Annotated in this window: 100 protein-coding genes, 1 tRNA gene and 1 pseudogene (2 of these 102 only partly in view); 55 read left to right on the top strand and 47 right to left on the bottom strand. The window is 65.3% G+C overall.

Features of this window, described 5'->3' with window-relative positions; translation table 11 throughout:
- From IVB23_RS12840 to IVB23_RS12830, 3 genes are all read left to right on the top strand, one after another.
- Positions 1-273 carry the final stretch of an anti-sigma factor gene (locus IVB23_RS12840; RefSeq protein ID WP_247803803.1) on the top strand. The gene continues 786 nt to the left of window position 1, outside the view, so 273 of the gene's 1,059 nt are visible here — the last part of the coding sequence; the start codon falls outside the window, past its left edge; it ends in the stop codon at positions 271-273.
- Between the two features lie 196 nt (positions 274-469).
- The gene (locus IVB23_RS12835) at positions 470-1,429 is read left to right on the top strand and encodes an AraC family transcriptional regulator (protein ID WP_247803802.1); all 960 of its coding nucleotides are present in this window, start codon (positions 470-472) and stop codon (positions 1,427-1,429) included.
- Positions 1,430-1,543: 114 nt separating this feature from the next.
- Positions 1,544-2,764, top strand: a complete 1,221-nt coding sequence (locus IVB23_RS12830) for an FAD-dependent oxidoreductase (protein WP_247803801.1) — start codon at positions 1,544-1,546, stop codon at positions 2,762-2,764.
- A 189-nt stretch (positions 2,765-2,953) separates the two neighbouring features.
- Here IVB23_RS12830 and IVB23_RS12825 read toward each other — a convergent pair whose 3' ends face one another.
- The 8 genes from IVB23_RS12825 to IVB23_RS12790 all read right to left on the bottom strand — a co-directional run bounded on the left by IVB23_RS12825 (position 2,954) and on the right by IVB23_RS12790 (position 10,313).
- Positions 2,954-3,154, bottom strand: coding sequence for a hypothetical protein (locus tag IVB23_RS12825; RefSeq protein ID WP_061879401.1), 201 nt, complete (start codon positions 3,152-3,154; stop codon positions 2,954-2,956).
- A gap of 294 nt (positions 3,155-3,448) precedes the next feature.
- A complete protein-coding gene (flhA, locus tag IVB23_RS12820; protein WP_247803800.1) occupies positions 3,449-5,590 on the bottom strand; it encodes a flagellar biosynthesis protein FlhA in 2,142 nt (713 codons plus the stop codon).
- A gap of 348 nt (positions 5,591-5,938) precedes the next feature.
- Positions 5,939-6,241, bottom strand: coding sequence for a copper-binding protein (locus IVB23_RS12815; protein WP_247803799.1), 303 nt, complete (start codon positions 6,239-6,241; stop codon positions 5,939-5,941).
- A gap of 14 nt (positions 6,242-6,255) precedes the next feature.
- Positions 6,256-6,711, bottom strand: a complete 456-nt coding sequence (locus IVB23_RS12810) for a cupredoxin family protein (RefSeq protein WP_197967532.1) — start codon at positions 6,709-6,711, stop codon at positions 6,256-6,258.
- A gap of 32 nt (positions 6,712-6,743) precedes the next feature.
- Positions 6,744-8,078 (bottom strand): copper oxidase, encoded by a 1,335-nt coding sequence (locus tag IVB23_RS12805; RefSeq protein WP_247803798.1) that lies wholly within the window; start codon positions 8,076-8,078, stop codon positions 6,744-6,746.
- Between the two features lie 13 nt (positions 8,079-8,091).
- Positions 8,092-9,516 carry a TolC family protein gene (locus IVB23_RS12800; RefSeq protein ID WP_247803797.1) on the bottom strand — a complete coding sequence of 475 codons (1,425 nt, stop codon included), beginning with the start codon at positions 9,514-9,516 and terminating at the stop codon, positions 8,092-8,094.
- Positions 9,517-9,525: 9 nt separating this feature from the next.
- Positions 9,526-9,807 (bottom strand): hypothetical protein, encoded by a 282-nt coding sequence (locus tag IVB23_RS12795; RefSeq protein ID WP_247803796.1) that lies wholly within the window; start codon positions 9,805-9,807, stop codon positions 9,526-9,528.
- A 77-nt stretch (positions 9,808-9,884) separates the two neighbouring features.
- The gene (locus tag IVB23_RS12790; RefSeq protein ID WP_061879396.1) at positions 9,885-10,313 is read right to left on the bottom strand and encodes a hypothetical protein; all 429 of its coding nucleotides are present in this window, start codon (positions 10,311-10,313) and stop codon (positions 9,885-9,887) included.
- A 151-nt stretch (positions 10,314-10,464) separates the two neighbouring features.
- Between IVB23_RS12790 and IVB23_RS12785 the strand changes: the two genes are divergently transcribed.
- Positions 10,465-11,730, top strand: coding sequence for an MFS transporter (locus tag IVB23_RS12785; RefSeq protein WP_061879395.1), 1,266 nt, complete (start codon positions 10,465-10,467; stop codon positions 11,728-11,730).
- Positions 11,731-11,919: 189 nt separating this feature from the next.
- Here the strand turns inward: IVB23_RS12785 and IVB23_RS12780 are convergent, their stop codons facing one another.
- From IVB23_RS12780 to IVB23_RS12760, 5 genes are all read right to left on the bottom strand, one after another.
- Positions 11,920-12,393, bottom strand: a complete 474-nt coding sequence (locus IVB23_RS12780) for a nuclear transport factor 2 family protein (RefSeq protein ID WP_247804836.1) — start codon at positions 12,391-12,393, stop codon at positions 11,920-11,922.
- Positions 12,394-12,422: 29 nt separating this feature from the next.
- On the bottom strand, positions 12,423-12,833 hold the full coding sequence (locus tag IVB23_RS12775; protein ID WP_197967531.1) for a heme-binding protein: 411 nt from the start codon (positions 12,831-12,833) through the stop codon (positions 12,423-12,425).
- Between the two features lie 20 nt (positions 12,834-12,853).
- Complete coding sequence (locus IVB23_RS12770; RefSeq protein ID WP_247803795.1) at positions 12,854-13,660, bottom strand: SDR family oxidoreductase; 807 nt, start codon at positions 13,658-13,660, stop codon at positions 12,854-12,856.
- 168 nt (positions 13,661-13,828) lie between these two features.
- Complete coding sequence (locus IVB23_RS12765) at positions 13,829-14,512, bottom strand: AraC family transcriptional regulator (RefSeq protein ID WP_247803794.1); 684 nt, start codon at positions 14,510-14,512, stop codon at positions 13,829-13,831.
- Positions 14,513-14,977: 465 nt separating this feature from the next.
- A complete protein-coding gene (locus IVB23_RS12760) occupies positions 14,978-15,616 on the bottom strand; it encodes a TetR/AcrR family transcriptional regulator (RefSeq protein ID WP_247804834.1) in 639 nt (212 codons plus the stop codon).
- Between the two features lie 251 nt (positions 15,617-15,867).
- Here IVB23_RS12760 and IVB23_RS12755 point away from each other — a divergent pair, with 251 nt between their 5' ends.
- From IVB23_RS12755 to IVB23_RS12745, 3 genes are read left to right on the top strand one after another with little or no spacing between them, the layout of a single operon-like run.
- Positions 15,868-16,365: a 2Fe-2S iron-sulfur cluster-binding protein gene (locus tag IVB23_RS12755; protein WP_061879389.1), complete on the top strand. Its 498-nt coding sequence runs from the start codon at positions 15,868-15,870 to the stop codon at positions 16,363-16,365.
- Entirely contained in the window at positions 16,362-17,417 is a 1,056-nt protein-coding gene (locus tag IVB23_RS12750; RefSeq protein WP_247803793.1) for a xanthine dehydrogenase family protein subunit M, read from the top strand. Before IVB23_RS12755 ends, IVB23_RS12750 begins: the two co-directional genes overlap by 4 nt.
- A complete protein-coding gene (locus IVB23_RS12745; RefSeq protein WP_247803792.1) occupies positions 17,410-19,671 on the top strand; it encodes a xanthine dehydrogenase family protein molybdopterin-binding subunit in 2,262 nt (753 codons plus the stop codon). Before IVB23_RS12750 ends, IVB23_RS12745 begins: the two co-directional genes overlap by 8 nt.
- 42 nt (positions 19,672-19,713) lie before the next feature.
- Here the strand turns inward: IVB23_RS12745 and IVB23_RS12740 are convergent, their stop codons facing one another.
- Both IVB23_RS12740 and IVB23_RS12735 read right to left on the bottom strand, forming a co-directional pair.
- Positions 19,714-19,866 carry a hypothetical protein gene (locus IVB23_RS12740; RefSeq protein WP_197488712.1) on the bottom strand — a complete coding sequence of 51 codons (153 nt, stop codon included), beginning with the start codon at positions 19,864-19,866 and terminating at the stop codon, positions 19,714-19,716.
- Positions 19,867-20,053: 187 nt separating this feature from the next.
- On the bottom strand, positions 20,054-20,602 hold the full coding sequence (locus tag IVB23_RS12735) for a cupin domain-containing protein (RefSeq protein ID WP_038972074.1): 549 nt from the start codon (positions 20,600-20,602) through the stop codon (positions 20,054-20,056).
- A 148-nt stretch (positions 20,603-20,750) separates the two neighbouring features.
- Here IVB23_RS12735 and IVB23_RS12730 point away from each other — a divergent pair, with 148 nt between their 5' ends.
- A complete protein-coding gene (locus IVB23_RS12730; protein WP_061879385.1) occupies positions 20,751-22,079 on the top strand; it encodes an aspartate aminotransferase family protein in 1,329 nt (442 codons plus the stop codon).
- Positions 22,080-22,149: 70 nt separating this feature from the next.
- Positions 22,150-23,415, top strand: a complete 1,266-nt coding sequence (locus tag IVB23_RS12725; protein ID WP_247803791.1) for a D-amino acid dehydrogenase — start codon at positions 22,150-22,152, stop codon at positions 23,413-23,415.
- Positions 23,416-23,569: 154 nt separating this feature from the next.
- Here IVB23_RS12725 and IVB23_RS12720 read toward each other — a convergent pair whose 3' ends face one another.
- A complete protein-coding gene (locus IVB23_RS12720; RefSeq protein ID WP_247803790.1) occupies positions 23,570-24,208 on the bottom strand; it encodes an XRE family transcriptional regulator in 639 nt (212 codons plus the stop codon).
- A 179-nt stretch (positions 24,209-24,387) separates the two neighbouring features.
- Between IVB23_RS12720 and IVB23_RS12715 the strand changes: the two genes are divergently transcribed.
- Genes IVB23_RS12715 through IVB23_RS12700 form a run of 4 tightly spaced genes read left to right on the top strand, consistent with a single transcriptional unit; the run spans position 24,388 to position 27,848 of the window.
- Positions 24,388-25,146 carry an ABC transporter substrate-binding protein gene (locus IVB23_RS12715; RefSeq protein WP_061879415.1) on the top strand — a complete coding sequence of 253 codons (759 nt, stop codon included), beginning with the start codon at positions 24,388-24,390 and terminating at the stop codon, positions 25,144-25,146.
- A 24-nt stretch (positions 25,147-25,170) separates the two neighbouring features.
- On the top strand, positions 25,171-25,824 hold the full coding sequence (locus IVB23_RS12710) for an amino acid ABC transporter permease (RefSeq protein WP_061879382.1): 654 nt from the start codon (positions 25,171-25,173) through the stop codon (positions 25,822-25,824).
- Entirely contained in the window at positions 25,821-26,552 is a 732-nt protein-coding gene (locus IVB23_RS12705; protein ID WP_247803789.1) for an amino acid ABC transporter ATP-binding protein, read from the top strand. The genes IVB23_RS12710 and IVB23_RS12705 overlap by 4 nt, the downstream gene beginning before the upstream one ends.
- 12 nt (positions 26,553-26,564) lie before the next feature.
- Positions 26,565-27,848 (top strand): FAD-binding oxidoreductase, encoded by a 1,284-nt coding sequence (locus IVB23_RS12700; RefSeq protein ID WP_247803788.1) that lies wholly within the window; start codon positions 26,565-26,567, stop codon positions 27,846-27,848.
- A 51-nt stretch (positions 27,849-27,899) separates the two neighbouring features.
- On the opposite strand, the gene IVB23_RS12695 is transcribed toward IVB23_RS12700, so the two are convergent.
- Both IVB23_RS12695 and IVB23_RS12690 read right to left on the bottom strand, forming a co-directional pair.
- On the bottom strand, positions 27,900-28,130 hold the full coding sequence (locus IVB23_RS12695) for a hypothetical protein (protein ID WP_247803787.1): 231 nt from the start codon (positions 28,128-28,130) through the stop codon (positions 27,900-27,902).
- A gap of 156 nt (positions 28,131-28,286) precedes the next feature.
- Positions 28,287-29,876, bottom strand: a complete 1,590-nt coding sequence (locus IVB23_RS12690; RefSeq protein ID WP_247803786.1) for a gamma-glutamyltransferase — start codon at positions 29,874-29,876, stop codon at positions 28,287-28,289.
- Between the two features lie 104 nt (positions 29,877-29,980).
- On the opposite strand from IVB23_RS12690, the gene IVB23_RS12685 reads away from it, so the two are divergent.
- Entirely contained in the window at positions 29,981-30,859 is an 879-nt protein-coding gene (locus IVB23_RS12685; protein ID WP_247803785.1) for an enoyl-CoA hydratase-related protein, read from the top strand.
- A 41-nt stretch (positions 30,860-30,900) separates the two neighbouring features.
- Here IVB23_RS12685 and IVB23_RS12680 read toward each other — a convergent pair whose 3' ends face one another.
- Positions 30,901-31,077 (bottom strand): hypothetical protein, encoded by a 177-nt coding sequence (locus tag IVB23_RS12680; protein ID WP_247803784.1) that lies wholly within the window; start codon positions 31,075-31,077, stop codon positions 30,901-30,903.
- A 9-nt stretch (positions 31,078-31,086) separates the two neighbouring features.
- The gene (locus IVB23_RS12675) at positions 31,087-31,320 is read right to left on the bottom strand and encodes a hypothetical protein (RefSeq protein ID WP_061879376.1); all 234 of its coding nucleotides are present in this window, start codon (positions 31,318-31,320) and stop codon (positions 31,087-31,089) included.
- 204 nt (positions 31,321-31,524) lie between these two features.
- Between IVB23_RS12675 and IVB23_RS12670 the strand changes: the two genes are divergently transcribed.
- The 3 genes from IVB23_RS12670 (at position 31,525) to IVB23_RS12660 (ending at position 35,653) form a co-directional block, all read left to right on the top strand.
- Positions 31,525-33,597 (top strand): PQQ-dependent sugar dehydrogenase, encoded by a 2,073-nt coding sequence (locus tag IVB23_RS12670; RefSeq protein WP_247803783.1) that lies wholly within the window; start codon positions 31,525-31,527, stop codon positions 33,595-33,597.
- Entirely contained in the window at positions 33,554-34,495 is a 942-nt protein-coding gene (locus IVB23_RS12665) for an SMP-30/gluconolactonase/LRE family protein (RefSeq protein WP_247803782.1), read from the top strand. The genes IVB23_RS12670 and IVB23_RS12665 overlap by 44 nt, the downstream gene beginning before the upstream one ends.
- A gap of 132 nt (positions 34,496-34,627) precedes the next feature.
- Complete coding sequence (locus IVB23_RS12660; protein WP_247803781.1) at positions 34,628-35,653, top strand: histone deacetylase family protein; 1,026 nt, start codon at positions 34,628-34,630, stop codon at positions 35,651-35,653.
- Between the two features lie 247 nt (positions 35,654-35,900).
- Here IVB23_RS12660 and IVB23_RS12655 read toward each other — a convergent pair whose 3' ends face one another.
- The 4 genes from IVB23_RS12655 to IVB23_RS12640 form a co-directional block, all read right to left on the bottom strand.
- Positions 35,901-36,881 carry an LLM class flavin-dependent oxidoreductase gene (locus tag IVB23_RS12655; RefSeq protein WP_197967498.1) on the bottom strand — a complete coding sequence of 327 codons (981 nt, stop codon included), beginning with the start codon at positions 36,879-36,881 and terminating at the stop codon, positions 35,901-35,903.
- The gene (locus IVB23_RS12650) at positions 36,878-37,609 is read right to left on the bottom strand and encodes a 4'-phosphopantetheinyl transferase superfamily protein (RefSeq protein ID WP_197967497.1); all 732 of its coding nucleotides are present in this window, start codon (positions 37,607-37,609) and stop codon (positions 36,878-36,880) included. The genes IVB23_RS12655 and IVB23_RS12650 overlap by 4 nt, the downstream gene beginning before the upstream one ends.
- A 301-nt stretch (positions 37,610-37,910) precedes the next feature.
- Complete coding sequence (locus tag IVB23_RS12645; RefSeq protein ID WP_165936361.1) at positions 37,911-38,081, bottom strand: hypothetical protein; 171 nt, start codon at positions 38,079-38,081, stop codon at positions 37,911-37,913.
- 139 nt (positions 38,082-38,220) lie between these two features.
- Entirely contained in the window at positions 38,221-44,664 is a 6,444-nt protein-coding gene (locus IVB23_RS12640; protein WP_247803780.1) for a non-ribosomal peptide synthetase, read from the bottom strand.
- Positions 44,665-44,800: 136 nt separating this feature from the next.
- On the opposite strand from IVB23_RS12640, the gene IVB23_RS12635 reads away from it, so the two are divergent.
- From IVB23_RS12635 to IVB23_RS12625, 3 genes are all read left to right on the top strand, one after another.
- Positions 44,801-48,265 carry an AAA family ATPase gene (locus tag IVB23_RS12635; RefSeq protein ID WP_247803779.1) on the top strand — a complete coding sequence of 1,155 codons (3,465 nt, stop codon included), beginning with the start codon at positions 44,801-44,803 and terminating at the stop codon, positions 48,263-48,265.
- A gap of 1 nt (position 48,266) precedes the next feature.
- Positions 48,267-49,061: an rRNA adenine N-6-methyltransferase family protein gene (locus IVB23_RS12630; protein WP_247803778.1), complete on the top strand. Its 795-nt coding sequence runs from the start codon at positions 48,267-48,269 to the stop codon at positions 49,059-49,061.
- Positions 49,062-49,156: 95 nt separating this feature from the next.
- Positions 49,157-50,107: a DUF6492 family protein gene (locus IVB23_RS12625; protein ID WP_247803777.1), complete on the top strand. Its 951-nt coding sequence runs from the start codon at positions 49,157-49,159 to the stop codon at positions 50,105-50,107.
- An 11-nt stretch (positions 50,108-50,118) separates the two neighbouring features.
- Here IVB23_RS12625 and IVB23_RS12620 read toward each other — a convergent pair whose 3' ends face one another.
- Both IVB23_RS12620 and IVB23_RS12615 read right to left on the bottom strand, forming a co-directional pair.
- The gene (locus IVB23_RS12620; RefSeq protein ID WP_247803776.1) at positions 50,119-51,186 is read right to left on the bottom strand and encodes an endo-1,4-beta-xylanase; all 1,068 of its coding nucleotides are present in this window, start codon (positions 51,184-51,186) and stop codon (positions 50,119-50,121) included.
- Complete coding sequence (locus IVB23_RS12615; RefSeq protein WP_061879365.1) at positions 51,183-52,271, bottom strand: glycosyltransferase; 1,089 nt, start codon at positions 52,269-52,271, stop codon at positions 51,183-51,185. Before IVB23_RS12615 ends, IVB23_RS12620 begins: the two co-directional genes overlap by 4 nt.
- Positions 52,272-52,534: 263 nt before the next feature.
- Here IVB23_RS12615 and IVB23_RS12610 point away from each other — a divergent pair, with 263 nt between their 5' ends.
- Together IVB23_RS12610 and IVB23_RS12605 are read left to right on the top strand one after the other, a co-directional pair.
- The gene (locus IVB23_RS12610) at positions 52,535-53,971 is read left to right on the top strand and encodes an oligosaccharide flippase family protein (RefSeq protein WP_247803775.1); all 1,437 of its coding nucleotides are present in this window, start codon (positions 52,535-52,537) and stop codon (positions 53,969-53,971) included.
- Positions 53,972-54,235: 264 nt separating this feature from the next.
- Positions 54,236-55,786, top strand: coding sequence for a L,D-transpeptidase (locus IVB23_RS12605; protein WP_247803774.1), 1,551 nt, complete (start codon positions 54,236-54,238; stop codon positions 55,784-55,786).
- Positions 55,787-55,814: 28 nt separating this feature from the next.
- On the opposite strand, the gene IVB23_RS12600 is transcribed toward IVB23_RS12605, so the two are convergent.
- Positions 55,815-56,627, bottom strand: coding sequence for a class I SAM-dependent methyltransferase (locus tag IVB23_RS12600; protein WP_247803772.1), 813 nt, complete (start codon positions 56,625-56,627; stop codon positions 55,815-55,817).
- A gap of 151 nt (positions 56,628-56,778) precedes the next feature.
- Between IVB23_RS12600 and IVB23_RS12595 the strand changes: the two are divergent.
- Positions 56,779-57,137: pseudogene (locus tag IVB23_RS12595) on the top strand (SDR family oxidoreductase); the annotation flags it as partial.
- Positions 57,138-57,321: 184 nt separating this feature from the next.
- On the opposite strand, the gene IVB23_RS12590 reads toward IVB23_RS12595, so the two are convergent.
- The 4 genes from IVB23_RS12590 to IVB23_RS12575 are packed head-to-tail and all read right to left on the bottom strand — an operon-like array spanning position 57,322 to position 59,866.
- Entirely contained in the window at positions 57,322-57,831 is a 510-nt protein-coding gene (locus IVB23_RS12590; protein ID WP_247804832.1) for a DoxX family protein, read from the bottom strand.
- On the bottom strand, positions 57,831-58,610 hold the full coding sequence (locus tag IVB23_RS12585; protein ID WP_247803771.1) for a DNA-binding domain-containing protein: 780 nt from the start codon (positions 58,608-58,610) through the stop codon (positions 57,831-57,833). The genes IVB23_RS12590 and IVB23_RS12585 overlap by 1 nt, the downstream gene beginning before the upstream one ends.
- Positions 58,600-59,517, bottom strand: a complete 918-nt coding sequence (locus IVB23_RS12580) for a DUF692 domain-containing protein (protein WP_247803769.1) — start codon at positions 59,515-59,517, stop codon at positions 58,600-58,602. The genes IVB23_RS12585 and IVB23_RS12580 overlap by 11 nt, the downstream gene beginning before the upstream one ends.
- A gap of 43 nt (positions 59,518-59,560) precedes the next feature.
- Positions 59,561-59,866 (bottom strand): DUF2282 domain-containing protein, encoded by a 306-nt coding sequence (locus IVB23_RS12575; protein ID WP_061879360.1) that lies wholly within the window; start codon positions 59,864-59,866, stop codon positions 59,561-59,563.
- A gap of 305 nt (positions 59,867-60,171) precedes the next feature.
- Between IVB23_RS12575 and IVB23_RS12570 the strand changes: the two genes are divergently transcribed.
- The 3 genes from IVB23_RS12570 (at position 60,172) to IVB23_RS12560 (ending at position 64,240) form a co-directional block, all read left to right on the top strand.
- Positions 60,172-62,268 carry an adenylate/guanylate cyclase domain-containing protein gene (locus tag IVB23_RS12570; RefSeq protein WP_247803767.1) on the top strand — a complete coding sequence of 699 codons (2,097 nt, stop codon included), beginning with the start codon at positions 60,172-60,174 and terminating at the stop codon, positions 62,266-62,268.
- A 79-nt stretch (positions 62,269-62,347) separates the two neighbouring features.
- A complete protein-coding gene (locus tag IVB23_RS12565) occupies positions 62,348-62,932 on the top strand; it encodes a HutD family protein (protein ID WP_247803765.1) in 585 nt (194 codons plus the stop codon).
- A gap of 117 nt (positions 62,933-63,049) precedes the next feature.
- Positions 63,050-64,240: an adenylate/guanylate cyclase domain-containing protein gene (locus IVB23_RS12560; protein ID WP_247803763.1), complete on the top strand. Its 1,191-nt coding sequence runs from the start codon at positions 63,050-63,052 to the stop codon at positions 64,238-64,240.
- A gap of 21 nt (positions 64,241-64,261) precedes the next feature.
- Here IVB23_RS12560 and IVB23_RS12555 read toward each other — a convergent pair whose 3' ends face one another.
- The 3 genes from IVB23_RS12555 to IVB23_RS12545 all read right to left on the bottom strand — a co-directional run bounded on the left by IVB23_RS12555 (position 64,262) and on the right by IVB23_RS12545 (position 65,455).
- A complete protein-coding gene (locus tag IVB23_RS12555) occupies positions 64,262-64,558 on the bottom strand; it encodes a hypothetical protein (protein ID WP_247803761.1) in 297 nt (98 codons plus the stop codon).
- 149 nt (positions 64,559-64,707) lie between these two features.
- Complete coding sequence (locus tag IVB23_RS12550) at positions 64,708-64,887, bottom strand: hypothetical protein (RefSeq protein ID WP_247803759.1); 180 nt, start codon at positions 64,885-64,887, stop codon at positions 64,708-64,710.
- Between the two features lie 199 nt (positions 64,888-65,086).
- Positions 65,087-65,455 (bottom strand): rhodanese-like domain-containing protein, encoded by a 369-nt coding sequence (locus tag IVB23_RS12545; RefSeq protein WP_028180978.1) that lies wholly within the window; start codon positions 65,453-65,455, stop codon positions 65,087-65,089.
- Positions 65,456-65,989: 534 nt separating this feature from the next.
- Here IVB23_RS12545 and IVB23_RS12540 point away from each other — a divergent pair.
- The 3 genes from IVB23_RS12540 to IVB23_RS12530 all read left to right on the top strand — a co-directional run bounded on the left by IVB23_RS12540 (position 65,990) and on the right by IVB23_RS12530 (position 67,484).
- The gene (locus IVB23_RS12540) at positions 65,990-66,199 is read left to right on the top strand and encodes a hypothetical protein (RefSeq protein WP_247803757.1); all 210 of its coding nucleotides are present in this window, start codon (positions 65,990-65,992) and stop codon (positions 66,197-66,199) included.
- A 1-nt stretch (position 66,200) separates the two neighbouring features.
- Entirely contained in the window at positions 66,201-66,413 is a 213-nt protein-coding gene (locus IVB23_RS12535) for a hypothetical protein (protein ID WP_197967483.1), read from the top strand.
- Positions 66,414-66,686: 273 nt separating this feature from the next.
- Positions 66,687-67,484 (top strand): adenylate/guanylate cyclase domain-containing protein, encoded by a 798-nt coding sequence (locus tag IVB23_RS12530; protein WP_247803755.1) that lies wholly within the window; start codon positions 66,687-66,689, stop codon positions 67,482-67,484.
- Between the two features lie 69 nt (positions 67,485-67,553).
- Here IVB23_RS12530 and IVB23_RS12525 read toward each other — a convergent pair whose 3' ends face one another.
- Positions 67,554-68,480: an MBL fold metallo-hydrolase gene (locus IVB23_RS12525; RefSeq protein WP_247804831.1), complete on the bottom strand. Its 927-nt coding sequence runs from the start codon at positions 68,478-68,480 to the stop codon at positions 67,554-67,556.
- Positions 68,481-68,624: 144 nt separating this feature from the next.
- On the opposite strand from IVB23_RS12525, the gene IVB23_RS12520 reads away from it, so the two are divergent.
- The 3 genes from IVB23_RS12520 to IVB23_RS12510 all read left to right on the top strand — a co-directional run bounded on the left by IVB23_RS12520 (position 68,625) and on the right by IVB23_RS12510 (position 71,005).
- Positions 68,625-69,563, top strand: coding sequence for a LysR family transcriptional regulator (locus tag IVB23_RS12520; protein ID WP_247803753.1), 939 nt, complete (start codon positions 68,625-68,627; stop codon positions 69,561-69,563).
- Between the two features lie 120 nt (positions 69,564-69,683).
- Positions 69,684-70,625, top strand: coding sequence for a Ku protein (locus IVB23_RS12515; RefSeq protein ID WP_061879349.1), 942 nt, complete (start codon positions 69,684-69,686; stop codon positions 70,623-70,625).
- On the top strand, positions 70,622-71,005 hold the full coding sequence (locus IVB23_RS12510) for a hypothetical protein (RefSeq protein WP_247803752.1): 384 nt from the start codon (positions 70,622-70,624) through the stop codon (positions 71,003-71,005). Before IVB23_RS12515 ends, IVB23_RS12510 begins: the two co-directional genes overlap by 4 nt.
- On the opposite strand, the gene IVB23_RS12505 is transcribed toward IVB23_RS12510, so the two are convergent.
- On the bottom strand, positions 70,944-71,213 hold the full coding sequence (locus IVB23_RS12505) for a hypothetical protein (protein ID WP_061879348.1): 270 nt from the start codon (positions 71,211-71,213) through the stop codon (positions 70,944-70,946). The genes IVB23_RS12510 and IVB23_RS12505 overlap by 62 nt on opposite strands.
- 248 nt (positions 71,214-71,461) lie before the next feature.
- Here IVB23_RS12505 and IVB23_RS12500 point away from each other — a divergent pair, with 248 nt between their 5' ends.
- The 4 genes from IVB23_RS12500 to IVB23_RS12485 all read left to right on the top strand — a co-directional run bounded on the left by IVB23_RS12500 (position 71,462) and on the right by IVB23_RS12485 (position 75,924).
- Entirely contained in the window at positions 71,462-71,938 is a 477-nt protein-coding gene (locus IVB23_RS12500) for a DUF3833 family protein (protein WP_247803750.1), read from the top strand.
- A gap of 643 nt (positions 71,939-72,581) precedes the next feature.
- The gene (locus tag IVB23_RS12495) at positions 72,582-73,418 is read left to right on the top strand and encodes a hypothetical protein (protein ID WP_247803748.1); all 837 of its coding nucleotides are present in this window, start codon (positions 72,582-72,584) and stop codon (positions 73,416-73,418) included.
- A 587-nt stretch (positions 73,419-74,005) separates the two neighbouring features.
- The gene (locus IVB23_RS12490) at positions 74,006-74,665 is read left to right on the top strand and encodes a hypothetical protein (protein WP_247803746.1); all 660 of its coding nucleotides are present in this window, start codon (positions 74,006-74,008) and stop codon (positions 74,663-74,665) included.
- A gap of 404 nt (positions 74,666-75,069) precedes the next feature.
- Complete coding sequence (locus IVB23_RS12485) at positions 75,070-75,924, top strand: hypothetical protein (protein ID WP_247803745.1); 855 nt, start codon at positions 75,070-75,072, stop codon at positions 75,922-75,924.
- 253 nt (positions 75,925-76,177) lie between these two features.
- Here IVB23_RS12485 and IVB23_RS12480 read toward each other — a convergent pair.
- Both IVB23_RS12480 and IVB23_RS12475 read right to left on the bottom strand, forming a co-directional pair.
- Positions 76,178-76,253, bottom strand: a tRNA-Ile gene (locus IVB23_RS12480).
- A gap of 361 nt (positions 76,254-76,614) precedes the next feature.
- A complete protein-coding gene (locus IVB23_RS12475) occupies positions 76,615-77,589 on the bottom strand; it encodes a tripartite tricarboxylate transporter substrate binding protein (RefSeq protein WP_247803743.1) in 975 nt (324 codons plus the stop codon).
- 106 nt (positions 77,590-77,695) lie between these two features.
- Here IVB23_RS12475 and IVB23_RS12470 point away from each other — a divergent pair, with 106 nt between their 5' ends.
- Together IVB23_RS12470 and IVB23_RS12465 are read left to right on the top strand one after the other, a co-directional pair.
- Entirely contained in the window at positions 77,696-78,670 is a 975-nt protein-coding gene (locus IVB23_RS12470) for a TAXI family TRAP transporter solute-binding subunit (protein ID WP_247803741.1), read from the top strand.
- A gap of 248 nt (positions 78,671-78,918) precedes the next feature.
- A protein-coding gene (locus IVB23_RS12465; RefSeq protein ID WP_247800703.1) for an IS3 family transposase occupies positions 78,919-80,072 on the top strand; the annotation gives its coding sequence in 2 pieces (ribosomal slippage) (positions 78,919-79,168 and positions 79,168-80,072; 1,155 coding nt in all).
- On the opposite strand, the gene IVB23_RS12460 is transcribed toward IVB23_RS12465, so the two are convergent.
- From IVB23_RS12460 to IVB23_RS12445, 4 genes are all read right to left on the bottom strand, one after another.
- Entirely contained in the window at positions 80,032-81,372 is a 1,341-nt protein-coding gene (locus tag IVB23_RS12460; RefSeq protein WP_247803739.1) for an IS4 family transposase, read from the bottom strand. The two genes, IVB23_RS12465 and IVB23_RS12460, sit on opposite strands and share 41 nt — an antisense overlap.
- 189 nt (positions 81,373-81,561) lie before the next feature.
- Complete coding sequence (locus tag IVB23_RS12455; RefSeq protein ID WP_247803737.1) at positions 81,562-82,776, bottom strand: ABC transporter substrate-binding protein; 1,215 nt, start codon at positions 82,774-82,776, stop codon at positions 81,562-81,564.
- Between the two features lie 100 nt (positions 82,777-82,876).
- Positions 82,877-83,770 carry a helix-turn-helix transcriptional regulator gene (locus tag IVB23_RS12450; protein WP_247803736.1) on the bottom strand — a complete coding sequence of 298 codons (894 nt, stop codon included), beginning with the start codon at positions 83,768-83,770 and terminating at the stop codon, positions 82,877-82,879.
- A 62-nt stretch (positions 83,771-83,832) separates the two neighbouring features.
- Positions 83,833-84,024 carry a hypothetical protein gene (locus IVB23_RS12445; RefSeq protein WP_247803734.1) on the bottom strand — a complete coding sequence of 64 codons (192 nt, stop codon included), beginning with the start codon at positions 84,022-84,024 and terminating at the stop codon, positions 83,833-83,835.
- Positions 84,025-84,054: 30 nt separating this feature from the next.
- Between IVB23_RS12445 and IVB23_RS12440 the strand changes: the two genes are divergently transcribed.
- From IVB23_RS12440 to IVB23_RS12425, 4 genes are all read left to right on the top strand, one after another.
- Positions 84,055-84,882 carry a substrate-binding domain-containing protein gene (locus tag IVB23_RS12440; protein WP_247803732.1) on the top strand — a complete coding sequence of 276 codons (828 nt, stop codon included), beginning with the start codon at positions 84,055-84,057 and terminating at the stop codon, positions 84,880-84,882.
- Between the two features lie 54 nt (positions 84,883-84,936).
- Positions 84,937-86,043: a molybdopterin-binding protein gene (locus IVB23_RS12435; RefSeq protein WP_247803730.1), complete on the top strand. Its 1,107-nt coding sequence runs from the start codon at positions 84,937-84,939 to the stop codon at positions 86,041-86,043.
- A gap of 12 nt (positions 86,044-86,055) precedes the next feature.
- Complete coding sequence (locus tag IVB23_RS12430) at positions 86,056-88,005, top strand: molybdopterin biosynthesis protein (protein WP_247803728.1); 1,950 nt, start codon at positions 86,056-86,058, stop codon at positions 88,003-88,005.
- A 171-nt stretch (positions 88,006-88,176) separates the two neighbouring features.
- A complete protein-coding gene (locus IVB23_RS12425; RefSeq protein ID WP_247803726.1) occupies positions 88,177-88,476 on the top strand; it encodes a hypothetical protein in 300 nt (99 codons plus the stop codon).
- A 10-nt stretch (positions 88,477-88,486) separates the two neighbouring features.
- Here IVB23_RS12425 and mobA read toward each other — a convergent pair whose 3' ends face one another.
- Complete coding sequence (mobA, locus tag IVB23_RS12420; RefSeq protein WP_247804829.1) at positions 88,487-89,059, bottom strand: molybdenum cofactor guanylyltransferase MobA; 573 nt, start codon at positions 89,057-89,059, stop codon at positions 88,487-88,489.
- Positions 89,060-89,123: 64 nt separating this feature from the next.
- Positions 89,124-90,014, bottom strand: coding sequence for a formate dehydrogenase accessory sulfurtransferase FdhD (locus IVB23_RS12415; RefSeq protein WP_061878736.1), 891 nt, complete (start codon positions 90,012-90,014; stop codon positions 89,124-89,126).
- 208 nt (positions 90,015-90,222) lie between these two features.
- Here IVB23_RS12415 and mobB point away from each other — a divergent pair, with 208 nt between their 5' ends.
- From mobB to IVB23_RS12365, 10 genes are all read left to right on the top strand, one after another.
- On the top strand, positions 90,223-90,750 hold the full coding sequence (gene mobB / locus IVB23_RS12410; RefSeq protein WP_061878737.1) for a molybdopterin-guanine dinucleotide biosynthesis protein B: 528 nt from the start codon (positions 90,223-90,225) through the stop codon (positions 90,748-90,750).
- A gap of 9 nt (positions 90,751-90,759) precedes the next feature.
- Positions 90,760-92,016, top strand: coding sequence for a gephyrin-like molybdotransferase Glp (glp, locus tag IVB23_RS12405; protein ID WP_247803724.1), 1,257 nt, complete (start codon positions 90,760-90,762; stop codon positions 92,014-92,016).
- Positions 92,017-92,062: 46 nt separating this feature from the next.
- Positions 92,063-92,296: a sulfurtransferase TusA family protein gene (locus tag IVB23_RS12400; RefSeq protein WP_061878739.1), complete on the top strand. Its 234-nt coding sequence runs from the start codon at positions 92,063-92,065 to the stop codon at positions 92,294-92,296.
- Between the two features lie 142 nt (positions 92,297-92,438).
- Positions 92,439-93,872, top strand: a complete 1,434-nt coding sequence (locus IVB23_RS12395; RefSeq protein ID WP_247803722.1) for a sigma-54 dependent transcriptional regulator — start codon at positions 92,439-92,441, stop codon at positions 93,870-93,872.
- The gene (locus IVB23_RS12390) at positions 93,865-95,889 is read left to right on the top strand and encodes a cache domain-containing protein (protein WP_247803720.1); all 2,025 of its coding nucleotides are present in this window, start codon (positions 93,865-93,867) and stop codon (positions 95,887-95,889) included. The genes IVB23_RS12395 and IVB23_RS12390 overlap by 8 nt, the downstream gene beginning before the upstream one ends.
- A gap of 340 nt (positions 95,890-96,229) precedes the next feature.
- Positions 96,230-97,882 carry an OFA family MFS transporter gene (locus tag IVB23_RS12385; RefSeq protein ID WP_247803718.1) on the top strand — a complete coding sequence of 551 codons (1,653 nt, stop codon included), beginning with the start codon at positions 96,230-96,232 and terminating at the stop codon, positions 97,880-97,882.
- 311 nt (positions 97,883-98,193) lie between these two features.
- Positions 98,194-99,897 (top strand): NADH-ubiquinone oxidoreductase-F iron-sulfur binding region domain-containing protein, encoded by a 1,704-nt coding sequence (locus IVB23_RS12380; RefSeq protein WP_247803716.1) that lies wholly within the window; start codon positions 98,194-98,196, stop codon positions 99,895-99,897.
- Positions 99,894-102,662, top strand: coding sequence for a formate dehydrogenase subunit alpha (fdhF, locus tag IVB23_RS12375; protein WP_247803715.1), 2,769 nt, complete (start codon positions 99,894-99,896; stop codon positions 102,660-102,662). The genes IVB23_RS12380 and fdhF overlap by 4 nt, the downstream gene beginning before the upstream one ends.
- 251 nt (positions 102,663-102,913) lie before the next feature.
- Positions 102,914-103,387 carry a Cys-tRNA(Pro) deacylase gene (gene ybaK / locus IVB23_RS12370; RefSeq protein ID WP_061878745.1) on the top strand — a complete coding sequence of 158 codons (474 nt, stop codon included), beginning with the start codon at positions 102,914-102,916 and terminating at the stop codon, positions 103,385-103,387.
- Positions 103,388-103,405: 18 nt separating this feature from the next.
- Positions 103,406-104,491, top strand: a complete 1,086-nt coding sequence (locus IVB23_RS12365; RefSeq protein ID WP_247803713.1) for a HupE/UreJ family protein — start codon at positions 103,406-103,408, stop codon at positions 104,489-104,491.
- A gap of 8 nt (positions 104,492-104,499) precedes the next feature.
- Here the strand turns inward: IVB23_RS12365 and IVB23_RS12360 are convergent, their stop codons facing one another.
- Entirely contained in the window at positions 104,500-105,183 is a 684-nt protein-coding gene (locus IVB23_RS12360) for a GntR family transcriptional regulator (RefSeq protein ID WP_247803712.1), read from the bottom strand.
- Positions 105,184-105,336: 153 nt separating this feature from the next.
- Between IVB23_RS12360 and tcuA the strand changes: the two genes are divergently transcribed.
- Together tcuA and tcuB are read left to right on the top strand one after the other, a co-directional pair.
- A complete protein-coding gene (tcuA, locus tag IVB23_RS12355) occupies positions 105,337-106,728 on the top strand; it encodes an FAD-dependent tricarballylate dehydrogenase TcuA (RefSeq protein WP_247803710.1) in 1,392 nt (463 codons plus the stop codon).
- Entirely contained in the window at positions 106,715-107,815 is a 1,101-nt protein-coding gene (gene tcuB / locus IVB23_RS12350; RefSeq protein ID WP_247803709.1) for a tricarballylate utilization 4Fe-4S protein TcuB, read from the top strand. Before tcuA ends, tcuB begins: the two co-directional genes overlap by 14 nt.
- A 27-nt stretch (positions 107,816-107,842) precedes the next feature.
- Here tcuB and IVB23_RS12345 read toward each other — a convergent pair whose 3' ends face one another.
- Entirely contained in the window at positions 107,843-111,247 is a 3,405-nt protein-coding gene (locus IVB23_RS12345) for an acyl-[ACP]--phospholipid O-acyltransferase (protein ID WP_247803707.1), read from the bottom strand.
- A 678-nt stretch (positions 111,248-111,925) separates the two neighbouring features.
- On the opposite strand from IVB23_RS12345, the gene IVB23_RS12340 reads away from it, so the two are divergent.
- The gene (locus tag IVB23_RS12340; RefSeq protein ID WP_247804827.1) at positions 111,926-112,546 is read left to right on the top strand and encodes a TetR/AcrR family transcriptional regulator; all 621 of its coding nucleotides are present in this window, start codon (positions 111,926-111,928) and stop codon (positions 112,544-112,546) included.
- Positions 112,547-112,561: 15 nt separating this feature from the next.
- Here the strand turns inward: IVB23_RS12340 and IVB23_RS12335 are convergent, their stop codons facing one another.
- On the bottom strand, positions 112,562-113,599 hold the 3' portion of the coding sequence (locus tag IVB23_RS12335) for a GGDEF domain-containing protein (RefSeq protein WP_247803705.1). Its footprint extends 267 nt past the window's final position; the window shows 1,038 of its 1,305 coding nt (coding positions 268-1,305); the start codon falls outside the window, past its right edge; the stop codon is at positions 112,562-112,564.

The raw sequence follows: 113,599 nt of genomic DNA, 5'->3' as shown, positions 1-113,599 counted from the left end.
GCGCCGGAGCCCGGCAAGAGTTTCGAGCTCTGGCTGATCTCGGACAAGCTGCCGCGCCCGCGCTCGCTCGGCGTCATCGGGGCCGGCGATTTCACCGCGCGTTCGCTGCTCGCCTCCTATGATGCCGAGGTCGTCAACGGCGCCACCTTCGCCGTCACCGTCGAACAGGCCGGTGGCTCGCCGAACGGCCAGCCGACCTCGGCTCCGGTGTTTTCCGGCAAGCTGATCGAGACCGTGCCGCCCACGCAGCCGCAGGCGCCCGCACAGAAATAAGCATTGCAGCATCGTGGCCGGATGGAGCTGCGCTCCATTCGGGCTGGAAGGGCGCGCCTTGTCGCCACGGTCCATCCGGTCGTCGCATTTCGACAAGCCCGGCCAAATCAGCCCCCGATTTTGAACCTCCCCCCAAGCCGCGGCGTCAAATCCCCGGAATTTGAAGTCGGCGATGCCGGAGAGGCGAGAACATCAGATGGACGCAGCGAGAACGCCAGGCATCTTCCGTCACCAATATGCGGGGTTGCCGCACGGCCCGGCGTTCGAAGACTGGCGCGGGCGGGCCTTCGGTCGCTGCGGCCTCGACATCGGGCCGAGCCAGGGCGACAGCATCGATTGCCGGCTCCAGGTCAGCGTCATCGACAACATCGTGCTCGCCATTCCGGAAGGCGCCTCCGCGCAATATTCCCGTACGCAGAGCCACCTCGCCGACGGCAGCGACGACCTCGTCCTGATCGCGGCGCATGCGGGGCTCGTCCGCGTCGGACAGAATGGGCATACCGTGGAGCTCACGCCCGCGCAGATGGTGCTCGTCGACATGAGCATCACCGGCACCGTCGGCCACACCGACGAAGACCGCTTCACCACCATTCGCATGCCGCGCCGTGCGCTGCTTGACATCAATCCGCGCGCCGAGGACAAGCTCTCGCAGGTGCTCTGCGCCGGCGCGGTCGCAGAGACCATCTTCCGCTACCATGCGCTCGCCGCCAACCACGCGCCGCATCTCGATGCGGTAGGCCAGCGCCTGACCGCGCAGCACATGGTCGATCTCGTCGGTCTCCTGCTCGGCAGCGATGCGGAGCATGCAAGCCGCGCACACGGCCGCGGCCAGGCGGCGGCTCGCCTCGATCTGATGCGCGCCGACGTGATGGCCGCACTCGGCCGCAACGATCTCTGTCTGGCCGAGGTCGCGACGCGCTCAGGACTGAGCCCGCGGCAGGCACAGCGCCTGTTCGAGCAGGCCGGCACGACCTTCACCGAATTCGTGCTGGAGCAGCGCCTGCTCCATGCGCGCAAGCTGCTCGGTGATCCCCGCGCCCGGGCGCGCAAGATCAGCGACATCGCGCATTCCTCCGGCTTCTCCGATCTGTCCTATTTCAATCGCGCCTTTCGCAAGCGCTTCGGGGCGACGCCGTCGGAGCTGCGTGAGGCGTAAGTCGCGATTTCGTGCGGCGGCGCGGGCGCTGCCGCATTTGGTCGACGCCGGTTGTTGAGCTAGTCTGTCCAGGCGGGGAGACCGCAGGATCCTCTGGAAGGTGCGCAGGCGGACATGGCGCGTATCGTCGTGCTCGGTGCCGGATTTGCAGGCCTGTGGGCGGCCATCGGCGCTGCGCGCAAGCGAGACGAGATCGGCGCCAGCGACCGCGACATCGAGATCCGTGTCATCGACCGCAACCCCTATCACAATATCCGCGTGCGCAACTACGAGGCCGATCTCGGCGAGGTCGCGCTGCCGCTGCCGCAACTGCTCGATCCGATCGGTGTCAGCCACGGCCTCGGCGAGGTCGAGGCCATCGATCCGGTACGGCGCGAGATCTCGCTCGTCACCAGCAGCGGCGAGGAGACGCTGGGCTATGATCGCCTCGTGCTGGCGCTCGGCAGCGAGGTGATGCGCCCCGATATTCCCGGCCTTGCCGCGCACGGCTTCGACGTCGATACCTGTGCCGCGGCGCTCCGCCTCGAAGAACATCTGGTTTTGCTTGGACGCAGCGCGCCGTCGCCAGGACGTTCAACGGTGGTGGTGGTCGGCGCCGGCTTCACCGGCATCGAGGTCGCAGCCGAGATGCCTGACCGGTTGGCGCGTGCGGGCATCAGCGGCAGCCGCCGCATCATCCTGGTCGATCCTAATCCAGCGGTCGGCGCCACGATCGGCGCGCTCGCGCGTCCGGTCGTCGAGACGGCCCTGGCTGCGCTCGACATCGAGACGCGGCTCGGTGTGCGTGTCGTGTCGATCGAGGCCGCTGGCATGCGCCTGAACTCGGGTGAGTTCATTGCGGCGCAGACGGTGATCTGGTGCGCGGGCATGCGTGCAAGCCCCTTGGCAACGAGCTTTCCGGGCGCTCGCGATCGCCTCGGGCGCCTTCTGGTCGATCCCGTGATGCGGGTTGCGGATGTCGGCGGCGTGTTCGCGGCCGGCGACGTTGCCTCGAGCGTGATCGACGGGTTGCATCCGACCGTGATGTCCTGTCAGTTCGCCCGCCCCATGGGCCGCTTCGCCGGCCACAACGTGGTGGCCGATCTCGTCGGCCTGCCCATGCTGCCGCTGCGGATCGACTGGTACGTCACCGTGCTCGATCTCGGCGCTTGGGGTGCGCTCTATACGGAGGGGTGGGATCGCGAGGTCCGTGCCACCGGCGCGGCCGCAAAGGCGACCAAGCAGACCATCAACCGCAGACGGATCTATCCGCCGCTGACCGGGAGCAAGGACGAACTGTTCGCTGCCGCAGCGCCGACCGTGCAGGCGCCGCCGCCGACTTATGGCGGGCGGTGATAATCTGATTGATGCTGGTTGGAGGACGTCGGCTGAGCGTGTCGCAAGATACCCCCGGACATGAGAAAGCGCCCGTGGGGGGCGGGCGCTTTCTGTAGTCGACTTGGGGTTGGGGTCGTCTACATATCCACGTGGCGACTTTGGGGGGCTGGTAAAGAGCCGCGTGAATTCCTGAAACTCTAGATCTCCTTATCGAACAAGGGATGCGTCCGAACTGGTGACAACGACCGGCTTGCCGGCCTTGATGACGCGGGCGGTCTGGGTCAAACCTTCATCCGAACCCGAACGCGCCGTAATGCCGAGGCCTGCCACCGCGATCCCCGCGACGAGGGCTACGACCACGATTTTCAAGTGGGTCGAGCGATCTGCGCTGTAGATCGAGTGGTTCATGGAAGGCTCCTGCCGCCATCTACCCGAAGTAGTCGCCAGCCAGTTCAGGCAGGTTCATGCTTCCGGTGCCCAACAACCTAGTATTGGCGGGATTCGTTCCCAAGGGGCGGTCACAAGAGCGTGATAGGACGTGAAAGGTCGCGATCGAAAATGATCCTGTATCGTTCAATTATATAATTATTTCAATGGTGTAATGTGCCGATTGGACGTCTCGTCAGCCTTTGGTCGACAAGGCGCCAGGAACTCAAAAACCATTTGCCTGTGGCTGAAAAACACACGGGTTCTTAAGGCAAATCAGATGCTTCCGACCGTTTTCAGCCTCGCCCTGGGGTGGATTTCTGCCTGCGACAGCACTGTCGTCTGGGCCCGGAACCGCTCCACCAGGGACCGGACGAACGGACGAATTGCCGCAGAGGTGACCAGCACCGGCGCTTCGCCCTCGCGGGCGGCGCGCTCGAACGCCTCGCGCACGGCGGTCATGAACTCCGACAATTTCGAGGGCTGCATCGCGAGGCTGCGCTCCTCGCCCTGGCCGATGATGGATTCGGCAAAAGCCTGCTCCCATTTCGCCGACAGCGCGATCAGCGGCAGATAGCCGGCGTACGAGGTGTTCTGCGCGCAGATCTGCCGCGCCAGGCGGGCGCGGACGTGCTCGACCATGGTGGCGGGGTTGCGCGAGAAGGCGAGCGAATCGGCGATGCCTTCGAGGATGGTCGAGAGGTCGCGGATCGAGATGCGTTCTGCGAGCAGCAGTTGCAGCACGCGCTGGATGCCGGAGACCGTGACCTGTCCGGGGACGATGTCCTTGACCAGCTCGCTCTGCTCCTTCGGCAGCTCCTTGAGAAGCTTCTGCACCTCGCCATAGGAGAGCAGGTCCGACATGTTGGCCTTGAGCAGCTCGGTGAGGTGGGTCGAGAGCACGGTCGCTGCGTCGACCACGGTGTAGCCCTTGAGAGAGGCTTCTTCCTTGAGGCTGGCGTCGACCCAGGTCGCGGGCAGGCCGAAGGTCGGCTCGGTGGTGTGGATGCCGGGCACCTGCACCTGGCCGCCGCCGGGATCCATGACCATGAACTGGTTGGGCCAGATCTTGCCGGTGCCGGCGTCGACCTCCTTGATCTTGATGATGTAGGTGTTGGCCTCGAGCTGGACGTTGTCGAGGATGCGCACCGCCGGCATCACGAAACCCATCTCGATGGCGAGCGAACGGCGCAGCGCCTTGATCTGCTCGGTGAGGCGATCGGTGCCGTCGGGACCGTTGACCAGCGGCAGGAGCGCATAGCCGAGCTCGATCTTGAGGTCGTCGATCTTGAGTGCGGCCGAGATCGGCTCTTCGGTCGCAGCGGCCCCCGGCGCGCCGGGCTGACCTGCCGCGGGCGCGGCCTTGGCGGCTTCGTCGGCCCTGGCGGTGGCGCGGTTGCGGTTGCGGGCGTTCCAGGCCAGCGCGCCGGCGCCGGCACCGAGCGCCAGGAACGGGAGGGTCGGAATGCCCGGCAGGGCCGCCAGCACCAGCATCACTGCCGAGGACATCGCCAGTGCCTGCGGATAGCCGGAGAACTGCTTCATCAGCGCCTTGTCGGCGGCGCCGGACACGCCGGCCTTGGAAACGAGCAGGCCAGCCGCCGTCGAGACGATCAGCGCCGGCACCTGGGTGACGAGACCGTCACCGACGGTCAGGAGCGTGTAGGTGCGGCCGGCGTCGGCGAAGGACATGCCTTGCTGCGCCACGCCGATGATCATGCCGCCGACCACGTTGATGAAGACGACCAGGAGGCCGGCGATGGCGTCGCCCCGGACGAATTTGGAGGCACCGTCCATCGCGCCGAAGAAGCCGCTCTCGTCCTCCAGCTCCTTGCGCCGCTCCTTGGCGACCTTCTCGTCGATCAGGCCGGCGGAGAGGTCGGCGTCGATCGCCATCTGCTTGCCGGGCATGGCGTCGAGATGGAAGCGCGCCGCGACTTCGGCGATACGGCCCGAACCTTTGGTGATGACGACGAAGTTGACGATGATCAGGATGGCGAAGACGATGATGCCGATGACGAAATTGCCGCCCATCACGAAGTTGCCGAAGGCTTCGATGACGTGACCGGCGGCGGCCGTGCCCTCGTGCCCGTGCGACAGGATCAGGCGGGTCGAGGCCATGTTGAGCGACAGGCGCAGCATGGTCGAGATCAAGAGGACGGTCGGGAAGGCCGAGAATTCGAGCGGCGCCTGGATGAACAGCGACGTCATGAGGATCAGGATCGAGAGCGTGATCGAGATCGCCAGGAACAGGTCCAGCACGATCGCGGGCAGGGGGAGGATCAGCACCACCAGGATGGTGAGGACGCCGAGCGCCAGCGCGATGTCGCCGCGCTTGAGGATGTTGACGATCTCGTTGAGGGAGGGGATGCCGGGCTTCGCGCTGCCTACGCCCTGTCCCGCCGTGACGTCGACCATGGTAGCTGCCTCCCCGCGCGACTGCCGTCCGCGCGCCCCAAACGTCTGCGCGGCGGCCGATGGGCCGCCGTTCCGAAAGTGAGGCACCGCACTGGCGTCCACGGGAGCTCCCGTTCTACGCGGCTGACGACACTCGACTTCACCCGGCAATTCTTGCCGGGTGTATGGTTAGCAAAGGGTTAACGGAGGGTGGGAAGAGAACGGGGCGGAGATTGCGGAGAATTCGTCATGCCCGGGCTTGTCCCGGGCATCCACGTTCTCCGTGCCGCGCGGAAAGGCGTGGATGGCCGGGCCAAGCCCGGCCATGACGGAGCTATTGGCGACTCAAGGGTGCCAGGGAAATCGCCCCTACTTCGCCTTGTCCATCTTCGTCACCGTGTACCCCGACGCCGCCTCCTCGGCCTCGAAGGTCACCTTGTCGCCGACCTTCACCTGCTTGAGCATGGCGGGGTCCTTGACGCGGTAGACCATGGTCATGGGGTCCTCCATGCCGAGGCTCTTGGCCGGTCCGTGCTTCAGCGTGATCTTGCCGGCGCCCTCGTCGATCTTCTTCACCTCGCCGCTGATCGAGGCGCCCTCGGCTGCGAGGGTTGCAGTCGCAAGGCCGACAGCAAGCGCGAGCGCAGCAGTGATACGGATGACGCGGTTCATGGCAGTCTCCTTCGTTACTTCACGGTGACGTGGCCGACCATGCCGTAGTCGCGGTGGTCGGGAATCAGGCAGGAAAATTCGAATGTGCCGGCCTTGCTGAATTTCCAGAGTATCTCGGCCGTCTTGTTCGGCGCGAGCCGGACACCGTTGGGATCGTCGTGCTCCATGTGCGGGTGCTTCTTCATTTCCACCGCATGCGCGAGATTTTCCTTCGGTGTGGCCAGCAGGAATTCGTGGTCCTCCTTGCCGACATTGCGCAGCACGAAGCGGATCTGCTCGCCGCGCTTGACCTCGATCTTCGCAGGTGTGTAGTCCATCTCGTTCATCAGGACCTCGATCGTGCGTGCGGGCTTGTTGGGATCGCCGGGTTCGCCGGCGGAAAAATTTCCGTGCCCGTGCTTGTCGTGAGCAAAGGCCGGCGCGGTCGAAAGTGCAGCCAGCGCGAGGCCGAGCCTGATCGTGGTCTTCATCGTGGTCTCCAGTTGGTGGTTCATCGAAACGCTCACATCTTGTGCTTCATCGGCGGGCTGCCGGATTTTTGCCGCGCCGGCTCCGAGGCGGGTGCAGCCACTTCGTAGGCGACGGTGCCTTGCGGGAACTTGTACGGACCGGGATCGCGGTAATCGTCGCGCGCGAGGTCTTCGCGGATCTTCATCACCGTGAACATGCCGCCCATCTCGATCGGGCCGAACTGGCCGGTGCCGGTCATCATCGGCAGCGTGTTGTCGGGCGCAGGCATCTCCATGTTGCCCATCGCCATGCCGGTCGAGCCCATGGCCATGCCGTCAGGCGCAAGCTTGCCGACAGCCTTGGCGAGGTCTTTGCGCGACACTCCGATGAGATTGCGCACGTCGTGTCCCATCGCGTTCATGGTGTGATGCGACTTGTGGCAGTGGAACGCCCAGTCGCCGGGATTGTCGGCGAGCACGTCGAACACGCGCACCGCGCCCACCGGTACGTCGGTGGTCGTCTCCGGGATCTGTGCGCTCTCCGGGATCCAGCCGCCGTCGGTGCAGGTCACCGCAAAGCTGTGGCCGTGCAGGTGAATCGGATGGTTGGTCATGCTGAGATTGCCGATGCGCACGCGCGCCTTGTCGCCGAGCCTGACCGGGAGCGGATCGATGCCGGGAAAGACCCGCGCATTCCAGGTCCACATGTTGAAGTCGGTCATCTCGTTGACATGCGGCAGATAGGTGCCGGGGTCGACGCGATAGGTGCTCATCACGAAGACGAAGTCGCGGTCGACGGGCCGGAAGCTCTGGTCGCGCGGATGCACGACGACCATGCCCATCATGCCCATCGCCATCTGCACCATCTCGTCGGAATGCGGGTGGTACATGAAGGTCCCGCTCTGCTTCATCTCGAATTCGTAGACGAAGGTCTTGCCCGGCTGGATGTGCGGCTGGGTCAGCCCACCGACGCCGTCCATCCCGCTCGGAATGATCATGCCGTGCCAGTGCACGGTGGTGTATTCGGGCAGTCTGTTGGTGACGAAGATGCGAAGCTTGTCGCCCTCGACGGCTTCGATGGTCGGGCCCGGCGATTGCCCGTTGTAGCCCCACAAATTCACCTTCATGCCCTCGGCGAATTCACGCACCACGGGTTCGGCGACGAGATGGAATTCCTTCCAGTCGCCGTTCATGCGGAAAGGCAGCGACCAGCCGTTGAGCGTGACCACGGGGCGATAGTCGGGACCGCTGACCGGATGCAGCGGCGGCTGCATCACCACCTTGTCCATGGTGGGTGCTTCCGGAATCGAAGCGGCCTGGACACGGCCGCTGATGGCCGACGCGCCGGCAAGCGCGGCGCTGCCTAAGAATCCTCGGCGGGAAAACATGCTGGCCTCCATCTCAGTGGCCGCCGCCGGCAGGCGCTGCCGCGGCGATGGTGGTTGGATTGTCGCCGCCGGCCGCCGGCACGCCACCGCCGTTGATGGCAGTCTGCAAATCGGCCTGGGCGAGAAAGAATCGCTGCCTGGCGTCGATCGCGCCGCGCAGCGACGCCAAACGCTGTCGCGCCTCGGTGAGCAGCGCGAAAATGTCGACCTGCATGCTGGAGAAGCGCAGCTGCATCTCCTCGGTGATGATCTTCCGCAAGGGGATGATCTCGCGCTGGTAATGGCCGGCGATGTCGTAGGTGGAGCGATAGACGCGATAGGCGTCGCGCGCCTCCGACCGCACATTCACGGCCCGCTCGGTCAGGCGGTTGAAGGCGAGATTGTAGGTCTCGGCGGCCTGCCGCACCCGCACCTCGCCGCCGTCGAAGATCGGGATCTGGAACTGCACGTCGAAGCCGCGTTCGCGGAACGGCGGGCCTTCCGGATCCTGGGTGCGACGGGAGATGCCGGCGAGATCGAGCAGCGTCACGAAGCGCGTCGCCTCGGTGAGGTTCAGGGCCTTCGCCAGCGCGGCCAGCTCCAGCCGTGCGATCTGCAGGTCGATACGGTGCGCCACTGCGTCGGCCTCGATCGAGGGCAAGGCCTGCGGCCGACGCGGCAGCGGCGGCAGTCGATCTGGCAGGCGGAAGTCGAGACCGTCGTCCCACAGCCCCATCAGCCGCGCCAGCCTTTCGCGCGCGCTTCCCGCCGCCTGTCGCGCGCTGGCAAGGTCGGCGGTGGTCTCGGCATAGAACACCTGCTCGCGGGCCTGGTCGAGCTTGTTGAGCGAGCCGGTCTCGCCGAGCTTGAGCGCGAGCTGCGCGGTCGATTCCGCCGTCGCCTTCGCGTCGGTCAGCAGCTCCACCATCTCGTTGGCGGCAACCGCGCGGACATAGGCTCGGCGCACGTCCGAGGCGTGCCGCAGCGTCGCCAGCGCGGCGCGCAGCTGCGCTCCGCGGAAGCGTTCCCGTGCGATCTCGGACCGGAACGGCAGGGTGGCGAGCGCGAGGATGTCGCCGACCACCTGGCGCTCGATCTCGCTGGCGCCGTTGCCTGATATCCGCGAGATCGCGAACACGGGATTGGGCGGCAGGCTCTGCTCGACGAGATCGGTCTCAGCCAGCGCCAGCTCGTTGTAGGCGGCCTGCAGTCCCTTGTTGTTGAGCAGCGCGATCTGCACGACGGCGTCGACGCTGAGCGTGCGCGAGAGCAGCTGGCGGACGCGGGCGTCGACCGCGGCGGCGCCCTCGGCCGAGCGCACGAAGGCGACGTCCTTGTTGATGGTCCGGCTCGTCACATCCGAGACGTCAGTCATGCCGCCGTCGGGCGAGAACGCGGCGCAGCCGGAAAGTCCGAGCGCGGCGAGCACGAGCAGGCCTCGCGCAAAATGCTGTGACATGGTGCGCTCCTACCGCTCTTGCTTCGGCTGCGGCGTCACCGCCTCGTTGCGGCCACGCCATGGTGCCGGCGTCGCAGGGCGCAGGCTGGTATAGGGCGCAATGGTCGAGCGATAGCCGATTGGGGCGACCTTCGCCGTCGGATCGGCAGGATCCGCGCTGGCCATGTGCGTCGTTGCCGGCATGCAGCCGGACAGTGCCGGCGCGGCAAAGGCCAGCAGCAGCCAAATGAAATGAGAGTGTCGATCACCCACCGCAGATGCGGCAGATTTCGCCCCGGAAAGCGCAACCATGTCTTAATTCCCGATCTGAAAGACCACAGGTCCGCGCGCGCAAAAGCGCGCATCGAAACCGAAATCGTCGTGTCAGATCAGGCGATGGGAGGGCGGTAGTGCTGGGGCGGCGCGGCGCTGTGCAAGCTGGGCACGATCTCGGGCGCACAGGTCGACATCGGGCGGACCGGCGTGGCGACGCTGGGCAGATCGGCCGGCAGCGCGCTGACGCACATCATCGCACAGCACGGGCCCACTGTTCCCTTGCCGTCGTGATGATTCGGAGCAGGTGCGTCCTTCGCGGCGGTCTGGGAGGGTGTTCCCGCATGTTCGTGCGGAACATCGCCATGGCTCGCAGCCATATGGTGATGCGTCGGAGCGAGGTCAGCGAGACCCTCGTCGCCAATGCAGGGCGCAGCGCTGCCCCAGGCAAGGCTTGCCGCCGGTGCGAGCACGCAGAACAGATAGGCGAGGGCGATGATCCGCCCCACCCTGATCCGCATCGATCGCGTCAATCGCAGCAACATTCCGCCGGCATGCTCTCCGCGCGGCAAAGGTGCACACGCGGATTGCAAAATAGTAGCAAATTGCGCGGTCGCCAAGCTCCTTCTTACCGCAGTGCACCGCGCATGCCCAATATCGCGCCACAATGCTTGACCCTGTGGCGAGCCGCGGGCCATGGTCCGGCCCGTGCACGCGCCAAATCATCCAGGACAGACGCCTCAATCATTCAGCCCTGATTCTCGTCAGGCCTGGATGCGGCTGATCATTGCGCTTCTGATCGGCTCGATCGGCGCCGTCGGCATGTGGGCGGTCGTGGTCGTGATTCCCGTGGTGCAGGCCGAATTCGGCGCCACGCGCGGCGCGGTGTCGCTGGCTTTCACCCTCATGATGTTCGGCTTCGGGCTTGGCGGCGTGATCGCCGGCAAGATCACCGACCGGTTCGGCATCGTACCGGCCATGGCGATCAGCATCGCCTTTCTCGGCGTCGCCAACGTGCTCGCGGGTCTGTCGAGTCACCTCTGGCAGTTCGTGGCGGCCTACTTCCTCATCGGGCTCGGCACCGCGGCGACCTTCGCCCCGTTGATGGCGGAGGCCTCGCACTGGTTCGAGCGCTATCGCGGGCTGGCGGTGACGATCGTCGCCAGCGGCAATTATGTCGCGGGCACGATGTGGCCGCCGATCGTGAGCTGGGGCACGCAGGAGATCGGCTGGCGCTACACCCATATCGGCATCGGCATGGTCTGCGCCTGCACGATGACGCTTCTGGTCCTCGTCCTGCGCGCACAGATGGGCAACGACAAGGTTCGCGATCACGCCAATGCGCCGCCGCCGCGGGTCGACCTCAAGCTCTCGACCAACACGCTGACGGTGCTGCTCTCGATCGCGGCCATCGCCTGCTGCGTGGCGATGGCCATGCCGCAAGTGCATATCGTCGCCTATTGCGGCGATCTCGGCTATGGCGTGGCGCGCGGCGCCGAGATGCTGTCCTTGATGATGGCATGCGGCATCGTCAGCCGGATCGGCTCCGGCTATCTCGCCGACAAGATCGGCGGCATCCGCACGCTGCTGGTCGGATCGCTGGCGCAGGGTTTTGCGCTGGTGTTCTATCTGTTCTTCGACAGCCTGACCTCGCTGTATCTGATCTCCGCGATGTTTGGCCTGTTCCAGGGCGGCATCGTGCCGAGCTATGCCATCATCGTGCGCGAGGCGATGCCGGCGAGCGAGGCAGCGACCCGCGTCGGCATCGTGATCTTTGCGTCCGTTTTCGGCATGTCCTTCGGCGGCTGGGTGTCCGGCATCATCTTCGATGCCACCGGCTCGTATGCCGCGGCATTCGCCAACGGCGTCGCCTGGAATGCGCTGAACGTCGGCATCGTCGTGCTGCTCCTGATCCGCTCGCGGATGAGCTCGGTCAAGACCGGGCCGGGCTTTGCGACTTGAGCGGATCGTCCCGCCTTCAGCAGCGAGCAGCCGGTGATATCCGCTGAAGGCAATCCTGGCACATCTGCGCCGCCGTGCGTGTACTCAGAAATCACGCGCTTCGCTGGGTGCTCCAGCTCACCGTCAACGGCGGCGAACTTCCGTTGAAGCTCGCCGACGGGGCCAAAAGCAGACATCCAATGTGAGGGTTTATTCTGCTTCCGGCTTCACGCGCCGCCAGAAGGCGTCAAAGGCAATGCTGTCGAAGAATGCGTGGGCGCGCGCGATGCGGCCGTCCTTCATCTCCAGGAACCAGGCATATGTGTTGGCGTAGGTCTGGCCGTCGCGCGTCTCGCCTTTGGCATCGAAGAACGCGATCACGGTGTTTCCTTGAGCGTAGAGGTGCCGCATGGTCGGCACCAAACGGGTCTTCATCCGCGCATTGAATGGTCGAATGACCTCCCCCAAGAAGGCCTCGCGGCTTGGGTAGGTTTTCGCCGCGAGGGAATTGCCGGTGATGGTCCAGACCACGTCGTCGGCGAGAAGATCGTAGGGCCCGCCGGTGCCCTCGCGCCAGGCATCAAAGCTGCGCGCGATAAGAGCCTGATTGTCCTCCTCTGACGACGTTGCCCGCGCTGGCAGAACTGCGCTCGCAAAGACGAGGCTGGCGGCCAGCAATGGCATCCCGGCATATGTCATAGTGCAACTCCTTTTCACGCCTTGGATTGTGCGGCTGCGGCCGCGGCTTGTGCGACAAGGGCATCTTGTGCAACGGCGCCACCGGACACCCCGATCGCGCCGAGCAGGGCACCGGTGCCGTCGCGAATGGGTACGCCGCCGGCGAAGATCACCAACGTGCCATTCGTGAGCTCCAGTCCCGGCGAACTGCCGCCGGGCTTGCAGAATTCACCCACGGCCTCGCTGTTCATACCGAACAACGCTGCCGTCCTGGCCTTGCCGAGCGCAATGTCGATCGAGCCCAGCAGGGCCCCATCCATGCGGACGAACGACTTGATGTGCGCAGCCGCGTCAAGCACTGCAATGTTCATCGGAACGCCGATTTCGCGCGCGGCGGCGCGACCGGCCGCCATTGCACGCTCAACGATTTGTTCAGTGAGGCTCATGGGTGATCCGTCCGGCACGATCAAATCTTGTTTTCCCATGCGGCCAGCTGATGCGCCTTGAGCATGTCCTCAACTGCCTTGGGCACGACATTGCGGAACTTCCCTTCATCCGCGGGCACGATCTCGATCATGCGCTCGATCATCTCAGTCGGGTCCATCCTGCCCTGGGGGGTGGCGAAGAAGTCGTCGAAGCCCCTGCGCAGGTCGGCGCGCTTGGTGAAATGCCGCCTGTCGTCGAGCCAGCGGAACGGATTGTCCGCCATGGTCTCGTTATAACCGGTGTAATAGGCGCCGGGGTTGATCGTCTGCACCTTGATCCCATGGCTCGAGAGCTCCTGCTGCAAAGCTTCCGCGATCGACTCGAGTGCGTGCTTGGTCGAGACATACGTGCCCCAGTTCGCGGGGGTGAATAGCCCGCCCATCGAGGAGGTGAAGACCACTTTGCCTTTGTGTCCCTGCTCAACCCAGCGGCGCACAACGCCTTGCGTCAGCTGGAGCGGCAAGAAGACGTTGACTTCAAAGTTCTTACGGACGAGATCGATCGGAATTTCCCACACCGGCCCAGCCTCACCCATGCCGGCATTGTTCCAAAGCACGTCGATGTCGAAGGTGAGCGCCTGCGCAATATCGTAGGGGTCCGTCAGATCAAGGCGTTCGACTCTGAGATTCTTCTCGATACTCAACGCTTTGGCTTCCTCCCGTAGCGGCGTGACCTGCGACGACACTTGGGTGGTCGCGATGACGCTATGGCCTTTCTTCGCCATGCCGACCGACGCGGCCTTGCCAAATCCCGAGCCGGCCCCTGTGACCAGAATGCGTTTGCTCATGACTGTCTCTCTGCGTGCAATGTCCGTGAGACAGGCATAGCGCTCGCTCCGCCGCGGAACCGTCGCGCGGTTGCGGAAGCTGTCGCAGAATTGCGGTGTTTGGCGCGTCGCAATATCGCAGGTGGCTACGGAGCGCCCCGAGCACTCATCAACCTTTGCGGTGCGCGGCTACAAGGATCGGCGGAAGCTTCGCGGCGTCGTCCCGACGATTCTGCGGAAGGCCGCGGCGAAAGCCGAGGGTGTCGCATATCCGACTTCCAGGGCGATTTCACTGATCGACAGATTTGGATCATTCAGCAGCCGTTGGGCAAGCATCATGCGTTGCCGGGTCAGCCAGACATGCGGCGTCAATCCGGTCGAGAGACGGAACGCCGTGCAGAAATGGTAGCGGCTGAGGCCGACTTGCGACGCCAGTTCATCGAGCCCGATCGACTTGTCGAGATGAGCCAGCATGTAATCGGTCACACGCCTGAGCTGCCAGCGCGCGAGCCCACCGCGAGGATTGGCGAGGCTCTGCGGCAGCTGTACTATGCTGTGCGAGCGCAACAACTGGATACAGAGCAGGTCGACTGCGCGATCGACCAGCAACTGTGCCGCAGGATCAGTAATCACGTCGGGGTTGCTGAGGATCACGAGAATCTGCGAGGTCACGGCGTCTTCGCTGCCGACGCGTGCCATCAGCTCTACATTGCCTCGTCCGCCGACGAGCGTTCGGCAATGCTCCAGTCGTTCGTTGGTGAGGTAGACATGGGACACGTGGAGCGGTCCCTCAACTTCCCAATCTCCATCATGCCGGTCGGGAATCACTGTGATGGAATTCGGCCGCAGCGGAGCAGAGAGCCGGCTCGCCATAGTAGGTGCCGACAAGATGTCCGGGCATGCCTGGGGCATAGCCATAACGCGTGCCGCGAACAAAACGACGAGTGAGTTGAGTGCCGCACTTCAAGTGGATGGGTGCCAACGGAGGCGGCGCCTCCGATAGAATCCGGGTCATGGACTGGAAGGGATTTCGTTCTCGTGTGTATACCGGATCAGACATCGCATCAGTTACGCAATGATAGCCGCACCCGCGACAGGAGCTTCATCAACATAATATTCCACGACATTTTCCGGAATGGAAGCTGCGATCCGAGAATGTCACAAAGTCCGAATGATTGCACAAGTAGTGCGCATCCACAGACATCGCGATATCGAGCCAACTTCGGGGCAGAAGTTGCGTGAACTGGGTCTCCTTAGGTCATAAGCAGCAATGTGCCGCTGATCGGCAGATCTCAGCTCGGCACTCAGGCGCCGACATTTCATTTGTGACTGCACGGCCTAGCGCTTTCGCTTCGTCGCCGGCTTCGTCGTCTTCGACGAGCTCGCCTTGGCCTTGCCGGGCGGCTGCATCCGCAGGCCGTCGACGAACACGTCGAGCAGGCGGAGCGCCGTCGCCTGCCAGCCGGGCTGGTCGTGCACGTAGCACATGCCGAAGAAGGCGCGTAGCAGGTCCTCCGGGTTGATGTCGGCGCGCATCTCGCCGGCTGCGACCGCCCGGTCCAGCAGCGAGCCGATCGCCTTGGTCAGACGCTCGAAGGAGAAAGCATGCAATTCCGACCCGCTTTGCACCGCGAGCGCCAGCGCGGCCATCATCCCCTTCTTGGTCGCAACAAACTCGACCCCTGAGCGCAACCAGCGACGCAGCGCCTCGACCGGATCCTTGGCATTCTTCAACTGCTCGGCCAGTTCGCTGAGCTGCTCGACCTCGCGGCGGTACACCGCCTCGAACAATGCCTCGCGCGTCGGAAAATGGCGATACAGCGTGCCGATGCCGACGCCGGCGCGCTTTGCGACGGCCTCCAGGCTCGCCTCGGGCCCGCCGGCGTTGAACACGGCCTTCGCGGCCTCGAGCACGCGTTCGCGATTGCGCACGGCATCGGCGCGGGGCTTGCGGGTGTGATCGGCGTGGTCGTCCATGGCGGCAATGTAGATCACGAATTGGTTAGATTGAACCCTCGTCGAACCCAAAAGGGCCGCATCGCGTTGGTGGCGCAAGGGCTTTTGACGAATTCCAAATATTTGCAGGCGACCCTTGTTAAACGGAGGATGCCTCCGTATCTTCGGTCGAGCGTCGGCCCGCATCGTGTTCGGGCGGCGCGGTATCGACGGCGGCCACGGCGGTGGCGCGCTGCGCGATGACTCATGTCCATATCTGATCGGAGCCTTGTATGAACCACTCCATCAGCCTCACCGTGAACGGTGCGCGGCGCGATTTCGTCCTCGACGATCCACGCGTCACGCTGCTCGATCTCCTGCGTGAGCGCCTCCATCTGACCGGAACCAAGAAGGGATGCGACCGCGGCCAGTGCGGCGCCTGCACTATCCTCGTCGACGGCAAGCGCATCAATTCCTGCCTCGCGCTCGCCATCAGCCACGACGGCGCCGACATCCTCACCATCGAAGGCGTCGCGCGCGGCGACCAGCTTCATCCCGTGCAGGCCGCCTTCATCGCCCATGACGGTTTTCAATGCGGCTTCTGCACGCCAGGCCAGATCATGAGCGCCATCGGCATGATGAGCGAGGCGCAGGCCGGCAACGATCCCGAACGCATCCGCGAATGCATGAGCGGCAATCTCTGCCGCTGCGGCGCCTATGCCGGCATCGTCGATGCGGTGCTGGAGGCGCAAGGACATATGGACGAATCCAATCAGAGGCGCTCCGCATGAAGCCGTTCGATTATGTCAGGCCGGTCACGGTCGCAGAGGCGGTTGCCGCCGCCGCGCAGCCGGGCGCTGTTTTTCTTGCTGCCGGCACCAACCTGCTCGATCTGATGAAGGGCGGCGTCAGCCGTCCGGATCGGCTGGTCGACGTCACGCATCTCGATGGGCTCGATCAGATCGAGCGTCTCGCCGACGGCAGTGTGCGTATCGGCGCACTCGTCAGCAACGCCGATCTCGCGCACGATGCGGACTTCGCAAGGTCCTATCCCGCGGTCGCCGAGGCCCTGCTCTCCGGCGCGTCGGCTCAGTTGCGCAACGCCGCAACCGTCGGCGGCAATCTGCTGCAGCGGACACGCTGCGCGTATTTCTACGACACCGCCAGCCGCTGCAACAAGCGCGAGGCCGGCAGCGGCTGCGACGCACGCGACGGCGAGAACCGCAGCCATGCCGTGCTCGGCTGGAGCGAGAGCTGCATCGCCACGCATCCGTCCGACTTCGGCGTGCCGCTGGTCGCGCTCGACGCCGTCGTCGAGATCGAGGGCAGGGGCGGCCGGCGCGAGATCGCGCTGGATCAACTGCATCGCCTGCCCGGCGATACGCCCGAGCGCGACTCCGCGCTCGAGCCCGGAGACCTCATCGTCGCCGTGCGTCTGCCGCCCGCCGCGCGCGGCTTTGCCGCGCATGCGCGCTACCTCAAGGTCCGCGAGCGCACGTCCTATGCTTTCGCCGTGGTATCGGCCGCAGCTGCGCTGCGGATCGAGAACGGCAAGATCGCGGAGGCGCGGCTTGCGCTCGGCGGCGTCGCCGCAAAGCCCTGGCGCGCCCGGGGCGCGGAGGACGTGCTCAGGAACGTTGCGCCCACGGCCGACGCGTTCCAGGAGGCGGCCTGGCGGGCGCTCGCCGACGCAAAACCGTCCGGCGACAATGCCTTCAAGATCGAGCTCGCGCGCCGCATCGTCGTGCGCGCGCTGCTACTCGCCGCCGCCGGCACGCCTGCGCGTATCCCCGCGCTGCCGGCCTCTCCCTTTGCCGCGACCTCCGGAGCCATCCATGCCTGAGCTCAACCTGACCAGCGCGCCCGCCCATCTCAGGCACGGCTCGAACATCGGCCAGCCGCTGACCCGTCGTGACGGCGTCCTCAAGGTTACGGGGCGAGCGACCTATGCCGCCGACAATCATCCGCCCGGGATGCTGTTCGCGGTGATCGCCGTGTCCAGCATCGCGCGCGGCCGCGTGACTTCGCTCGATGTCGCCGCCGCGAAGCGCCATCCTGGCGTCGTCGACGTCATGACGCCGGACCACAAGCCGGAGCTCGCGATCGATCCGGAGATCAAGACCAATCCGTTCGTGTTCCGGATGGAAGCGTTGCACAGCAACGAAGTCCGTTACGCCAACCAGCCCATCGCGGTCGTGATCGCGGAAACGCTGGAGGCCGCAACGGAAGGCGCGGCGCTGCTGGCGCCGCGCTACGAGACGCTGCCTCCGCTGGTCGGGCTCGATGCCGGCGAGAGCTTCGTGCCGCCCGTTGTCGGCGTCGGCAATCCCACCGAAAATCACCGCGGCGATGTCGAGGCGGGCCTTGCCTCGGCCGAGAAGCGAATCGAGGCGACCTACGAGACGCCGCCGCAATATCACAACGCGATGGAGCCGCATGCGATCGTGGTTCAGTGGGATGGCGACAGGCTATCCGTGGACATGCCGACCCAAGGACTGATGCTGTCGCTGGCGCGCATTGCCGAACTGTTCGGCATCGCGCACGACAAGATCCAGATTCGCAGTCCCTTCCTCGGCGGCGGCTTCGGCTCCAAGGGGCTGATGGGCGGTCCGCCCGTCCTCGGCATCATGGCAGCCAAGCTGGTCGGCAGGCCGATCAAGCTGGTGCTGCGCCGTGAGCAGATGTACGGCCCGGTCGGCCATCGCGCGCCGACGCGTCAGCGACTGCGCATCGGCGCCGATGGCGAGGGGCGTCTGACCGCGCTCGATCACCATGCGCGGACCGTGTCGAGCACGTTCGACGATTTCTACGAGCCGGCCGCCGATGCCTCGCACACGCTCTACGCGGCGCCGGCGATCCGCACCTCGCATGATGCCGTGCGCGTCAACACCGGCACACCGCTGTTCATGCGTGCGCCGGGCGAGGCGACCGGCTCGATTGCGCTGGAGAGCGCGATCGACGAGATGGCCTGGGCCTGCGGCATGGATCCGCTGGCCTTCCGCCTGAAGAACTACGCCGAGATCGAGCCGATCACCGGCAAGCCGTTCTCTTCAAAAGCCCTGCGCGCCTGCTACGAGCAGGGCGCGGCGCGCTTCGGATGGGCGAAACGTTCGCTCCGGCCGCGGCAGATGCGCGACGATGCCGGCCTGCTGGTCGGCTGGGGCATGGGCACGGCGACCTTCCCGGCGCTGATGTTCCAGGCCGAAGCCCGCGCGGCGATCCGCCGCGACGGCTCCGGCGTGATGGAGATCGGCGCGCACGACATGGGGCAGGGCGCCTGGACGGCGCTCGCCCAGATCGCGGCCGACGGTCTCGGCCTCGATGTCGACCGCGTGGAGTTCAAGGCGGGGACATCCGACCTGCCGGATGCCGGCATCGCCGGTGGCTCGGCGCACACGGCCACCGCCGGTGCCGCGATCCACAGTGCCGGAGCGGCCGTGATTGCCAGGCTTGCCGATCTCGCCACCAATGACGAACGCTCGCCGCTGTTCGGCGCCGGCAATGCCGGCGTGATCGCGCGCGATGGCAGGCTGATCCGGCGTGACGACGAGAGCCGCGGCGAGAGCTATTCCGAGATCCTCGCGCGCGCCGGCGTCGCCGAGGTCGAGGCGCGCGGCACCGGCGCGCCGAACCCTGCCGCGATGGAGGAATATGCGATGCACGCCCACGGCGCGGTGTTCGCGGAAGTGAAAGTCGATCCCGATCTCGGCCAGGTCCGCGTCACCCGCATGGTCGGCGCCTTCGCGGCCGGGCGCATCGTCAATCCGCGCATGGTGCAGAGCCAGCTGTTCGGCGGCATGATCTGGGGCATGTCGTTCGCGCTGCACGAGGAGGCCATCACCGACCGGCGCAGCGGACGGATCATGAACGCCAATCTCGGCGAGTACCACATCCCGGTGAATGCCGACGTGCCGCCACTGGACGTCATCACGGTCGAGGAGCACGATCCGCATGTGAACGCGCTCGGCATCAAGGGCGTCGGCGAGATCGGCATCACCGGCAGCGCCGGCGCGGTCGCCAACGCGGTCTGGCACGCGACCGGCGTGCGCGTGCGCCGCTTCCCGATCCGGATCGAGGAGTTGCTGACGCAAGGTTGAGGCAAAAGGCGGGGCGAGATCTTCTCGCTCCGCCGCTCCTCGTCAATGCAGCTTCTTGCGGAGCGCCTTCAGCGCCTCGCGCTGCATCTCGATGTATTCGGCGATGACCTTGCGCAACTCGCGCGAATGGAGCTTGTCGGCGTCGCGCTGGACTTCGTCGAGCGCAGCTTCTGCATTGGCGAGCGTGATCTTCATCTGCGAGCCCTGTTACGAAGCCGCCCCGGCGTGCCTGGGCATCCGGGCGATAACCTCAGCACCTTTTGCGCCAGGCTGCTCGGCTATGGTTCGCAATATATAGCGGTGCGGCCCGGGGAAATTGAGATGGCTCAAGCTCCGTAAGAAACCGGTGACTCCGTAAGAGTCCGGATACCTTATCGCGCCTTCAAAACGTCGGCGGTGTGCAGGCCGAGATCACTTCGCAGGGCTTGCCGCCGACGCAGCGGAAGCGATGCGGCCGGCGGCTCTCGAAATAATAGGCATCGCCGGGGTTGAGGATGCGGCGCTCGTCCTCGACGGTGACCTCGAGCTTGCCCGAGATCACGATGCCGCCTTCCTCGCCGTCATGGACGAGATGCACGCGGCCGGTATCGCTGCCGGGTTCGTAGCGCTCCTTCAGGATCTGCAGGCTGCGGCCGAACAGATTGTCGCCGACCTGCTGATAGGAGATCGGCTTCTTGCCGACTTCAGTGAGTTCCTCGGCACGGTAGAAGATCTTGCGCCTCGACTCCGGCTCCAGCGCGAAGAACTCGGCGAGCCCCATCGGGATGCCGTCGAGGATGCGCTTGAGCGCCCCGACCGAAGGGTTCATTTGATTGGATTCGATCAGCGAGATCGTCGAATTGGTGACGCCGGCGCGCTTGGCGAGTTCGCGCTGCGACAGCTTGTGGCGCGCCCGGATGAATCGCAGCCGTCCACCGATGTCGACGCTCATGCCCCTGGCCCCTGTTGCAGGTGTTGCGGATCTCGCAAATATGGACCGAAGGGCCAAGTCGAATCAATGGCTTGCAGGTCACCAGAAAAGGACTTGTTGCGGTTCCGAAACCGTGTCTCAGCTATTGGGTCAGCAAAGGAGCGCGGCCGTGACCCTTCATCAGATTCCGAACACCATCAAGACCGACTCGTACTGGATGCCGTTCACGGCCAACCGGCAGTTCAAGAAGTCGCCGCGTCTGTTCTCCTCGGCCGAGGGCATGTACTACACCAGCGTCGACGGCCGCCAGGTGATCGACGGCTCTGCCGGCCTCTGGTGCGTCAATGCCGGCCACGGCCGCAAGCAGATCGCCGCCGCCGTCGAGCGCCAGCTGATGACGCTGGACTTCGCGCCGTCGTTCCAGATGGGCCATCCGCTGGCGTTCGACTTCGCCGAGCGGCTCGCCGAGGTCGCGCCTGATGGCCTCGACCGCGTCTTCTTCACCAACTCCGGCTCCGAGTCGGTCGACACCGCGCTGAAGATCGCGCTCGCCTATCACCGCGCCAACGGCCAGGCGAGCCGCACCCGCCTGATCGGCCGCGAGCGTGGCTATCACGGCGTCGGCTTCGGCGGCACCTCGGTCGGCGGCATGGTCGCCAACCGCCGCGCCTTCACCACCCTCCTGCCGGGCGTCGACCACATCCGCCACACCCATGATCTCACCCGCAACGCCTTCGCCAAGGACCTGCCCGAGCATGGCGCCGAGCTCGCCGACGATCTCGAGCGTCTGGTCGCCCTGCACGGCGCGGAGACGATCGCCGCCGTCATCGTCGAGCCGGTGCCGGGCTCGACCGCGGTGCTGCCGCCGCCCAAGAACTATCTGCAGCGCCTGCGCGCGATCTGCGACAAGCACGGCATCCTGCTGATCTTCGACGAGGTCATCACCGGCTTCGGCCGCCTCGGCACGCCGTTCGCGGCCAACTTCTTCGGCGTCACGCCGGACCTGATGACGACCGCCAAAGGCATCACCAACGGTACCGTGCCCTGCGGCGCGGTGTTCGCCAGCCGCAAGATCTACGACGGCATGATGAACGGCCCGGAGAACCAGATCGAGCTGTTCCACGGCTACACCTATTCGGCGCATCCAGTCGCGTGTGCCGCCGGCATCGCGACCCTCGACATCTACAAGGACGAGGGCCTGCTCACGCGCGGTGCCTCGCTCGCCGAATATTGGCGCGATGCGCTGCATTCGCTGAAGGGGCTGCCGAACGTCGTCGACATCCGCAATTGCGGCCTGATGGGTGCGGTCGAGCTGGCGCCGCGTGACGGCGCGGTCGGCGCGCGCGGCTACGACATGCTGGTCGATTGCTTCAACAACGGCCTCTACCTTCGCACTGGCGGCGACTCCGTCGCGATGTCGCCTCCGCTCATCGTCGAGAAGAGCCACATCGACCAGATGGTCTCGATCCTCGGCGACGCCATCAAGCGGGTGGCCTGATAATTGCTCTCGCCGTTGCGAGTTGTTTCCTTGCAGCGGCGAGCGTGATGCCGCGGGAGTTTGACGAAGCGTGAAAGTTCTGATCCTCGGCAGCGGTGTCATCGGTGTCACCTCTGCCTACTACCTCGCTCGTGCCGGCCATGACGTGACGGTCGTCGACCGCCAGCCGGAGCCGGCACTGGAGACCTCTTTCGCCAATGCCGGCGAGGTGTCGCCCGGCTATTCCTCGCCCTGGGCCGGCCCCGGTGTGCCGGTGAAGGCGGTCAAGTGGCTCTTGATGAAGCACGGCCCGCTGGTGATCCGCCCGAAGCTCGATCCCGTGATGTGGGTCTGGCTGCTCAAGATGCTGCGCAACTGCACCAGCGAGCGCTACGCGGTCAACAAGAGCCGGATGATTCCGATCGCGGAATACAGCCGCGATTGCCTGCGCGACCTGCGCCGCGACATCGGCATCCAATATGACGATCGCGCGCAGGGCACGCTGCAGTTGTTCCGCTACCAGGCGCAGCTCGACGGCACGGCTGAGGACATCGCTGTGCTCAAGCAATACGGCGTGCCTTTCGAGGTGCTGAGCCGTGAGGGCTGCATCGCGGTCGAGCCGGCGCTCGGCGGCGTGAAGGAGAAGTTCGTCGGCGGCCTTCGCCTGCCGCAGGACGAGACCGGCGACTGTCACATGTTCACGCAGTCGCTCGCCAAGCATGCCGAGGCGCTCGGCGTGCGCTTCCTGTTCAACACCGGCATCGATCGCATCGTCACCGAGGGCGCCCGCGTCAGCGGCGTCGCGACCAGCGCCGGCCTGTTGCAGGCGGACGCTTACGTGCTCGCGCTCGGCAGCTGGTCGTCGCGGCTGGCAGCCCCGCTCGGCATCTCGCTGCCGGTCTATCCGGTGAAGGGCTATTCGATCACGGTGCCGATCAAGGACGCCTCCGGCGCGCCGGAATCGACCGTGATGGACGAGAGCTACAAGGTCGCGATCACGCGCCTCGGCGATCGCATCCGCGTCGGCGGTACCGCCGAAATCTCGGGCTTCTCGGACAAGCTTTATGACGCGCGCCGTGCCACGCTCGATCATTCCCTGACCGACCTGTTCCCGCGCGGCGGCGATCTCGCCAAGGCGACGTTCTGGAGCGGCCTGCGCCCGATGACGCCGGACGGCCCGCCCGTGATCGGCCCGACCCAATACGCCAATCTCCACCTCAACACCGGCCACGGCACGCTCGGCTGGACCATGTCCTGCGGTTCGGGACGCGTGCTCGCCGACATGCTTTCGGGCAGGAAGCCGGAGATCGACGTCAGTGCGCTGACGGTGGAGCGGTACAAGCACCGGTTCGGGTAATTTCTTCGCCTCTCCCCGCGTGCGGGGAGAGGCCGGAATTTGCGCAGCAAATTCCGGGTGAGGGGGAGCCTCCGCGAGTCCCGCTGTTCCGTCTTTGCGGAAGCGGCCCCTCACCCCAACCCTCTCCCCGTAAAAACGGGGAGAGGGAGAGCAGTCACCCCGCCCCCGTCACGCAATTCACCCACAGCACCACGGCCTTCGCATCGTTCGCCGGATTTGAAAACCGGTGCGGCCTTCGGCTCGCGAAGCGAAAACTGTCGCCCGTCTGCAGCGACCAGGTCTCGCTGTCGACCGTCAGCATCATCTCGCCTTCGAGCACGAGTCCGGCCTCTTCACCATCATGGGTGTAGAGCTCGTCGCCGGTGGAGCCGCCGGGCTCCAGATACACCAGGAACAGGTTGAGCTTGTTGTCGCTACTCGCCGGGCTCAGCAGCTGTTTTGATACGCCGGTGCGCCAGAGCTTGAGCTCCGGGCGCTGCAGGCCGCGCGTGACCACCTGGTCGGTGCCGCCGTCGGCGCCCGGGCTCGCGCCGAACAGCGCGGCGATGCCGACGCCGAGCACGTCGGCGAGCGTTGCCAGCACGCGCAGCGACGGCGAAGACAGCCCGCGCTCGATCTGGCTGAGAAAGCCGATCGACAGGTCCGTCCGCGCGGCGACCGTTTCCAGCGAGAATTGCCGGATCCGCCTGAGATCCCTGATGCGGCGGCCGACGGCGACGTCCATCGCCGGCTCGGCCGGCTTGGCGACGGCCTTCACCTTGTTAGCCGGCTTTGCGGCGGCCGGTTTGCGCATTCTTTTGCCACCGCTCACGTCAAACCGCTTCCTTCATGTGCATGAAAACCGCTTGCATCGTTCGTGAAAGTATGACCAAATTTTCATATTGGTGAAAATAGGCCGAAATGGCTTGGCTCGCAACGTCTGATCACGACATGCGCGAGCGCCGCTACCGGCCGGGCCCAAAGGGGGATGCGATGAAGCGTTTTGGTCTGGCCGCGATCGCGGCACTCGCAATTGCAGCCGTGGTGCCGGCTTCGGCGCAACAGGTGCTGAAGGTCGGCTCGACGCCGACGGGCATTCCCTTCACCTTCCTCGACACCAAGACCAACACCATCCAGGGCATCATGGTCGATCTCATCACCGAGGTCGGCAAGGATGCCGGGTTCAACGTGCAGATCGAACCGATGCAGTTCTCGGCCCTGATCCCGTCGCTGACCTCGAGCAAGATCGACATCATTGCGGCTGCGATGTTCATCACGCCGCCGCGCAAGGAGGTCGTCGACTTCTCCGACCCGATCTACAGCTACGGCGAAGGCCTCGTGGTGCCGAAGACCGACACCAAGGCCTACGCCACGCAGGAGGATCTGAAAGGCACGACGGTCGGCGCCCAGGTCGGCACCGCCTTCGTCGACGCGCTGAAAAAATCCGGCCTGTTTGCCGAGGTGAAGGCTTACGACACCATCCCCGACATCCTGCGCGACGTGAACACCGGCCGCCTCAAGGCCGGCTACGCCGACTATCCGATCCTCGCCTACAATCTGAAGCAGGGCGGTTTCCCCGAGGTGCGCCTCGTCGACGGCTACAAGCCGGTCACAGTCGGCTCGGTCGGCATCGGCGTGCGCAAGGGCGAGAGCGCGTTGCTCGGCAAGATCAACGCCTCGCTGGCGAAGCTGAAAGCCAACGGTACCATCGACAAGATCCTGGATAAATGGGGCCTGAAGGCCCAGGGCTGATAACGGCTCACCGAAGGCTGCCCGATGAAAGGCTTCTGGCACGACGCCGTCGAGTTCTTCCCGATTCTGATGAACGGCGTCGCGCTGACGATCGTCGTCACGATCGGCTCGCTGCTGCTCTCGACGGTGCTCGGCCTCGTCTGGGCGATGATGCGCGTCTCCGGCATCAAGGCGCTGTCGATGCTCAGCGCCAGCCTGATCAACGTGATCCGCGGCATCCCGATCATCGTGCTGTTGTTCTACCTCTACTTCGTGATGCCCGATCTCGGCGTCACGCTGTCGGCCTTGCAGGCCGCGATCCTCGGGCTCGGCATCGCCTATTCGGCCTACCAGGCGGAAAACTTCCGCGCCGGCATCGAGGCGATCGACAAGGGCCAGATCGAGGCGGCGCAGTCGATCGGCATGGGCTGGTGGCTCACCATGCGCCGCGTGGTGCTGCCGCAGGCCGTGCGCATCGTTCTGCCGCCCTACGGCAACGTCATGATCATGATGCTCAAGGACTCTTCACAGGCCTCGACCATCACGGTGGCTGAGCTCGCGCTGCAAGGCAAGCTGATCGCCTCCTCGACCTTCAAGAACACCAGCGTTTTCACGCTGGTGGCGCTGATGTATCTCACCATGAGCATTCCGCTGATCCTGCTGGTCCGTCACTTCGAGAAGCGGGCCGGCAAGCGATGATCGAGCTGAGCGACGTCCACAAGAGCTTCGGCAAGGTCGAGGTGCTCAAGGGCATCACGGCCTCCGTCCAGAAGGGCGAGGTGGTCTGCATTATCGGCCCGTCCGGCTCCGGCAAGTCCACCATCCTGCGCTGCATCAACGGCCTCGAAAGCTACGACCGCGGCGAGATCAGCGTCGAGGGCCTCAAGGTCGACCGCGACGCGCCGTCGATCGTGGACATTCGTACCCAGGTCTCGATGGTGTTCCAGCGCTTCAATCTGTTCCCGCACCGCACGGCGCTGGAGAACGTGGTCGAGGGGCCGCTCTATGTGAAGAAAGAGTCGCGCGCGCAGGCGCTCAAGCGCGGCCGCACGCTGCTCGCCCAGGTCGGGCTCGCCGAGAAGGCCGATGCGCATCCGCCGCAGCTCTCCGGCGGCCAGCAGCAGCGCGTCGCGATCGCGCGGGCGCTCGCGATGCAGCCCAAGGCCATCCTGTTCGACGAGCCGACCTCGGCGCTCGACCCCGAGCTCGTCGGCGACGTGCTCGGCGTCATGCGCAAGCTCGCCGACGACGGCATGACCATGGTCGTGGTCACCCACGAGATGGGCTTTGCCCGCGACGTCGCCGACCGCGTGCTGTTCATCGACGGCGGAATCATCGTCGAGCAGGGGCCGGCCAAGGCGCTGCTCAACCAGCCCCAGCATCCGCGCACGCAGGACTTCCTGCGCCGCGTGCTGCATCCGCTCTGATCGGTCTTCGCCATGACGCGCCTGCCTTTGCCGCCCTCGCTCTATGCCGACACCGCCGTCGCACCTGTGGCCACGCCGCCGCTCGACGTCGACAAGAGCGTCTCGGTCGCGATCATCGGCGGCGGCTACACCGGCCTCTCCACCGCGTTGCATCTCGCCGAGCAGGGCGTCGAGGCGCTGGTGCTGGAGGCGCAGGAGCCGGGCTGGGGTGCCTCCGGCAACAACGGCGGCCACACCAATCCCGGCTTGAAGCACGATCCCGATCAGATCGAGGCGCATTTCGGCCCCGAGCTCGGTCGCCGCATGATCGCGTTCGCCTACGGCACGACCAACTTCACGCACGACTTGATCCGCCGTTACCAGATCCCGTGCGAGGCGCGGCAGAGCGGCACGCTGCGCGCGGCTTACAATGAGAGCAGCGCCGCCGCGATCGAAAACACCGCGGAGCAATGCATCCGCCGCGGCATGCCGGTGACCTATCTGAACCGCGAGCAGTTGCGCGAGATGACCGGCACCGACCGCTACATTGGTGCCATGCTGGACACGCGCGGCGGCGATCTGCATCCCCTCAGCTACGCCCGTGGCCTTGCGCGCGCGGCGATCTCGGCGGGGGCGAAGGTTTTTGGTGAGACACCGGCGCTGTCGTTGCGCCGCGACGGCAATCGCTGGCGCATCGAGACGCCGCGCGCGGTCGTGCATGCGGATAAAGTCCTGCTCGCCACCAACGGTTTCACCGACGATCTCTGGCCGGCGCTCCGCCGCACCATCGTGCCGGTGTTCTCCTCGATCGCTGCCACCGCGCCGCTCTCCGACGCGGTCGCCCGTTCGATCATGCCGACCCGTCCCGTGCTCTACGAGAGCGGCCACATCACCGTCTACTACCGCATCGATCAGCAGAACCGTCTGTTGATGGGCGGCCGCGGCCCGATGCGCTGGATCAAGTCGCCGCATGACGTCGCCTATCTCATGCGTTATGCGGAGCGGCTCTGGCCGCAGCTCAAGGGCGTCGCCTGGACCCATGGCTGGAACAGCCGGCTCGCCATCACCGGGGATCACTATCCGCATGTGCACGAGCCCGCGGAGAACATCCTGATCTCGCTCGGCTGCAACGGCCGCGGCGTCGCGCTCTCGACCGCGATGGGCGCGCAGCTCGCCCGCCGTCTGATCGGCGGCGCCAAGGTGGAGATCGACGTGCCTATATCAGGCATCAAGCCGATCCCGCTGCACGCGTTCTGGCCGGTCGGCGTGACGACCGCCGTGATTGCGGGCCGCGTGCGGGACCGACTCGGCATATGAAAAAGGCGCCGCCTTGTGCGGGCGGCGCCTTCTCAGGAATTGCAGATGGCGTCAGCAGCGGCCCTGCTTCCACAGTCCGGGCGGGCAGCCGTGACCGCGCCAGCCGACCTTGCGCCCATGGTACCATCCGGGCGGCGTGCCATGGTAATGATGGCCCATCGCGTGGCCATGGCCATGACCATGGCCGTGTCCGCCGCCGTGGCCGCCCTTGGCCAACGCGGGGCTGGTGAGTGTGAGGCCAGCCGCAACGATCAGCGACGCGGCGAGCGCAAGTTGCTTCATTGTGTCCTCCAGTGGGCGAGCGCACTTGTCCGTTCAACGAACGAACGATGTGCAGCCAAATTCCCTGCAAATGTGGAGGAGTCGTGACGCTCGCGCAGATGCGCAAGCGCGCATCGGCTCAACGCGTGCTGGCATCATCTCGCAGCGATGCGTCCATCAGCCTTCCGCCACCGCTTCGGCCCACGGCTGGAAGATTTCGACCGCGCCGGAATTCGTGTCGCCCTCGCGCATCACCACGCTCGGGCAAGCGAATTTCTGCGGCAACGCCTGCACGCGGCTCTCTTCATAGTCGAAGCGCGCGGCCAGGGCTTTGCGCACCTCCGCCGGCAGCCGCGCATCGCCGATCACCACCGCGCCCTCGCTGGCGTCAATGCGCGGCTGGTGAATGGCGGCATCGAGGTCCATGCCGAAATCCATCGCAAAGGAGACGAGCTGCGTCACCGCCGGAAGAATGCGGCGGCCGCCGGAGGCGCCGACCGCGAGCCGCTTGCCATCCTTCGTCTCCGCGATAACAGGCGTGTAGTTGCAGAGGCAGCGCTTGCCGGGCGCGAGCGAGTTGGTGGTATCAGGCGTCGGGTCGAACCACATGATGCCGTTGTTCATGGCGATGCCGGTGTGCGGCGTGACGTATCTCGAGCCGAACGACGAGAGCAGCGTCTGCGTCACCGCCGCGATGTTGCCGTGGCGGTCGACCACGGAGAAATGCGTGGTGCAGGCGGGCGCGAGATATTCGGCACCGAGCGAGCGCTTGCCGTCGGCATCGCCCATGTCCTTGAGCCGCTCGCGGAAGGCAGCCTGCAAGGCGAGCGCATATTCGACATAGGCGGCCGCGTCCGGCGTGCCTGCCGGCTTCAAATTCTGCTGCAGCAGGCGTAGCGCATGCGCCATGGTCGGGCCGGCCGTGAGCTCCGGAGTCGCAAACACCTTGCCGCCGCGATACGGGATCGCCAGCGGCTCGCGCAAATGCGCGCGGAAGGCGGCGAGGTCCTCGACCGACAGCGAACCGCCGTCAGCCTTGATGTCGGAGGCGATGCTCCTGGCGAGATCGCCTTGGTAGAAATCGCGCGGTCCGGCCTCGGCGAGATGCGACAGCGTTGCCTTCAGCGTATCCTGCGGCAGCCGCGTCTCGGCCTTGATACCCCATGGCGCGCTCGGTGGCAGCCCGTCCTTCAGGAACGCCGCCGCGCTGGCGGGATAGCGCCTGAGATCGGCGGCCGAACCCGAGATCGTCACCGTGGTCCACCAATCGACCAGCAGGCCTTCGCCGGCGAGGCTGGCTGCCGGCGCGACCAGATCCTTCCACGGCATTCTGGCGTAGCGGCGATGCGCCTCTTCCATCCCGGCGACGACGCCAGGCACGGCGATCGAACCGGGGCCGTGGATGTTGCGATCGTCCTTCACCCGCGGCCAGGGAAAGAGATCGGAGGCTGCGCCTTCGCCGCTGAGCGGGTAGTCGGCAGCACGCAGACTCTGTGGCGCGCACATGCCGTAGTCGATCACCTCAGTGCGATTTTCCTTGGCGCGGTAGAGCACCATCGCACCGCCGCCGCCGATGCCGCTATTCCAGGGCTCCAACACATTCAGCGCCATGGTGGTCGCCACGATCGCGTCCACGCAGTCGCCGCCCGCCGCCAGCACCTCGGCGCCGACCTCGGCCGCCCGCCGCGATTGCGAGGCGACGATGCCGCCCTTGGATCTGACGGCGGGCTTGCGGACGGTTTGGTTGAGGCTGAACTGGTGAGGCATGATGTCGTCTTGTGTGCTGCGTTGAGATCGAGGCTCCGCAATTGGCGGAGCGCGCGGACCATGGCACATTGCGGAGAACGAGAACATCAAAAGGGAGGAGCGACATGGCAGGTGTGAAACAGGCGCGGGATGGCGCGGTCGGGATCTTGACCCTCGACGAGCCGGCGAGCCTGAACGCAATGACGCCGGACCTGCTCGGCGCGCTCGCCGCCGCCCTCGCCGAGATGACGACGAACGAGGACGTCCGCGCCCTCATCCTGACCGGGGCCGAGCGCGGCTTCTGCTCGGGCCAGAACCTGAAGGCATCGGAGGCGCTCGGCGAGGATATCGCCGCCGGCGTCATGCGCTTCTACTGGCCGGCCTTCAAGGCCTTGCGCGAGTGCCGCGTGCCCGTCGTGGTCGCCGTCAATGGCGTGGCGGCCGGCGGCGGCTTCAGTCTGGCGATGGCTGGCGACATGATCGTCGCGGCGCGGTCGGCAAGCTTCATCCAGGTGTTCAGCCGCATCGCGCTGGTGCCCGATCTCGGCTCGACCTGGCTGCTGCCGCGGCTGGTCGGCCGGCAGCGCGCGCTCGAGCTGATGCTGCTGAACGAGCCGCTGACGGCGGAACGTGCCCAGGAGATCGGCCTGGTGCGGAAGGTCGTCGACGATGCCAAGCTGATGGAGGAGGCGCTGACGCTGGCACGCCGTCTGGCTGATGGTCCGACGCGCGCCTTGGTGGCAACGCGCGCTGGTCGAGGAGAGCGAGCATGCGACCTACGAGGCGCAGTTCCGCCGCGAGATCGAGCTCCAGGCCACGATCCGCAAGAGCGCGGACGCCATCGAAGGCCGCAATGCCTTCATCGAGAAGCGCAAGGCGATGTTTACCGGGCGGTGAGGTGCGGGGCTGCTCCCCAATCTCGTCATGCCCGGGCTTGTCCCGGGCATCCACGTCTTCATATCCGCATCCGAAAACGTGGATGGCCGGGACAAGCCCGGCCATAACGAAAAATACAGATGTGTGAAAAAGCGCCGAAAGCGCCGCCTCAGCGCATGCGGTCCAGCCGGCTCGCCGGATGCTTGGCGTGCCATTTCGGGCCAGGCCCGCGCATGTAGTGCAGCTCGGGGCGGTAGGGGTTGCCCGCGACCCGGATCAGCGTCTGCCATTTGGTGGCGACGAAGGTCAGGGGATGGCGGAGCAGGTTCAGTGACGACAGCAACATGGCATCACCTCAATGCGGCTTGCCGAGAATGGCGGTGAACGGGAGATCGAAAATCTCCTCGCCGTCATCGTCGCTGACGTGAATCACCCAGTCGCGCCAATCTTCGCTGCTCGGCGTCAGGATCATCGACCGCATGATCTGGGCGGCATGGTCGCGGGCCTCGGTGAGATTGGACACGGCGGCGCCGGAGCGGTCGATCAGCGTGCCCTCGGTATTGGAGCAGTGGAAATAGACCTGGACCATGTGCGCCTCCTGTAGAAAGCGATCGGGATGGCATATCGATACCACCCCAGGCATTTGCGAAACATTCGGGTCGAGCCCGGTAAGGGAATCTACGGAGGTTGGTCGCCGCGGAAGCCGCTACAGGTTTTATCACAGGCGGGTGATGATCAACTGGACGGCGTTCCGGCGACATGGAACAAAGTTCTCCGGGAAGGTCGGGGCACCGTGAGCCAGTTCACATTCCTGAGCGAACGCCGAAGCCTGCGCGTGTTTGCGGCGGCCGTCGCCGGCGCGCTGCTCGCCTTTGCCCCGGCTTCTTCCGAACCGGTCAGAAAGAGCGGCTATGCGATCGGCACGGACGTTTGCGGCAGCGGCGATCTCGCTTTTCCCAGGATTCAGATCGACATGAAGACGGGATTCTGCGCCGGGCTCGTCGCCAGCGAGGAGGATCATCTCGAATTTCCGCGTTCGGTCGTCCAGGTACCCGGCCGCGACCTGTTCGTCGTGGTCGACATGGGCGGCTGGGGTCACGCCGATGGACGACTGCTGCTGCTCGACCCGCACGCGCCACAGGGGCGGCGTTTCAAGGAGCTGCTGACCGGAATCGAGTATCCGTTCGGCCTCGTCATCGGCCCGGAGAAGAAGCTCTATGCCTCGACCCCGGAGGCGATCTTCCGGTTCGATCCGCTTGCGGACAATCCGCGGAGCACGGTGGAGACCATCATTCGTCACCTGCCCGGCCGGCGGATCAGGCTGCCGGATGGCACCAGGCTCGACGAGAGCGCGCACCCGCTCAAGCAGTTTGTGTTCGATCGCGACGGCCGGCTGTTCGTCAATGTCGGCTCGCACAGCGACGACTGCGTCACGCCCTCGCCGATCACAAAACCCTGTGCGGCGGCCGAGGGCGCGTCGGCGCTGGCCTCGATCTGGCTGTTCACGCCGCCGGCGGGCGGTGTGTTTCCGGCCTTGAAGCCTGGCGATCCCGACCCGCCGCACACCGTCTATGCGCGCGGCCTGCGCAATTCGATGGCGCTGGCGCTGCACCCGATGTTTCCGGACGCCGGCTACGCCTTCCTGCAGGGCGAGAACGGTCGCGATCTGCCTGACATCTTCAAGCCGAACGAGGAGATCAACGCGATCGAGCAGGGCCGGCACTATGGCTGGCCCTATTGCTACGACCTGTCGACGCCGAGTCCCGAATTCAGGCGAGTGCTGCAATCGGGGATTTACAAATCGCTCTGCACGGCCAATGCGCTCTACAAGGCGCCGTTCTCGCTGCTGCCGCCGCACGGCGCGCCGCTCGCGATGCTGTACTATCACGGCGGCAAATTCCCGGAACTCGAAGGCAAGCTGCTGGTCGGCCTGCACGGCTATCGCCCGACCGGCAGCCGCCTGCTCGTCTATGACGTCGACGATCACGGCTTCCCCAAACCTGCCCCGGCGCCGGTGCGCTATCACGTCAGTTGCGCCGCCGACCCGACCCGCAGCTTCCAGACCGATGTCGGCGAAGTCGCTGCCGCGCCGTTCGAGGAGCTGATTGCAGGCTGGCACCGCGTCAATGGCGCCCGGCCGCAAGGTGCGCCCGTCGGCATGACGGTCGCCGAGGACGGCGCGATCTGGCTGGTCGAAGACAAGAACAAGACCGTGATCCGGATCGATCGCGCCACGGGCGATGCGCCTCAGCCGCTACCCTGCGACATGCGCAGCCAGCCCATGATCGACCAGCTCGCGGCCTTCGTCGCCAGGGACACGCAGAACAGCGCCCGGCTCACCACGCTGCGCAAGGGCCTCGTCGAGAAGCATTGTGTCGGCTGTCACGCGGATTTCGGCCTGGCGCCGGGTCAATCGGAGACGGAGAAGGACGGGGCCGTGCTGCGCTTCATGCTGTCGCAAGACGGCTGGATCTATCCGGGCGATCCCGACGCCGGCAAGCTGCGCACGCGCCTGCGCGGCCTTGGCGCGGAGAAGCTGATGCCGCCGGGCGGCGAGAGCCTGCCGAAGACCGAGCCCGGCTACAAACGTCTGCTGGATGCGGCGGATCTGCTCGTCGCGAACATGGTTCCGGGCACGCGGATGCGGATCAAGTCGGGTCCGCCGCAGCGTAAGTTCTACGGCAGGACGAACAAGGAATGCGGCGAAATACCGGCCGCCAAGGTCGTTGTCGTGACACAAAGGAGCGCTGTAGACAAACCCGGCTTCAGCCGATTCTTCCGGCCGGCCGATCCCTATCTGAACGGCGAGTGCACCGACGACGATGGCTATTACATCCGGCAGGAATTTCTGGTGCCTGTGCGGTAGCGTTGTTCTCGTCATTGCGACCGCGTCCGCCCGGGCCGAGACCAGGCTGTTCGAAAGCGTGCAGGTGACGCCTGCGGGAGAATACACGTTCGGCATCGAAGGGCCCGCCGCCGACATCGACGGCAACCTCTTCGTGGTCAATCTCGGCAAGCCCGGCACCATCGGCAGGCTGCCGGCCGGCGGCGCGGCGTCGGAGCCGTTCACGGTGCTCCCCGAAGGCAGTGTCGGCAACGCGATCCGCTTCGATCGGAACGGCACCATGTTCATTGCCGACTACAAGAAGCACAATATCTTCGCGATCCCGAAGGGCGCGACCAAGCCGGCCGTCTGGTTTCACTCCGAGGAGATGAACCAGCCCAACGACATCACCATCGCCCGCGACGGCACGATCTATGCGAGCGATCCGAACTGGAAGGGCCGCGAAGGATACGTCTGGCGCATCGCGAAGGGAGCCGACGGCACGGTGCAGGGCCAGGTCATGGCTGCGCCGCGCGCGATGGGCACCACCAACGGCATCGATCTCAGTCCGGACGGCAAGACGCTCTATGTCGGCGAATCCAGCAGCGGTCAGATCTGGTCCTATGCGATCAGTGGCAACGAGCTGACGGCTGCAAAACTCGTCAAGTCGTTTCAGCCCGACACCGTCGACGGTCTGCGCACCGACGTTGCCGGCCGTCTCTATGTCGCGCGCATTCTCAAGGGCACGATCGCGCTGGTGAAGCCCAGTGGCGCCGTCGAGCGGGAGATCGCGCTGAAGGGCAAGGAGCCGACCAACCTCGCCTTCGGCGGCAGCGACGGCAAGACTGTCTTCGTCACCCAGCGCCAGGGCGGCTTCATCGAGTCCTTCCGCACCGACCAGCAGGGGCGCGAGCACTGCCTTCAGCGCGGGCGTTGCTGAGCGTCACGGGCGATCTGCTTCCGGCGCAGAGCCGCGCGATGGGTGCGGCATTCTTCTTGCTTGCATCGGGCGGTCGCAGGCATCAAGACATCTGTGGCACCCCTCAAGAGCATGCGACCACGGAGTGTTTGAGTGAAAGCCGTCCATACCGAACTGCACCGCAGCCACGATCCGCAATTCTTCCTTGTTCGCGGTGTCGTCAAGCGCACCACCGAGCAGCCCGAGCGTGCCGACCGCCTGCTCAAGGGATTGAAGGACGGCAAGCATCAACTGGTCGAGCCGACCAGGTTCGGGCAGGGGCCGCGCGCGCGCATTCACAGTCCGGAATATCTGTCGTTCCTGAGCGAAGCCTGGGACGCCTGGACGGCGCTCGGCGATTCCGGTCCGGAGATGATCGGCAACATCCATCCGGTGCGCCATGCCGCAACCTATCCCACCCACATCGTCGGCAAGCTCGGCTGGCACACTGCCGACACCGCGGCGCCGATCGGGCCGGGCACGTGGGCGGCGGCCTGTGCCGCGACCGATGTCGCAGTCACCGCCGCGCAGATGGTGATGGACGGCGAGGACGCGACCTACGCGCTGTGCCGTCCGCCCGGCCATCACGCCTATCGCGACATGGCCGGCGGCTTCTGCTTTCTCAACAACAGCGCGATCGCCGCCGCGCATCTGCGGCTCAAGCACGAGCGCGTCGTGATCCTCGACGTCGACGTCCATCACGGCAACGGCACGCAAGGCATCTTTTATGCCCGGTCCGACGTCTACACGATCTCGATCCATGCCGATCCGACCGCCTATTACCCTTTCGTGTGGGGTTATGCGCATGAGCGCGGCGAAGGCCCCGGTCTCGGCGCCAATCTCAACATTCCCCTCACCATCGGCACCGGCGATGACGGCTACATTCAGGCGCTGGACCTCGCGCGCAAGGCGATCGAGTCGTTTGCGCCGGGCGCCCTCGTCATCGCGCTCGGTCTCGATGCCTCCGAGCACGATCCACTGAAGGGATTGGCCGTCACCACGCCCGGCTTCCGCCGCATCGGCCAGGCCATCGCGAAAATGGGCCTGCCGACCGTGTTCGTGCAGGAGGGCGGTTATCTCTCGGATATCCTCGGCGCGAACCTGACCTCGGTGCTGGCAGGATTCGAAGAAGCAAGGTGAGGCGTCCGCCTCTCCCCGCAAGCGAGCAGGGCTATCGCATATGACAGTGGGGGTGCCGGCCGGGCCTGCATGGTTCGAGACGCCCGCTTTGGCGGGCTCCTCACCATGAGGGTCTGATATCTCGCCGCAAAATGCGCCCTCATCCTGAGGGCCCGCCGGAGGCGGGCGTCTCGAAGGATGGCCGCAAGCGAGTTTCCTGCCGCGTTTCCTCATATGCGATTGCCGCTCGCGTGAGAGGGAGAAGGCTTCAAAACATCCCGCTCGCCGCGAGCGCCTTGCGGACGTGCTGCATCTCGGACTCGTCGGCGACCATGTCGAGCATGATCGTGGTCAGGCCTTTCGCCGAAAACTGCTTCAGCTTCGCGCCGATCTCTTCGTAGCTGCCGACGAGATAGGGGCAGTCGGCCTGGAAGGTCAGGAACGGCAGCAGCCAGTAGCCGTTGTCCTGAAGTTCGCCGCTTTGCCCCTCATGGAGCCGGCGCTTCCACACGGAGTCGCTGTTCTCCACCGTGAGCGCGAGCAGCTCGCGATCATCTTGATTGTCGCGGAAGCGCGCCGTTGCGGCCAGCCGGGCCTCGTCGCGGTCCGCGCGCGCGAAAATTCCAAAGCTCATGCCTGCTGCGTCGAGCCCGCGATCGAGGTCGGGCGGCAGCATCTGCATCTTGATGCAGCCGGTCTCCTCCGCGACGCGCTGGGCCGCCTCGGATTGGCCGGCGATCAGGAACTCCGGCATCAGCTCCGCGGGCAGGCGCGGACGAAGTTGCAGATTGCTGGCGCGGTAGAACCGGCCCGCGAAGTTCACAGGTCGCGGGCTTGCCAGCAACTGGCGCATCAGCGCGACGTATTCGCCGAGCCGAACGTAACGATCGGCATGCGACTGGTCGTCGCCCAGTCCCTGCAAGTCGCTGACCGCCGTCCCCGTGATCATGTTGAGATAGACCTTGCGGCCGTAGAGCTGCGCGAAGGACGAAACGAATTTTGCGGCCGTGAACGGGTGCATGTAGAGCGGATTGACGGCGATCAGCGGCGAACTCCGCGTCGTCTCTGCCATGATGTGCTGGGCCATCGCCCAGGGCTCGACGAACACGTCATTGCCTTCGAACAGCAGGATGCCTTCGAAGCCGTTGCGGTCGGCGAACCCGGCCACCCGCATCTGCTCGCCGACATAGGCCTTGGGATCGCGGTTGCGTGAAATCGCCGGAAAGACGCGCAGCCGCGGCGGCATCATTCAGCCGCTTGCTGGAGCGGCCAGGCATGGTGGCTGATGGGAAGGCCGCCGTCCGCACGGGAGCCGTCGGCGATCGCGAGGCGATGCGAGGGCGATGGCGAGCACAGCGAGAAGCGCCAGCCGTCCGGATCGTCGGCGATGTCGGGCTTGAAGCTGATCTCGATGGCCTTGCTCGACACCTGCATCGCGAAGGCGTCGAGCGGCAAATTGAGTCCAAAGCCTCTGGCCTTCAGATAGGCCTCCTTGAGCGTCCAATAGTCGAAGAAGCGCTCGATGGCCGCGGGCTCGGGCAGCCCGCGCAGCGTTTCGACTTCCTCCGGCGCAAAGAAGCGGAGCGCGGTGGACAGCGGGGCGACGCGCCGTGACACGGTTTCGACGTCGACCCCGACGGCCTCATGCCGCGACACCACGCAGGCGACGCATCCGTCGGCATGCGACAGGCTGAAATGCAGCGGGGTCGAACTGACCGGCGCTGCGACAAACGGCCGCCCATAGCGGCCCGCGGCAAAGGACCAGTCGGAGGGCGCGACGTTGCGCGCGACCTGCGATAGTGCGAGGCGCAACATGGCGTGTGCGAAGATGTATTGCCGCCGGTGCCGCTCGAACATGAAGCGATCGGCCCGGGCTCGTTCGTCGACCGAGAGCAGACGCCGGCACGCCTCGACCGCGCCCGGCCTGTCAATGGTCTCGATCAGCCCGACAAAGAGTTCAATTCTGTCGTCCGCCATCACTTGGGCCCATGACGTCAGGCGAGGCCAAATCCCCGGTCCTGACGGAAGATTCAACTGCGCAAGAATCACCAAGAGGACCGTTCCTAACGGTCCACCCAGGCGAATTCTTGTCGATTTGCAGGCCGGTTTACAGGCGCAAGCTTGTGCGAGACCCCAACTCGATCAGCGAGCGGCCCACGACCGAAAACCAAAGGCCGAAAATTAAAGGCCGAAAGTCAAAGACTGAAATCCAAAGTCCGAGAACTGAAGCTCGAACGTTGAAGTCTGGAGATTGCTGCGGCCTCCCGGCCGGCGAATTCTACTTCTTTTTCTTCTTGGTCTTCTTCGATCCGCCCAGCATCGAAAGGCTGGCGTCGACGTCCTTCAGCGCGGATTGCAGCTTCTTTTTCTCGTTGGTCAGCAGCTTCTGGAGGGCCTTGCGATCCTTGTCGCTCAACGAGGTGCCCTTGGTAAATTTGACGAAACCCATAATATTCCCCCGGTTGAAAACAATCGTCCAAATCGAAGCGCGGGAATAATCTTGCGCGGCGACGCCAAATAATCAAGACGCAACTTGATCATTCACAGCCTTCGCACGTGAATCCGTACTCGTCCGCGACGTAACCCGCTCATGCTGCCCTGCGAGCGAGTAACCGGCCGAGCGGCGTGTTGGGCTGCGCGACGGCCGCCGTCAGCAGCGCGACGAGATCCTCCATCCACTCGCCGACCATTCGGCCCTCGAGCAACTCGCGCTTGTAGTTGCATGAGCCGGTGATGCCGGTCGGCCGCTCCTTGAGCATCAGCGACAGCCGGGTCTGGTCGATCGGCAGCACCGGCTGGCCTTCGCGCGCGATGTTGCCGATCGATTCTGTCGCGAGATCCGGCAGATCGAGGGGCTGGCGCAGTGGATTCTGCAGCGTGAAATAGACCTGGAGCAGCGAGGCCGGATCGATCCCCTCCTGCTCCAGATGGTCGGCCAGGATGCTGAACGGCAGCTCCTGCCGCCCATGCGCGTCGAGCACGCTCTGGCGCACCCGCACCAGGGCCCGCGCGAACGACAGCTCCGGCGTGATTGTCGTACGGACGATCACCGTGTTCTCGAACGGGCCGATGATGCGGTCGGTGTCAGGCTGGGCACGATTGGCCATGGCGGTCGCGACCGCGATGTCGGTGCGGCCCGTCCGCGCCAGCAGCATGCCCTTCAGGCCGGTGAGCAGGCACATGAACAGCGTGCAATTGTGCCGGCCGGCGAGCGCCGTGAGCCGGCCGACCAGGTCACGCTCGAGGCTGACCGGATGGTGCCCGGTGGATGCGCCCGGGCGCGCTTCGCCGTCGAAGACCGGGCCCGCTCCACGCAAATTCTCCGTCCAGTCGGACGCCTGGCGGCGGGCGGCGTCGGTATCGCACCACCAGCGCTGCCAGCGTGCGACGGCTGAATAAGGCGCTGGCGGCTTCGGCAGGGGCACCGACGGATATCCGGCCAGCGCCGCATACCGGCTCGACAATTCCTCGAACAGCACGCCGATCGACCAGCCGTCGACAACGGCGTGATGCAGCGTCAGCAAGAGCACGTGGTCGTCGTCGTGGAGCCGCAACAGCCGGGCGCGCAGCAGCGGCGCGCGCGTGGTGTCGATCGGCGTATAGGTCTCCTGCTCGATCAGGAGATCGATCTTCCTGAGTTCGAGCGCCCTGCGCCGCTTGTTGTTGTGGTGTTGACCGTCGCCGATCGTCTCGACGGTCATGACAGGGCCAAGGGCGCGAGGCGCGACGGTGCGGCTTTCGGGCTCCTCGCCGTTCCAGGTGAACGCGGTCCGCAGCGATTCGTGCCGGCGCACGACATCATCTATCGCCTTTGCCAGGGCGGCCGGATCGAGCGGGCCCTCTAGACGGAAGGCGAAGGGCAGGTTGAACAACGGCAGCTCCGGCAGATTCCGCTCGATCCGCAGCATCTGGTCCTGCGCGATGGAAAGCGCAGGAGGCCCGCTCGCAGCCAATCGCGGCATGCTTGCGGCAGGCTTGTGCGGCTTCGCCGCCACGGCCTCGTCGACCCGCCGAGCGAGTTCCTCGATCGTCGGTGCCTCGAAGATGGTCTTGATCGGCAGCGACACGCCAAGCGCGCGGGCGACGCGCGCCATCGCCTGGCCAGCCAGCAGCGAATGCCCGCCGAGATCGAAGAAATTGTCGGTCACACCGATGCTCTCGAGCTTCAGCAGGTCGACCCAGATGTCGGAGAGTACCTTTTCGGTGAAGCGCCGCGCCGGCACGGCCGCGTCCGGCCCGGACGTTTCCGGCGGGGCGGAGGCCAGCAGCGCGGTGCGGTCGATCTTGCCATGGGCGTTGAGCGGCACCTGATCCAGGAACAGGAAGGCGGACGGAATGGCGTGGGCCGACAGCCTGGCTTTCAGGAATTCGCGCAGCTCGCTGGCGCTGCTCCGGCTGCCGGGCTTTGCGACGATATGGGCGATCAGCCTGATATCGCCGCTCGCCTCGCGGCGCGGTTCGACGATGGCGGCGCGCACGCTTCGATGCTCGGCAAGCGCGCTCTCGATCTCCTTGAGCTCGATGCGATGGCCACGGATCTTGACCTGGTGGTCGGCACGGCCGAGGCATTCGATCGTCCCGTCGGCGCGGCGCCGGGCAAGATCGCCCGTCCGGTAGAGCCGGCTGCCTTGCTGGCGCGAGAACGGATCGGGGAGGAAGCGCTGCCGGCTTTGCGCGGGATCGTTGACATAGAAGCGGCCGACGCCGGCACCGCCGATGCAGAGCTCGCCGGTCACGCCGATCGGTTGCGGCTGGAGGTTTGCGTCGAGCACGTAGAGCTGGGTGTTCGGCAGCGGCGCTCCGACCGGAACGTTGCCCGTCGCGACCGCCGGGGCCTTGGTCAGGCGATGCAGGGAGACGTCGTCGGAGCATTCCGACGCGCCATAGGCATTGATCAGCGGCACTTTCGGACAGCGGGCGAACCAGGCGTGGCAGAGCTCGACGGGCAGTGGCTCTCCGGTAGAGATCAGGAGCCGCAACCTGGAGAAGGCGCGCAGCACCGGCACTTCCTCCAGGCGATCGAGAATGACGCGCAGCAGCGAAGGCACGATCTCGAGCACCGTGATGCCCTCACGCTCGATCTCCCGTGCCAGCAGGATCGGGTCCCGCGCGATCGCGTTGCCCAACACATGCACGCGCGCGCCGACCATCGGCCCGGCGAGGAATTGCCAGACCGAGATGACGAAGCTCTGCGGCGCGGTCTGCGCGATCACGTCCCCGGCGGAGAGGTCGAGCTCGGAGATCAGCGAAGCGAGGTGGTTCGACAGGCCGCGCTGCTCGATCATGACGCCCTTTGGCGCGCCGGAGGAGCCCGACGTATAGACGAGATAGGCGAGGCTGGAGGCGGCCCGCGGTGCGGCGCGAGCGGGCTTGGTCACCCCTGACGCGATCGCGTCTTCGAGCGCGGCCACCTGCATGCGTTCGACCAGCGGCTCGAGCAGTGCCTCGACCATGGCGGACTGAGCCCGTCCGGTCAGCAACACGCGGGCACAGCTCGATCCGAGGATGGTCGTGAGCTGGGCGGTCGGCTGGTCGGGATCGAGATTGAGGAAGGCCGCGCCGACGCGCTGCACCGCGATCATCGCGGCGAGCAGGTCGGGCCCGCGCTCCGCGAGCAAGGCGACGACGCTCTCGACGCCGATGCCCTCACGGGCCAGCCAGCGCGCGGCCGCCAGGCTGCGGTGCGCCAGCTCGCGATAGTTCAGGGACGTGCGGCCGTCCGACACCGCGATAGCGTTCGGCGTCTTCCTCGCCTGGCGTGCGAAGCGTTCGTTCAAATTGCCGCGCGTGGTGAAATTGGCCGGCACGCCCCGGCCCTTCGCCAGCAACAACCGGCGTTCGGCCTCGGTCAGCAGCGGCAGGCGCGAGATGCGCTGTTCCGGATTGGCGATGACGGCCTTGAGCAGCGTCCTGAACTGGGCGGCCATGCCTGCGATCGTCGCGGCGTCGAACAGATCGGTGGCGTATTCGAAGAACCCGCTGAAGCGGCCATCGGCCTCGACCAGTTCGAGCGTGATGTCGAAGCGCGCCACCTTCGGATCGATTTCCAGCCGCCGTGCCGACAGGCCGGGAAAACGTGCCGCCTCGATCGAGGCGTTCTGGAGGATGAACATGATCCGGAACAGCGGATTGCCGTCGCTGCGGCGCGCGATCTGGAGCGTGCGCAACACCTCCTCGATCGGGAGGTCCTGGTTGCGGTAGGCGTCCAACGTGACCTGTCGCACCCGCCGCAACATCTCGCCGAAGCTCGGATCGCCGCTGAAATCGTTGCGCAGGACCAGGGTGTTGGCGAACAGCCCGATCAGGCGCTCGCTCTCGATCTGGTTGCGGTTGGCGATCAGCGAGCCGGTCGCGACATCCTCATGCGAGGTGTGGCGGAACAACAGGCACTGGAAGGCCGCCAGCAGCGTCATGAACGGTGTGACGCCCTGGCTCTGGCTCAGTGCGCGCAGGTCGCCCGACAGCGTCTTGGAAAATTCGAGATAGTGGCGCGCGCCGTGACCGCTCCAGACCTCCGGCCTGGGCCGGTCCGTTCGCAGCGGCAGCGTGGTGACGCCGTTGAGCTGGGCCCTCCAATAATCGAGCTGCTCCTTCGCCGCCGGTGTCTGCGCCCAGCTCTGCTGCCAGAGCGCGAAGTCGCGATACTGGAACGCAGGCGGAGGCAGCGCGGCCGGGTGCGTCTTGCGTGCCGCGGCGTAGTGGACGGCGAGCTCCTCCCAGAACAGCCGCTGCGACCAGCCGTCGGTGACGAGATGATGGACGTTGACCAACAGCGCATGGCTGTTCCCGTTGAATGACAGCAACGTGACCTTCAGCGGCGGCTCGTGAGCCAGGTCGAACGGATGTTGCGCGAGCTTGAGCGCCTCGCGCCGGACAACCGCGAGCCGCTTGCCGGCAGGGCAGGGCTTGAGCTTGACGCGCGCGAATTGCGGCGGCGATGACAGCACAAGCTGCACCGGCTCGCCCCGACGTTCGATAAAGATTGTGCGCAGCGCCTCATGGCGTGTGCAGATCGCAGTGAGGCTCGCAGAAAGCGCGGCGCCGTCGACCGGGCCGTCGAGGAGCGCAACTTCGACGACATTGTAATTGTAGCGGGTCGGGTCGAGCCGCGAGAGGACGTACATCCGCTGCTGCTGGAACGACAGCGGTGCGTCTGCGCCCGCAGCGGGGCGCCAGGCCGGCAGCGCCGCCTCGCGCCGGCTTGCGGCGGTTTCGATCCGCGCCGCAAGTGCTACGACCGTGGTGCAATCGAAGATGTCCTCGAACGAGAACTCGACATTGAAGCGTTCGCGCAGGCGCGAGCGCATCTGCGTCACCGCGAGCGAGTCGGCGCCGAGCGCGAAGACGTCCTGGTCGGCGCCGAGCTGCGGCAGCTCCAACAGACCAGCCCAGATTTCGGCGAGCTGGGTCTCCATCGCATTGCGCGGCAGCCGGGTCTCGTCACGGCCGTCCACTGCTGCAATCAGTCCGGCCAGCGCACCGCGTTTGACCTTGCCGCTGGCGCCCTTCGGCAGTGCCGCGACGCTGCGGATCAGGCTCGGTACCTTGTAGGCTGCGAGCCGCTTTCGTGCGAACTTGCGCAGCTGGTCGGACGTGGCCTCGGAATTCGGCCGGAGCACCACGACGGCGGCGACGTTCTCGCCGAGCTTCGAGTGTGGCACGGCAAACACGCCGGCCTCTAGCACCGCCGGGTGGCCGAGCAGGACTTCTTCCACCTCCAGCGGCGAGATCTTCTGCCCACCGCGGTTGATGACGTCCTTGATGCGGCCGACGATGAAGAGATAGCCGTCGGCATCGAGATAGCCGAGGTCGCCGGTCCGGAACCAGCCATTGCGGAACGCAGCCCGCGTCGCCGCCTCGTCATTATAATAGCCGCGGCTCATGTTGGGCCCGCGCAGCATGATCTCGCCGCGCGCCCCGCTTGCAAGCGTGCGGCCGGTCTCGTCCATGATCGCGATCTCGGGGCCGGCGGCGCGGCCGACCGATCCGACCTTGCGCAGCTCGAACGGATTGGCCGCGATCTGCGAGGCCGCTTCCGTCATCCCGTAGGTCTCCAGCACGGGAACGCCGAACGTCGCCTCCAGCCCTCGAAGAATCGCAGGCGCGAGCGAGGCCGAGGCCGAGCGGATCACGCGCAGCGACGACGACCGGGCACGGTCCGGGTTCGCCTCCGCCGCCGTCAGCAATGCGCGATGAATGGTCGGCACCGCCGTGTACCAGGTCGGTTGCAGCTCCCGCATCCAGCCGAAGAAGGACGAAGAATCGAAGCCGTCGGTGCAGATCACGCTGGAGCCCGCGGCCAGCGCCGTGAGAAGGCCGGAGATCAAGCCATGGGCATGAAACAGCGGCAGGACGTTGAGCAGGCGATCGCGCGACGTGAGCGACAGCACATGGCCGGCATTGTAAGCGGACAGGCAGACATTGCGATGCGTCAGCGGCACCATCTTCGGCCGCGCCGCCGTGCCTGATGTCAACAGGATGAACGCATCGTCGTCCCCGCGCGAGGGACCATTGGTGCTCGCTGGTCCGACCGAGGGGCCGATGAACGCGCAACCGCCGAGATCGTCTTCCGGCCCCGGCACGAAATCGATCACCGCGATATCGAGCGCCCTGGCGACGTCGCGGCTCGCCGAGTTCATGTCGGCCCAAGTCACGAGCGCCGCCAGCTTCAATTCGCTGAAATAGCGTTGCAGCTCGTCCGCCGTCAGATCCGGACTGACGGGGATGCATACGGCGGCCGACGCGACCGCGATCAATGCCAACGCGCTGTCGGCGCCACGCGGCAGTGCAACTGCAATGCGGTCCGCAGGCGCGATGCCGAGCCCGCGCAGCGTGCGGATCAGATCCTGCGTCCGGTCGCCCAAGGCGCGGTAGGTGAGAACCGGCCGGCCAGGGGCGATGAGTGCGGCCGCCGCCGGCGTCCTGCGCGTGTAGAATTCGAGAAGTCCGCTGATATGCGCGAATATCTTCGTTTCGGCCGTGGCACCGGCTGATCCTCCGTCTGCTCCGGATGCAATGTCCGACAACGCCATTCCCTTTTGATCCGATTGGGCTATTCTTCCAAGAAGTTGGGGAACGCGTCCAGTCTGAGGTGAAGTTTGAGCCCCAAAATCTGTGGTTGAGGGGCTCCAGAGCCCTTCGACGGAGTGCTGGTCGGGCAGAATCACCATGCTGGAGAATGAGCCGGGCACCGGGACGGAAGGCGAGCTGAAGCGCTGGCTCGACGGTATCGGCCTCGGTCACTACACCGATCTGTTCGCGCAGCACCGTCTCGATCTCGACGTGATCGGGGACCTGACCGAATCCGACTTGGTCGAACTCGGATTGCCGCTCGGCGATCGCAAGCGGATCCAGCGGGCGATGGCGGCGCTGTTTCAAGCGGAAACGGCGGAGGCGCCAGTCGAGGCGGTGCGTCCGCAAGCACGGGCAGAGGTCGGAGCCGAGCGGCGCCAGCTCACCACGATGTTCTGCGACATGGTGGATTCCACCTCGCTGTCCGCGCAGTTCGATCCCGAAGACGTCCGCGACATGATTGCGGGCTTCCGCGAAACCTGCGTTCGCGTGGTCAAGCATTACGAGGGCTTTGCCGCCCGTTTCGTCGGCGACGGTATCCTGGTCTATTTCGGCTATCCGACCGCACATGAGGACGATGCCGAACGCGCGGTGCGCGCCGGGCTCGAGATCGTGCGGGTGCTGTCGACGGCGCACGCGGTCGAGCAGCGCGGTGCGCTCAGCCATTCACCCGCCGTCCGTATCGGGATCGCGACCGGCCTCGTCGTGGTCGGCGACCTCGTCGGGCAGGGCACCGAAGAACGCGACTCCGCGGTCGGCGAGACCGTCAATCTCGCTGCGCGCCTGCAGGCCCTGGCGCCGCCCAATGGCGTGGTGATCTCGGCCTCGACGCAGTCGCTGCTGAAGGGGAAGTTCGACTACCGCAATCTCGGCGTCCATGTCCTGAAGGGGATCCCCGAGAAGGCACAGGCCTGGCACGTGGTGCGCGCCTCGCGGGTGGAGACCCGCTTCGCCGCCGCCAGGGGCTCGCGGTTGACGCCGCTCGTCAACCGCGAGGAGGAGATCGCGCTGTTGATGGGGCGCTGGCAGCAGGCCAAGGACGGCGACGGTCAGGTCGTGGTCAAGTTCGGCGAGCCCGGCATCGGCAAGTCGCGCATCATCCAGGAAATCTTCGAGCGGATATCGGGCGACCGCCATGGACAAGTCTCGCTCCAATGCTCGCCTTACTACACCTCCACGGCGTTCCATCCGTTCGTCGACCAGCTCAAATTCTCCCTCGGCCTCGATCGCGAGGAGTCGTCCGCGCTGTCGCTGGCGAGCCTCGAGACCGCGATCGCCGCCGCTCATGGCGACATCGAGCAGGTCACGCCGCTGCTTGCCGCGCTGCTGTCGATACCGACCGGAGACCGCTATCCGCCGCTCGAACTGTCACCGCGGCAGCAGAAGGATGCGACCGTCGTGGCGCTGGTCAACCATTTCCTCGGCCTTGCGCGCGAGATGCCGCTGGTGATCGCGTTCGAGGACCTGCACTGGATCGACCCGACGTCCCGCGAGGTGATCGACCTTCTGGTCGACCGGGTGCAGAACCGGCCGATCCTGGTCATCATCACCGCGCGATCCGAATTCCAGCCGAGCTGGAACGCGCATTCACACATCACCACCGTGGTCCTGAACCGCCTGAGCCGGCAATTGCGCACGACGCTGGTCGAGCGCGTGGCGGGACGCGAGCTGCCCAAGGAGGTCGTCGAGGAGATCATCGTCAAGACCGACGGCGTGCCGCTGTTTTTGGAAGAGCTGACCAAGACGGTTCTCGAATCCGACCTGCTGACCGAGCGGCACGGGCGCTATGTGCTGTCCGGGCCGTGGCGGCAGCTCGCAATCCCGGCAACCCTGACCGACTCGCTGATGGCGCGGCTCGACCGGATGGGACCGTTCAAGCGGATCGCGCAGATCGGCGCCACGATAGGTCGCGAGTTCTCCTACGAGACGCTGCGCGCCGTCGCCAACACGCCGGCCGAGCAGATCGTGGCGGCACTCAATCATCTGGAGGAGGCCGGGCTGATCATGCGCCGCGGCCATCCACCGGACGCGCTCTACTCCTTCAAGCACGTGATGATCCAGAACGCCGCGCATGCGAGCCTGTTGCACAGCGAGCGGCGCAAGCTGCACTCCCGGATCGTCCAGGTGCTTTCCGAAATGTATCCGGAGAAGTCCGAGCGCGAGCCGGAGCTGCTCGCCCATCACCTGACCGAATCCGGCCAGAGCGAGGGCGCCGCCAATTTTTGGCTCAAGGCCGGCAAGCAGGCGGCGAGGAGCGGCGCCAATCTGGAGGCGATCGGCCATCTGCGCCGCGGCCTCAGCGTCGTGCACGCCAGCGCGGGCATACCGGGGGCCGACGAGATGGAGCTCGAGCTGCGCATCGCACTGGGCATTTCGCTGATTGCCGCCAAGGGCTATGCGGTGCAGGAAGTCGAGGAAAACTACATCCGCGCGCTGGAGCTCGGCCATCAGCTCGATGATGACGAGAAGGTCTTCGCAGCCACTCGCGGACTCTGGGTGTGCCATTTCATCCGCGCCGATCTCACCCGCGCGCACGATCTCAGCGTCGAGCTGTTGAGATTCGCCAAGCGGCAGCGGCTGAGCGAGCGTTCGCAGCCGGCGCAGCAGACCGGCTATCTGATCGAGGCGCACCGTGCGATCGCGATGACCATGCTCTATCGCGGCCGCTTTGCCGCCTCACAGCATCATTTGCACCGCTGCATCAATCTCTACAGCCCCGATTTGCACTCCGACCTGATGGAGCGGCACGGCACCGATCCCGGCGTCGTCTCGCGGTCCTATCTCGGCTATCTCCTCTGGTTCCTCGGCCGGCCTGACGCGGCGCGCCAGCACAGCGAGCAGGCGATCGCCAATGCCGAGAAGATCCGCCATCCCTTCACGCTCGCCTTCGCGCTCGTGTTCGGCGCCTATCTCTGCCAGCATCTGCGCGACGTCGAGGGTACGCGCGACCACGCCAACCGCGCCATGATCATCGCCAGCGAGCACAATTTCCTGCACTGGAAGCAGCAGGCGACGATCCTGCGCGGCTGGGCGCTGACGCAGCTCGGCGAGACCGACGAAGGCCTCAGCCAGATGCGCTTCGGCCTCGACGAGTACGAGGCGATGGATTCCTGGCTCGCCGGCTGCTGGTTCCGCTGCCTGCTCGCGGAAGCCTACGCCAAGGTCGGGATGCGGGATGCCGCCTTGCGTGCGCTGGACGGCGCGCTCGCAACCGCGCGGCGGACCGGTGATCATTCCTACCTCGCCGAGGTCTATCGCCTTCAAGGCGAGATCATCCTGTCGGATGGCGATCCCGCCTCGGTGCAGGAGGCCGAGGAGCTGTTCGCCCAGTCGCTGGCGACAGCGCGCAAGCAGGGTGCGCTGTCCTGGGAGCTTCGCACCGCCGTCAGCCTCGCGCGCCTGTCGCTCGAAGCCGGCAGGCGCGAGCACGCAAGTCTCCTGCTCGCGCCGGTCGTGGGCAAGTTCAGCGAGGGTTTTTACACGCCGGACCTGAAGCAGGCGATGCAGCTCGTGGCCGAACTCGGGACCGACACGCCCGCGCGTGAACAGGCCGATCTGTGACATGCGCGATCTTGCCGCCGCGCGTGCGCGCTACGTGGAGCGGATTGCCAGGCGCGAGCGGATTTCCTCGCCCCGCCTGCTCGAGGCGCTCGCCACTGTTCCGCGCGAGGATTTTCTGTCGAGGGGGCCCTGGCGCATCAAGAGCGAGGCGGCGCGCAGCTACCGGCTGACGCCCGACGCGGATCCCGTTCATCTCTACGACAATGTGCTGGTCGCGATCGACGCCCGCCGCAAGCTCGACACCGGCTTGCCGAGCCTGTGGGCGCATCTCATCGACATTCTCGACGTCAGGGAGAGGGACCGCGTCGTGCAGATCGGCTGCGGACTTGGCTATTTCTCCGCCGTGCTGTCGAAGATGGTCGGTCCAAGGGGCAGCGTACGTGCGATCGAATGCGACGAGCGGCTCGCGGCCCGAGCGGCGAGCCACTTGCACGGATATCGCAACGTCACGGTCGTCAACGGCGACGGATGCAAGGACGTCGGCGAACCCGCCGACGTGATCATCGTACATGCCGGCTTCCCGCAGCCGCACCCGCTCTGGCTGCAGTCGCTCCGTCCGCGCGGCCGCCTCCTGGTCCCGCTGACGCAGCGGGATCGCGAAGGCGCAGCCCTCAGGATCACGCGCAAGGGCAGGGGGTTTGAAGCCGAGGCAATCCAGCAGATCCGGATCTTTCCCGGCCAGGGCCGCGGCACGACCGCCCTCGACGACCGCGTCGCCGACTGGTGGCAGCGAGCATCAGCCCTGGCACCGCTGCGCTTTCGCAGCCTCGCGCAGGGCCTGCCGGCGGATGGCTAATGCTTCGTTTCATTTTACCTTGATTGCGATCGCAAGTTTCCAACGCGCCACATTGCCGCTATGAGTGCGGCCTGACTGCCATTCGAGCGCGCGCCATGCATTCCGTTGCCCTGCTGACTGCCAGCTACGCCAAGGATATCGAGCGCTTTTCGCTGCTCAGCGAGAGCATCGACACCTGGCTCTCGGGATATACGCGGCATTATGTTCTCGTTAACGATGAGGACGTTCCGCTGTTCGCGCGGTTCGCCTCCGACAAGCGGGTCATCGTTCCGGCCTCGCGCTACCTGCCGAAATGGCTGTTCGCGGTGCCGCCGGCCCTCCAGTTCCTCAGCAGCCGGCGTGTCTGGCTGTCGCTGCTGTCGTCACCCGTGCATGGCTGGCACATCCAGCAGATCCTGAAGATCGCCGGGGTCCTCAATACGCCCGAGCAGCGCGTCTGCATCCTGGATTCGGACAATCTGTTCTTCCGCGAATTCGACGTCGGCCAATACGCCGGCGGTGAGAAGACGCCGCTCTTCGTCACCCGCAGGGCGATCGGCGCGGACCACCCGGTGCATGGCGTGTGGCTCCGCACCATCGATCAGCTTCTGGGTATCAAGGAGCGCTCGTTCCCGGCGGACGATTATGTCGGCAACGCGCTGGTCTGGGACAAGGGCACCGCGCGTGCGATGACCGACGCCATCAAGTCGGCGACGGGCCTCAGCTGGGCGCTGGCACTGTGCCGAAAGAAGAAATTCTCCGAATACCTGCTGTATGGCAATTTCGTCGCCAATTCGCCCGAGCATCTGGCGACCCATCGGGTCACCGAAGACAGTATCGCGGTCTCGCACTGGGACGACACGCCGCTCGACCGCCCGGCGATCGAGGCCATGATGCGCACGGCCTCGCCCGAGCAGGTCGCGCTCTGCATCCAGTCCTATTCGTCGACCTCGATCGACGACATCCGCGACGTGTTCCGCCTCTCCTCGCGCGACCGTCGCAGTCCGAGTCTTGCTCCCGATCACATCGGAGATGCGCCCGCGTTCGAAACGCCGAAGACGCGCTGAGGACCAGCGGCTCAGGCGTCCTTTGTGAACTTGCTGATGACGTCCATGAACGGCTTCGGCTTGAACTCGCCGTCGAGCGGCAGCGGGCGGTTCGGCTGCTTGTCCTTGCGGGCGAAGGTGCCGTTGATCCAGCTGTAGCGGTCCGAGATGCCCCAGGTCAGGATCGAGCGCGCCGGGCCGCTGGTCGAGATCGCCGTCAGCAGGTCGTCGACGCGCTTGGCGACGATGGCGTCGCGCTCGGCCGGATTGCCCGCCAGCTTCTGGTCGTCGACGTCGAGCTCGGTGACCAGCACCTCGAGTCCCCAGGAACGCAGCTCGGCCACGAATTCGGCGAGCCCGTGCGTGTCGATCTCGAGCTCGGCGTGCAGATGCGACTGCAGGCCCACGGCGTGGAGCGGAACGCCCTGGTCGAGCAGGTCCATGATGAGGTTGCGGTAGGCTGCCCGCTTGGCGATGAACGAGTCCTTTGCCGACTCGATGTCGTATTCGTTGATCGCGAGCTTGACCAAGGGATCGGCCGCAGCTGCCGTGCGGAACGCCAACGGAATCCAGCCTTGACCCAGATGCTGCGTCCAGAACGTGTCACGCCGGTCCTTCGGACTGCGGGGATTGTCCGGAATCGGCTCGTTCACGACATCCCACGACGTCAGCTTGTCCTTGTAGTAGGAGACGACGGTGCCGATGTGATCGCGATACGCGCGCTCGACGCCCTTGGAATCCCTGATCTGTTTGGTCCAGTCCGGAATGTCGTGATACCAGGCGAGCGCGTGGCCGCGCATCGTCAGGTCGTTGTCTCGCGCGAAATCAAGGATCGCGTCGGCGCGTTCGAAGGCGAACGTATGGGCGTCCGGCCGCAGCATCGGCCATTTCAGCTCGAGCACCGGCACCACCTGGGTGCAATAGGTGCTGATGGCCTCGCCAAGCCTGGGATCGGCTTGCAGGTCCCAGAGCGTCGCCGCAGCGCCATAGCCCGGCCGGCGCTGGGCGCGTTTCGATGCCGGCACGGCGGACGCGGATGAGCCCGCCGCGAGGGCGGCGGCGCTGCCGAGGAGAAATTCGCGTCTGTCGAGCCCGGTCACGCGTGACGCTGCATCGCCGCTTCCGCGATCTCGTAGTAGTGAAGCGCGCCTTTCTCGAGCGTCAGGTGGTCCAGCACATAGTCGCGCGGCGCGAAGTCCCCCGCGCCGACGCGTGACCAGAAGTCGTCCCAGCCGGCGGTGAATCCGCTCGCATCGGTGAAGGTCATGCCACAGCGCCCGTCGAAATAGGGCACCGAGGACACGTCGCCCTCGAACCTCACCTTGTCCGGGAAATATTTCGGATCCTGCCACGGCCCGCCGCGATCCCAGGCAAAGACGGGAACGCCGCTCGACAGCGCCTGCTGGCAGGCGATGCCCTGGCTTTCGTGCTCGCAGAGGAAGACCATGCTGCGGCAACGCGCCAGCGCGGCCTTGTAATCGTCTTCCTTGTAGTGCCCGTAGCGGATCACTTCGACGGTACGTCCGCTTGCCTCGAGATGCCTGCGGATCGGCTCGATCAGCTCTCGCTCGTACCGTCCCTGATCCCAGCGGACCTTGTCGTAGAGCAGCACGTCGACGCTCTTCCGATCCGCCGGCGCGGGTGTCCAAAGATCGGTCTCGATGCCGACCGGCCAGGCGCCGACATGGGGCCAGTGCGGACGGAACATGTCGGCATACCAGGCGCACGGCACCAGCACGCGCCTGACATCGAGATCCTTCAGGCTCTCCGGCGCATCGATCGGGTGGTCGTACATGGCGACGCCGAGCAGGAGCGGGTTCTTCCACTTGAACCAGTCGAGCACGAACGGCCGGCCGATGATGCAGGCCAGTTCCTCGGGGTGCTTCCGGATGTGGCGATAGTCGTTGACGCGGTAGCGGATGCCGAGCCGATCGAGGCCTGCGCACAGATTGAGCAGGACGCGCCGCTGGCCGCTGATGAAGGACTTGCCCAGCAGCAAACGTCGCAGCAGCGGCCGGAGATGGCGGTCGCCGGGAAACCAGCGGTCGTCCCGTTCTTCGAAAAAGAGGTTGAGGACCATCCTGTCGCGGCCTCCTGCGCCGAAATCCGAAGGAACCGCAGGCACGTTGGTGCCGCGACGCGGCAGCGAGGCCGGTTTCAGCCGGGTTGGTTCGGCAACGTCCATGTCGGTCACATCAGCGCATCGGAGGAGTCGAGCGACGTTTCGCCATCATTGCTTCTTTTCCGTGATCGCACCGGCCGCTTCAAGGACAGGGCAAATTTAACGCTAACGCGCGATAACCGCGCGCTCGCTCCATTCGCGGTCCGATTTGCAGGCTTATGCAGCTATCTTCGCCGATGCCAGCGGCGCAATCCGATTGTCGCACCAAAGTCCAACTGCCTTAACGTCTCGTTAATCCTGATGGCCGCCGACGGTCCCGTGCCCGCATGCTGAACCGCCATTTCTCGATCTATCTGGTCGCCTACATCCTGCCCGCGGCGGTGGGCTTTTTCGCGGTCACCGCCTATACGCGGCTCCTGAGCCCGGCGGAATACGGCGTCTATGTCGTCGGCATCAGCCTTGCGGGCATTCTGGGCGCGATCTTCTTCGCCTGGATCAAGCTGTCGGTGTCCCGCTATCAGGCGATGTCGGCGGAGGTCGATTTCCGCGGCACGGCGATGGTCGCCTTCGCTCTCACGGCCGCGGTGCTCTGCGCCACCACTCCGCTGGTCGTCCTGCTCCGCAGCGACGTCAGTGTCGAACTGCTGCTCGCCAGCATGTTCGTCGCGATCATGGCCAACGCGGTCGATGTCGGCCAGGAGTTCGAGCGCGCCAAATTGCGCCCCTACCGGTTCGCGGCGATCTCGATCGTGCGCAGCGTCTCCAGCGTCGGCTTCGGTCTGCTCGGCATCTGGCTCGGCTGGGGTGGATTGGGACTGCTCGCCGCGTTTGGTCTGGGGTCGCTCACGGGCATCATCCTGAACCTCGTCGGCGACCGCACCAGGATCGCGCGCTTCCAGCGCAGCCAGTTCATGCAGCTGGCGCGCTACGGCCTGCCGCTGACGCTGGCAGGATTGTCCGTCGCCGTCTATTCGGCCTCCGACCGGCTCATTGTCGCCTATCTGCTCGGCAAGGACGCTGCCGGCATCTTCGGCGTTGCCGCCGATCTGCCGCGCCAGTTCATGGTCATGATCGCATCCAGCGTTGCCGCGGCGACCGTGCCGCTGGTGTTCCGGTCATTGTCCGAGAACAACGGCGAGACGACACGCGAGCGGCTGACCGAAAGCCTCGAGCTCCTGCTCGTCGTCGTTGCACCCGTTGCGGTCTGGCTCGCGCTCGCCGCGGACCAGGTCGCCGGCACGCTGGTCGGCGTCGACTTCCGCGCCGGCGTCTCGGCGCTGCTGCCGACCCTTGTGCTCGCCCGCTCCTTCGGTATCGCCAACCAGTTCTACGTGCAGATCAGCTTTCAGCTCGCCGAGCGGCCCTTCATGCTGTCGGCGCAGTCCTTCCTCACGCTCGTGGTCAGCGTGATCCTGATGTTCGCGCTGATCCCCGGCTATGGCCTCCACGGCGCGGCGCTGGCAACGCTGGCGACCGAGGCGATCGGCTTCCTCGCTGCTGTCGTCCTGATGCATCGGGCCCACCCGGTTCCGTTCGAGTTCAACCGCCTCGCCGGCGTTGCCGTTTCCGCAGCCGTGATGGCGGCCGCGATCCTGATCGCGCGATCGCAAGTGGGTGGCACCGGCCTCGTGTCGCTCGCGATCGTCAGTCTCGCCGGTGGCCTCGCTTATGCGGCTGCGGCCTGGTTGCTGAATGTTGCGAACGTGCGAACGTTGTCGCTGCGCTTCCTGCGAACGTTGAACCGCAAGGCGCTCGGCGCTTAGCGAGCGTGCCGCCCGGCGTCGGCCCGTAAGGCTGCACCAGGGGTTGCCCGGACATTCTGCCGCAGCGATCAGGCCGGCTTCGGACCAGCCTCGGCCCTAGGCCGCCTTCCGCCTGCGCAAACCGTCGTATATGAGAGATTTGTCGCGGGAACATGCCGAATCTCGCCACAGACGGAACGTAAGCCGGCTGCGATTTCTTAATCCAATGATTCCAATCTGACGCGTGATCGACACGGGCGGACTGGCATTTCGACCGAGGATGGCATGAAAAACCGACTGACGACGGCGAAATCCACCGTGGCGATGCGGCGTTGGGTGCCTTCCGGAATCGTGGCCTTGGCGGCAATGGTCGCATTGACGGCGACCCCGGCAACCGCGGCCAAGCAGCCGCGCCAGGCGGCCGAGGCCGTGGCGCCGCGTGTTGCCGGCGAGCCGATCATGGCGATCGTGTCGATCAAGAGCCAGCAGGTCACTTTCTACGATGCCGACGGCTGGATCATGCGCGCGCCGGTGTCGACCGGCACCACGGGCCGCGAAACGCCGGCCGGCGTGTTTGCCATCGTCGAGAAGGACAAGGACCACCGCTCGACCATGTATGACGATGCCTGGATGCCGAACATGCTGCGCATCACCTGGAACGGTATCGCGCTGCATGGCGGACCGCTGCCCGGCTATGCCGCCTCGCACGGCTGCGTGCGCATGCCGTTCGGCTTTGCCGAGAATCTGTTCGACAAGACGAATATCGGGATGCGTGTGATCATCTCGCCGCACGACGCGGTCCCGGCCGACTTCTCCCACCCCTCGCTGTTCGTGCCGAAGCCGGACGCCATCGCGGCAGTGCCCGGCCTGGCCGACAAGCTCTCCGCCGAGGCCGAGGAGGCCACGAGGGCAGCCGATGCGGCCAAGAAGGCTGCTTCCGCTGCCGCGAAGGAAGCTGCCTCGCTTCCCGCCGCGCTGCGCAAGCTGGAACAGCAGAAGACCCGCGCAGATGCCGAGCTCGCCTTCGCCGACAAGACGCTCGCGAACGCCAAAACCGATCAGGCCCGCGCCAAGGCCGAGGAGCTGCAGCAAAAGGCGGCGGCCAAGGCTGCCGACGCGGCAACGCAGCTCGACGCCGCCAGGGCCGCCGCGCAGCCGAAGCGCGATGCAGTGGCCGCCACGAAGGAAGCCGCGAAGGCGGCCGCGACCCGGAAAGCCGACGCCGTCAAGGCGGCGACCGACGCGAAGCTCGCAGGCGAGCCGGTCTCGGTCTACATCAGCCGCGCGACGCAGAAGCTCTACGTGCGGCGGAATACGCACAAGCCGGCGCCCGACGGCGGCGGCGAGGTGTTCGACACCAGCATCGAGGTTCCCGTCACGATCCGTAATCCCGACCAGCCGCTCGGCACGCATATCTTCACGGCGATGGCGAAGACCGATACCGGCCTGCGCTGGAACGTGGTCACGATCGAGAACGGCGACGAGGCGAGGAACGCGCTCGACCGCATCACCATCCCGCAGGACGTGTGGGATCGCATCGGACCGACCGCGTTGCCGCGCTCGTCGATCGTCGTCTCGGATGAGCCCCTGAGCAGCGAGACCAATTACCGCACCGAGTTCGTCGCAGTGCTGAGCAACGAACCGCAGGGCGGTTTCATCACGCGCAAGCCGACCGCGCCTGCCATGATCGCGAGCGATGACGGCTGGGACAACGGCGGTAACGGCTTCTTCTTCTTCCAGCAGCGAGATCCCTACGTCCAGCCGGCCAATCCGCGCCGGCGCAGCCAATATCAGTACTATCAGCCGGCGCAGCCGATGCAGCGCGGCTTTTGGTAGGGAAGCCGAACTTGCCTGCGGCGTAGGCTTATGGCCGTGCCGTGATCACCAGGGCCTGGATCTTGGCTTCGACCGGTCCGGACCCATGGCGCGCGCGGATCGCAGTGGCGACAGCGTCCGTCGCTGTCTGAAGTTCGCCGCCGCTTCTCGCCTCGATTTCGCCGCGTAGCGGCGTACCCTGGCAATAGGCGAATGCCACGAGGTCGGGCGACGGTGCGCGGCTGGTGGCTGCCAGCGTTTCGATCGAGACGTTGCCGAAACCTGCGCGTGCGAGATCGGCCCGTATGATCGCCTGGTCGAAATAGCCGTGCGGCGTCCGCGCCATGAAGCGGGGCGGATCGTCGGGAAACAGCTTGCCCAGCGCGGTCGTTGCGTCATCGGCGAACACGTTCTCCTCGATGCGGTCCCAGACATTGAAGAGAAACGTGCCGCCGGGCTTCAGGACGCGCTTTGCTTCCGAATAGCCCTTGACGCGGTCCGGAAAGAACATGACGCCGAACTGGCAGCAGACCACGTCGAACTCGGCGTCGCCGAACGGAAGCGCCAACGCGTCCGCCTGGCGCCAGGAGATGCGGTCATCGCCAGCCTGACGCTGCGCCGCGACCGCGAGCATCGGCTCGTTGAGGTCGGTCGCAACGTAGCGGACGCGGCCCGGCAAAGCCGCCGCCACGGCGCGCGTCACGGCGCCGGTGCCGGACGCGATCTCGAGCAGCACGGAGGGCGAGAGCGCGGCGACGCGTCTTGCGATGTCGTCGGCGTAACCGGCGAAGATCATCGGGACGAGATGCTCATCGTAGAGTTTTGGGATCGAGCCGGCGAAAACCTTGTCAGTGTCGGACATGCCTGCCTCGCTGAAGGTTCGGACGTGAGGCCCAACCTTACCACGGATGCGCCGGCAAGGATGTGAAATAGACCAGCTCAGCATGGCGTTGCGCGCTCTCAGCGAACATCGGCAAAGCCGGTCATCGCGCCTTACGATCTTCCGCCGCCGACCTCGATTCGACGATGGCGGCGCCGTCGTCTTCATCTCGATTGCCGCGCTGAAAGCCGGCTCGCAGATGGCGGTGTACGATTCCTCCAAGGCCGCGCTCGGCGGCCTGATGCGCAACATCGCCCATCTCGGATCGCGGCGCGGAATCCGCGCCAACCTCGTCTATCCCGGCCTCGTCGACACCCCCAACGGCCGTGAGGCCGCGCCGGCCGCCCCAACCGCGGCAAGGGCCATGTTCCCTTCGGCCGCCAGGCGACCGCTTGGGAGATCGCCTATGCCGTGCTGTTCTTCCTCTCGGACGAAAGTGTCTACGTCACTGCACAGACCCTCGCGGTCGATAGCGGCTTGAGCGGGATGTGAGAGGCCTAAACGGCCAACCGCACGCGCTGACGTGATCCTGAGGTGCTCACCTTGCGATGCATCGCATCGCAAGGTGAGCCTCGAAGGATGGGCCACAAGCGCCCGCGGCCCATCGTTCGAGGCGCGCAAGGGCGCGCACCTCAGGATGACGGTCGTGCGTGTGGATGCACGACATCGCGCGCGCTCATCGCCCGCGCGACCGCGCGCGACAAACGAGATGGTCGAGCGAGATGTGCCCCGGCCCGTGAGCCATGATGCCCAGCGCCATGGCGGCCCAGGTGAGATGGATGGGCCAGCCATCCGGCACCGTGAGCTCCACGATCAGCGTCATGAACAATAGCCCGAGCGCCGCGAACCGCGTGCCCAGTCCCAGCACCAGCAGGACCGGGAACATGATCTCGCCCGAACCCGACAGGAAGGCCATCACCGTCGGTGCCGGAAAGTGATAGGGCCCGCCCGGCAGATGCAGCATGAATTCGTCGCTGAACAGCGTCACGGCGGTGTCGTTGAGCCTGAGGAAGCCGTCCCATTTGAGCATGCCCGAGCGCCAGAACGGCACGGCCAGCGCGACCCGCAGCACAAGCTGGACCAGCGAAGGAACGGCAATCATTTGCACCAGATGATTGGCCCTGTCGACGAGCAGTCCTGGCGAGAGCGAGCCGCTGTCGGTGCTCATGTGCTGGTCCGTGATCATCATTGGTCTCCGCAAGCGAGCGAGGTGAAGGCGCCGGCCTCGATCAGTCCGGCGATGTTCGCGGCGATGTCGAATTCGCTTGAGGCTTCCAGCGCCGACGACGCGGCCTCGCCGAGCGGCCGCCCCGAGATCAGGCGGTCTGCGAACACTGCACCGCCCGGCGGAAGGCGGCGCACGGTAACGTCGAATTCGGGGCGCGTGATCAGGGCATCCTCCGGCGTGGAGGCATCGATGCGCGCGACCGGCGCATCGTCGCGGTTGGCGGCAAAGATCGTCACGGCCGCGTATTGCGAGCGAAGGCATCGTGCGGCCGGGTGTGGAACGAACACCAGATCGGCCAAACGGTCGGGCGTCACCGCCGACAGCCGGGCCGGCGACAGCGGAAGCGCGTCGGCAGCGTGATAGGCATCGAGCCAGGCGCGTTCGATGCGGGCGACGTCGGGGAGCCAGGGCATGGCCTGCGCATGCTCATACCGCGCCATGAAGTCCGGGAAGTCGCGGCCGTATTCGAACAGCAGCGGCGAGGCCGGCGGATTGCTCCGGACGTGGGAACGCGCCATGGCGCGGAAGAAGTCGGCGCCGGTGATGCGCTGCACTGCCGGATAGATCGCGGCCAGTGCGTCGATCAGGCTGACCGTGACGTTGTTGCGGTAGACGTCGTAGCGCCGGCCGGCGGCCTTGCCGTTCGGGCCGGTCACGCCGTCGGGCGTGCTGCGCGCCGGATCCAGCAGCGCCGGCGCGAACGAAGCGGCGAAGGACAGGCCGGCTTCATGCGGCATGACGCTCTCCTGCCGGCACGGCGGACTGATGACGGTCGAGGATCGCCTGGGCCGCGATGGCTTCTGCCTGCAGCACCGGCCAGTCCGGTATCTTGCTGTCCCACTCGATCAGCGTCGGCACCGCGCCGCGGCGCCGGATCACGATCTCGTAGAGCTTCCAGACGGCGTCCGCGACCGGACCGTCATGGCTGTCGATCAACAGCAGGTCGCCTTCGTCGTCGGCCTGCTCGGCATGGCCGGCGAGATGAATTTCCCCGACTCGCGACAGCGGAAACTCCGCAAGATACTCGAGCGCCGAGAAGCCATGATTTGTCGCGGAGACGAACACGTTGTTGACGTCGAGCAACAGGCCGCAGCCGGTGCGCTCGGCAACGGCGCGGACGAAATCGGTCTCGCTCATCGAGGACTCGCGAAACGCGACATAGGTCGACGGGTTTTCCAGCAGCAGCGGGCGACGGATCGCCTCCTGCACCTGGTCGATGTGATCGCAGACGCAAGCCAGCGTCGCCTCGGTGTAGGGCAGGGGCAACAGATCGTTGAAGAAGCTGGTCTCATGCGTCGACCAGGCGAGATGTTCGGAGACCAGCGCCGGCTGGTAGCGCGCGACCAGGCCGCGGAAGCGCGCCAGATGCGTCTTGTCGAGCGGCCGGGGCCCGCCGATCGACATGCAGACGCCGTGCAGCGAGAGCGGATGGTCGCGCCGGATCGCCTCCAGCGCACGATGCGGTGGGCCGCCGGCACCCATGTAGTTCTCGGCGTGGACCTCGAAGAAGCCACGCCGAGGTCCGCCCTCGAGGATTGCGGGGAGATGCTCGGGCTTGAAGCTCGTCCCGGCAACGCCGCCGATGGGCGTTGCGAAGCGGAGCGGCGCGGCCGCAGGTCCGGTCGACTTGGTCACCGTGCTCATCGTGCTGCTCCGTTCGTGCTTGCCGGCGACGTCGCGCCGGCCGTTACACCGGCTTGAGCGAACCTTTCTTGCCGTTCGGCAGTTCGATGCTGGTGCAGGTGCCGCCCTGCACGAATTTCCAGGCGTTGCCCTGGAAGTCGACGGTCGAGGTGCCCTGGCAGGTCGTGCCCGGACCCGCCGCGCAATCGTTCTGGCCCTTCAGTGCGACGCCGAAGCACTTTTCCTTCTTGGCGGCGACGGCCGCATCGCCCTCGGCCTTCGTCAGTGGCCCGGCGGCGGCAAGGGTCGCAAGCGCGGTCGACATCGCGCCGGCGAGGACGAGAGAGGTGACAGCATGTTTGGCAGACATCGAGTTCTCCTGTTCGAGATGGCATCGCCTGATAGGCGGCTGCGCATGATCTCTTTCGCTCCGCTCGCCACCTGCGTTACCCGCAGGCCGCTCACGAATCCGTGAGACCGATTGGATCGGGCGCACGGGCGGTGCGCTCGAGCGGGGATTAGCGGGCAAGCGTCGGCTCGAAGCCAATGCCCAGCTTCTATCGAGACGGTAGCCAGCGGGCATTGGCTGCGCGCGCTCGCTCCTGCCAGACGTAACGAACGAGCGCCGGCGGCGTAAGACATGTCAGTGACTCGCAACGAGGCGCGAAAGCAGCGATGAATGTCGATCCCGAACGACGGCTTCGTGCGATCGCAGGGCTGACGGTCAGCATCCGCCTTGCGGTCTCCGCGCTGGTCCTGGCGGCAATCCTGTTGACGGCCGCGCTGTCGAGCCTGTTGTGGTGGCGCACGGCGGAAGCGACCAGCCGGCAGCTCGCCTCGACCATCAACGAGCAGATCGTGGCGGCCGTGCGCAAGGAGGTGTCGGCCATCGTCGACGAGGCGCGCGCCGCCCATACTGCGATCCGCACGCTCTTTCTCCAGAACGTGCTCGACACCCGCGAGGCCGACAAGCGCGAGTTCGTCTTTCTCTCGCAATTGCAGTCGCAGGCGACGATTTCCTGGGTCGCATTCGGCTGGCCCGACGGCTCCTTCTTCGCCGCGCACAAGCTCGGCGATCGCCGGCTGGAGATGATGGAGATCTCGCTGACCGACCATGCCGGCCAGCGCCGCGTCGATGAGTATGACGTGGTGCCCGGCGACATCGAGTTCGCCAACCGCCGCTTCGAGCCGACCTCGTTTCGCGTCGCCGACCAGGCCTGGTTCAAGGCCGGGCTGACCGCGGATGATCCGCAATGGTTCAGGGTGCTGGACCATGCGACCGGCGTGCGGCCGTCGATCGCCTTTGCGGGGCCGATCGATGTCTATCAGGAGCGGCAAGGCGTACTGGCCGTCGTCATCGAATACACCAGGCTCGCGCGCTTCCTGTCGCAGCTCGAGGTCGGACGCACGGGAACCGCCTTCATCGTCGATGGCAGCGGCGAGCTCGTCGCGGCGCCGGACAAGGAGGCCGACGAGCTCCATCCGGCGCGTGGCGACACTGCGCTGCTGCCGCTCGCGCGCCTGGCGCTCGGCAAGGCGGGTGAGGCAGGCGGCAGGGAGGCCTGGCGGAGCCGGCTCATGTCGGGCGGCGCCGCCTATGAGGTCGCGCTGACGCCGCTGCCGTTCCCCGGCTGGTCGCTCGCGACCGTGATCCCCGAGGCCGAGTTTCTCGGGCCGGTCGAGACGACGCTGCGGCGTCTGATCCTTGGCCTTGCCATCGGCGCCGTGCTCGCGGCGCTGGCCTCGGCGATGCTGGCGCGGTCCGTCATCGCCGCGCCGCTGTCACGCGTCGTCGGCGAGCTGCGCCATGTCGAGGCGTTTGCGCTGGAGCAGGTCCGCCGCCATCCGTCGCGGCTCAGGGAAATCGCGAGCCTGTCGGGCGCGATCGCCGAGATGGCGGCCGGATTGTCCGCCTTCCGCAAGTTCATCCCGGCGGATCTCGTCCGCGGCCTGCTGCGCCAGGGCGTCGAGGCGAGGCCCGGCGGCAGCGTCCAGGAGCTCAGCGTGATGTTCATCGACATTGCCGGCTTCACCGGGCTGTCCGAGCGGCTGGGCGACCGCGTGGTGCCGCTGCTGTCGCATTATCTCGACATCACTTCGGAGATCATCGTCGCCAATGGCGGGACCATCGACAAGTTCATCGGCGATGCCGTGATGGCGTTCTGGGGCGCGCCGCAGCCGCAAGACGATCACGCCGCGCGATGTTGCCGTGCCGCGCTCGCCTGCCGGAGCGCGATCGAACAGTCGGGCCTCGTCGACGATCTCGGCCAGCCGCTCCAGATCCGCATCGGCATCAATTCCGGCCGGATGCTGGTCGGCAATATCGGCTCGGAGCTGCGGCTGAACTACACCGTGATCGGCGATGCCGTGAACGTCGCCAGCCGGCTCGAAGGCGCCAACAAATCCTACGGGACGCAGATCCTGATCGGCGCGGCGACCGAACGTCTGGCGCGCGGCGTCGTCATCACGCGCGAGGTCGACAGCATCGCGGTCTACGGACGCGAGGAGGGGATCTCCGTCCACGAGCTGATCGGGATTGCGGGCGAGACGATCGACGCTGGCGATGCCACCGGCTGGATCGCCGATTACGAGCGCGGCCTCGCCGCCTATCGCGCACGCCGGTTTGCTGATGCGCTCGCCGATTTCGAAGCGGTGCTGAAACGGCGCAGCCACGATCGTCCGGCCGCCTTGATGCGCGACCGCTGCCGGCAGTTCGCCGCGAGGTCGCCTGATGACGCCTGGCGACCCGTGGCGGCATTGACGTCGAAATAACAACGTGAACCCAATTCGCGCTTCAGCGGCTGACGTGAAACCGGTGGCAAAGCCGCTCCATCCCGCGCATGATGTGGACATGAAAGCAACACTGCTCAAGCCTGACGACTACACCCGCTCGCCCTGGAAGAACGGCGGCGGCATCTTCACCGACATTGCGGACGCCCATCGGGACGATGCGCCCCGGAAGAATTGGGACAGCCTGCTGTGGCGATTTGCTTCGACGCCGATCGTGGCGCCCGGTCCCTTCTCCTACATGCCCGGTATCGACCGCTTGCAGATGGTCGTCGATGGGCGCGGGCTGGTGCTGAAGTCGTCCACGCAGGAATTCGACGAACGTGAACCTTTTACGACCGTGCGCTTCACCGGCGAGATCGAGATCGTCACCGAGCTGGAGGCCGGTCCCGTCGAGGTCGTGAACCTGATGGCGCGGCGCGGTGCGGCCGAGATTGATCTCGTCGCGCTCAGGGAGCCCGGCGAGCGGCCGCTCGCGGTGGGCACCCATCTCGTCTACGCCGCGCGCGGTGAATGCCGCATCCGTCTCGACGGCGAGAATTTTACGGTTCCCAGCCAAGGCACGCTGAAGGTCGAGCTGACGGAGCCGGCGATGCTTGCGCTCGTCTCGGGCCTGGCGGTGCTGGGATCGATCTGGCTGCTCGCTTAGGCGGCCGCTGTGCCGGTCGCCTGCTGCGCACAATCCATGCAACTGGCCAGGTTGACGCCGCCGGGCCGGAGCATGATATCTGCTTCGGTAGCAGACCGCAGCTCGTAGGGGCAGAATATGACCGCGCCAGACAATCTTGCCCCCACGCCTGCCGACGGCGTCATCGACTGGCTGACCAACGGTACGCGCGACGAGCGCTTCATCGACGACATCTTCGCGCAGATGTGCATCCGCCTGCAGCAGGACGGCATTCCCGTGAAGCGGGCGACGCTCCACGTGTTGATCAATCACCCGCAATGGCTGGGGGCCCGCATGATGTGGTCCGACGGCAGCCGCGAGGCCGAGATTGCGCTGGTCGACTATGAAGTCCGCGAGCGGCCCGAATATATCGGCAGCGCCGCCCACGAGATCCATGACGGCGCCACCGAGCTGCGCGAGAGGCTCGAGCAGGATTCCTCGCTCGGCCGCAAGCACGCCCTCTATGACGAGATGCGCGCCAAGGGCCTCACCGATTATGTGGCCTGGCCGCTCTACCATACGCTCGGCAAGCGGCACATCGTTACCTTCGCGACCGACCGGCCCGGCGGTTTCGCCGATGCGCATATCGCCGGTCTCAAGAAGTTGCTGCCGGTGCTGGCGCTGGTCAGCGAGATCCGCATCAAGAACCGCCTGGCCCGCACGCTGCTGGAGACCTATGTCGGCTCCCATGCCGGCGAGCTGATCCTGGCCGGCGCTACCAGGCGCGGCACCGGCACCACGGTCCGCGCCGCGATCATGATCTGCGATTTGCGCGATTTCACCAAGATCTCCGACAACTGGCCGCGCGACGACGTCATCGACCTGCTCAACGACTACTTCGACGCGATGTCGGAGCCGATCGCGCGGCACGGCGGCGAGATCCTGAAGTTCATCGGCGACGGACTGCTCGCGATCTTCCCGCTCAGCGCGCCCGGCGCGTGCGCGAACCTGCTGCATGCCGTGACCGAGGCCCGGCAGGCCATGGCCGCGCTGAACGAACGGAACAACGGCACCGGCCGCGCGCCGCTGAACTACGGCATCGGCGTCCATGTCGGCGACGTCATGTACGGCAATATCGGATCGACCAGCCGGCTCGACTTCACCGTGATCGGCCCGGCCGTCAACATGGCCTCCCGCCTCGAGGCGCTGACCAAGACGATCGGCAAGAAGGTGCTGCTGTCGCGTGCCTTCGCCGAGCTGGTGGAGAAAGAGTTCGCGCTGGAGCATGTCGGCCGGCACGAGGTGCGCGGCTTCAACGAGCCGATCGATCTGTTCGCGTATCCGGAGTGAGGGCGCGACGTGCGCCCGCGCCTATTTGCGGTTCGTTCCCATCGTGCCGGCGCCCGGTGCGTTCATCTGGCCGCCCTGGCTTTGCCTTGTGTCGTTGTCGCCGGGACGCTCTGTCTTTGATTTCGCCGGTGCGCTCGAGCCGCCGCTGTTGGCGTCCGATGACGTGTTGAGGCTCGATGCGCCCGCGCCCGTCGCGCCGCCTGTTCCGGTTGCATCGATGCTCGATCCGGTTCTGGAAGCACCCGCGCCGCCTTGGGCGAACGCGGAAGGTTGAGACGCGAGAGCTGCAACGAGCCCCGCAAGAACAAGCGCTTTCATGTTCGCTCCTTTCGCTCGCGGTCAGGCGGCCCCGGCCGTCCGGGGGCGGTTCATGCCGGGGCCGCCATTGCCGGAACAAGTGGGATCCGGCGCGGGCCAATGCGCGGGAACGCCTGGTCGTTCCAAATCCTGCGGGGCGGCGGCTGGCGCTAGGCCGACCAGCGATCCTGCTCTTCCCGGTGCGCGTGCTCGTTCAGCCGGTCGGCGATCTCATTCGCAATCTGCTCCGATTCGGCCTCGGCGACGGGCTCGCCCTTGTGCGTCTTCAGCTTGTCCTTGTCGGCTTCGATTGGGAAATCGTCGGGCTTCAGTTCGTTATCCCTGGTCATGACACGCCTCGCGCGGTTCTCGGCAGAGGGAAAACGCGCGTGAAGGCGGATCGTTGCGTCAAGGATGAAGCTTCGATCGACCGAGCAAGTCGGGCGCCGCCGATCGCCGGGGGGGCGCGGCACCAACGTCCGCGCCCCGAGATCGATCGTTCATGGCCGTGATGTGCAAGCGCCAGGAAACGGGAACTGCCTGTTCCGCCTATTTCTCGACCGCCCCGGACCAATCCTTGAAGCCGCCGACGTTGTAGACCTTGTCGTAGCCCATATCCTTCAGCACCTTCCCGGCCAGCGCCGATCTGCCGCCGGACGCGCAATAGAGGATGACGGTCTTGGTCTTGTCGAACGCCTTGTCGTGATAGGGCGACTCCGGATCGGCGCGAAACTCCAGCATGCCGCGCGAGACGTTCACGGCGCCCGCGATCTTGCCGCTGGCGGCGACTTCCGGCGCATCGCGAACGTCGACGACCAGCGTGTCGCCGTTCTTGATCATCTCGGCTGCCTGGTCGGAGGTGATCTTCGGGACCGCCGCGTTCGCAGCTTCCAGCATTTGCTTGACACTCGTTGCCATGGTTTCTCTCTCCTGCCCGCCCCCGCGGGAGGATAGCACATCGCTTTTCGCTGCGCCTCCTCCAGTCGATGGACGCCGCGCCGGGCAGACCGGCGTTAGCCGGCCCGTCATGTGCCGGGCCGCGCGTCGTGCGGATGCGCAATTGAGGGCGGCTTGGTGAAAGAGATCGCCGCGCAGGACTCGTAGACCGGCTTCGTTGGCGGCTTGGACGACGAATGCCGCCCGCGTCATCGGGAGGCGAGGCAAGCCCCGGTGCAACAGAAGAGGTGATCGGCGACATCAGGCGCGACAGCGAGAGGAGACGTCAATGCCAACCTGCTCTGGAAATCCTCATGCTCGAACCGGGCGCTGCGCCGTCTGTGACGGCCGGTTCGGCCTGGTCAGGTATTACGCGTGGCGCAAGCCGCTCTGCTCGAAGAAGTGCGTCGAACGTCTCGCGACCCGCCGCCGCGACGACCGCGACTGGTTCGGCCGTGTCCCGATCGCCATCGATCTATCTCCAGAAAACCGCGCGAGGATGCTATGACCCTAGAGATGTCACGACGAGGCAAGCAATACATGGAAACGGCGCAGAGCCTGCTGCGCGCTGCGATGAGCATGACCGACGAGGTGGTCGCGACGCGCCTGAAGCTGCTGGCCGACGACTATCAGCGCCGCGCCGAAAAGGCCTCGAGCGTCGATGCCGCCAAACCGGCGCGCTCGGCCGCCAGGCCCGAATACGATTGGTCGAAGGAGCTCGCGTGAGATGATCAGGATCATCGCCGTGCTCTGCAGCCTCTCGTCTCCGACCGACTGTCATGAACAAATCGTCACGACCTCGGACTTCGCCGACGTCACGATGCAGTCCTGCCTGATCGGCGCGCCGCAGCTCGCCGAATGGATGGCGCAGCATCCGGCCGAACGCCTGGCCGGGTGGCGCTGCACGATCGGCAAACAGGGCGGCGGCCGAGGAATTTAGGCTGCGGGCCTGGGGTGCAGGGCAATCGCAAATGGCGTCTCCTTCAGGCGGAGGCCAGGCACATCGGTGCCCGCCGAGACTGCTGCCGCGCACTCCATCCTCATCCTGAGGGCCCGCCAACGGCGGGCGTCTCGAAGGATGGCCAAAGCGACGTCGCTTCCACATGCGATTGCTCTGCAGGGCGGGGGCGGGACGGGGAGTCCGGTTGCCAACGCCGGGTCGTGCGGTTAGCTTTTGCGACAAGCTACGCAAACGGTCTTTGGCCGCACATTCATGCCGAAATTCCTTCGCATCGGTGTCCATCAGTCGAACGTCTCCGGCTACACGTCGAAGGCGTGGTGCGTCAGGCGCGTTGGCTCGGCGGTCTTCCTGAAATGGGGCGCGGTGGAGGTGCATGGCGCCGGTGCCGGGCGCAAGGTCTATTGGTCGCGTCTGCCGCAGGAGAAGACGGTCCGTTGCGGCACCGCGCAGCGCGCGCAGGACTACACGAAGGCCGCGATCGCGCGACGCCGCAATCATCGCTACGAGCCGTTGACCGGTCCCATCGCGAACCGGCGTCCCTCGGCCGCACGCGGCGCCGAGCTCAAGCAGGCGCTCGCCACCATCCTGATCGTCGACATCGTCGGCTCCACCGCGAAGGCGGCCAAGCTCGGCGATGCCCGCTGGACCAAGGTGATGGGGCACTATTACGCCGCCGTCCGCAAGGAGCTGAAGACGTGCGGCGGCAGGGAGGTCGTGACCACCGGCGACGGCGTGCTCGCGACCTTCAAAAAGCCCGCCGCCGGCATCGCCTGCGCGACCGCGATCCAGAAGGCCATGCGCACGCTCGGCCTCGAGATCCGGGTCGGCCTGCACGCCGGCGAATACACCATCAGCGGCGGCGAAATGGTCGGCCTCGCCTTCCACATCGGCACCCGCGTCGCCGCAAAGGCGCGCGCGGGCGAGGTGCTGGTGTCGAGCGCGGTGAAGGAGCTGATGACGGCGCAGTCCGCGATCAGCCTGAGGGATCACGGCGTGCACCGGCTCAAGGGCGTGCCGGAGAGGTGGAGGTTGTGGCGGGTGGAGGGGTGAGGTGCAAAGGAGCACGGCGCGTGATGCGCGTGTCACCCCGGATGACGGCCTTGGCATCTTTGCGCTTGCTCAGCCTTCGAACCGCCAGTTCGCCGTCACCCAGCGATAGCCGCCGTCCGTTTTCCTGATGTTGCCGATGCCCGGAAACGGAAAATGGAACCCGAGCACCGGGATGCGGTCCGCCGCGGCGCGGTCGAACAGGCGCCTGCGCGACTGCAACGCGGAGTCGGGATCGAGATCGGGGCCGGGCCGCCAGGCATTGTCGATGTTGAGCAGGGGGCTATACGCGGCATCGGATGTGATCAGCAATTGCTGCGCACCGGAATGCACCAGGATCGCCGACATGCCCGGCGTGTGGCCGCCCGCTGCGATCGTCGTGAGGCCCGGCAACACTTCGCTGCCCGGCCGGTACAGCACGGCAGACTTGGCCACCGGCGCCACGCTGCGCTTGATGTTGGCGATGAAGGTGCGCCGGAAGTCTTCCGGCATCGGTAGTCGCGACAGGTCCGGCTCGCCCCGGATAAAGAAGGCAAAATCGTCCTCGGGAAGATAGACGGCCGCCTTCGGAAAAGCGTTCGATCCGTCGGCGCGGCTGAGATTGCCGACGTGATCGGGATGGGTATGCGTGATCACGATGGCGTCGATGTGCTCGGGCTCTACGCCGATCGCCGCAAGATTGCGGAACAGATGTCCGCCATCGGGGCCGAGGGTTTGCGCTGCACCGGCCTCGATCAGGATTTTCCTGCCGCCGGTTTCCAGCAGAAGCGTGTTGAGGTTGAGCCTGAAAGTGTCGGTCGGCAGGAACGCATCGCTCAACGTCCTGCCAAGTTCCTCCACCTGCGCGGTAGAGGCGTAGATGCGCGGATTGCCGCTCAGCGTGCCGTCGCTGACGACGGTTGCCTTGATCTCGCCGACCCGGAAGCTGTAGTGGCCGGAATTGGTCTTAGGCGCCGGCGTTTGCGCGATCGCTGTCGGCATGCCCAGCAGCGGCGTCATCGCTCCGGCCGTGCTGCCGGCGAGCAGGAGGCGGCGACTGATGTTCAGATGGAATGGCATGACGGCTCCTCCGGCCTGGCGGCGATGGCAGGCTGTGTACGCCCACCTGGCGTCATCCACAAATATCATGATAGAAATTGCATTATGCGTTCAATGGATTTGGCGAAGGTCGATCTCAATCTGCTCGTGGTGTTGCATGCGCTGCTCGAGACCGGCAGTGTCACGCGCGCCGCCGAGCGTCTCGGCAGCAGCCAACCGGCGATCAGCCGTGCGCTGGCAAAGCTGCGGCGCCTGTTCGGGGACCGGCTGATGGTGAAGACGGCAAGCGGCATGATGCCGACGCTCCGTGCCGAGGCGATGCGCGAGCCGCTGGCGACCCTGCTCGGCGGCGTCGAGACATTTCTCCACAAGCCGAAGTTCGATCCGTCCGCCACCGACCGCGTCTTTCGCATCGCGACGACCGATTATGGCGCGCTCGCCATCCTGCCCAATGTCGCCGCCCGCTTTGCGCGCGAGGCACCCGGTGCGGCGATCGAAATCGTCAGCTTCTCGCGTGATGTGTTTCGCATGCTCGCCGACGGTCAGGTCGATTTCGTGCTGTATGCCGACAATCCGGTATCCGGCTCGTTTCGGGCGCGCGAGCTGTTTCGCGAAAGCTTCGTGACGCTGGTCCGGCAAGACCACCCCTTGCTCAAGCAGATGCGCGGGGCGAAGGACGTGCTGCCGATCAAGCTGTTCACGGCCTGGCCGCACATCGTGGTCAGCATTTTCGGCGGGCAGGGCGGGCCGATCGATACCGCATTGGCCGAGCGCGGCTACAAGCGGCACGTCGCGCTGCGTGTTCCCTATTTCGCAACGGCCGCGGTGATCACGGCCGCGTCGGACTACCTGGTGACCATGCCCTCGCGGGCGGCCCGGCAACTCGCGCCGCGGCTCGGCCTCGCGATGCTGAAACCGCCGGCGCAGGTGACGCCCTACGGCTATCGCCTGCTCTGGCACGAACGAAGCCACGACGATCCCGGCGCGATCTGGCTGCGCCGGCTCGTGATTGATGGCGTCAAGTCGGCGGGAGCGGGGGCCTGACCCCAAAAATGGAGCAAGACGCCGCAAGGCGTGCTCGTCATGAATGTTGCTCCTGATGTCGGAACCCAGGCCGGCCGTTCGTCTTGAATCCGAGCCGCCTCGAACCGGAGTTCTGCGTACATGGCCCCGCGCGCCAATTGGAAAGGCTTCCTGAGACTGTCCCTCGTCACCTGTCCTGTGGCGCTCTATCCGGCCACGTCCGAGAGCGAGAAGATCTCGTTCAACCAGCTCAACCGGCAGACCGGCCACCGCATCAAATACGTGAAAGTCGATGCGGACACCGGCGACGAGGTGCCGAACGAGGACATCGTCAAGGGCTACGAACTCGAGAAGGGCCAGTACATCGAGGTATCGAAAGAAGAGCTCGAGGAGATAGCGCTGGAGTCCACGCGCACCATCGAGATCGACGAGTTCGTCGCCAGGTCCGACATCGACGCACGCTATCTGATCCGCCCCTATTACATCCGGCCTGACGGGAAGGTCGGCCACGACGCCTTCGCGGTGATCCGCGAGACCATCCGCGAGATGGACAAGGTCGCGATCGGGCGCGTCGTGCTGACCAACCGCGAGCACATCATCGCGCTGGAGCCGATGGACAAGGGCCTCGTCGGCACCCTCCTGCGCTACCCGTACGAGGTGCGCAGCGAGCAGGACTATTTCGACGACATCCAGGACGTGAAGGTCACCAAGGACATGCTCGATCTCGCCAGGCACATCGTCAACCAGAAGGCCGGGCGATTCGAGCCCGAGAAGTTCGAGGATCATTACGAGACTGCGCTGATCGAGCTGATCAACGAAAAGCGCGCCGGCAAGGTCATCCGGCCGAAGGAGCGGCCGAAGGGCGAGAACGTCGTCGACCTCATGGAGGCGCTGCGGCGCAGCGTAGGCAAGCAAGCCGGGAAGGAGGCCGCGGCTGCGAAGGCAGGCAAGCCGGCGAAGAAGCCGAGGAAGGCGGCGGCCGGCCAGAAGGAGATGCTGATGCCGATCGCAGGCAAGAAGGCGGCCGCCAAGGAGACGTCCGCGAAGAAGCCGGCCGCAGGGGCACGGCGAAAATCGGCGTGAAGCATCCGGTGACACCGGATGGACGCTACTTCGTCGTCCGCGGTCGCCTGTGGCGAATGGCCAACCCCGATCTCGCGGAGGATGAGCGCGGAAGCCTGGTGAAGCGACTGATGGCGGCCAGGCGCGCCGTGCGCGACGCCAAGGCGGACGAAGACCCGGACGCGGAAGTGGCCGCGCATCGTGCGGTAGACGAGGTCAAGCGCGCGCTGGGGGAGCGCGGCCCGGTCTGGTGGACAGACGGCGCGCCGGACTTCAATCGCCACATGGCAAAGAACACGCCCTATGCCGCCTGGTACGCGAAGGTCCTTGCCGCAGGCCTCAAAGGCCCTCGTCGGGGCACTCCGGACAGGTATCGCCGATCGAATCGAGGACGTCGTTGATCTCCGCGACGGCCTGATCGGCAGAGACGCCGTCCGGCGGATCCTGCCGCGCAAGCGCGACCGCGCGTTTCCGGGCGTGCGGGTCGGCTCGATCCCTGGTCCAGCCGTGCTCTTCGCATTCGTTGATGGCGCCAGCCTCGTGCAGCACGTGGATGGCCCATCCGCGCAGGGTGCGGATCGCCGGCCGTCTTTCCCTCGTCATCAGCATGCAAGATTTCTCCTGCGGGGCGAATCCATGCGCCCGCTCGCTCGTTCCGGGCGGTTAGCACGGGTCAGGGATTCCCAAACGGCAGGGCTAGGTTTGTCCACGTGTTCCGGAGGGCCTGTGGAGAATGCGAGGTGTTGCGGCTGACTCTGCATGCGTTGCAAGTACTCAGCAGAGCCAGGCAGGTTTCCTCCTGAGGAACCTGGTGCTGAGAGGCGACTTATGTCGGCATCAGTTTCGGAGGAAAAGCCATGGCCATTGATGCGTTCGCTGGCACCACGCCGGTGTTTCTCCCTGAACAGTTCTTCGTTGGCCGCTTGGAAGGATGGGCGGTGGTCGAAAGCCTCGTCGGCGGGCTTTTGAAGCGGGCGACGATCACGGCTCATGGCGAGCTCGACGCGGACACCGATACTGTCGTCCTGACCGAAACCTACACCTTCGATGACGGCCACAGCGACACGCTGCGCTGGACGATCCACAAGCTGGGCGACGGTCAGTACACCGGCCATGAAAATCGCCTGGAAGGCGAAGCCGCCGGCGAGCAGGCCGGTTGTGCATTCCATTGGAAGTACACGCGCGACACGCCCCAGAGCGATGGCAAGTCGTTCAAGCTGAACTTCGATGACTGGTTCTATGCGATCGATGATCGCGCGTGCATCGTTCGCGGAAGCGCCGGGCGTGCAGGCATCCCTTTCGCGACGGCGCATGTGACTTATCGGAAGCTATAGATTTGGGCTCGGCGGTGACAGTACACTCAGTCGGTGCGAAAGCGGCAATGCGCCCGCCATTTAGTCCAACACTGTCACCGTAATTCCGCGAGACCTCGAAGCGGAGGGGACCGCTCAAGCCGGGCGAATGATGTGTGAAATCAGTGAAGTAAGCGAGGGGCGGGACGATGAGTTCCGCCCTTGTCGTTTGCGGTAAGCCAGTCCCAAATATGGGTTATATTGAACGGGATCAAAGGCGAGAAGTTAACGCGACTCAGGGATACCCTTGTTTCATAGGGTCTTTGGTATTCTGGGCTTTAACCATTCGTCGGTAGGCTCTCGACTAAACTCCCTCAGGTGAGGACGGGGATATGGCGAATAAAAAAGCACCCGCGAGGGTGGGAGGGTTCGTGCGCCCAAAATTCGGGGTGGCACTCGTCTTGGAGCAGTCACCGGTCGTGGTCAACGCTTTCGGGCGACCCCTGGGCTTCATCATCATGATGACTGGCTTGTTCGTGTGCGCTCTCACAACGGTTGGGATTGCGTTTTTCCTTCTACGGTTGGCGAGCAGGTTCTTTGCCAGTTAGGAAGCCCATTGCAAAGAAACGCGCCACGCTTTTCTTTGCCTGGTTGCGGGGTATATTCCAGCAACTGGGGGTGGGGCATGGACAAGATTCGGGAGATACTTCTCTATTTCGTCGCGGCTATGGCTATCTTCGCGCTCATTTGCGCGGTGTATCAGGCCATGAACGAAAAGGTCGCCGCCGGCGGCCTGTTGAGCGCCATTTTCCTAGTGTGTGTGCTCGTCGTCTTCCTTCCCAAGCTGGAGATATTGGAAGCATGGGGCGTTAAGGCTCATCTCGTCCGCACACTTAATGAAGCCGACGAGATACTGGCGAAGCTCCGGCGCTTAGCCGTGATCAACGCGAAGTCCACCTATGAGGCGGTCGGCATTGGCCAAAGGTGGGATGGCCACAGCGCTGTCGAGAATCAGGCAAGGCTCGACGAGATCAACGCGCAATTGGCAGATTTCGGAGTGCCGGAAAAAGAGCGGCGCGACTTAGCGCAAGGCTACATCCGGCTCATGGGATTCGATTTGTACATGCACTATGTCCGCACCCTGGAGCGCTACTTCATCTTTAAGCGTAACGTTCTCCGTATGGTTGGGGAGCGAGACAAGAATGATGGGATGAAAGCTGAGGCCGTCGCCTATGATGAGGTGCTTAAGGACTGGAAGCCAAACAACAAATTATTCCACCAGCTAGGGACGTACTCCCTGGAAGAGGAGCTCACCCGCGTACAACCAAAGGGGCTAAGCGATAGCGACAGGAGGGGTGTTGAGGCATTCAGAAGCCAGATCGTTCGGCTGTACAAGGATAGCGAGGCTAGAGCCGGGTTGACCAAGGAGGCGGCATCGTACCTCGATACGTACAAGGATCTAGGCGGGCAAGATAAGCGCATTATCGAACTGTTCGGCTTCAATCCGAGCGAGACGAGGTAAGCTCCTTGCCAACAGATTCCATAGCGTGAGCCTACCCGAGCGAGTACATCGCACAGGAAAGTCCGAAGTCGGGAAACGGCCAGGGCAATCGTCCGGCATAGGCTGGTGACCGTGGAAGGACGGTCACAGGGACAAGGCCACCGTGTCCAGCAACGGGGCCAAAGAGAGGGCGTCAGGTTGACGTTTGGCCGTTTGTCCTAGCCGCCGTCCTCAACAAAAAGGCCCCTTACCGGGGCCTTGCTTTGCGACCAGCTTAGTCGATGCTGGAGGAGTCCTGGAAGATATGGGGATTGGCCTCGATGTTGCTGGCATCAGCTATTACGGTGACAGTGTACTTAATTTACAGCCTTCGAACCCACGAAAGGGGATGGAATAGTTGAGTGCACTGTCACCGTAATCGTGTCTCACTTCAGGGGTGCAGTCCAGCACTGTCACCGTAATCGGCATTATTTAGCTATCCGAAACATAAACGCGCGCTGAACTCGAAGGCGTGATAGAGTACAGAAGTAACTTCCTGTGCCAAATTAACACCCGGACGGCAATCAGGAATGTCTTTTCCAAACAAATTCGATTGGAGCTTCGACGAGATGATGGCTGCCGATCATCGTCGTGGGGTTACCCTAGAGGCTGACGGATCGCCTAGCTCGTTGCTCATGCGTGTGTGCGGCGCGTTGGAAAAGTCTCTTGAAGTGGGGGAAGTTCGCTTTGCGCGCGAGCGTGCAGAAGGGCAGCCGAATGACTATCGCGCTGTAATACAATTTCACGTTGGCGCACACCTATTCGACTGGTTCTTTAATGGAAGAAGGGGCTACAGGGCGCATTTTTGGGCGGACTATCAGTGTGGCCTCAGATTCAATGATCAACTCATTGACGCTTTGCGGAGCATCTTGGAAACGAGGATTCAAGATGCTGTAGTGGGACGTGAACTGGATGACCGATTTGAAGATATTGGCGCGGCGCGGATTGCGAGGTCTTTTCTGATCAACTCACTGGTGCCGTACCTGTCAAAGGTTTGGCTTTGCACGAAGCGTATCCGGTTGAATGGTGGTACAGAATGGTTGCCAACAGGTGTGCTCGGGCCGCGAATCTTATTGGGCTCTGACGGATCATCCTGGGCGGCACCGCATCGCGACGAGGATGCTGCTTGGCTAGATATAAAAGGAGCGTTTCTTGGAAGGGCAGGAGTTTATCAGCCAAAGACACCTCTTGAGAGAGCCAAAAAACTTCAGGCGACTGGGGAAGCGTGACGTTCGGAGAATTAGCTAACGCGCTCATGACGCCTTCGCCCTGCGGGCTTCGGCGTGTCAGCCTTCGTTCGCTTGGCTGGGAGTTCCTGGCACAGGTTTGCCAAGCCGAAGCTCGCGAAGGCTGGTGGGCCCTATTGGACGCATATCGAACTTTATGCCTCGCCCCGCCTTCTGCCTTCCGCCAAGTATGCGAAGAAAGCCGCGCTATTGCTCCGCTCGTCTGAAGAGAGCCGATGCCGACATTGACACTTCCATAGTACTGTCGGTGTTCGCGTCTCGATAATTCTCGAAAAGCAATTTCAGCGGCAGCGTACCATGGGACGTTTCAATCTCCTCGGTAGTGGACACCGCCACCAGCCGGCAATTTAGCGACTACCGTTCATCCGTAGGGACCAGCTAAGCTCATGCCGGTTTCCATCATGAAAAACCTTCGCGAAAAGCTTAGTCGGTCATTTAAGCGGCGCCTGGCAAAGGCACTTTTGCCCATGTCCGTGCTGCCGACCAAACTTGTCCTGCGGAAGAAGTCTCCTCTCCAAATCCTCGTCGATAGCTCAGTCCTAGCCCATGGAATTACACATGAAGGCGGTAGGATTTCGACGGGATCAGTGATGTGGGGCGGCAAGGTCGAGGTCCCAACGGGTTATTTGGCCAAGATACCTGTTCATGCCCCAAGTAATGACACGCAACTCTACAACGAAGTGCAATACCTTGCGGGAATAGCCCACCTGGCCCGTACAGGATATCTAAAGCTCTGCACGTCGGCCGAACTTAAAGCAGAACAATTCCGGCAACCGATCGGTCGTTTTCAGGGATACGGCTATGCCGATCACAACGTTTTTTCCGGCATCAAGTTTGAAAGTATCGATGGATTCAAGCTTGATCTAAACAACCCCAAGCAAGCTCAACTGGACCGCATCGCGTCCTGCAACGATCCGCGATACCAAGCTCTGCTCGCAAACTTCGGCCAAAAACAGAGCCTGGACGCCTACCATATCTACACCGCAGAAAAGTTCGGCCTGTTTGCGTTCCTGCACATCGATTTCAAGCTTGATGGCTCATTGCAGCGGAAATCGAAGGCGATGCCTTTTGAAAACCTGAAAACCCGCGTCCTCCTGCCTTCGCAGTTTGCGAAGATGATCAATCTTCTGCCTGTCCACACCAATCTGCTGACCTTGGGGGACGATGACACTTTCTTTCCTACTCGAGCCGATTTGCATTCTCAGGATCAGAAACGACACCGCCCAAAGTGCAAGGCCTGATGCGAGTTGCAAGCTAACTGGTCTCAAGCTTGAGCTTGTTGTAGCGATTGCTTATCGGCAGGCCAACTCGTGATTACGGTGACAGTGCATAGAACTTACCTTCGAGCGGAAGCGGCGAACCCTCGGCAGCGCGCATTTCCCCGAATCCAGTCCGCCTTCGCCCTGTGGGCTTCGGCGTGACAGCCTTCGTTCGCTTCGCTAGGTGTTCGTGGCGCTGGCTTGCCCAGCCGAAGCTCGCGAAGCGAGCGAAGGCTGGTGGGCCCGGCAGGACTCGAACCTGCAACCAGACCGTTATGAGCGGCCGGCTCTAACCATTGAGCTACAGGCCCCGCCGCGAGGCGGCCGCGGGAAGGCGGCCGGCAACGGTGCGCGGTTCGTTTACAGGGCCTGAGGCGGGGGTGCAATCCTCAAGCGTTTTCAAGGCGATCCAGGGGAGCGCTAGGGTGCGCGGAACGCGCGGCGCGATGATAGTCGCCGAATTCGGAATAGTCGCATTCTGCCACTGTTTTGCCCGACGAGTCAAAGGATGAAGCGTTCGGCAGGCGTCTTTTCGCAGCGCTTCGCTAAGCTCCTGTGATTGCTCAAGTCCTCTACTGTGCATGGGGTTGTTTTCGCGCTTTTGTCGTGAGGGGGCCTGTTGGCCCCCTCAAACATCTTCCCGGCGAGCGACGGCCCGCCGCACGGCGTCGCCTAGTCCACCGAGACCCCCGCGAACTCGACCACCTTGCGCCACTTCTCGGTCTCGCTCGCGACCAGCTTGCCGAACTCGGCCGGCGTCATCGGCTTGGGGATGCCGCCGGTCTCGGCGAGCTTTGCCACCAGCTTCGGATCCTTCAGCGCTTCGCCGACGGCCTTGTTGAGGATCTCGATCACTTCGGGCGGGGTGCCCTTCGGCGCGGAGATGCCGTAGAAGCCGACCGATTCGAAGCCCGGCACGGTCTCGGCGATCGCGGGCACGTCGGGCACGCTCGGCCAGCGCTGCGGCGAGGTCACGCCCAGCGCGCGGACGGTGCCGCCCTTCACCTGCTCCATGGCCGAGGGGAGGTTGTCGAAGATCAGCTGCACCTTGTTGGAGATGATGTCGGGAAAGGCGATGGCCGAGCCGCGATAGGGCACGTGCACCATGTCGCACTTCGTCATCACCTTGAACAGCTCGGCCGACATGTGCACCGAGGTGCCGTTCCCGGAGGAGGCATAGGAGATCTTGCCGGGGTTGGCGAGGCAGTAGTCGATGAACTCCTTCACCGTCTTCGGCGGGAACGCGTTGGAGACGACCAGCATGTTGGTGAGCTGCATGATGCTGGCCACCGGCACGGTGTCGCGCAGGAAGTCGAACGGCAGCTTCTTGTAGAGCGAGGTCGAGATCGCGTTGTTGGGCGCGACGAACAGCAGCGTGTAGCCGTCCGGCGGCGAATTGATCGCGGCGGCGGCGGCGATGTTGCCGCCGGAGCCGGTGCGGTTCTCGACGATGACCTGCTGGCCGAGCCGCTCCGACAGCCACTGCGCCATGATCCGCGCCACGATATCGACCGGGCCGCCGGCGGAAAAGCCGATCAGCCAGTGCACGGGGCGGTCGGGATAGGCGGCGGAGGCGGGAGGGGTGGTGCTGAAAAGACCTAAGAGGACTGCAAGCCCGAACAAACCGTGACGCAAAATTCGCACCATGACGTCTCCCATTGCTTTATTGTCGTTGGCTGCATGCTTTCACAAAATCGGGTCGCTGCCTATATCGTCGCAAGTCGGTGTTGACGCAGGTCCGCCAGGAGCGACCATGAGATTCGCGATGACCCTTCTCGGTGCGGCGCTGCTCGCAAGTCCCGCTGCCGGCCAAACCGGAGGCACGGCCATTCCGACCACGACGATCAGCCAGACAGTCAGCCTTGGCACCGCGACGCCCGGCGGCGGCTTCCCGCTGTACGGCAACGCCTTTGCCGAGGTGATGAACGCGGCCGATCCGCAAATGTCCATCGCACCCCGCAACACCAAGGGCAGCAACGAGAACATCCCGCTTTTGGAGAAGGGCGAGCTCGATCTCGCGCTGGTCGCGGGCGAGCCGGCCTATGAGGCCTTTGCCGGCATCGGCCGCGCACCCGTGCGGCTGAAGATCCTCACGGCGATCTATTCCAACCCCGGCATGTTCGTGGTGCGCGCGGACAGTCCCTACAAGACCATTCAGGATCTCGTCGGCCAGAAGGTGGCGTTCGGCGCCAGAGGCTCGGGCCTGCCGATCCTGGCGCGCTACGTGCTGGATGGGCTCGGCCTGAAGCAGGACGAGGACTTCAGGGCGGTCTATCTCGACCGCGCCGGCGACGGCCCCGCGATGGTGGAGGACGGCCGCGTCGCCGCGCTGTGGGGCGCCGGCATCGGCTGGCCCGGCTTTGCCGCAGTGGCATCGACCCCGGCAGGCGCGCGCTTCATCGCGCCCAGTGCCGAGGAGATCACGCGCATCCGCGCCAGGCATGCGTTCCTGAAGCCGCTCACCGTGCCGGCGGGCAGCTATCCGAACCAGACCGCGCCGATTGCTTCGCTGGGGTCGTGGAGTTTTGTCCTCACACGCGAGGACCTGCCGGACGATGTTGCCTACCGCCTCGCGAAGACGCTGCATGGCGCAGAAGCGACGTTCTGCAGGAAGCTCGCGCAGGCTTGCGAGACCAATGTGGCGAACACGGTCGCGGCCGCGCCGAAGGCCGAGCTGATCCATCCGGGCGTGATGACATATTTCCGCGAGATCGGCGTGGTGAAATAAGCGCGCTGCATCCGCACTTCCCACCTTCTCCCCTTGTGGGAGAAGGTGGCGCGACCGGATGAGGGGTTGTCTCCGCGCATTCAAATGAGAGTTGGTCCCGCGGAGACAACCCCTCACCCGGCTGCGCTTCGCGCAGCCACCCTCTCCCACAAGGGCTAAGGCGTGCACATATCTCGGAGCCTCCAACTGAGCTGCTGCTGGTTTGATGGACACCGAGATTAGGTGTTTCATGAAGCCGGAGGTGGGCGATGAAGAGACGGAAGTTCAGTCGCGAGTTCAAGATCGAGGCGGTCAAGCTGGTTAGGGAGCGTGGGGTGTCGGTGGCGCAGGCCGGGCGCGACCTGGATGTCCATGAGAACGTTCTGCGCAAATGGGTGAAAGAGTTCGGCTCCGATCCGGTGCAGGCCTTTCCCGGTCACGGCCAGATGAAGCCGGAGCAGCAGGAGATCGAGCGGCTGCGCCGTGAGGTCGCCAAGCTGAAGGCCGAGCGCGACATCCTAAAAAAGGCCGCAGCCTTCTTCGCGAAGGAAGCGACATGAAGTTCGTCTTCATCGCGAAGCACCGGACGATCTGGCCGGTGGCATGGCTATGCGATGCGCTCGGAGTATCGCGGTCGGGCTTCCATGCCTGGCTCAACCGCTCTCCCAGCGCCAGATCCCGCAGCGACGAGGAGCTCGGCGGCAAGGTCAAGGCCAGCTTCGCCGCCAGCGACCGCACCTATGGCGCACGCCGGGTGTGGCGCGACCTGCTCGCCGAAGGGGCGGATTGTGGCCTGCACCGGATTGAGCGGCTGATGCGGCTGCAAGGCTTGCGGGCGCGGCCGCGACGTCGACGCTTGCCGAAGGACAGCGGCGATCGACAGCTTGAGACCGTACCGGCGAACCTCCTTGACCGGCAGTTCGCCGCCGAGCGTCCGAACCAGAAATGGATCGCCGACTTCACCTATCTCTGGACGGCCGAAGGCTGGCTCTATGTGGCGGCGGTGATCGACCTGTTCTCGCGCCGGGTGGTGGGCTGGTCGATGAGTGCCGCCATGACCGCACAGCTCGTGACGGACGCATTGTTGATGGCCGTCTGGCGACGCGGCAAGCCGGATGCGCTGTTGCATCACTCCGACCAGGGCAGCCAGTACACAAGCGAGCAGTTCCAGCGCCTGATGGCCGACCACGGCATCGTTTGCAGCATGAGCCGATCCGGCAACGTCTGGGACAACGCGGCGATGGAAAGCTTCTTCTCCTCGCTCAAGACCGAGCGTACGGAAAGCAAAACCTACAGGACCAGAGACGAGGCACGAGCCGATGTGTTCGACTACATCGAAAGATTCTACAACACCACCCGCAGGCACTCGACCATCGGCTATCTCAGCCCGGTTGAGTTCGAGCGCAAGGTAGGATTAGCTTAACCCGGTGTCCATCAAACCGGCAGCAGCTCAAACCGGCTGACATTTGCTTGAAGCGGTGCCATCCTCTGCGCATAGTGATGGGACCTGGTGGCCGCTCCGAGGCGTAGCCGGTCCATCCTCCGAGGCGAGCGATGATCCATGCGAGCCATGCGACAGAGTGCTTGGAGTGAGGGTTCTTTTGCTTGACAGTCCTGCCTTCGAGCTGGACCTGCAAGATTTCGAGGATCGGCAGTTGGTCCGGAGGCACCACGTCGGTGGCGGGGCGGTCGACCGTGCCATCACGGGCGAGGACGAGCTGCATGATCTTGGTAGCTGCCGTCATCGCGATGGCAGCGAGCTTGAACAATGCCTCAGCCGCCTCGACTTGGCTGCTCTCGATGTCGAGGCCTTGGCTTTTACTGGTGCGGAACAACTGCTCGATGTGCCAGCGCTGACGGTACCAATCAACGATCTGCAGCGCCTGCTTCACGGTCGTCACCGTATGAGTGGTGAGAAGGCGCCAGTGGATCGACTCCCCGATAACGGGATCCAGTTCCTTCACTTCAACCAAGCGCAACGTCAATTGACGCGCAGCTTTCCGGTCGCTGCAGTTGGCCGGGCGCTTGATGGTCACCCCGCCAAAGCGCAGTGCGATCTTGGCCGTTCGTGCCGCACGGCCGGGCTGTGCCCGAACCTCCAAGTCGAAGCTATGCTGGACCGGCCAACTTTCGGCAATATCAAACAGCTTTCCGCCGCCCACCAGGGCGCGATCGCGACAGGCACGTGTAAGCAAATGGGTCCGTGCGTCAGGAATCCGGTCAAATTCCTCGTAAATGTCGCTCTCACGGTCGCCAACCACCGTGACCATCGCCGCAGCAGCAAGCGCACTCTTGGCGTCGGCCGCGCTCTTTATCCAACGATAGGACTCCTTCTCTTCGATTGGCTGGCTCTGGTAATCGGGCGACGCAGGCCCCTGGCGCGTCCAAATCTGCATCCCAGCGAGCCCGAGCAAGGCTCCGCTCCCGGCGTCAACGGCCAACACCGGATGCACAAACAGGCCTGGGTCAATCCCGTTCCCGGAAGGGCCAAGGCCGCGGACCCGGCCCGCATGCCTCGCGTAGTTCAGTTCCGTCGTGTCCTGGATCGCAAGCACATGCAGGCCTGCACACTGCTTCGACAGCACCTCTGCGCCATGCCCGACGATCTCGTCCACCGTTACGCTCGGATTGTTCAGCCACCGGCTGAAGCCGACCCATTCGGCGCGGCCATCGGCCGCTGCTCGCAGATTCATCGTCACGCGTTCGACGGCGCGCCGCAACAACAGCGCCCCCTTTTGGCCAGTCGAACGTCTCCAAAACGGCCGACCGACCAATCCATTCCTGCCTTCAATGCGGTTATCCTTCTTAACCGCATTACAAAGAATCAGACTCGATTCACTTAAGGCAAGAAAATTCTGTGCACGCCTTAGCCCACAAGGGGGAGAGGGTGCACCGTCAGCGCGGTTTCATCGTCACTTCTTCACCATCGCACAGGCCGGGTCCGGCGGGCCGAACGCCTTGTCGCCGGAGATCGTGGTGAGGATCTTGTAATAGTCCCACGGATATTTGCTTTCCTCCGGCGTCTTCACTTGCACCAGCCAGAGGTCGTGCACCATCAGATTGTCCTCGCGCAGTTTGCCGTTGCGGGCGAAGAAATCCTCGATCGGCTTCTCGCGCATCTTGGCCGCGACCTTGAGCGGATCGTCGGTGCCGGCCGCCTTGATGGCGTTGAGATAGTGCATCACGCTGGAATAGACGCCGGCCTGCCACATCGACGGCATCTTGTTCATCTTGGCGAAATAACGCTTGGACCATTCGCGGGTCTTGTCGTCCATGTCCCAATAGAACGAGGTGGTCAGCAGCAGGCCTTGCGCGGCCTGCAGCCCGAGGCCGTGGATGTCGGTGATCAGCGCCAGCAGCGCCGCCATCTGCTGGCCGCCCTTGAACACGCCGAATTCCGAACCGGTCTTGATCTCGTTCATGTTGTTCGGGGGACCTGCGGCAATGCCGATGATCTTGGCCTTGGAGGCCTGGGCCTGCAGCACGAAGGAGGAGAGGTCGGGCGTCGCCAGCGGCGGCCGCACCGAGCCCAGCACCTTGCCGCCATTGGCGGTGACGACGGCGGATGCATCGCGCTCCAGCGAGTGGCCGAAGGCGTAGTCGTCGGTGATGAAGAACCAGCTGTCGCCGCCGCGCTTGACCACCGCATCCGCGGTGCCGACCGCGAGCGCGCGGGTGTCGAACACCCATTGGATCGCGTAAGGCGAGCAGAACTTGCCGTGGAAATCCGCGGTGCCGGTGGAGTGGGTGATGAACAGCCGCTTCTTCTCGTTGGCGACGTTCTGCACCGCGAGCCCGACCGCGGAGACCGGCACGTCGACGATCAGATCGACCTGCTCGACGTCGTACCAGCGCCGCGCGATCGTGCCGCCGATATCGGCCTTGAGCTGGTGGTCGCCGATCACGACGCTGATCGGCTTGCCGAGCACGGTGCCGCCGAAATCGTCGATCGCCATCTGCGCCGCGGTCACCGAGCCCTGGCCGGTCGGCGCGGAGGCGGGACCGTTCATGTCGGTGAGCACGCCGATCTTGACGACGTCGTCGGAGACCTGCGCCATTGCGGCACCCGGCAGCAATGCCGTCACCAAGGCAGCCGCGACCGGCAGTCCAAATCTGGTTGGATTCACGCTTGTCCTCCCCTGAGCCGGCTCGTTGGCCGCTGTTGCATCCGGGTATGGCCCGGCTGAATTGGTTTCTTTTGCAACTATTCGGGGGTGGGCGTCAACGTCAGGCCGCGAAGCGGATCTGTCCTGCGGGCGAGGGATCGTAGCCGGTCAGTTCCTCGGCGCGCTGGCGCAGCCGCCGCTCGTTCAGGAAGCGGATCACGGCCTGCATCGCCGGGCGGAAATAGCTGCGCTGCCGCATCGCGAGGTCGAGATTCTCCCAGACCAGCGGCACGAAATCGAGACCGGCCGAGCGCGCCGCGGCGCGCGTCGCGATGCCGCAATCGGCCTGGCCGGCGCGGACCAGTTCGGCGAGATCCGGCCCGGTCAGGGCCGACGTTTCGATGCGGCGCAAATCGCGCGTCGAGGCGCCCGCGCGCCTCAGGAGCACGTCGAGCAGCATCTGCGCGCCCGTGCCCTGTTGCCGCATCGCCATGCGGGCGCCGAGTGCGAGCACGTCGGTCAGGCCGTGCAGCCGCTTGGGATTGCCGTGCGGCAGCACCAGACCCTCTTCGCGGCGCACGAACGCGACCAGCACCACATCATGCAGGTCCGGCGTGGCCCGCAAAGCTTCGATATTGGCATCGCTGGCGAGATCGTCCGAGGCGGTCGAGGCGTGGAAGTGCACCGCCGCGGCCATCACCTCGTTGCGCTGCAGGCGCTCCAGCCCGCGCGCGCTGCCCTCGCTCATCGATCCCAGACCAGAGCCGGATTCGCGCAGGCTCCAATCCAATAATTCGTCCTGGCTGCCGCCGACGACCGGCGGCGGCTCCGCGATCAACATGCCGGCCGGACGTGCCAGCCCCGACAGGACCCAGAGGTCGAGCTCGTGCCGCGGGAAGAGCCATTTCCCCGTCACTTTGGTGCAGGGGATCGCACCGGTCGTGACAAGTTCGTAAAGCTTGCGTTCGCCGAGCCGAAGATATTCGGCGGCTTCGCTGGTCGTCAGGAATTCCATCCTGCATTCCTATGCAAATTATTGCTTCTTTTTGACGCCCGACGCAGGTGGAATTCTGCATTTCAGATTTTTTGTCGGCAGGAACCATGCCCGATCATCTCGCCGCTTTGCAATACATCCCGCACGCGCGTTTCCTGCTTTGGTGAACGATCCTGAATCATTGCTCGCGCGGTGCGCTCGGCGGCGTTGCCGAAACTTCCCGGCCGGACCGCGCGAAAATGCGTCACGAGTGCGGCGCAATCGCTCATCATCATGATCGCGTCATAGCCAAGGGAACCCCGATCATGGGCCGCCTGTCCGTTGTATTTGCGCTTCTCTGCGGGCTTGCCGCGGGCATTGCGGCGTCATCCGCGGAGGACCGCGGCCTCGTCCTCGCCACGACCACGGCGACGCAGGAGTCCGGCCTGCTCGATCATCTGCTGCCGATCTTCCGCGACAAGACCGGCATCGAGGTCACCGTGATCGCGCGGCGCGCCGACGAAGTGCTCGACGGGGCGCGACGGGGCGAGGTCGACGTCGTGCTGATGCACGCGCGGCCTCAGGAGGAGAAATTCGTCGCCGACGGTTTTGGCGTGAAGCGCTACGACGTGATGTACAACGATTATGTGCTGATAGGGCCGAAGAGCGATCCCGCGGGCGTGAAGGGCAAGGACATTGCAACGGCGCTGAAGGCGATCGAAGCCAAGGGCGCGCCGTTCGTGACGCGGGGCGATCGGTCAGGCACCCACGCCGCGGAACTTGCGCTCTGGATCGTCGCCGGCATCGACATCGCCGCCGCCAAGGGCGCCTGGTATCGCGAGGCCGGGCAGGGCATGGCCTCGGCGCTCCACGCAGCGCGCGCCGCGAATGCCTATGTGCTGTCGGATCGCGGCAGCTGGATCGCCTTCAAGGATCGCGGCGATCTCGACATCGTCGTCGAAGGCGACAGGCGTCTGCTCAACCAGTACGGCGTGATGCTGGTCAACCCTGAGAAGTTTCCGAACGTGAAGAAAGACCTCGGCCAGACCTTCATCGACTGGCTGACATCGCCGGAGGGGCAGACGGCGATCGCCGGCTACAAGGACGACGGGCAGCAGCTGTTCTTCCCCAACTCCGACAGGTCGGGCGGTTGAGACTCGCATCGCGGGCGGTTGCCAAAGCGGGCGATGCATGGTCCATCATGGCGCATGACCCAGCACCTGCCGCCCTCGCTGACGCCGCTCGAGACCGCCCTCGCCGCGTTGCTGCGAGGCGTTGATCCCGTCGCGCCGGTGGAGGTGCCGTGCGCAGAAGCGATCGGCTGCATCGCGGCGGGTACTCCGCTGCTTGCCGCCTATCCTTCGCGCGACATTGCCGCCGCGGACGGCTGGGCGCTAAGCGCCAACGATCTCGTCGGCGCGTCCTCCTATTCGCCGCTGCCTTTGACAGGCGTGCCGGTGTGGGTCGAGGCCGGCGACGCGATGCCGGCAGGATCCGACTGTGTGCTCGATGCCGATGCCGTGGAGGTGTCGGGGCCGCTGGCGCAGGTGCTGGCGGAGGGCGTGCCCGGACAGGGGGTCCGGCGCGCCGGCAGCGACATTGCGAACGGCACGCCTGCCGGCGCCGAGGGCCATCCGGTCGGTGCGGCCGATCTCTTGATGGCGCGCGTTACGGGTCTGGAAAAGCTCGGCGTGCGGCGGCCCCGGCTGCACATTGTCAATGTTCCGGGCGCGACGGCAACGATGCATATGGTCGCCGGGCTCACGCGGGCGGCGGGACTCGACGTCGAGACGCGTCAAGCTCGGGCACGCGACGAAGCATCGATTGCCGATGTGCTCGATGCGTCCTCTTGCGATCTTCTGCTGATGATCGGCGGCAGCGGGGTGGGCCGCCAGGACGCTGCCATCACGGCCCTGGCCCGGCGTGGTGCGGTGCTGGCGCACGGCCTTGCGCTCCAGCCCGGACGCACTGCCGCGGTTGGTCGGCTCGGACAGGTTCCCGTCGTCGCCTTGCCCGGCTCGCCCGATCATGCGCTTGCGGCCTGGCTCGCGCTCGTGTTGCCGCTGGCCGATCGTCTGTCGGCGCGTCGGCCGCGCCGACGAGTGACCTTGCCGCTCGCGCGAAAAGTCGCATCCGATGTCGGCATCGCCGAGATCGCTTTGCTGGCCGGGGAACATCGCGCCTGGATGCCGCTTGCCGTGGGCGAATGGCCGCTTCAGGCCATCGCCCGTGCGGACGCGTGGCTGCTCATTCCCGCCAGTCACGAGGGATCTGCGGCAGGTACGCCCGTCGATGCCCATCTGTTGCGGGAGTGATATGGCCCTGGCATGACGATGATCCCGAAATCACCGGACCGCAGCGCGCTCGATCAGGAGCAGTTTCTCGATATCCTCTCGCGCGAGGAGGCCCTGGCGCGCTTCGAGGCGTCCTTGTTCCCGCGCGCGCTTCCGAGCGAGTCGCGCAAGCTCGCTGCCGCACTCGGTGCGGCACTCGCCGAAGACGTCACCGCAACGATCGACGTGCCGCCGTTCGACCGGTCCAATGTTGACGGCTTTGCCGTGCGCGCCGCGGATCTTGCGCCGGCCGGCGAGGGCGCGCCCGTGCGCCTCGTGCTGAATGGCGAGACCATTCATTGCGGCACCGCGCCGACGCTGCAGGTGGCGGCGGGTACCGCGACGCCGATTGCCACCGGCGGTCCGCTGCCGCGCGGCGCCGATGCCGTAGTTATGGTCGAGCACACCCAGCCGGCCGGCCTCGATGCGATCGACGTCCGTCGCGCCGTCTCGCCGGGGCAGTTCGTCTCATACGCGGGATCCGACATCGCGCGCGGCGAGGCGCTGCTGCGCGCCGGCACTCTCATCGGCTCGCGCGAGATCGGCATGCTGGCGGCCTGCGGCATTGCCGAGGTGAGCGTCGTGCGCAAGCCGCTGGTTGCCGTGATCTCCACCGGCGACGAACTGGTGCAGCCCGGCCAGCCGCTCGCGCCTGCCGAGATCTACGATACCAACGGCGCCATCGTCGCGGCCGCGGTCGACGAGAATGGCGGCGAGGCCGTCTTCCTCGGTGCCATTCCCGACGATGAAGCCAGGCTCGAAGCGGCCATGCGCCGCGCGCTTGCAGACTCCGACATGCTGGTGCTGTCGGGCGGTACGTCGAAAGGTGCGGGCGATCTCTCCCATCGCATCATCGGCCGGCTCGGCGCACCCGGTATCATCGCGCATGGTGTTGCGCTCAAGCCCGGCAAGCCGCTGTGCCTTGCGGTGTGCGACGGCAAGCCGGTGGTGATCCTGCCGGGCTTTCCGACCTCGGCGATGTTCACCTTCCACGACATGATCGTGCCGGTGCTGCGCAAGATGGCCGGCCTGCCGCCGCGCTCCGATGCCAAGGTCAACGCGACCGTGCCGGTGCGCATTGCCTCCGAGCTTGGCCGCACCGAATTCGTCATGGTCTCGCTGGTCGAGGGCAAGGGCGGCCTGATCGCCTATCCCTCCGGCAAGGGGTCCGGCGCGATCACGTCATTTGCGCAAGCGGACGGTTTCTTGCGTATCGATGCGCTGGCGGACCAGATGCCGGCCGGGACTGAAGCCGAAGTGACGCTGTTCACGCCGCATGTGCGCGTGCCCGATCTCGTCATCGTCGGCAGCCATTGCACCGGCCTCGATCTCGTCACCGCACCGCTCGCGCATGCCGGCCTGACGGTTCGCTCAATCGCGGTCGGCAGCCTCGGCGGGCTTGCGGCGGCCAGGCGAGGCGAATGCGACCTCGCGCCGATCCACCTGTTCGACGATCGAAGCGAGACTTACAACACATCTTATCTCGTTGAGGGGCTCGAGCTCGTCCCCGGCTGGCGGCGGATGCAGGGCATTGTGTTCCGCAAGGGCGACACGCGCTTCGAGGGCCTGAACGCGAAGGATGCGGTCGCTGCCGCGCTCGCTGACTCCACCTGCATCATGGTCAACCGCAACCAGGGCGCCGGCACACGCATCCTGATCGACCGGCTGCTCGGCGGCGCGCGTCCGGAAGGCTATTGGAACCAGCCCCGGTCGCACAACGCGGTTGCGGCGGCCGTCGCCCAGCACCGCGCCGACTGGGGCATGACCATCGCGCCGGTCGCCTATGCGGTCGGCCTCGGCTTCATTCCGCTGGCGGAAGAACACTATGACTTCGCACTGGTGACGGCGCGCAAAGACCGGCCGGCCGTGCGGGCTTTTATCGATGCACTCGGCTCGGACGAGGCGCGCGCGGCACTGGAGCGGGCCGGATTCCGGCCCGCATAGCGTCTCGCGCGCCAACATCCGGCTGGAGGAAAGGACCGACGCGAGCAGCGTCTATGGTGACGGGGCTGGTGGTGCCGCTGGCGGCCTGAGCGGAGCGCTCCCGTGCTCGGTCCGGTCGAGGGCGATGAACTTAGACGGCCGCCGCTGCGACCAAGGGACGTGAGCCAGATCATGACCGCGTCAACATCCGCAAATTTCCGCAAGATTGCTGCACTCGTCGCAGTGGCCGGCACGCTGTTCTGGCTCTACACCTTCTACTTCATCGCTCATGTCCCGCCCGGGGACGGCACCGGCTTTCAATGGCTCGCGGTGTTTCCGCTGGGCATGATCTTCATGCTGTTCTTCGTGCCGGCCTGGCTGCTGATCGCGATCGGCCGCTTGCCGCGGTTCACCATCGTCGTCGGCCTCTGCGGCCTGATCGCGTTCGCGATCATCTGGTCGCAGCTGCTCAACGAGTTTCCGAAATCCTGAGGTCGCTAGACTAGGATGCCTCATCCAGCGCCGCCAGGCGCTCGGCCTCGGAGATGTCCTCGACCGTGTTGGCATTGAAGAACGGATTGAGCGGCTCCGCCGGCCACGTCACCGTTGCGAGCGGATAGCGCGCGGTCCAGCGGTCGATCTTGCGGAGATCCTCGACGACCAGCGCGTGACGCAGCTCGTCGCGCAAGGCGACGCGCCACAGGCCGATCACCGGATGCGACTGCTGGCCTGACGCGGCGACTGCAAGCTGCGCGTTCTCGCGCGCGCGTGCGTCATGCAGCCGTGCGACGAGATCGCGCGGCAGGAACGGGCAGTCGCCGGCGGCGCTGAGCACCCATTCGATCTCCGGCCGGTTCGTCGCCGTCCAGTCGAGCGCAGCGAGGATGCCGGCGAGGGGGCCGGGAAAGCCGGGCACGTCGTCGGCGACGACTTGCAGGCCGAACGCAGCAAAGCGGGCGGGATCGCCGTTCGCGTTGAGGATCAGCCCGCTGCACTGGGGCGAAAGGCGCGCGATCACGCGCTCCAGGATGGTACGCCCGCCAATGGTGCGCATCGGCTTGTCGCCGCCGCCCATGCGCCGTGCGAGGCCGCCGGCGAGCAGCACGCCGAGAGTCGATGGAACGCCCGTTGTCGGAATCCTAGTCGTCACCACCTTCACCCTTGCGCTTGTGTCTGGCCGACTCCTCCTCGACGTAAGCAAGGTTCTGGTCGTAGACGATGCGCTCCTCGCCTGCGAGCGCAATGAAGCGCTTTCCGCGGGTGCGTCCCACCAGCGTCAGCCCGACCTGCCTTGCGAGATCGACGCCCCAGGCGGTGAAGCCGGAGCGCGACACCAGAATCGGAATGCCCATGCGGACAGTCTTGATCACCATCTCCGAGGTGAGACGCCCGGTGGTGTAGAGGATCTTGTCGCCAGGCTCGACGCCGTGGCGGTACATCCAGCCCGCGATCTTGTCGACGGCGTTGTGGCGGCCGACGTCCTCGGTGTAGCAGAGTGGTTCTCCCGCCTTGCACAGCACACAGCCGTGGATCGCGCCGGCTTCGAGATAGAGCGAAGGCATGGTGTTGATGGTCTGCGTCATCTGGTAGAGCCAGGAGGTGCGCAGCTCGGCCTTCGGCAGCGCGACGCTCTCGACGGCCTCCAGCAGATCACCGAAGGCGGTTCCCTGCGCGCAGCCTGAGGTCTGAGTGCGCTTCTTCAGCTTGGCCTCGAAATTGGTGTGATGTGCGGTGCGCACCACGACCACCTGGAGGTCGTCGTCGTATTCGACCTCGGTGACCACGTCGTTGAATTTCAGCATGTTCTGGTTCAGCAGATAGCCGAGCGCCAGATATTCGGGATAGTCGCCGATCGTCATCATGGTGACGATCTCCTGGGCATTCAGGTAGAGCGTCAGTGGCCGTTCCATCGGGACCTTGATCTCGACCTTGGCGCCGGTCTGGTCGGTCCCGGTCACGCTCTGGGTCAGGCGCGGGTCGTCGGGATTGGGGATGATCAGGGGCACCGGGGCTTTGTCGATCTTCATCATGGCGGCGAGGTTAGCATGACATTCGGGTCAAGCCGATATAAGCATGGCGTGGAAAGAGCGAAATGCCGCCTCGGCGTCATTGCGAGCGCAGCGAAGCAATCCAGGATCTTTCCACGGAGGCAGTCTGGATTGCTTCGCTACGCTCGCAATGACGGGAGAGGCCGGAGGTTCCATAGGCCAGCGAGCCGTTGGCGGAGATCGAACGGTTATGAAAGTCATCGGCCTGGCAGGCTGGAGCGGTGCGGGCAAGACAACGCTATTGACGCGGCTGATCCCGCATTTCAACGCGCAGGGCCTGCGCGTCTCCGTGATCAAGCATGCGCATCACCAGTTCGACGTCGACGTGCCGGGCAAGGATTCCTGGCGCCATCGCGAGGCCGGCGCGGCGGAGGTGCTGGTCGCCTCGTCCAACCGCTGGGCGCTGATGCATGAGCTGCGCGGGGCGGCGGAGCCGCGGCTGCCGGAGCTGCTCGGCAAGCTCTCCGCCGTCGATCTCGTCGTGGTCGAGGGTTTCAAGCGTGAGCCGCATCGCAAGATCGAGGTGCACCGCGCCGGCAACGGCAAGCCGCTGCTGTTTCCCGATGATCCCGGCATTGCCGGGATTGCGAGCGACGTCGCGATTGACACAAGGCTGCCGACTGTCCATCTCGACGATATCGCGGCTGCCGCGGAACTGTTGCTGCGCGCGGCGATGCCGGTCGAGGAAGCGGTGGCAAAGAGCGCCGCGATAGGCTGACGAGGCACCATGGCGCAACTATCGGACGATTGCTTTGCCTTCGGCGGCCCGGTGATGTCGGTCGACGAAGCCGTTGGCCTCATCACGACGCGCGTCAACGCGATTGTCGATCTCGAAACCGTTGCGCTGGTCGATGCCGACGGGCGCGTGCTCGCGCGCGATGTGGCCGCGCCTTTGCCGCTGCCGCCGTTCACCAACTCCGCCGTCGACGGTTACGCCGTGCGCAACGCCGACCTTCCGGCAAGCGCAGAACGGGCCTTCCCGCTCGACGGCCGCATCCAGGCCGGCGGTCTTGCGCAAGCGCCGATCAGGCCCGGCCACACCGCGCGCATCTTCACGGGCGCGCCGATGCCGCCCGATGCGGACACCGTCTTCATGCAGGAGGACGTCCGCATCGATGCTTCAGGCAGGATCGTGCTGCCGCCGGGGCTGAAGCGTGGGGCCAATGTCCGGCCCGCAGGCGAGGACATTCCGCAGGGTCACGTCGCGCTCCGCGCCGGCCAACGCTTGCGACCGCAGCATGTCGCCCTTGCCGCCGCGTTCGGCCTGACGGGGCTCGAGGTCGTCAGGCGCATCCGTGTCGCCGTGTTCTCGACCGGCGACGAATTGGCGTCGCCCGGCGAGCCGCGCGCCGCCTCGCAGCTGTTCGATTCCAACCGTTTCATGCTGCTGGCGATGCTGCGCCGGCTCGGCTGCGAGGTCAGCGACCTCGGCATTCTGCGCGACGAGCGCAGTTCGCTCGCGAACGGCTTGAAGCAGGTCGCGGGTCACCATGACCTGATCCTCACCACCGGCGGCGTCTCGACCGGCGAGGAGGATCACGTCAAGGCGGCGGTCGAGAGCATCGGCTCGCTGGTGCTGTGGCGGATGGCGATCAAGCCCGGCCGTCCCGTGGCGATGGGCATCATCGGCGGCACGCCGCTGATCGGATTGCCCGGCAATCCCGTCGCGAGCTTCGTGACGTTCGTCCATGTGGTGCGACCGACGGTGTTGGCGCTCGCGGGTGGCTTGCCGGAGCCGTTGACGCCCATCCCGCTGCGCGCGGCGTTCACTTATAAGAAGAAGGCCGGCCGGCGGGAATATGTGCGCGCCTCGCTACGGCGCGCGCGGGACGGTGCGCTCGAGGCGATCAAGTTTCCGCGCGAGGGGGCCGGGCTGCTGTCGTCGCTGGTCGAGACCGATGGCCTCGTCGAACTCGGCGAGGACGTCACGAATGTCGAGCCGGGGCAGGACGTCGGATTCCTCTCCTACGCGGGTCTGCTCTAGGCGCCCTTGCGTTGACGTGATCGACCGGTCCCGCCATGTTGCAGCCATGACCAGAACCATGCTCGATCTCACCGGACTGAAATGCCCGCTGCCTGCCCTGAAGACGCGCAAGGCGCTCAAGCCTTTGCAGCCGGGCGATCAGCTCGAGGTTCACTGCACCGATCCATTGTCGGTGATTGACATTCCGAACCTGATCCGCGAGACCGGCGACAAGGTCGAGATCACCGAGCGCAACGAGGCGCGCATCGTGTTCCTGGTCGAAAAGAGCGACGCCCCGTAGAAAGGCGAATGTTCACGGCGGCGACCTTTGACTATGCTGCGCCTGCGGGGGAACGGCCGTCGCTTCGCTGCAATGCGAAAGACGCCGATTATTGCGGTGGGATGATCTCGAACCCAAGATTCTCAAACCTAAGACATCGGGAATGACCTTCTCAACATCGAGAGCAAGCGCAGCCGCAAATCCCGCGGTCGGACGCGAGCCTGACGTCAAGCTCGGCAAGGCGGCTGCAGGACCGGAGTTCAGCGCGCTGGCGCAGGCCTCCATCCTGATCGTTGACGACGAGCCGGGCATGCGCAATTTCCTGGTGCGCACGCTTGCGCCGCGCTGCAAGCTGGTGGACGAGGCGGCCGATACCGACCAGGCGTCGCGCAAGCTCGATTCCAACCGCTACGACGTCGTCATTCTCGACAACATCATGCCCGGCAAGAATGGCGTCGACTGGCTCGCCGAGCAGCGCGCCGTCGGCTTCTTCGCCGATGCCATCCTGATCACCGCCTATGCCGACCTCGACACCGCGATCCAGGCCCTGCGCGCCGGTGCGGCCGATTTCGTGCTCAAGCCGTTCCGCTCCAACCAGATCCTCAACGCGGTGGCACGATGCCTCGACCGCGTCCGTCTCCAGCGCGAGAATTATGTCCTGCGCTATGCTCTGCGTGCCTCGTCCGACCGCACCTTTCTGCGCGACAATCTGATCGGACAGTCGGCAGCGACGCTGCGCGTGCGTGAGACCATCGCGCGCGTCGCGCGCCTGCCGACCTCGATTCTCCTCACCGGCGAATCCGGCACCGGCAAGGAAGTGGCAGCGCGCTCGATCCACTCGCTGTCCGACCGCGCCGACAAGCCCTTCGTGCCGGTGAATTGCGCGGCGATCCCGCCCGACATGATCGAGGCCGAGCTGTTCGGACACATCAAGGGCGCCTTCACCGGCGCCGATTCGGGCCGCGAGGGCCTGTTCCTGTACGCGCATGGCGGCACGCTGTTCCTCGACGAGATCGGGGAGCTGCCGCTGCCGATGCAGAGCAAGCTGCTCCGCGTGCTCGAAGACCGCCGCGTTCGCCCGGTCGGCTCCGAGCGTGAGGTTCCGGTCGACCTGCGCTTCATCTTCGCGACCAATGCCGAGCTGCAGAAGGAGGTCGAGAAGGGCCGTTTCCGCGCCGATCTGTTCTACCGGCTCAACGTGATGCAGATCCGCCTGCCGCTCCTGAAGGATCGCGGCGACGACGTACAGGAGCTCGCCACCATCTTCATGAGCAAGCTGTCGGTGCAGCTCGGCATGCCGCCGGTGCCGATCGACGCCTCGGTGCGGGCGGCGCTGGCAAGCTATGATTGGCCGGGCAATGTGCGCGAGCTGCGCAATTTGATCGAGCGCACGCTGATCCTCGGCGCCTTCCCCGACGATTTCGCCGGTCACCGCAACAACGGTCAGTCGGCGCCAGCCGACAGTCTCGCGGAGCTCGAGCGCCGTCACATTCTCGGCGTGCTGAAGGAGGTCAATGGCAACCGCGAGGAAGCGGCTCGGCGTCTCGGCATCTCGCGCAAGACCATCGACCGCAAATGCGCGTTGTGGGATGTCTGATGCTGCCGGCCGCAGCGGCGAGCCCGTGCGGGGACGCTCCGTCCGCTTCCGGCTGCTCGCGATCGCGCTGCTGCCGATGCTGGTCATCCTGCCGCTCCTGCTCGGCGTTGCGATCTATCGCTGGAACGCGAAATTCGACGCGACCCTGATCTCCAAGGTGAACGGCGATCTCACCATCGCCCACCAATATCTCGCCCGCATCCTGGAAAAGACCGGCGTCCAGCTGCGGGCGCTCAGCCTGTCGGCCCGCTTCCACGAGGTGCTGGCGCCGGATGCGCGCAGCTCCCTGCAGGATCTGCTCGAGGAGACCCGCAAGGAGATCGGTCTCGATTTCCTGTATCTGACCAACGATCGCGGGCATGTCCTGGCCTCGTCGCCGCCGTTGCAGCGTCGACCGAGGAGCGACTGGCCGATCATCACCTCGGCGCTGTCGGGCCAGGTCCCTGCAACAGGCGTCGACATCTTCGGCAATGACGAGCTCGCCGCGATCTCGCCGGCCCTCGCCGAGCGCGCGCGATTGGACCTCGTGCCGACCCCGAACGCAGTGCCGACCGACCGCAGCACGGAGACGCGCGGCATGGTCGTGCATGCGGCGAGCCGGGCGATGCTGCCTGACGGTGGCGCCGCTGCGCTGGTCGGCGGCACGCTGCTCAACCAGAACCTGGAATTCATCGACACGATCAACGATCTCGTTTATCGCGCGGCGAGCCTGCCGGAGGGCAGCCAGGGGACCGCGACGCTGTTCCTGGACGACGTGCGGATATCGACCAACGTCCGCCTGTTCGAGGGACGGCGCGCGCTCGGCACGCGCGTGTCGGCTGCGGTGCGCTCGGCCGTGCTGGGCGAGGGGCGCACCTGGCTCGACAGCGCCTTCGTGGTCAATGACTGGTACATCTCCGCCTACGAGCCGCTGGTCGACAGTTACGGCAAGCGGGTCGGCATGCTCTATGTCGGCTTCCTGGAGAAGCCGTTCAGCGAAGCCAAATACCAGACATTGGTGATCATCGTCGCAGCGTTCATCGCCATCACCGCTGCGACCGTGCCGATCTTCCTGCGCTGGGCGAGCTCCATCTTCATGCCGCTGGAGCGCGTCACGGCGACGATCAGCGAGGTGGAGCGCGGGAATCTCTCCGCCCGCACCAAGATGCCGGTGCTGGGTGACGAGATCGGCCGCGTCGCGGTTCATCTCGACAGCCTGCTCGACCAGATCCAGGAACGCGACCGACAGCTCCGGGAGTGGAATGAGGAGCTGAACATCCGCGTGCGCGAGCGCACGCGCGACCTCGAGCACGCCAATCTCAAGCTCGAGGCGACCACCAAGCAGCTCATCATGTCCGAGAAGCTGGCTGCAATCGGCGAGATCACCGCCGGCGTGGCCCATGAGATCAACAATCCGATCGCGGTGATGCAGGGCAATCTCGACGTCATCCGCAGCGTGTTCGGCGCCGATGCTGACAAGGCGAAGGTCGAGTTCCGCCTGCTCGACGAGCAGATTCACCGCATCAGCCAGATCGTGACCAAGCTGCTGCAGTTCGCAAGACCGGAGGAATATGCCGGCTATGTCGAGCGCCATGCGCCGGCCAGCGTCATCTCCGACTGTCTGCCGCTGGTGCAGCATCTTCTGAACAAGACCGAGATCGGCGTGGTCAGGGACGACCGCGCCAACTGGCTCGTGCTGATGAACCGCAACGAGCTGCAGCAGGTCCTGGTCAATCTCATCGTCAACGCGATCCACGCCATGCCGGACGGCGGAACCCTGACGCTTCGCTCCTTCGATGCCGAGCGCGACGGCCATCGAGGCGTCGCCATCGAAGTCACTGATACCGGCATCGGCATGAGCACCGAGGTGATCGAAAAGATATTCGATCCCTTCTTCACCACGAAACAGCGGCAAGGCACCGGGCTCGGCCTCTCCATCAGCCAGACGCTGATCAAGCGCCAGGGCGGACAGATCACGGCCGAAAGCCGCGTCGGCTCCGGAAGTACATTCACGGTGTGGCTGCCGGAAGCGGCCTGATTGGACATTTTGTCCGAGGGATTCAGGACATTCTGTCCCCTGCAATATATTGCATTGCGGGAAGTCGTTGAATCGTCACGATGCGGCTTCTGGCACGTGCGTTGCTCATCTCATGACAGGGTGTTGAGGGGGATGAGGGCGCGATAGCCGTCACGGCAACGCTGCTTGCGAGGCGAAGGACAACCCGCGATCGGCTGCTTGCTCAGCGCATATGAGGCGATGCGCATCAGACGATTCTCCTTCGACATGAAGTCCGACCTGTCCTGCGCGGCTGCCAAGCGCGCACACGACCGGTCTCAAACCGATGTGCCGGCAAGGCCGCGCCTGGGAGGGAATGCTTATGACGACTGCCGATACCGTTCTTGCACCGGTTGGTGCCTCCGGCTTGCTCGATCGTGAACGCACGATCGCGACGGCCGGTTTCAATCGCTGGCTGGTGCCGCCGGCAGCGCTGTGCATCCATCTGTGCATAGGCATGGCCTACGGCTTCTCGGTGTTCTGGCTGCCGCTGTCGCGTGCGATCGGCATCGCGGCGCCGAAGTCATGCCCGGACATGTCGCTGTGGCAGGAGCTGTTCACAACGAGCTGCGACTGGAAGGTTGCGAGCCTCGGGTGGATGTACACACTGTTCTTTGTCCTGCTCGGCGTCTCCGCCGCGATCTGGGGCGGCTGGCTCGAGCGCGCCGGTCCGCGCAAGGCGGGCGTCGTCGCCGCCCGCTGCTGGGGCGGCGGGCTTCTGATCGGTGCCTTCGGCGTCTACGTCCACCAGCTCTGGATCATGTGGCTTGGTTGTGGCGTGATCGGCGGAGTCGGACTCGGACTCGGCTACATCTCTCCGGTGTCGACTTTGATCAAATGGTTTCCGGATCGCCGCGGCATGGCGACCGGCATGGCCATCATGGGATTTGGCGGCGGTGCCATGATCGGAGCACCCCTGGCCAATCTCTTGATCAACTACTTCAAGACGCCCACCTCCGTCGGTGTCTGGGAGACCTTCGTCACGATGGGGGTGGTCTATTTCGTCTTCATGATGATCGGCGCCTTCGCCTATCGCGTGACGCCGGCCGGCTGGAAGCCCGAGGGCTGGACGCCGCCGAGTGAGAAGAAGTCGATGATCACCGAGCACCACGTGCACCTCGACAACGCACACAAGACGCCGCAATTCTGGCTGATCTGGTGGGTGCTCTGCCTCAACGTGTCGGCTGGTATCGGCGTGATCGGCATGGCCTCGCCCATGCTCCAGGAGATCTTCGCAGGCAAGCTGATCGGGCATCCGGAGCTGACCTTCAGCCAGCTTTCGGTCGAGCAGAAAGCTGCGATCGCGGCGATCGCTGCGGGCTTCGCCGGTCTCTTGTCATTGTTCAACATCGGCGGTCGCTTCTTCTGGGCCTCGATGTCGGACCTCATGGGGCGCAAGAACACCTACTATACGTTCTTCGTCCTCGGCATCGTGCTCTATGCGCTGGCGCCGACCTTCGCGGCGATGGGCTCGAAGCTGCTGTTCGTGCTCGGCTTCGGCATCATCCTGTCGATGTATGGCGGCGGCTTCGCGACCGTGCCGGCCTATCTCGCGGACATGTTCGGCACCCAGTTCGTCGGTGCCATCCACGGCCGGTTGCTGACGGCATGGTCGACCGCGGGCATCATCGGCCCCGTCGTGGTCAACTACATCCGCGAGTTCCAGCTCGCGGCCGGCGTGCCGCGCGACCAGCTCTACAACACCACCATGTACATCCTGTGCGCGATGTTGATCGCAGGCCTGATCTGCAACTATCTGATCAAGCCGGTCGATTCGAAGTGGCACATGAAGGACGCCGATGTCGCCAAGTTGCAGGCGGCGAGCGCCAGCGCTGCAGCTGCGGGGCCGCATGGCTCCTACGGCATCGGCTTTGGCGGGCTCGACGCCAGGGCGGCGCTGTTCTGGGCCTTCGTCGGCGTTCCCTTGGCCTGGGGCGTGTGGAAGACGCTGGAGAGCGCGGTCAAGATCTTCTGATCGCACATTCATCGCGAGCGGGAGCGCTCCATGGGCGCGCTCCCGCCGTAGCGTCGGAGCGGGACTTCGATACGATTTCGCTATCGCAGCATAGGAAGCCTTTATTGATTCTCCAGACCAATTCAGGCTTCGTTCTGACAGTTGGCGCGTTGGACGAACGCAAGGCTGTGTCCGGCAGCGATCCACAGTTGTCCTTGGGCTGCTCGTGGGCTGCACTCAACTGCTTCCTTGAACATGATAATTTGATTGGCATTTGGCATGCCAGAAGCTAGAACTGGAGCCGTTCTAAAAGACGAGGTCGAGACGAATCGATGAGCCACGACGTGCATGAGGTCCGCTCCTTCGAGCATCCCGGTGAGGGACGCCGACGCGCCAAGGCGACTCCCAAGGGGCGGCAGGTCGACCCCACGGCCGCGCACGAGATCGAGCAGCTGCTCGGCGACAGGCCTCGGCGGCGCGATCTCTTGATCGAATATCTGCACCTGGTCCAGGACAGATATCACCAGATCTCGGCTGCGCATCTGGCCGCGCTCGCCGACGAGATGAAGCTCGCCTTCGCCGAGGTGTTCGAGACGGCGACCTTCTACGCGCATTTCGACGTGGTGAAGGAAGGTGAGCCCGATATCGCGCCGCTGACGATCCGCGTCTGCGATTCGCTGACTTGCGCGATGCTTGGTGGCGAGAAGCTGCTCGAAGATCTGCAGAGCGCGTCAGGTCCCGGCATCCGCGTCGTGCGCGCGCCCTGCGTCGGTCGTTGTGATACTGCGCCCGCCGCGGAAGTCGGTCACAACTTCGTCGATCACGCCACCGTCGCCAATGTGATGGCGGCGGCCAAGGCCGGCGACATTCACGCGCATCTGCCCGAATATGTCGACTACGACGCCTATGTCGCCGGCGGCGGTTACAAGCTGCTGGGCCGCCTGCGGTCCGGCGAGTTGTCGAAGGACGATCTCCTGAAAGCGCTCGACGATGCCTCGCTGCGCGGCCTCGGCGGCGCCGGCTTCCCCACGGGGCGCAAATGGCGCGCGGTGCTGGGAGAGCCTGGGCCGCGGCTGATGGCGATCAATGGCGACGAGGGCGAGCCCGGCACGTTCAAGGACCGCTATTACCTCGAAACCGATCCGCACCGCTTCATCGAGGGCATGCTGATCGGCGCCCACGTGGTGCAGGCGAGCGACGTCTACATCTATCTGCGCGACGAATATCCGGCCTCGCGCGAGATCCTCCAGCGCGAGATCGCAAAGCTGCCGCCGGGCGGCCCGACGCTGCACATGCGGCGCGGCGCCGGCGCCTACATCTGCGGCGAGGAATCCTCGCTGCTCGAAAGCATCGAAGGCAAGCGCGGCCTGCCCCGGCACAAGCCGCCTTACCCGTTCCAGGTCGGCCTGTTCGGCCTGCCGACGCTGACCAACAACATCGAGACGCTGTGGTGGGTGCGCGACATCGTCGAGAAGGGCGCCGACTGGTGGAAGGGCCATGGCCGCCACGAGCGTCACGGTCTGCGCAGCTTCTCGGTCTCCGGGCGCGTCAAGAATCCCGGCATGAAGCTCGCGCCATCAGGCATCACCGTGCGTGAGCTGATCGAGGAATATTGCGGCGGCATGGCCGACGGCCACCAGTTCTACGCCTACCTGCCGGGCGGTGCGTCGGGCGGCATTCTACCGGCGTCGATGGACGACATTCCGCTCGATTTCGGCACGCTGGAGAAATACGGCTGCTTCATCGGCTCGGCCGCGATCGTGATCCTGTCGCACAAGGACAGCGTGCGCGCGGCGGCACTGAACCTGATGAAGTTCTTCGAGGACGAGAGCTGCGGTCAGTGCACGCCTTGCCGCGTCGGCACCCAGAAGGCGGCGCTGCTGATGCAGAAGCCGGTCTGGAACCGCGCTTTGCTGGAAGAATTGAGCCAGGCGATGCGCGATGCCTCGATCTGCGGGCTCGGACAGGCGGCATCGAATCCGCTGTCCTCCGTGATCAAATATTTCCCTGACGAGTTCAAGGAAGCGGCCGAATGACGAAGATTACGTTCGAGCTCGACGGCAAGCAGGTCGAGGCCAATCCCGGCGAAACGATCTGGCAGGTGGCAAAGCGCCAGGGCCGCGAGATTCCGCATCTGTGCTATTCACCGGCACCGGATTATCGCCCCGACGGCAATTGCCGCGCCTGCATGGTCGAGATCGAGGGCGAGCGCGTACTGGCGGCATCCTGCAAGCGCACCCCGTCGGTCGGCATGAAGGTGAAGACCGAGTCCGCGCGCGCGGTGTCGGCGCAAAAGATGGTGATGGAGCTGCTCGTCGCCGACCAGCCGGCGCGCGAGACCTCGCACGATCCGGATTCGAAGTTCTGGCACTGGGCCGAGACGACGGGCGTCACCGAGAGCCGCTTCCCCGCCGCCGAGCGCTGGGCGACTGACGCCAGCCATCCGGCGATGCGCGTCAATCTCGACGCCTGCATCCAGTGCGGTCTGTGTGTGCGCGCCTGCCGCGAGGTCCAGGTCAACGACGTCATCGGCATGGCTTATCGTAGTCACGGCTCGAAAATCGTGTTCGACTTCGACGATCCCATGGGCGAATCCACCTGCGTCGCTTGCGGCGAGTGTGTGCAGGCCTGTCCGACCGGCGCCTTGATGCCGGCCGTGATGCTGGACGAGAAGCAGACCCGCGTGACCTATGCCGACAGGAAGGTCGACTCGCTCTGCCCGTTCTGCGGCGTCGGCTGTCAGGTGACCTACGAGGTCAAGGACGAGAAGGTGATCTATGCGGAAGGCCGCGACGGCCCCGCCAATCACAATCGTCTTTGTGTGAAGGGCCGCTTCGGCTTCGACTACATCCACCACCCGCATCGCCTGACCAAGCCGCTGGTGCGGCTGCCGAATGCGAAGAAGGACGCCAACGACCAGGTCGATCCGGCCAATCCGTTCACCCATTTCCGCGAGGCGACCTGGGAGGAAGCGCTCGACATCGCGGCCAGGGGCCTCGTCAAGATCCGCGACGAGAAGGGCGTGAAGGCGCTGGCCGGCTTCGGCTCGGCCAAGGGCTCGAACGAAGAGGCCTATCTGTTCCAAAAGCTGGTGCGCACCGGCTTCGGTTCGAACAATGTCGACCATTGCACCCGGCTCTGCCACGCCTCGTCGGTGGCGGCGCTGTTCGAAGGCCTGAGTTCGGGCGCGGTGTCTGCGCCGTTCTCCGCCGCGATGGATGCCGAAGTGATCTGGGTGATCGGCGCCAACCCGACCGTGAACCATCCGGTCGCCGCGACTTTCATCAAGAATGCGGTGAAGCAGAACGGCGCCAAGCTGTTCGTGATGGATCCGCGCCGGCAGTCGCTGTCGCGTCATGCGACCAGGCATCTGCAGTTCAAGCCGGGCTCCGACGTCGCCATGCTGAACGCGATGATCAACACGATCATCACCGAGGGCCTCACCGACGATCAGTACATCGCCGGCTACACCGAGGGTTTTGAGGACCTCAAGGAGAAGATCAAGGAGTTCACGCCGGAGAAGATGGAGCCGATCTGCGGCATCCCGGCTCAGACCTTGCGCGAGGTCGCCCGCACCTATGCGCGGGCAAAATCGTCGATCATCTTCTGGGGCATGGGCATCAGCCAGCACGTCCACGGCACCGACAACGCGCGCTGCCTGATTGCGCTGGCGCTGATCACCGGCCAGGTCGGTCGTCCCGGCACCGGCCTGCATCCGCTGCGCGGCCAGAACAACGTGCAGGGCGCCTCCGACGCCGGGCTGATCCCGATGTTCCTGCCGGACTACCAGCCGGTCGGCCGCGACGACTTGCGCGGCAGCTTCGAAAAGCTCTGGCAGCAGGATCTCGATCCCGTCCGCGGCCTGACCGTGGTCGAGATCATGAACGCGATCCATGCCGGCGAGATCAGGGGCATGTATATCGAGGGCGAAAACCCGGCGATGTCCGATCCCGATCTCCAGCACGCCCGCCAGGCGCTCGCGATGCTCGATCATCTCGTGGTCCAGGACCTCTTCGTCACCGAGACCGCGTTCCACGCCGACGTCATCCTGCCGGCCTCGGCCTTCGCCGAGAAGGAGGGCTCGTTCACCAACACCGACCGCCGCGTCCAGCTCGCGCGCCAGGTGATCAAGCCGCCGGGCGATGCGCGGCAGGATCTCTGGATCATCCAGGAGATCGGCAAGCGCATGGGCCTGCCGTGGAATTATTCCGGTCCCGGCGACGTCTACACCGAGATGGCGGAGCTGATGCCCTCGCTGAAGAACATCAGCTGGGACCGGCTGGTGCGCGAAGGCGCGGTCACCTATCCGGCCGACGCTCCTGACAAGCCCGGCAACGAGATCATCTTCACCACGGGCTTCCCGACCGCGAGCGGCCGCGGCAAGATCGTGCCGGCCAAGGTGATCCCGCCGGACGAGATTCCCGACGACGAATATCCGATGGTGCTGTCGACCGGCCGCGTGCTGGAGCACTGGCACACCGGCTCGATGACGCGTCGTGCGCAGGTGCTCGACCAGATCGAGCCGGAGGCGGTCGCGTTCATGTCGCCAAAGGACATGCGCAAGAAGAAGCTGGTGCCCGGCGATTTCATTCGCCTGGAGACCCGCCGCGGCGCCGTCGAGGTCAAGGTCCGATCCGACCGCGACGTGCCGGAGAATATGGTGTTCATGCCGTTCTGCTATGCGGAAGCAGCGGCGAACCTGCTCACCAACCCGGCGCTGGATCCGTTCGGCAAGATCCCGGAGTTCAAGTTCTGCGCAGTGCGTGCCGAACGCGCGGAGATGCGGGACGCGGCGGAGTAGGACGTTCTTGCCGGGTTTGGCAGCCTAGCGCCGCCAAATCCGACTGTCGTCCCCGCGCACGCGCGGGGACCCATCCCGCGTGATCTCGCGATTGCGGACGGTTGCAGTCCCGACTAGGAGCCTTCGCCAAACTCCTCCTTGGGGTTATGGGTCCCCGCGTTGCGCGGGGACGACAGCTGAATTTGTGGCGGGCATTGTACCCCCATCCCCCACCGCTTCGCTCTTCGCAATGACGGTGCTACATGTGACGCATGTCCAAAGTCACCCCAGCCACGCGCGCGCTTGACGCCGCCGGTGTCGCCTTCACGGTCCACGGCTACGAGTACGATCCCGATGCCGAGAGCATCGGGCTGCAGGCCGCCGCCGCGCTTGGTGAGGACCCGGCGCGCGTCCTGAAGACGCTGATGGCGCAGGTTGACGGCAAGCCGGTCTGCGTGGTCGTGCCGTCCGACCAGGAGGTCTCGATGAAGAAGCTCGCCGCGGCCGCGGGCGGCAAGTCGGCGCAGATGATGAAGCCGCCCGAGGCGGAGCGCGTCACCGGCTACAAGGTCGGCGGCATCAGCCCGTTCGGCCAGCGCAAGCCGGTACGTACCGTGATCGAGCAGAGCGCGCTTGCGCATGAGCTCGTCTATCTCAATGGCGGCCAGCGCGGCTTGCAGGTGCGGCTGAAGCCGGCCGATGTGCGGGATGTCTTGAAGGCGGTCGTGGCGGATGTGCTGGCATGACGGCGACGGAGTGGGATCGTGAAGTGGCCGCTTCTGCTGTGGCTTGCGGTTCTGCTCGGCATCGGCCGTCCGGCCGAGGCGCATCAGGTCAACCTCGTCACGGCGCGCGTGGCGCTGACCGCCGATCGCATCGTGAAGGTCGAGCTCGGATTGAAGGGCAGCGATGTCGATCGCCTGATCGGCACGAGGACGTATCACGCAAAGCAGGACGCGGTCGATCCCGTGGCGGTCGAAGCGGCCGGCGCCGCAATCCTTGCCTACCTCGATACGCATATGGCCGTGACAGGGGGCGGCGCGGCCTGCGTGCCGGTCAATGCTGCGATTTTGCCTGACGGCGACGGCATCATCTATCGCAACAGCTTTGCTTGCGCGAACACGGCCGGCGATATCGTCTATCGCTCCACCGTGCTGACGGAAAAGGACAAGGCTGCGCGACAGGTCGTGCTGGTCGCGCAGGGCAGGTCCGAGACGCAGGTCTTGCTCGACGCCGACAATATCACGATCACGCTCTCGAAGGAGCCGCCGTCGCTGTCCTCGACCATGTGGCGCTATCTCCTGACCGGCATCGAGCATATCTTCCTCGGTTACGATCACGTCGCATTCCTGGCAGCAATCGTTCTATGGGCGCGCCGGCTGATGCCGGTCGTCAAGATCGTCACCGCCTTCACCGTCGCTCATTCCCTGACATTGTCGCTCGCGGCGCTAAATGTCCTGGTCGTCCCGAGCCGCATCGTGGAACCGGCGATCGCGGCCTCGATCGTGTTCGTGGCGATCGAGAACTTCTTCTCGCGTGACGTCGACAAGCGCTGGCGCCTGGCTTTCCTGTTTGGTTTGATTCACGGCTTCGGCTTCGCTGGCGTGCTTCGGGAGATCGGCTTGCCGCCGGGTGCGATCGTCCCGGCACTGGCCGCCTTCAACCTCGGAGTCGAGATCGGGCAGATCGCAATCGTCGCGCTGATCCTGCCGGTGCTTGGCCTGTTGGATCGTGTGACTGTGGTCGGTCGGGATGAGCCGGCGCGCGCGGCGAGGCTGGTCTACGCCATGTCCGCGGTGATCGGCCTGCTCGGTGGATATTGGCTGCTGACGCGCGTGTTCGAGGCTTGAACCGGCGGCTACTGCTTTTGCAACAGCTTGAGCCGGCAGCGCAGCGCTTCCCGGATATGCGCGCGCGCCAGCTTTTCCGCCTTGTCGCCGTCGCGCGCGGCGATGGCCTCGATGATGCCTTGGTGCTCACCGTGACTGGTCGAGGGGCGCCCCGATACGGTGAAGGTGGTCGGGCCGAGCAGGGCGATCCAGTCCTGCAACTCGCGCGAAGCGTTGTCGAGATAGCGGTTGCGCGCGGCGCGGCAGATCGCTTCGTGGAAGGCGCGGTTGAGCCGCGCCATCTCCGCGGCGTCGGTCTGCGGCGCCTCGACAAAAGCCTGCTCGATGTCTCGGAGCGCGTCGATCTCCGTCGTTGAGGCGTGCTCGGCGGCAAGGCGCGCGGCGGCGCCTTCCATGATCTCGCGCATGGCGTAGAGCTCGAGCACCTCGGAGATGTCGAGATTGCGCACGATCAGCCCGCGGCCAGCGGCGGGCTCGACGAAGCCGCGTGCTGCGAGGCGGCCCAGCGCTTCGCGAACCGGGGTGCGGCTGACCTTCAGCCGCTGGGCGACTTCTTCCTCGCGCAGGCGGTCGCCCGCGCGGTAGCTGCCGGCCTGGAGCGCCTCGCACAGCGAGCGGAACACGGCTTCGCCCAGCGCAACGCCGGCGCTGCGCGAAATCGACCCGCCTGTCCTTGCCGGGCGTCTGGCCATTGTCCCTCGATGCGCATCCTGCCCATGCAGAGACGCCGCTTGCACGACCTATGTATATCTTTGTATACAAACGTGCGCAATGGCGGAAATGGTCGAGCATGCCGCTGACGGACACAGAAAGTCTCTAATCTCGGGTGCCATCGGGCAGACGGTATGAGCAGCAAATACGACGTGCTGGTGATCGGCGGCGGCAATGCGGCTCTGTGCGCCGCGATCAGCGCGCGGCGCGGCGGAGCATCGGTGCTGGTGCTCGAAGGCGCGCCAAAGTTCTATCGCGGCGGCAACACCCGTCACACCCGCAACATGCGCTGCGCCCATGATGCGGCGACCGAAATCCTGACCGGCCCCTACACTGAGGGGGAGTTCTGGGAGGACCTGCTGCGCGTCACCGGCGGGCAGACCGACGAGGTGCTGGCGCGCCACATGATCCGCGAATCCAAGGACATCCTGAACTGGATCGTGGAGCAGGGCGTACGCTGGCAGCCTTCGCTGGGCGGCACGCTCAGCCTCGGCCGCACCAATTCCTTCTTCCTCGGTGGGGGCCGCGCGATGCTCAACGCGCTCTATCTCACCGCGGAACAGCTCGGCGTCGACGTCGAATACGATGCCGAGGTCACCGATCTCGTGATCGAGGAGGGCATGTTCCTCGCCGCGCGGCTCAAGCGGCCGATCAAGGGCGAGACCGAGATCCGCGCGACATCGCTGGTCGCCGCCGCCGGCGGGTTCGAGGCCAACATCGAATGGCTCAAGCAATATTGGGGCGAAGCCGCCGACAACTTCCTGATCCGCGGCACGCCCTATAACCGCGGCTCGATCCTGAAGATGCTGCTCGACAAGGGCGTGCAGGAGGTCGGCGATCCCACGCAGTGCCACGCGGTCGCGATTGACGCCCGTGCGCCGAAATTCGACGGCGGCATCATCACGCGACACGATTCCGTCGTGTTCGGCATCGTCGTCAACAAGCACGCGCAGCGCTTCTACGACGAGGGCGAGGACATCTGGCCGAAGCGTTATGCGATCTGGGGCCGGCTGGTCGCGGCGCAGCCCGACCAGATCGCCTACATCATCTTCGATTCCACCGTGGTCACCAGCTTCATGCCGACGTTGTTTCCGCCGATCGCCGGGCAGACGATCGCGGAGCTCGCCGGCAAGCTCGAGCTCGATCCGGTCGCGCTGGAAAAGACCTTCAGCGAGTTCAACGCCGCGGTGCGGCCCGGCACCTTTGATCACACCATCCTGGACGATTGCGCGACCGAAGGCATCACCCCGCCCAAGACGCACTGGGCGCGCAAGATCGAGACGCCGCCCTATCTCGCCTATCCGGTGCGGCCCGGCATCACCTTCACCTATCTCGGCACGCGTGTGAACAAGGAGGCGCGGATGCTGATGAAGGACGGCAAGCCCTCGGCCAACATGTTCGCGGCCGGCGAGATCATGGCCGGCAATGTGCTCGGCAAGGGCTATGCGGCCGGCATGGGCATGACCATCGGCAGCGTGTTCGGGCGGATCGCGGGACGGGAAGCGGCAAAACATGCACGGAACTAGGATTCTCGACGAAGCCGACCGTCTGATGACGGTCTGCAATTCCTGCCGCTATTGCGAGGGCCTGTGCGCGGTGTTTCCGGCCATGGAGATGCGCCGCGCCTTCTCCGACGGCGATCTCAATTACCTCGCCAATCTCTGCCATTCCTGCGGCGCCTGCTATGTCGACTGCCAATTCTCGCCGCCGCACGAGTTCAACGTCAACGTCCCCAAGACGCTGGCGGTTGCGCGCGCGGAATCCTATGCGGCCTATGCCTGGCCGAAGGCCCTGTCCGGTGCGTTCGCGCGCAACGGCCTCGTCATCAGCATTGTCGCAGCGCTCAGCATGGCGGCCTTCATCCTCGGCTTCGCCGCCCTGAATGATCGCAACGTGCTGTTCGGCGTGCACACCGGCCCCGGCGCCTTCTACAAGTTGATGCCGCATAACGCGATGGTCGCGCTGTTCGGCGCCGCCTTCCTTTACGCCGTCCTGGCCCTCGTCATGAGCGTGCGCGCCTTCTGGCGCGACATCGGCGCACCCATCGGCAACCGTGCCGACGGTGACTCGATCTTCCAGGCGATCCGCGACGCCGGCGAGCTGCGCTATCTCCATGGCGGCGGCGTCGGTTGCTACAATGAGGACGACAGGCCCTCCGACCGGCGCAAGCTCTACCACCATTTGACCTTCTACGGTTTCCTGCTCTGCTTCGCAGCGACCTCTGTCGCGACGCTCTATCATTATCTGCTCGGCCGCGAGGCGCCGTATCCGTGGTGGGACCTGCCCGTGGTGCTGGGCACGCTCGGCGGCGTCGGCCTGATCGTCGGGCCGATCGGCCTGTTCGCGGCCAAGATGCGGCGTGATCCGGCATTGCTTGACGAGAGCCGTTACGGCATGGATGTCGGCTTCATCGCCATGCTGTTCCTGACCGGCCTCACTGGAATGCTGCTGCTGGTCCTGCGCGAGACCGGCGCGATGGGGCCGCTGCTCGCGCTGCATCTCGGCGCCGTGTTCGCGCTGTTCATCACCATGCCCTACGGCAAGTTCGTGCACGGCATCTATCGCTTCGCCGCCTTGGTGCGCTACGCGCAGGAGCGGCGGACGGCAGCGTGAGCCGCGCGCCGCCCGTCTCGGAACCTCTTACGCCACCTCTCGTTCGGGCGGGGATGCCTGCTCGCGGGCCATCGTCGTCGCGGTGACATAGTCGGTCTTGCCGGTGCCGAGCAGCGGCACCTTGTCGACCACCATGATCGCCGCGGGCACCGTCAGCTCGGAGGCGCCGATCGTCTTGGCCTGCGCCTGCATCGCGCTGCGCTCGGCATTCTTCTCCGTCGTCAGCAGCACGATGCGCTCGCCCTTGCGCTGGTCGGGGATCGAGACCGCGACTGAGCCGGCCTGCGGCCACAACGCCGCCGCGATGGCTTCGACCGCCGACAGCGAGACCATTTCGCCCGCGATCTTGGCAAAGCGCTTGGCGCGGCCCTTGATGGTGATGAAGCCGGCCGGGTCGATCGAAACGATGTCGCCGGTGTCGTGCCAGCCCTCGGCGAGCACTTCGAGCACGCCAGGATTTTCGGCCCTGAGGTAGCCGAGCATCACGTTCGGGCCGCGCACCGACAGGCGACCGCCTTCCTCGATGCCGGGGACCGGATCGAGGCGGCTTTCCATCAGCGGCGACAGGCGGCCGACGGTGCCGGGACGGTTGGCCATCGGCGTGTTCATCGCCAGCACCGGCGCCGTCTCGGTGACGCCATAGCCTTCGAGAATGCGGATGCCGTAGCGCTCCATGAACACCTGCCGCGTGCAGTCCTTGACCGCCTCGGCGCCGGCGATGACGAGGCGCAGGGTGCGGAAGTCGTAAGGATGCGCCGAGCGGGCATAGCCGGTCAGGAACGTGTCGGTGCCGAACAGGATGGTCGCGCCGGTCTGGTAGATCAGCTCGGGCACGATGCGGTAGTGCAGCGGCGAAGGGTACATGTAGATCGGAATGCCCGCGAGCATCGGCATCATCATGCCGCCGGTCAGCCCGAAGGAGTGGAACACCGGCAGCACGTTGAACACCTTGTCGTTGGCGTTGGCATCGACCCGCGCCAGCGCCTGCGCCGCGTTGGCGAGGATGTTGCGGTGGGACAGCACGACGCCCTTCGGCGTGCCTTCCGAGCCCGACGTGAACAGCACGACGGCCGGATCGTTCGCCTGGCGCGCGACGCGCGGCGCGGTGCCGGCGAGCAGGCCCTTGATCTTGTCGACGGCACCGATCGAGGCGCGGACGTCCTCGAGATAGACGACTCGCGCCTCGGCGGAGATCGCCGTCATCAGCTTGTCGAGTTTGCCCTTCTCGATGAAGGCTCTCGAGGTCAGCACGGTGTTCACCTGCGCAGCCTTCATGGCCGCGAGCACGTTGACCGGACCGGCCGAGAAGTTGAGCATCGCCGGCACCCGGCCGATGTTTTGCAGCGCCATGAAGACGACGGCGACGCCCGCTGAATTCGGCAGCAGCACGCCGACATTCTCGCCGACGGCAGTGCCGCTCTCCAGCTTGCGGCTCAGCACCTGCGCGCCCAGGATCAGCTTGCGATAGGTCAGCTTGGTGCCGAGCGCGTCCTCGATGATGACCTTGCCGGTGTCGCGGTCGCGATAGGCGTGTCCGAGTGCTTCGAACAGCGTGTGGTCGAGCATGGCGTTCTTGACGAGGGCGTCGATCATCATGTCCTGCAGCGCGGCGCCGGCGGCGTTGCGGCGTGCCTTGCCCTTGAGCGTTTCGTCGACCGGAAGCTTGACCGGCGGCAGGATCGTCACCGTCACGCGCGGAAACCAGGACCGCTTGATCTGGCTGGAGTTGAGATAGCTGAGATAGGAGCGTTGTGCGCCTTCGATGCGGACCGGCACGACCACGGCGTCGGCCTTGTCCGCGATCATCGCGGTGCCGTCATACACCTTCATCAGCGATCCCGAGACGGTGATGCGTCCCTCGGGGAAGATCACAACCGGTTCGCCGGCGGCAACGAGCTTGATCAGGTCGCGCGCGGCCAGCGGCTTGGTCGGGTCCATGGTGTAATGCTTGACTGCGCGCAGGAACGGCTTGGCCCACCAGGCCTTGGCAATGCCGGTATCGACTGCGAAGCTGGCGTCGATCGGCAACACGGCGTGGAGCAGCGGGCCGTCGACCAGGCTGACATGGTTGGGCGCGATCAGCATGCGCGTGCCCGGAGGCGGCAGGTTTTCGAGCCCGCGGATCTCGGTGCGGAACAGGGCGCGGAACAGAAGCCCGCCGGCGTCGCGCACGCCTTCCTTGCCCCACTTGGTGAGCACGAACCAGACCGCACCGAAGCTGGCGAGTCCGAGTCCGAAGAAGATCCAGCCGATATGGAGACCCACCGCTTGCAACAGCGCGACGAACAGCGAGCCGACCACCATGAAGGCAGCCTGCAGCACGTTGCCGGCGGCGATGATCCGGGCGCGCTCGGAAGGTTGCGACCAGGCCTGGACCGCGGCGAAGGACGGCACGACGAACAGGCCGCCGCCGAAGGCGAAGGCGACGAAGTCGGCCAGCATGCGCAGGCCCGCGAACGAGGTCGCGAAACCGGCCGCGGTGAGGTCTTGAGCCTTGGCAGTCACACCGATGGCCCAGGCGAGATCGAGGCCGGCACATCCCATGATGATGGCGCCGATCGGCACCAGCGCGAGATTGGGACGAACGTGGCTGAGGCTTGCGGCGAACAGCGAGCCGATGGCGATGCCGATCGCGAAGATCGCAAGGCACAGCGTCACCACGCCCTCGGTGCCGCCGACCACGTCCTTGATCAGCGCCGGCAGCAGCGACAGCACGATGGCGCCGACCAGCCAGAACCAGGAGACGATCACGGTGCCGTCCCAGAGGCGATGGTCGGCACGAAGCGTCCTGAGCAGGCTCACCGTCGAGGTCCAGGGATTGGTATCGACGGGCAGATCGGGCGCGGACGGCGTCGTCTGCGGAATGCGCGATGCGAACGCCCAGGACAGCACAGCCAGCGCGACCACGGCGGAGGCGACCCAGCCCATATGCGCCGAGCCGGCGACGAACTGGCCGCCGGCGACGGTGCCGAGCAGGATCGCCATGAAGGTCGCGCCTTCGACCAGCGCGTTGCCGGTCGCGAGCTCGCCGAGCTCGAGCTGGTCCGGCAGCATGGCGTATTTCACCGGGCCGAACAGGGCGGCGATGGTGCCGAACAGCGCGAGCGCCGCGAACAGCAGCGGCACCGAATGCAGGAAGAAGCCGGCAGCGGCGAAGCAGGCTGCAAAGATCTCCACGAATTTGAGCCGCCTTGCGACGACGGATTTGACGTATTTGTCGGCGAGCTGGCCGCCGAGCCCGGACAGGATGAAATAGGGGAAGATGAAGACGGCGCCAGCGACCGTCACCAGGGCATCGCCGTGGCTCGTCGCCGCGGTGTAGAGCAGGATGATGACGAGTGCGTTCTTGAGCACATTGTCATTGAGCGCCGAGAAGAATTGCGCCCAGAACAGCGGCGCGAAGCGGCGTGACGACATCAATTCCCTGATCATGACTAGTCCTGCTTTGGAAATACAGCTTGAGATTGTTGAATTGCCGGTGAGACGGTCAGACCGGAAGGCATTTGGGACGAACGCGTGCAGGATAACGACATCGCCGCCTGCTCTGTCCCCTCAGTCCTCTGATCCTGTTGGTCTCCAAGTGGTCTCGTCAGGTTCGCAAATATCTGGTCGGGGCCACGTCGAGCTCGGGCGGAGCGGCCGCGCTCGCCCGGATATCGCGCCGGGCGATGAGGAAAAGCTGAACCGCATCGCCGAGGGCCGCGCTATCAGGCGCGAATGTCGGGGGCATGGTGAGTCCAACATTGTAAGCGGCTCTTGCATTCGAACCGATCGGGGCGTGCCGGCTGCGTCTCAGGTGAGATGGGCGAGCTGCCGAAACGGCGAGAAGCGACCGAGCAGGCTGAACCGGCGCCGCTCGTGACGGGCTCGGGCGCGGTTCGTCCGCCACATCCGGAAGGTCGCGCGGCGCTCGGCGAGCACGCCGGCAATGTCGCAGGCATTGGCGATGCGATCGATCGGCGCCATCACGATCTTGAGGGCGGCCCGGCCGAGGCCGGTCACGAGAGCCGTGGCGTCATCGAAGAAGGTGGCGGCGATATCAACAGCGAGAGTTTGCATTTCGCAGGTCTCCGAGTTAAATTGAACAATGTTCATATGAGTAAGCTGAAAATGAACAATGTTCAAGAAGAATCGCTGCGCGACCAGAAAAAAAATCGGCGGCGGCGCCAGATCCTGGAGATCGCCCGCGGCATTATCGCAGCTAAAGGACTGAGATCACTGAAGGTTCGGGACGTTGCCGAGGCTGTCGGCTGTTCGGTTGGCAGCGTCTATAACGAGTTCGGCGACTTCGACGGGGTCATCTTGACCGTCAATCGGGAGACGGTTCAGGCGCTCACGGCGCGGCTGCGGGGCGCTCCCGCCGAGGATCCGGTTCGCCAGCTCTATGGGCTTGCCGAGACCTATCTCGATTTCTTTGCAGGACACGCCAATCTGCTGCGCTCCTTGTTCGAGCATCGGATGGAGGACGATCGACCTTATCCGGACGACATCCTTCAGATGGTGATGGATGCCTTTGCGCTGATGCATCCACCCCTGGTGCGGCTATTGCCGGATGCGGACGACGTGAAGATCGCGCTGTTGTCGCGCACGCTGTTTTCCGCCGTGCATGGCATCATCTCGCTCGGCCTCGAAGAGCGCATGGTCGCCGTGCCGCCGCAGATGCTGCGCCAGCAGATCGAACAATTCCTCGACGTGCATCTCAAAGGGCTCGGGATTCTGCCCCTGCGCTGACAGCGGCGAGCCGCGTCAGGCACGCGCAGCTTCGCGCGGGCGGGTTGCGACGGCGACGGCGCCAGGGCTTCCGCTCTCGACCTGAACGCGGTTGCGTCCCTTTTCCTTGGCGCGATAGCAGGCAGCATCCGCGCGCCGCATCGCATCCTCGAGCGTGATGTTGCGGTCGACGATGCAGGTCACGCCGATGCTGGCGGTCACCGCAAAGCAACGATCGTCCCAGGCGAAACTGAGCAGCTCGAGCGATCTGCGCAGTTGCTCGGCAATGTCGACGGCATCGAAGGGCGAGCATTGCGGTAGGATCAGGGCGAATTCGTCGCCGCCGAGCCGGGCCACCAGATCATGCGCATGCCGGTTCTGTTGCAGGAGGCGCGAGACCTCGCGGAGCAGGCGGTCGCCGGCAAGGTGGCCGCAGCTATCGTTGACGCTCTTGAACTGGTCGAGGTCGAGCAGGATCAGGCCGAGCGCACCCGCCCTGGCATTGTCCAACTCGCTTTGCAGGCGCGCCTCGAAGGCGCGACGGTTCGACAGGCCGGTCAGCCAGTCGTGCGATGCCTGCCAAGCCAGGCGTTGTGTCTCGGCATGCAGGGCGTTTTCGAACGCCTGCCGTTGCAGCACCAGCCGCCGCGTATGCCAGATCAGAAGCAGGATCAGCACCGCGGCGGTGACGATGTTGACGCAAGTCAGCGCCAGCTTGATGGCGCGGGAGCCTTCGCCGAGGACGGTGGAGAAACGCTGGGCATGCACCGTGAACTGGGTATTGAGCTCCGAGAGCCGCGACGACAGGAATTGCAGGCGGCCGTCTTGAATGGGACCGTTCTCCAGCTCGGAGCGGATCAACTCGCCGAACACACTCAGCTCCAGCAGCATGGGATCTGTGGCCGCCCATTCGCGGATCGCGTCCTGGAGGAAGCTGACGCGGTTGAAGTAGCGAAACAGCCAGATCAGTCCCGGTACGTCATCGGGATGGTTGCCGCCCTGGAGAAAGCCGATACGGGCGGCCTCGACGTCGACCGGATCGCGTTCGAGCGCCCAGCGCGCGAACTCGTCCCC

The organism is Bradyrhizobium sp. 191, from assembly GCF_023100985.1.
In the GTDB taxonomy this organism is placed as follows: domain Bacteria; phylum Pseudomonadota; class Alphaproteobacteria; order Rhizobiales; family Xanthobacteraceae; genus Bradyrhizobium; species Bradyrhizobium diversitatis.
This window is presented reverse-complemented; position numbering and strand designations above follow the sequence as displayed.

Excerpts from the sequence above, each read along its gene's own strand:
- IVB23_RS12345 (WP_247803707.1), bottom strand. The coding sequence starts at position 111,247 with ATGATCAGGGAATTGATGTCGTCACGCCGCTTCGCGCCGCTGTTCTGG.
- IVB23_RS12655 (WP_197967498.1), bottom strand. The coding sequence starts at position 36,881 with ATGATGCCGCCGCGGCTGCGCGTCTTTCCGGCGATTTCACGCAACCGC.
- ybaK (WP_061878745.1), top strand. The coding sequence starts at position 102,914 with ATGTCCAAAGTCACCCCAGCCACGCGCGCGCTTGACGCCGCCGGTGTC.
- IVB23_RS12535 (WP_197967483.1), top strand. The coding sequence starts at position 66,201 with ATGATCAGGATCATCGCCGTGCTCTGCAGCCTCTCGTCTCCGACCGAC.
- IVB23_RS12760 (WP_247804834.1), bottom strand. The coding sequence starts at position 15,616 with ATGGACGACCACGCCGATCACACCCGCAAGCCCCGCGCCGATGCCGTG.
- IVB23_RS12835 (WP_247803802.1), top strand. The coding sequence starts at position 470 with ATGGACGCAGCGAGAACGCCAGGCATCTTCCGTCACCAATATGCGGGG.
- IVB23_RS12505 (WP_061879348.1), bottom strand. The coding sequence starts at position 71,213 with ATGCTGATGACGAGGGAAAGACGGCCGGCGATCCGCACCCTGCGCGGA.
- IVB23_RS12735 (WP_038972074.1), bottom strand. The coding sequence starts at position 20,602 with ATGAGCGTCGACATCGGTGGACGGCTGCGATTCATCCGGGCGCGCCAC.
- flhA (WP_247803800.1), bottom strand. The coding sequence starts at position 5,590 with ATGGTCGACGTCACGGCGGGACAGGGCGTAGGCAGCGCGAAGCCCGGC.
- IVB23_RS12645 (WP_165936361.1), bottom strand. The coding sequence starts at position 38,081 with ATGGGTTTCGTCAAATTTACCAAGGGCACCTCGTTGAGCGACAAGGAT.
- IVB23_RS12450 (WP_247803736.1), bottom strand. The coding sequence starts at position 83,770 with ATGGAATTCCTGACGACCAGCGAAGCCGCCGAATATCTTCGGCTCGGC.
- IVB23_RS12770 (WP_247803795.1), bottom strand. The coding sequence starts at position 13,660 with ATGAGCAAACGCATTCTGGTCACAGGGGCCGGCTCGGGATTTGGCAAG.
- tcuB (WP_247803709.1), top strand. The coding sequence starts at position 106,715 with ATGCACGGAACTAGGATTCTCGACGAAGCCGACCGTCTGATGACGGTC.
- IVB23_RS12755 (WP_061879389.1), top strand. The coding sequence starts at position 15,868 with ATGAACCACTCCATCAGCCTCACCGTGAACGGTGCGCGGCGCGATTTC.
- IVB23_RS12555 (WP_247803761.1), bottom strand. The coding sequence starts at position 64,558 with ATGAAAGCGCTTGTTCTTGCGGGGCTCGTTGCAGCTCTCGCGTCTCAA.
- IVB23_RS12780 (WP_247804836.1), bottom strand. The coding sequence starts at position 12,393 with ATGCCATTGCTGGCCGCCAGCCTCGTCTTTGCGAGCGCAGTTCTGCCA.
- IVB23_RS12495 (WP_247803748.1), top strand. The coding sequence starts at position 72,582 with ATGGACAAGATTCGGGAGATACTTCTCTATTTCGTCGCGGCTATGGCT.
- IVB23_RS12800 (WP_247803797.1), bottom strand. The coding sequence starts at position 9,516 with ATGTCACAGCATTTTGCGCGAGGCCTGCTCGTGCTCGCCGCGCTCGGA.
- glp (WP_247803724.1), top strand. The coding sequence starts at position 90,760 with ATGGCGCAACTATCGGACGATTGCTTTGCCTTCGGCGGCCCGGTGATG.
- IVB23_RS12605 (WP_247803774.1), top strand. The coding sequence starts at position 54,236 with ATGAAAAACCGACTGACGACGGCGAAATCCACCGTGGCGATGCGGCGT.
- IVB23_RS12515 (WP_061879349.1), top strand. The coding sequence starts at position 69,684 with ATGGCCCCGCGCGCCAATTGGAAAGGCTTCCTGAGACTGTCCCTCGTC.
- IVB23_RS12775 (WP_197967531.1), bottom strand. The coding sequence starts at position 12,833 with ATGAGCCTCACTGAACAAATCGTTGAGCGTGCAATGGCGGCCGGTCGC.
- IVB23_RS12445 (WP_247803734.1), bottom strand. The coding sequence starts at position 84,024 with ATGATGATGAGCGATTGCGCCGCACTCGTGACGCATTTTCGCGCGGTC.
- IVB23_RS12700 (WP_247803788.1), top strand. The coding sequence starts at position 26,565 with ATGACGCGCCTGCCTTTGCCGCCCTCGCTCTATGCCGACACCGCCGTC.
- IVB23_RS12340 (WP_247804827.1), top strand. The coding sequence starts at position 111,926 with ATGAACAATGTTCAAGAAGAATCGCTGCGCGACCAGAAAAAAAATCGG.
- IVB23_RS12650 (WP_197967497.1), bottom strand. The coding sequence starts at position 37,609 with ATGGCGGACGACAGAATTGAACTCTTTGTCGGGCTGATCGAGACCATT.
- IVB23_RS12600 (WP_247803772.1), bottom strand. The coding sequence starts at position 56,627 with ATGTCCGACACTGACAAGGTTTTCGCCGGCTCGATCCCAAAACTCTAC.
- IVB23_RS12525 (WP_247804831.1), bottom strand. The coding sequence starts at position 68,480 with ATGACGCCGCTGCTGGGCATGCCGACAGCGATCGCGCAAACGCCGGCG.
- IVB23_RS12635 (WP_247803779.1), top strand. The coding sequence starts at position 44,801 with ATGCTGGAGAATGAGCCGGGCACCGGGACGGAAGGCGAGCTGAAGCGC.
- IVB23_RS12440 (WP_247803732.1), top strand. The coding sequence starts at position 84,055 with ATGGGCCGCCTGTCCGTTGTATTTGCGCTTCTCTGCGGGCTTGCCGCG.
- IVB23_RS12580 (WP_247803769.1), bottom strand. The coding sequence starts at position 59,517 with ATGAGCACGGTGACCAAGTCGACCGGACCTGCGGCCGCGCCGCTCCGC.
- IVB23_RS12400 (WP_061878739.1), top strand. The coding sequence starts at position 92,063 with ATGACCAGAACCATGCTCGATCTCACCGGACTGAAATGCCCGCTGCCT.
- IVB23_RS12380 (WP_247803716.1), top strand. The coding sequence starts at position 98,194 with ATGAGCCACGACGTGCATGAGGTCCGCTCCTTCGAGCATCCCGGTGAG.
- IVB23_RS12715 (WP_061879415.1), top strand. The coding sequence starts at position 24,388 with ATGAAGCGTTTTGGTCTGGCCGCGATCGCGGCACTCGCAATTGCAGCC.
- IVB23_RS12750 (WP_247803793.1), top strand. The coding sequence starts at position 16,362 with ATGAAGCCGTTCGATTATGTCAGGCCGGTCACGGTCGCAGAGGCGGTT.
- IVB23_RS12765 (WP_247803794.1), bottom strand. The coding sequence starts at position 14,512 with ATGGCGAGCCGGCTCTCTGCTCCGCTGCGGCCGAATTCCATCACAGTG.
- IVB23_RS12685 (WP_247803785.1), top strand. The coding sequence starts at position 29,981 with ATGGCAGGTGTGAAACAGGCGCGGGATGGCGCGGTCGGGATCTTGACC.
- IVB23_RS12415 (WP_061878736.1), bottom strand. The coding sequence starts at position 90,014 with ATGATGAAGATCGACAAAGCCCCGGTGCCCCTGATCATCCCCAATCCC.
- IVB23_RS12690 (WP_247803786.1), bottom strand. The coding sequence starts at position 29,876 with ATGCCTCACCAGTTCAGCCTCAACCAAACCGTCCGCAAGCCCGCCGTC.
- IVB23_RS12740 (WP_197488712.1), bottom strand. The coding sequence starts at position 19,866 with ATGAAGATCACGCTCGCCAATGCAGAAGCTGCGCTCGACGAAGTCCAG.
- IVB23_RS12805 (WP_247803798.1), bottom strand. The coding sequence starts at position 8,078 with ATGTTTTCCCGCCGAGGATTCTTAGGCAGCGCCGCGCTTGCCGGCGCG.
- IVB23_RS12585 (WP_247803771.1), bottom strand. The coding sequence starts at position 58,610 with ATGCCGCATGAAGCCGGCCTGTCCTTCGCCGCTTCGTTCGCGCCGGCG.
- IVB23_RS12675 (WP_061879376.1), bottom strand. The coding sequence starts at position 31,320 with ATGGTCCAGGTCTATTTCCACTGCTCCAATACCGAGGGCACGCTGATC.
- IVB23_RS12570 (WP_247803767.1), top strand. The coding sequence starts at position 60,172 with ATGAATGTCGATCCCGAACGACGGCTTCGTGCGATCGCAGGGCTGACG.
- IVB23_RS12500 (WP_247803750.1), top strand. The coding sequence starts at position 71,462 with ATGGCCATTGATGCGTTCGCTGGCACCACGCCGGTGTTTCTCCCTGAA.
- mobB (WP_061878737.1), top strand. The coding sequence starts at position 90,223 with ATGAAAGTCATCGGCCTGGCAGGCTGGAGCGGTGCGGGCAAGACAACG.
- IVB23_RS12665 (WP_247803782.1), top strand. The coding sequence starts at position 33,554 with ATGGCTATTACATCCGGCAGGAATTTCTGGTGCCTGTGCGGTAGCGTT.
- IVB23_RS12625 (WP_247803777.1), top strand. The coding sequence starts at position 49,157 with ATGCATTCCGTTGCCCTGCTGACTGCCAGCTACGCCAAGGATATCGAG.
- IVB23_RS12720 (WP_247803790.1), bottom strand. The coding sequence starts at position 24,208 with ATGCGCAAACCGGCCGCCGCAAAGCCGGCTAACAAGGTGAAGGCCGTC.
- IVB23_RS12540 (WP_247803757.1), top strand. The coding sequence starts at position 65,990 with ATGTCACGACGAGGCAAGCAATACATGGAAACGGCGCAGAGCCTGCTG.
- IVB23_RS12710 (WP_061879382.1), top strand. The coding sequence starts at position 25,171 with ATGAAAGGCTTCTGGCACGACGCCGTCGAGTTCTTCCCGATTCTGATG.
- IVB23_RS12475 (WP_247803743.1), bottom strand. The coding sequence starts at position 77,589 with ATGGTGCGAATTTTGCGTCACGGTTTGTTCGGGCTTGCAGTCCTCTTA.
- fdhF (WP_247803715.1), top strand. The coding sequence starts at position 99,894 with ATGACGAAGATTACGTTCGAGCTCGACGGCAAGCAGGTCGAGGCCAAT.
- IVB23_RS12560 (WP_247803763.1), top strand. The coding sequence starts at position 63,050 with ATGACCGCGCCAGACAATCTTGCCCCCACGCCTGCCGACGGCGTCATC.
- IVB23_RS12360 (WP_247803712.1), bottom strand. The coding sequence starts at position 105,183 with ATGGCCAGACGCCCGGCAAGGACAGGCGGGTCGATTTCGCGCAGCGCC.
- IVB23_RS12785 (WP_061879395.1), top strand. The coding sequence starts at position 10,465 with ATGGTCCGGCCCGTGCACGCGCCAAATCATCCAGGACAGACGCCTCAA.
- IVB23_RS12470 (WP_247803741.1), top strand. The coding sequence starts at position 77,696 with ATGAGATTCGCGATGACCCTTCTCGGTGCGGCGCTGCTCGCAAGTCCC.
- IVB23_RS12640 (WP_247803780.1), bottom strand. The coding sequence starts at position 44,664 with ATGGCGTTGTCGGACATTGCATCCGGAGCAGACGGAGGATCAGCCGGT.
- IVB23_RS12615 (WP_061879365.1), bottom strand. The coding sequence starts at position 52,271 with ATGGACGTTGCCGAACCAACCCGGCTGAAACCGGCCTCGCTGCCGCGT.
- IVB23_RS12610 (WP_247803775.1), top strand. The coding sequence starts at position 52,535 with ATGCTGAACCGCCATTTCTCGATCTATCTGGTCGCCTACATCCTGCCC.
- IVB23_RS12390 (WP_247803720.1), top strand. The coding sequence starts at position 93,865 with ATGTCTGATGCTGCCGGCCGCAGCGGCGAGCCCGTGCGGGGACGCTCC.
- IVB23_RS12430 (WP_247803728.1), top strand. The coding sequence starts at position 86,056 with ATGACGATGATCCCGAAATCACCGGACCGCAGCGCGCTCGATCAGGAG.
- IVB23_RS12815 (WP_247803799.1), bottom strand. The coding sequence starts at position 6,241 with ATGAACCGCGTCATCCGTATCACTGCTGCGCTCGCGCTTGCTGTCGGC.
- IVB23_RS12790 (WP_061879396.1), bottom strand. The coding sequence starts at position 10,313 with ATGTTGCTGCGATTGACGCGATCGATGCGGATCAGGGTGGGGCGGATC.
- IVB23_RS12825 (WP_061879401.1), bottom strand. The coding sequence starts at position 3,154 with ATGAACCACTCGATCTACAGCGCAGATCGCTCGACCCACTTGAAAATC.
- IVB23_RS12705 (WP_247803789.1), top strand. The coding sequence starts at position 25,821 with ATGATCGAGCTGAGCGACGTCCACAAGAGCTTCGGCAAGGTCGAGGTG.
- IVB23_RS12830 (WP_247803801.1), top strand. The coding sequence starts at position 1,544 with ATGGCGCGTATCGTCGTGCTCGGTGCCGGATTTGCAGGCCTGTGGGCG.
- IVB23_RS12385 (WP_247803718.1), top strand. The coding sequence starts at position 96,230 with ATGACGACTGCCGATACCGTTCTTGCACCGGTTGGTGCCTCCGGCTTG.
- IVB23_RS12745 (WP_247803792.1), top strand. The coding sequence starts at position 17,410 with ATGCCTGAGCTCAACCTGACCAGCGCGCCCGCCCATCTCAGGCACGGC.
- IVB23_RS12575 (WP_061879360.1), bottom strand. The coding sequence starts at position 59,866 with ATGTCTGCCAAACATGCTGTCACCTCTCTCGTCCTCGCCGGCGCGATG.
- IVB23_RS12630 (WP_247803778.1), top strand. The coding sequence starts at position 48,267 with ATGCGCGATCTTGCCGCCGCGCGTGCGCGCTACGTGGAGCGGATTGCC.
- IVB23_RS12520 (WP_247803753.1), top strand. The coding sequence starts at position 68,625 with ATGCGTTCAATGGATTTGGCGAAGGTCGATCTCAATCTGCTCGTGGTG.
- IVB23_RS12810 (WP_197967532.1), bottom strand. The coding sequence starts at position 6,711 with ATGAAGACCACGATCAGGCTCGGCCTCGCGCTGGCTGCACTTTCGACC.
- IVB23_RS12795 (WP_247803796.1), bottom strand. The coding sequence starts at position 9,807 with ATGGTTGCGCTTTCCGGGGCGAAATCTGCCGCATCTGCGGTGGGTGAT.
- IVB23_RS12425 (WP_247803726.1), top strand. The coding sequence starts at position 88,177 with ATGACCGCGTCAACATCCGCAAATTTCCGCAAGATTGCTGCACTCGTC.
- IVB23_RS12530 (WP_247803755.1), top strand. The coding sequence starts at position 66,687 with ATGCCGAAATTCCTTCGCATCGGTGTCCATCAGTCGAACGTCTCCGGC.
- tcuA (WP_247803710.1), top strand. The coding sequence starts at position 105,337 with ATGAGCAGCAAATACGACGTGCTGGTGATCGGCGGCGGCAATGCGGCT.
- IVB23_RS12550 (WP_247803759.1), bottom strand. The coding sequence starts at position 64,887 with ATGACCAGGGATAACGAACTGAAGCCCGACGATTTCCCAATCGAAGCC.
- IVB23_RS12435 (WP_247803730.1), top strand. The coding sequence starts at position 84,937 with ATGACCCAGCACCTGCCGCCCTCGCTGACGCCGCTCGAGACCGCCCTC.
- IVB23_RS12395 (WP_247803722.1), top strand. The coding sequence starts at position 92,439 with ATGACCTTCTCAACATCGAGAGCAAGCGCAGCCGCAAATCCCGCGGTC.
- IVB23_RS12485 (WP_247803745.1), top strand. The coding sequence starts at position 75,070 with ATGCCGGTTTCCATCATGAAAAACCTTCGCGAAAAGCTTAGTCGGTCA.
- mobA (WP_247804829.1), bottom strand. The coding sequence starts at position 89,059 with ATGGGCGGCGGCGACAAGCCGATGCGCACCATTGGCGGGCGTACCATC.
- IVB23_RS12545 (WP_028180978.1), bottom strand. The coding sequence starts at position 65,455 with ATGGCAACGAGTGTCAAGCAAATGCTGGAAGCTGCGAACGCGGCGGTC.
- IVB23_RS12490 (WP_247803746.1), top strand. The coding sequence starts at position 74,006 with ATGATGGCTGCCGATCATCGTCGTGGGGTTACCCTAGAGGCTGACGGA.
- IVB23_RS12695 (WP_247803787.1), bottom strand. The coding sequence starts at position 28,130 with ATGAAGCAACTTGCGCTCGCCGCGTCGCTGATCGTTGCGGCTGGCCTC.
- IVB23_RS12590 (WP_247804832.1), bottom strand. The coding sequence starts at position 57,831 with ATGATCACGGACCAGCACATGAGCACCGACAGCGGCTCGCTCTCGCCA.
- IVB23_RS12680 (WP_247803784.1), bottom strand. The coding sequence starts at position 31,077 with ATGTTGCTGTCGTCACTGAACCTGCTCCGCCATCCCCTGACCTTCGTC.
- IVB23_RS12565 (WP_247803765.1), top strand. The coding sequence starts at position 62,348 with ATGAAAGCAACACTGCTCAAGCCTGACGACTACACCCGCTCGCCCTGG.